At 71.1% G+C, this 110,675-nt stretch carries 106 protein-coding genes, 1 tRNA gene, 5 pseudogenes and 1 riboswitch (2 of these 113 cut by a window edge); of the genes and pseudogenes, 57 read left to right on the top strand and 55 right to left on the bottom strand.

Features of this window, described 5'->3' with window-relative positions; genetic code table 11:
* Positions 1 to 624: the final stretch of a DoxX family protein gene (locus tag QFZ76_RS24210; RefSeq protein ID WP_307675716.1), read on the top strand. Its footprint begins 1,053 nt before the window's first position; the window shows 624 of its 1,677 coding nt (coding positions 1,054–1,677); its start codon lies beyond the left edge, outside the window; its stop codon occupies positions 622 to 624.
* A gap of 328 nt (positions 625 to 952) precedes the next feature.
* Here the strand turns inward: QFZ76_RS24210 and QFZ76_RS24205 are convergent, their stop codons facing one another.
* A complete protein-coding gene (locus QFZ76_RS24205) occupies positions 953 to 1,531 on the bottom strand; it encodes a TetR/AcrR family transcriptional regulator (protein ID WP_307675715.1) in 579 nt (192 codons plus the stop codon).
* 73 nt (positions 1,532 to 1,604) lie between these two features.
* On the opposite strand from QFZ76_RS24205, the gene QFZ76_RS24200 reads away from it, so the two are divergent.
* A complete protein-coding gene (locus QFZ76_RS24200; RefSeq protein WP_307675714.1) occupies positions 1,605 to 1,967 on the top strand; it encodes an anthrone oxygenase family protein in 363 nt (120 codons plus the stop codon).
* A 91-nt stretch (positions 1,968 to 2,058) separates the two neighbouring features.
* Here the strand turns inward: QFZ76_RS24200 and QFZ76_RS24195 are convergent.
* The 4 genes and pseudogenes from QFZ76_RS24195 to QFZ76_RS24180 all read right to left on the bottom strand — a co-directional run.
* Positions 2,059 to 2,339: pseudogene (locus QFZ76_RS24195) on the bottom strand (IS5/IS1182 family transposase); the annotation flags it as partial.
* Positions 2,340 to 2,351: 12 nt separating this feature from the next.
* Positions 2,352 to 3,083 (bottom strand): nucleotidyltransferase family protein, encoded by a 732-nt coding sequence (locus QFZ76_RS24190; RefSeq protein WP_266437521.1) that lies wholly within the window; start codon positions 3,081 to 3,083, stop codon positions 2,352 to 2,354.
* A gap of 92 nt (positions 3,084 to 3,175) precedes the next feature.
* Complete coding sequence (locus tag QFZ76_RS24185; RefSeq protein WP_266437524.1) at positions 3,176 to 3,628, bottom strand: hypothetical protein; 453 nt, start codon at positions 3,626 to 3,628, stop codon at positions 3,176 to 3,178.
* 217 nt (positions 3,629 to 3,845) lie between these two features.
* Positions 3,846 to 4,982, bottom strand: coding sequence for an ABC transporter ATP-binding protein (locus QFZ76_RS24180; RefSeq protein ID WP_307675713.1), 1,137 nt, complete (start codon positions 4,980 to 4,982; stop codon positions 3,846 to 3,848).
* Positions 4,983 to 5,226: 244 nt separating this feature from the next.
* Between QFZ76_RS24180 and QFZ76_RS24175 the strand changes: the two genes are divergently transcribed.
* Positions 5,227 to 5,300, top strand: a tRNA-Thr gene (locus QFZ76_RS24175).
* 47 nt (positions 5,301 to 5,347) lie between these two features.
* Here QFZ76_RS24175 and QFZ76_RS24170 read toward each other — a convergent pair.
* The 5 genes from QFZ76_RS24170 to QFZ76_RS24150 all read right to left on the bottom strand — a co-directional run bounded on the left by QFZ76_RS24170 (position 5,348) and on the right by QFZ76_RS24150 (position 10,510).
* Positions 5,348 to 5,827 (bottom strand): GNAT family N-acetyltransferase, encoded by a 480-nt coding sequence (locus QFZ76_RS24170; protein ID WP_307675712.1) that lies wholly within the window; start codon positions 5,825 to 5,827, stop codon positions 5,348 to 5,350.
* Positions 5,828 to 5,836: 9 nt separating this feature from the next.
* Entirely contained in the window at positions 5,837 to 6,760 is a 924-nt protein-coding gene (locus tag QFZ76_RS24165; protein WP_373464346.1) for an aminoglycoside phosphotransferase family protein, read from the bottom strand.
* 9 nt (positions 6,761 to 6,769) lie between these two features.
* Positions 6,770 to 8,263, bottom strand: a complete 1,494-nt coding sequence (locus QFZ76_RS24160; protein WP_307680113.1) for an MFS transporter — start codon at positions 8,261 to 8,263, stop codon at positions 6,770 to 6,772.
* Positions 8,264 to 8,307: 44 nt separating this feature from the next.
* Positions 8,308 to 9,288 (bottom strand): zinc-binding dehydrogenase, encoded by a 981-nt coding sequence (locus tag QFZ76_RS24155; RefSeq protein WP_307675710.1) that lies wholly within the window; start codon positions 9,286 to 9,288, stop codon positions 8,308 to 8,310.
* Between the two features lie 61 nt (positions 9,289 to 9,349).
* Entirely contained in the window at positions 9,350 to 10,510 is a 1,161-nt protein-coding gene (locus QFZ76_RS24150) for an NAD(P)-binding protein (RefSeq protein WP_307675709.1), read from the bottom strand.
* 206 nt (positions 10,511 to 10,716) lie between these two features.
* Here QFZ76_RS24150 and QFZ76_RS24145 point away from each other — a divergent pair, with 206 nt between their 5' ends.
* Positions 10,717 to 11,415 (top strand): pentapeptide repeat-containing protein, encoded by a 699-nt coding sequence (locus QFZ76_RS24145; protein ID WP_307675708.1) that lies wholly within the window; start codon positions 10,717 to 10,719, stop codon positions 11,413 to 11,415.
* A gap of 56 nt (positions 11,416 to 11,471) precedes the next feature.
* Here QFZ76_RS24145 and QFZ76_RS24140 read toward each other — a convergent pair whose 3' ends face one another.
* On the bottom strand, positions 11,472 to 11,972 hold the full coding sequence (locus tag QFZ76_RS24140; protein ID WP_307675707.1) for a hypothetical protein: 501 nt from the start codon (positions 11,970 to 11,972) through the stop codon (positions 11,472 to 11,474).
* A gap of 40 nt (positions 11,973 to 12,012) precedes the next feature.
* Here QFZ76_RS24140 and QFZ76_RS24135 point away from each other — a divergent pair, with 40 nt between their 5' ends.
* Both QFZ76_RS24135 and QFZ76_RS24130 read left to right on the top strand, forming a co-directional pair.
* Positions 12,013 to 13,419, top strand: coding sequence for a M1 family metallopeptidase (locus tag QFZ76_RS24135; protein ID WP_307675706.1), 1,407 nt, complete (start codon positions 12,013 to 12,015; stop codon positions 13,417 to 13,419).
* Positions 13,420 to 13,593: 174 nt separating this feature from the next.
* Positions 13,594 to 14,391, top strand: a complete 798-nt coding sequence (locus QFZ76_RS24130; RefSeq protein ID WP_307675705.1) for a hypothetical protein — start codon at positions 13,594 to 13,596, stop codon at positions 14,389 to 14,391.
* Between the two features lie 28 nt (positions 14,392 to 14,419).
* Here QFZ76_RS24130 and QFZ76_RS24125 read toward each other — a convergent pair whose 3' ends face one another.
* Both QFZ76_RS24125 and QFZ76_RS24120 read right to left on the bottom strand, forming a co-directional pair.
* Positions 14,420 to 15,391, bottom strand: a complete 972-nt coding sequence (locus QFZ76_RS24125; RefSeq protein ID WP_307675704.1) for a bifunctional GNAT family N-acetyltransferase/NUDIX hydrolase — start codon at positions 15,389 to 15,391, stop codon at positions 14,420 to 14,422.
* A 355-nt stretch (positions 15,392 to 15,746) separates the two neighbouring features.
* The gene (locus tag QFZ76_RS24120) at positions 15,747 to 16,322 is read right to left on the bottom strand and encodes a TerD family protein (protein ID WP_266437555.1); all 576 of its coding nucleotides are present in this window, start codon (positions 16,320 to 16,322) and stop codon (positions 15,747 to 15,749) included.
* Between the two features lie 148 nt (positions 16,323 to 16,470).
* Between QFZ76_RS24120 and arfB the strand changes: the two genes are divergently transcribed.
* Positions 16,471 to 16,908, top strand: a complete 438-nt coding sequence (gene arfB, locus QFZ76_RS24115; RefSeq protein ID WP_307675703.1) for an alternative ribosome rescue aminoacyl-tRNA hydrolase ArfB — start codon at positions 16,471 to 16,473, stop codon at positions 16,906 to 16,908.
* Positions 16,909 to 16,923: 15 nt separating this feature from the next.
* Here the strand turns inward: arfB and QFZ76_RS24110 are convergent, their stop codons facing one another.
* Complete coding sequence (locus QFZ76_RS24110) at positions 16,924 to 17,397, bottom strand: GNAT family N-acetyltransferase (RefSeq protein ID WP_307675702.1); 474 nt, start codon at positions 17,395 to 17,397, stop codon at positions 16,924 to 16,926.
* A gap of 156 nt (positions 17,398 to 17,553) precedes the next feature.
* Entirely contained in the window at positions 17,554 to 18,138 is a 585-nt protein-coding gene (locus QFZ76_RS24105) for a flavin reductase family protein (protein WP_307675701.1), read from the bottom strand.
* Between the two features lie 347 nt (positions 18,139 to 18,485).
* Here QFZ76_RS24105 and cdgB point away from each other — a divergent pair, with 347 nt between their 5' ends.
* A complete protein-coding gene (cdgB, locus tag QFZ76_RS24100) occupies positions 18,486 to 20,144 on the top strand; it encodes a diguanylate cyclase CdgB (RefSeq protein ID WP_307675700.1) in 1,659 nt (552 codons plus the stop codon).
* Between the two features lie 115 nt (positions 20,145 to 20,259).
* Positions 20,260 to 21,201, top strand: coding sequence for a CBM35 domain-containing protein (locus QFZ76_RS24095; RefSeq protein WP_307675699.1), 942 nt, complete (start codon positions 20,260 to 20,262; stop codon positions 21,199 to 21,201).
* Between the two features lie 3 nt (positions 21,202 to 21,204).
* On the opposite strand, the gene QFZ76_RS24090 is transcribed toward QFZ76_RS24095, so the two are convergent.
* From QFZ76_RS24090 to QFZ76_RS24080, 3 genes are all read right to left on the bottom strand, one after another.
* The gene (locus tag QFZ76_RS24090) at positions 21,205 to 22,134 is read right to left on the bottom strand and encodes a 1-phosphofructokinase family hexose kinase (protein WP_307675698.1); all 930 of its coding nucleotides are present in this window, start codon (positions 22,132 to 22,134) and stop codon (positions 21,205 to 21,207) included.
* Positions 22,135 to 22,269: 135 nt separating this feature from the next.
* Positions 22,270 to 23,376, bottom strand: coding sequence for an N-acetylglucosamine-6-phosphate deacetylase (gene nagA, locus QFZ76_RS24085; RefSeq protein ID WP_307675697.1), 1,107 nt, complete (start codon positions 23,374 to 23,376; stop codon positions 22,270 to 22,272).
* 104 nt (positions 23,377 to 23,480) lie between these two features.
* Complete coding sequence (locus QFZ76_RS24080; protein WP_307675696.1) at positions 23,481 to 24,425, bottom strand: ROK family protein; 945 nt, start codon at positions 24,423 to 24,425, stop codon at positions 23,481 to 23,483.
* A 116-nt stretch (positions 24,426 to 24,541) separates the two neighbouring features.
* Here QFZ76_RS24080 and QFZ76_RS24075 point away from each other — a divergent pair, with 116 nt between their 5' ends.
* Genes QFZ76_RS24075 through otsB form a run of 3 tightly spaced genes read left to right on the top strand, consistent with a single transcriptional unit; the run spans position 24,542 to position 27,000 of the window.
* Positions 24,542 to 25,813 carry an extracellular solute-binding protein gene (locus tag QFZ76_RS24075; RefSeq protein ID WP_307675695.1) on the top strand — a complete coding sequence of 424 codons (1,272 nt, stop codon included), beginning with the start codon at positions 24,542 to 24,544 and terminating at the stop codon, positions 25,811 to 25,813.
* Positions 25,814 to 25,860: 47 nt separating this feature from the next.
* Positions 25,861 to 26,097, top strand: a complete 237-nt coding sequence (locus QFZ76_RS24070; RefSeq protein ID WP_266437581.1) for a DUF3263 domain-containing protein — start codon at positions 25,861 to 25,863, stop codon at positions 26,095 to 26,097.
* A gap of 60 nt (positions 26,098 to 26,157) precedes the next feature.
* Entirely contained in the window at positions 26,158 to 27,000 is an 843-nt protein-coding gene (gene otsB / locus QFZ76_RS24065; protein WP_307675694.1) for a trehalose-phosphatase, read from the top strand.
* 24 nt (positions 27,001 to 27,024) lie between these two features.
* Here the strand turns inward: otsB and QFZ76_RS24060 are convergent.
* Positions 27,025 to 28,444, bottom strand: a pseudogene (locus QFZ76_RS24060) (trehalose-6-phosphate synthase).
* A 91-nt stretch (positions 28,445 to 28,535) separates the two neighbouring features.
* Complete coding sequence (locus tag QFZ76_RS24055) at positions 28,536 to 29,480, bottom strand: glucosyl-3-phosphoglycerate synthase (protein ID WP_266437589.1); 945 nt, start codon at positions 29,478 to 29,480, stop codon at positions 28,536 to 28,538.
* A gap of 187 nt (positions 29,481 to 29,667) precedes the next feature.
* Positions 29,668 to 29,826, top strand: a riboswitch (SAM riboswitch).
* Positions 29,827 to 29,844: 18 nt separating this feature from the next.
* Between QFZ76_RS24055 and thrC the strand changes: the two genes are divergently transcribed.
* From thrC to QFZ76_RS24025, 6 genes are all read left to right on the top strand, one after another.
* Positions 29,845 to 31,155 carry a threonine synthase gene (gene thrC / locus QFZ76_RS24050; RefSeq protein WP_307675693.1) on the top strand — a complete coding sequence of 437 codons (1,311 nt, stop codon included), beginning with the start codon at positions 29,845 to 29,847 and terminating at the stop codon, positions 31,153 to 31,155.
* A gap of 110 nt (positions 31,156 to 31,265) precedes the next feature.
* Complete coding sequence (locus tag QFZ76_RS24045; RefSeq protein ID WP_307675692.1) at positions 31,266 to 31,541, top strand: MoaD/ThiS family protein; 276 nt, start codon at positions 31,266 to 31,268, stop codon at positions 31,539 to 31,541.
* Positions 31,542 to 31,972: 431 nt separating this feature from the next.
* Positions 31,973 to 32,179 (top strand): cold-shock protein, encoded by a 207-nt coding sequence (locus QFZ76_RS24040; RefSeq protein WP_007493268.1) that lies wholly within the window; start codon positions 31,973 to 31,975, stop codon positions 32,177 to 32,179.
* Between the two features lie 320 nt (positions 32,180 to 32,499).
* Positions 32,500 to 34,125, top strand: coding sequence for a chaperonin GroEL (gene groL / locus QFZ76_RS24035; RefSeq protein ID WP_307675691.1), 1,626 nt, complete (start codon positions 32,500 to 32,502; stop codon positions 34,123 to 34,125).
* A 209-nt stretch (positions 34,126 to 34,334) separates the two neighbouring features.
* Positions 34,335 to 35,507: an NADH:flavin oxidoreductase gene (locus tag QFZ76_RS24030; RefSeq protein WP_373464345.1), complete on the top strand. Its 1,173-nt coding sequence runs from the start codon at positions 34,335 to 34,337 to the stop codon at positions 35,505 to 35,507.
* Between the two features lie 85 nt (positions 35,508 to 35,592).
* A complete protein-coding gene (locus QFZ76_RS24025; RefSeq protein ID WP_307675689.1) occupies positions 35,593 to 37,155 on the top strand; it encodes a carboxylesterase/lipase family protein in 1,563 nt (520 codons plus the stop codon).
* Between the two features lie 18 nt (positions 37,156 to 37,173).
* On the opposite strand, the gene QFZ76_RS24020 is transcribed toward QFZ76_RS24025, so the two are convergent.
* The 6 genes from QFZ76_RS24020 to QFZ76_RS23995 form a co-directional block, all read right to left on the bottom strand.
* Positions 37,174 to 37,743, bottom strand: coding sequence for a hypothetical protein (locus QFZ76_RS24020; protein ID WP_307675688.1), 570 nt, complete (start codon positions 37,741 to 37,743; stop codon positions 37,174 to 37,176).
* Positions 37,743 to 38,423, bottom strand: coding sequence for a Uma2 family endonuclease (locus QFZ76_RS24015; protein WP_307675687.1), 681 nt, complete (start codon positions 38,421 to 38,423; stop codon positions 37,743 to 37,745). Before QFZ76_RS24015 ends, QFZ76_RS24020 begins: the two co-directional genes overlap by 1 nt.
* A 59-nt stretch (positions 38,424 to 38,482) precedes the next feature.
* Positions 38,483 to 39,361 (bottom strand): hypothetical protein, encoded by an 879-nt coding sequence (locus QFZ76_RS24010; RefSeq protein ID WP_307675686.1) that lies wholly within the window; start codon positions 39,359 to 39,361, stop codon positions 38,483 to 38,485.
* A 226-nt stretch (positions 39,362 to 39,587) separates the two neighbouring features.
* Positions 39,588 to 40,121: a DinB family protein gene (locus QFZ76_RS24005; protein ID WP_307675685.1), complete on the bottom strand. Its 534-nt coding sequence runs from the start codon at positions 40,119 to 40,121 to the stop codon at positions 39,588 to 39,590.
* A 25-nt stretch (positions 40,122 to 40,146) separates the two neighbouring features.
* Positions 40,147 to 40,362: a DUF397 domain-containing protein gene (locus tag QFZ76_RS24000; RefSeq protein WP_307675684.1), complete on the bottom strand. Its 216-nt coding sequence runs from the start codon at positions 40,360 to 40,362 to the stop codon at positions 40,147 to 40,149.
* The gene (locus QFZ76_RS23995) at positions 40,346 to 41,185 is read right to left on the bottom strand and encodes a helix-turn-helix transcriptional regulator (protein WP_307675683.1); all 840 of its coding nucleotides are present in this window, start codon (positions 41,183 to 41,185) and stop codon (positions 40,346 to 40,348) included. The genes QFZ76_RS24000 and QFZ76_RS23995 overlap by 17 nt, the downstream gene beginning before the upstream one ends.
* Positions 41,186 to 41,306: 121 nt before the next feature.
* On the opposite strand from QFZ76_RS23995, the gene QFZ76_RS23990 reads away from it, so the two are divergent.
* On the top strand, positions 41,307 to 41,699 hold the full coding sequence (locus QFZ76_RS23990; RefSeq protein ID WP_307680112.1) for a hypothetical protein: 393 nt from the start codon (positions 41,307 to 41,309) through the stop codon (positions 41,697 to 41,699).
* Here the strand turns inward: QFZ76_RS23990 and QFZ76_RS23985 are convergent.
* The 3 genes from QFZ76_RS23985 to QFZ76_RS23975 form a co-directional block, all read right to left on the bottom strand.
* A complete protein-coding gene (locus tag QFZ76_RS23985; RefSeq protein WP_307675682.1) occupies positions 41,671 to 42,513 on the bottom strand; it encodes an aldo/keto reductase in 843 nt (280 codons plus the stop codon). The two genes, QFZ76_RS23990 and QFZ76_RS23985, sit on opposite strands and share 29 nt — an antisense overlap.
* A 52-nt stretch (positions 42,514 to 42,565) precedes the next feature.
* Positions 42,566 to 43,498 carry an N-acetylmuramic acid 6-phosphate etherase gene (murQ, locus tag QFZ76_RS23980; protein ID WP_307675681.1) on the bottom strand — a complete coding sequence of 311 codons (933 nt, stop codon included), beginning with the start codon at positions 43,496 to 43,498 and terminating at the stop codon, positions 42,566 to 42,568.
* A 112-nt stretch (positions 43,499 to 43,610) separates the two neighbouring features.
* Complete coding sequence (locus QFZ76_RS23975) at positions 43,611 to 44,498, bottom strand: MurR/RpiR family transcriptional regulator (RefSeq protein ID WP_307675680.1); 888 nt, start codon at positions 44,496 to 44,498, stop codon at positions 43,611 to 43,613.
* Positions 44,499 to 44,553: 55 nt separating this feature from the next.
* Here QFZ76_RS23975 and QFZ76_RS23970 point away from each other — a divergent pair, with 55 nt between their 5' ends.
* Positions 44,554 to 44,937, top strand: coding sequence for a hypothetical protein (locus tag QFZ76_RS23970; protein ID WP_266437633.1), 384 nt, complete (start codon positions 44,554 to 44,556; stop codon positions 44,935 to 44,937).
* A gap of 7 nt (positions 44,938 to 44,944) precedes the next feature.
* Positions 44,945 to 45,223, top strand: coding sequence for a DUF4031 domain-containing protein (locus QFZ76_RS23965; RefSeq protein WP_266437635.1), 279 nt, complete (start codon positions 44,945 to 44,947; stop codon positions 45,221 to 45,223).
* Between the two features lie 15 nt (positions 45,224 to 45,238).
* On the opposite strand, the pseudogene QFZ76_RS23960 reads toward QFZ76_RS23965, so the two are convergent.
* Positions 45,239 to 45,727, bottom strand: a pseudogene (locus tag QFZ76_RS23960) (GNAT family N-acetyltransferase); the annotation flags it as partial.
* 75 nt (positions 45,728 to 45,802) lie between these two features.
* On the bottom strand, positions 45,803 to 46,450 hold the full coding sequence (locus QFZ76_RS23955; RefSeq protein WP_307675679.1) for a hypothetical protein: 648 nt from the start codon (positions 46,448 to 46,450) through the stop codon (positions 45,803 to 45,805).
* Between the two features lie 46 nt (positions 46,451 to 46,496).
* Between QFZ76_RS23955 and QFZ76_RS23950 the strand changes: the two genes are divergently transcribed.
* The 3 genes from QFZ76_RS23950 (at position 46,497) to QFZ76_RS23940 (ending at position 49,553) form a co-directional block, all read left to right on the top strand.
* Positions 46,497 to 47,171, top strand: a complete 675-nt coding sequence (locus QFZ76_RS23950) for a maleylpyruvate isomerase family mycothiol-dependent enzyme (RefSeq protein ID WP_307675678.1) — start codon at positions 46,497 to 46,499, stop codon at positions 47,169 to 47,171.
* A 300-nt stretch (positions 47,172 to 47,471) separates the two neighbouring features.
* The gene (locus QFZ76_RS23945; RefSeq protein WP_307675677.1) at positions 47,472 to 48,722 is read left to right on the top strand and encodes a GNAT family N-acetyltransferase; all 1,251 of its coding nucleotides are present in this window, start codon (positions 47,472 to 47,474) and stop codon (positions 48,720 to 48,722) included.
* Between the two features lie 111 nt (positions 48,723 to 48,833).
* Positions 48,834 to 49,553 (top strand): copper homeostasis protein CutC, encoded by a 720-nt coding sequence (locus tag QFZ76_RS23940; RefSeq protein WP_307675676.1) that lies wholly within the window; start codon positions 48,834 to 48,836, stop codon positions 49,551 to 49,553.
* A gap of 31 nt (positions 49,554 to 49,584) precedes the next feature.
* Here QFZ76_RS23940 and QFZ76_RS23935 read toward each other — a convergent pair whose 3' ends face one another.
* Positions 49,585 to 51,648: an ATP-binding domain-containing protein gene (locus QFZ76_RS23935; protein ID WP_307675675.1), complete on the bottom strand. Its 2,064-nt coding sequence runs from the start codon at positions 51,646 to 51,648 to the stop codon at positions 49,585 to 49,587.
* A gap of 381 nt (positions 51,649 to 52,029) precedes the next feature.
* Between QFZ76_RS23935 and QFZ76_RS23930 the strand changes: the two genes are divergently transcribed.
* The gene (locus QFZ76_RS23930) at positions 52,030 to 52,215 is read left to right on the top strand and encodes a hypothetical protein (RefSeq protein WP_307675674.1); all 186 of its coding nucleotides are present in this window, start codon (positions 52,030 to 52,032) and stop codon (positions 52,213 to 52,215) included.
* A gap of 19 nt (positions 52,216 to 52,234) precedes the next feature.
* Here QFZ76_RS23930 and QFZ76_RS23925 read toward each other — a convergent pair whose 3' ends face one another.
* Positions 52,235 to 53,878, bottom strand: a complete 1,644-nt coding sequence (locus QFZ76_RS23925; protein ID WP_266437656.1) for a DNA repair helicase XPB — start codon at positions 53,876 to 53,878, stop codon at positions 52,235 to 52,237.
* A gap of 359 nt (positions 53,879 to 54,237) precedes the next feature.
* Between QFZ76_RS23925 and QFZ76_RS23920 the strand changes: the two genes are divergently transcribed.
* A complete protein-coding gene (locus QFZ76_RS23920; RefSeq protein ID WP_307680111.1) occupies positions 54,238 to 54,426 on the top strand; it encodes an ATP-binding protein in 189 nt (62 codons plus the stop codon).
* Here QFZ76_RS23920 and QFZ76_RS23915 read toward each other — a convergent pair.
* From QFZ76_RS23915 to QFZ76_RS23905, 3 genes are all read right to left on the bottom strand, one after another.
* Complete coding sequence (locus QFZ76_RS23915; protein ID WP_307675673.1) at positions 54,404 to 54,634, bottom strand: hypothetical protein; 231 nt, start codon at positions 54,632 to 54,634, stop codon at positions 54,404 to 54,406. The two genes, QFZ76_RS23920 and QFZ76_RS23915, sit on opposite strands and share 23 nt — an antisense overlap.
* 232 nt (positions 54,635 to 54,866) lie before the next feature.
* A complete protein-coding gene (locus tag QFZ76_RS23910) occupies positions 54,867 to 54,995 on the bottom strand; it encodes a hypothetical protein (RefSeq protein WP_266437664.1) in 129 nt (42 codons plus the stop codon).
* A gap of 192 nt (positions 54,996 to 55,187) precedes the next feature.
* Positions 55,188 to 57,716 (bottom strand): helicase C-terminal domain-containing protein, encoded by a 2,529-nt coding sequence (locus tag QFZ76_RS23905; RefSeq protein ID WP_307675672.1) that lies wholly within the window; start codon positions 57,714 to 57,716, stop codon positions 55,188 to 55,190.
* Positions 57,717 to 58,099: 383 nt separating this feature from the next.
* Between QFZ76_RS23905 and QFZ76_RS23900 the strand changes: the two genes are divergently transcribed.
* Positions 58,100 to 59,212 carry a hypothetical protein gene (locus tag QFZ76_RS23900; protein ID WP_307675671.1) on the top strand — a complete coding sequence of 371 codons (1,113 nt, stop codon included), beginning with the start codon at positions 58,100 to 58,102 and terminating at the stop codon, positions 59,210 to 59,212.
* A 53-nt stretch (positions 59,213 to 59,265) separates the two neighbouring features.
* A complete protein-coding gene (locus tag QFZ76_RS23895; RefSeq protein ID WP_266437671.1) occupies positions 59,266 to 59,898 on the top strand; it encodes an HAD family hydrolase in 633 nt (210 codons plus the stop codon).
* Here the strand turns inward: QFZ76_RS23895 and QFZ76_RS23890 are convergent.
* Positions 59,877 to 60,125, bottom strand: coding sequence for a hypothetical protein (locus tag QFZ76_RS23890; RefSeq protein ID WP_307675670.1), 249 nt, complete (start codon positions 60,123 to 60,125; stop codon positions 59,877 to 59,879). The two genes, QFZ76_RS23895 and QFZ76_RS23890, sit on opposite strands and share 22 nt — an antisense overlap.
* A 163-nt stretch (positions 60,126 to 60,288) precedes the next feature.
* Here QFZ76_RS23890 and QFZ76_RS23885 point away from each other — a divergent pair, with 163 nt between their 5' ends.
* Complete coding sequence (locus QFZ76_RS23885) at positions 60,289 to 60,672, top strand: cold-shock protein (RefSeq protein ID WP_307675669.1); 384 nt, start codon at positions 60,289 to 60,291, stop codon at positions 60,670 to 60,672.
* 17 nt (positions 60,673 to 60,689) lie between these two features.
* On the opposite strand, the gene QFZ76_RS23880 is transcribed toward QFZ76_RS23885, so the two are convergent.
* The 4 genes from QFZ76_RS23880 to QFZ76_RS23865 all read right to left on the bottom strand — a co-directional run bounded on the left by QFZ76_RS23880 (position 60,690) and on the right by QFZ76_RS23865 (position 64,381).
* Positions 60,690 to 61,550: a 1,4-dihydroxy-6-naphthoate synthase gene (locus QFZ76_RS23880; protein WP_307675668.1), complete on the bottom strand. Its 861-nt coding sequence runs from the start codon at positions 61,548 to 61,550 to the stop codon at positions 60,690 to 60,692.
* The gene (locus QFZ76_RS23875; protein ID WP_307675667.1) at positions 61,534 to 62,295 is read right to left on the bottom strand and encodes a futalosine hydrolase; all 762 of its coding nucleotides are present in this window, start codon (positions 62,293 to 62,295) and stop codon (positions 61,534 to 61,536) included. The genes QFZ76_RS23880 and QFZ76_RS23875 overlap by 17 nt, the downstream gene beginning before the upstream one ends.
* 13 nt (positions 62,296 to 62,308) lie before the next feature.
* A complete protein-coding gene (locus tag QFZ76_RS23870; protein ID WP_266437680.1) occupies positions 62,309 to 62,809 on the bottom strand; it encodes a hypothetical protein in 501 nt (166 codons plus the stop codon).
* Between the two features lie 105 nt (positions 62,810 to 62,914).
* Positions 62,915 to 64,381, bottom strand: coding sequence for an MFS transporter (locus tag QFZ76_RS23865; RefSeq protein WP_307675666.1), 1,467 nt, complete (start codon positions 64,379 to 64,381; stop codon positions 62,915 to 62,917).
* 291 nt (positions 64,382 to 64,672) lie between these two features.
* Between QFZ76_RS23865 and QFZ76_RS23860 the strand changes: the two genes are divergently transcribed.
* Positions 64,673 to 65,599: a DUF3027 domain-containing protein gene (locus tag QFZ76_RS23860; protein ID WP_307675665.1), complete on the top strand. Its 927-nt coding sequence runs from the start codon at positions 64,673 to 64,675 to the stop codon at positions 65,597 to 65,599.
* Between the two features lie 71 nt (positions 65,600 to 65,670).
* On the opposite strand, the gene QFZ76_RS23855 is transcribed toward QFZ76_RS23860, so the two are convergent.
* From QFZ76_RS23855 to QFZ76_RS23840, 4 genes and pseudogenes are all read right to left on the bottom strand, one after another.
* Complete coding sequence (locus QFZ76_RS23855; protein ID WP_307675664.1) at positions 65,671 to 65,910, bottom strand: hypothetical protein; 240 nt, start codon at positions 65,908 to 65,910, stop codon at positions 65,671 to 65,673.
* Positions 65,911 to 65,984: 74 nt separating this feature from the next.
* Positions 65,985 to 66,353 (bottom strand): annotated as a pseudogene (locus tag QFZ76_RS23850) (hypothetical protein); the annotation flags it as partial.
* A gap of 11 nt (positions 66,354 to 66,364) precedes the next feature.
* Entirely contained in the window at positions 66,365 to 67,237 is an 873-nt protein-coding gene (locus QFZ76_RS23845; protein ID WP_307675663.1) for a helix-turn-helix domain-containing protein, read from the bottom strand.
* 210 nt (positions 67,238 to 67,447) lie between these two features.
* Positions 67,448 to 67,933 carry an ATP-binding protein gene (locus QFZ76_RS23840; RefSeq protein ID WP_307675662.1) on the bottom strand — a complete coding sequence of 162 codons (486 nt, stop codon included), beginning with the start codon at positions 67,931 to 67,933 and terminating at the stop codon, positions 67,448 to 67,450.
* Between the two features lie 155 nt (positions 67,934 to 68,088).
* Between QFZ76_RS23840 and QFZ76_RS23835 the strand changes: the two genes are divergently transcribed.
* Both QFZ76_RS23835 and QFZ76_RS23830 read left to right on the top strand, forming a co-directional pair.
* Positions 68,089 to 68,967, top strand: a complete 879-nt coding sequence (locus QFZ76_RS23835; protein ID WP_307675661.1) for a helix-turn-helix transcriptional regulator — start codon at positions 68,089 to 68,091, stop codon at positions 68,965 to 68,967.
* On the top strand, positions 68,964 to 69,173 hold the full coding sequence (locus QFZ76_RS23830; RefSeq protein ID WP_307675660.1) for a DUF397 domain-containing protein: 210 nt from the start codon (positions 68,964 to 68,966) through the stop codon (positions 69,171 to 69,173). The genes QFZ76_RS23835 and QFZ76_RS23830 overlap by 4 nt, the downstream gene beginning before the upstream one ends.
* 130 nt (positions 69,174 to 69,303) lie before the next feature.
* Here the strand turns inward: QFZ76_RS23830 and QFZ76_RS23825 are convergent, their stop codons facing one another.
* Positions 69,304 to 69,669 carry a toxin-antitoxin system YwqK family antitoxin gene (locus QFZ76_RS23825; protein WP_307675659.1) on the bottom strand — a complete coding sequence of 122 codons (366 nt, stop codon included), beginning with the start codon at positions 69,667 to 69,669 and terminating at the stop codon, positions 69,304 to 69,306.
* On the bottom strand, positions 69,669 to 72,335 hold the full coding sequence (locus QFZ76_RS23820) for a YwqJ-related putative deaminase (protein ID WP_307675658.1): 2,667 nt from the start codon (positions 72,333 to 72,335) through the stop codon (positions 69,669 to 69,671). Before QFZ76_RS23820 ends, QFZ76_RS23825 begins: the two co-directional genes overlap by 1 nt.
* Positions 72,336 to 72,661: 326 nt before the next feature.
* Between QFZ76_RS23820 and QFZ76_RS23815 the strand changes: the two genes are divergently transcribed.
* From QFZ76_RS23815 to QFZ76_RS23805, 3 genes are all read left to right on the top strand, one after another.
* A complete protein-coding gene (locus QFZ76_RS23815; RefSeq protein ID WP_307675657.1) occupies positions 72,662 to 75,796 on the top strand; it encodes a sacsin N-terminal ATP-binding-like domain-containing protein in 3,135 nt (1,044 codons plus the stop codon).
* A gap of 286 nt (positions 75,797 to 76,082) precedes the next feature.
* Entirely contained in the window at positions 76,083 to 76,955 is an 873-nt protein-coding gene (locus QFZ76_RS23810) for a calcium-binding protein (RefSeq protein WP_307675656.1), read from the top strand.
* Positions 76,956 to 77,151: 196 nt separating this feature from the next.
* Positions 77,152 to 78,003 carry a hypothetical protein gene (locus QFZ76_RS23805; protein WP_307675655.1) on the top strand — a complete coding sequence of 284 codons (852 nt, stop codon included), beginning with the start codon at positions 77,152 to 77,154 and terminating at the stop codon, positions 78,001 to 78,003.
* Between the two features lie 12 nt (positions 78,004 to 78,015).
* Here the strand turns inward: QFZ76_RS23805 and QFZ76_RS23800 are convergent, their stop codons facing one another.
* Positions 78,016 to 80,415, bottom strand: coding sequence for an HAD-IC family P-type ATPase (locus QFZ76_RS23800; RefSeq protein WP_307675654.1), 2,400 nt, complete (start codon positions 80,413 to 80,415; stop codon positions 78,016 to 78,018).
* A gap of 248 nt (positions 80,416 to 80,663) precedes the next feature.
* Positions 80,664 to 80,930: a DUF2530 domain-containing protein gene (locus QFZ76_RS23795; RefSeq protein ID WP_307675653.1), complete on the bottom strand. Its 267-nt coding sequence runs from the start codon at positions 80,928 to 80,930 to the stop codon at positions 80,664 to 80,666.
* A 123-nt stretch (positions 80,931 to 81,053) separates the two neighbouring features.
* On the opposite strand from QFZ76_RS23795, the gene QFZ76_RS23790 reads away from it, so the two are divergent.
* Entirely contained in the window at positions 81,054 to 82,505 is a 1,452-nt protein-coding gene (locus tag QFZ76_RS23790) for an NCS2 family permease (protein ID WP_307675652.1), read from the top strand.
* A 76-nt stretch (positions 82,506 to 82,581) separates the two neighbouring features.
* On the opposite strand, the gene QFZ76_RS23785 is transcribed toward QFZ76_RS23790, so the two are convergent.
* Positions 82,582 to 82,770 carry a ribbon-helix-helix protein, CopG family gene (locus QFZ76_RS23785; RefSeq protein WP_307675651.1) on the bottom strand — a complete coding sequence of 63 codons (189 nt, stop codon included), beginning with the start codon at positions 82,768 to 82,770 and terminating at the stop codon, positions 82,582 to 82,584.
* A gap of 145 nt (positions 82,771 to 82,915) precedes the next feature.
* On the opposite strand from QFZ76_RS23785, the gene QFZ76_RS23780 reads away from it, so the two are divergent.
* Together QFZ76_RS23780 and QFZ76_RS23775 are read left to right on the top strand one after the other, a co-directional pair.
* Complete coding sequence (locus tag QFZ76_RS23780) at positions 82,916 to 83,353, top strand: MarR family winged helix-turn-helix transcriptional regulator (RefSeq protein WP_266437704.1); 438 nt, start codon at positions 82,916 to 82,918, stop codon at positions 83,351 to 83,353.
* A gap of 25 nt (positions 83,354 to 83,378) precedes the next feature.
* Complete coding sequence (locus tag QFZ76_RS23775; RefSeq protein WP_373464344.1) at positions 83,379 to 84,728, top strand: MFS transporter; 1,350 nt, start codon at positions 83,379 to 83,381, stop codon at positions 84,726 to 84,728.
* 45 nt (positions 84,729 to 84,773) lie between these two features.
* On the opposite strand, the gene QFZ76_RS23770 is transcribed toward QFZ76_RS23775, so the two are convergent.
* Complete coding sequence (locus tag QFZ76_RS23770; RefSeq protein WP_307675650.1) at positions 84,774 to 85,298, bottom strand: GNAT family N-acetyltransferase; 525 nt, start codon at positions 85,296 to 85,298, stop codon at positions 84,774 to 84,776.
* Positions 85,299 to 85,321: 23 nt separating this feature from the next.
* Between QFZ76_RS23770 and thpR the strand changes: the two genes are divergently transcribed.
* Positions 85,322 to 85,894, top strand: coding sequence for an RNA 2',3'-cyclic phosphodiesterase (gene thpR / locus QFZ76_RS23765; RefSeq protein ID WP_307675649.1), 573 nt, complete (start codon positions 85,322 to 85,324; stop codon positions 85,892 to 85,894).
* A gap of 165 nt (positions 85,895 to 86,059) precedes the next feature.
* Here thpR and QFZ76_RS23760 read toward each other — a convergent pair whose 3' ends face one another.
* Positions 86,060 to 87,055 carry an aldo/keto reductase gene (locus tag QFZ76_RS23760; RefSeq protein WP_307675648.1) on the bottom strand — a complete coding sequence of 332 codons (996 nt, stop codon included), beginning with the start codon at positions 87,053 to 87,055 and terminating at the stop codon, positions 86,060 to 86,062.
* A gap of 114 nt (positions 87,056 to 87,169) precedes the next feature.
* Between QFZ76_RS23760 and QFZ76_RS23755 the strand changes: the two genes are divergently transcribed.
* Positions 87,170 to 88,093 carry a nuclear transport factor 2 family protein gene (locus QFZ76_RS23755; protein ID WP_307675647.1) on the top strand — a complete coding sequence of 308 codons (924 nt, stop codon included), beginning with the start codon at positions 87,170 to 87,172 and terminating at the stop codon, positions 88,091 to 88,093.
* A 24-nt stretch (positions 88,094 to 88,117) separates the two neighbouring features.
* Here the strand turns inward: QFZ76_RS23755 and QFZ76_RS23750 are convergent, their stop codons facing one another.
* Positions 88,118 to 88,792 carry an SGNH/GDSL hydrolase family protein gene (locus tag QFZ76_RS23750; protein WP_307675646.1) on the bottom strand — a complete coding sequence of 225 codons (675 nt, stop codon included), beginning with the start codon at positions 88,790 to 88,792 and terminating at the stop codon, positions 88,118 to 88,120.
* Positions 88,793 to 88,883: 91 nt separating this feature from the next.
* On the opposite strand from QFZ76_RS23750, the gene QFZ76_RS23745 reads away from it, so the two are divergent.
* The gene (locus QFZ76_RS23745) at positions 88,884 to 89,864 is read left to right on the top strand and encodes a WD40 repeat domain-containing protein (RefSeq protein WP_307675645.1); all 981 of its coding nucleotides are present in this window, start codon (positions 88,884 to 88,886) and stop codon (positions 89,862 to 89,864) included.
* Here QFZ76_RS23745 and QFZ76_RS23740 read toward each other — a convergent pair.
* Positions 89,844 to 90,719, bottom strand: a complete 876-nt coding sequence (locus tag QFZ76_RS23740; RefSeq protein ID WP_307675644.1) for a TetR/AcrR family transcriptional regulator — start codon at positions 90,717 to 90,719, stop codon at positions 89,844 to 89,846. The genes QFZ76_RS23745 and QFZ76_RS23740 overlap by 21 nt on opposite strands.
* 87 nt (positions 90,720 to 90,806) lie before the next feature.
* Between QFZ76_RS23740 and QFZ76_RS23735 the strand changes: the two genes are divergently transcribed.
* The 3 genes from QFZ76_RS23735 to QFZ76_RS23725 all read left to right on the top strand — a co-directional run bounded on the left by QFZ76_RS23735 (position 90,807) and on the right by QFZ76_RS23725 (position 94,294).
* Entirely contained in the window at positions 90,807 to 91,781 is a 975-nt protein-coding gene (locus tag QFZ76_RS23735) for an ATP-binding cassette domain-containing protein (RefSeq protein WP_307675643.1), read from the top strand.
* Positions 91,778 to 92,599 (top strand): ABC transporter permease, encoded by an 822-nt coding sequence (locus QFZ76_RS23730; protein WP_307675642.1) that lies wholly within the window; start codon positions 91,778 to 91,780, stop codon positions 92,597 to 92,599. The genes QFZ76_RS23735 and QFZ76_RS23730 overlap by 4 nt, the downstream gene beginning before the upstream one ends.
* 192 nt (positions 92,600 to 92,791) lie before the next feature.
* A complete protein-coding gene (locus QFZ76_RS23725) occupies positions 92,792 to 94,294 on the top strand; it encodes a cellulase family glycosylhydrolase (RefSeq protein ID WP_307675641.1) in 1,503 nt (500 codons plus the stop codon).
* 63 nt (positions 94,295 to 94,357) lie between these two features.
* Here QFZ76_RS23725 and serC read toward each other — a convergent pair whose 3' ends face one another.
* Positions 94,358 to 95,476 (bottom strand): phosphoserine transaminase, encoded by a 1,119-nt coding sequence (gene serC / locus QFZ76_RS23720; protein ID WP_307675640.1) that lies wholly within the window; start codon positions 95,474 to 95,476, stop codon positions 94,358 to 94,360.
* A gap of 104 nt (positions 95,477 to 95,580) precedes the next feature.
* Between serC and QFZ76_RS23715 the strand changes: the two genes are divergently transcribed.
* The 13 genes and pseudogenes from QFZ76_RS23715 to QFZ76_RS23655 form a co-directional block, all read left to right on the top strand.
* Entirely contained in the window at positions 95,581 to 98,457 is a 2,877-nt protein-coding gene (locus QFZ76_RS23715; RefSeq protein ID WP_307675639.1) for an FAD-binding and (Fe-S)-binding domain-containing protein, read from the top strand.
* A 27-nt stretch (positions 98,458 to 98,484) separates the two neighbouring features.
* Positions 98,485 to 99,159 carry an HAD-IA family hydrolase gene (locus QFZ76_RS23710; protein WP_307675638.1) on the top strand — a complete coding sequence of 225 codons (675 nt, stop codon included), beginning with the start codon at positions 98,485 to 98,487 and terminating at the stop codon, positions 99,157 to 99,159.
* A gap of 113 nt (positions 99,160 to 99,272) precedes the next feature.
* Positions 99,273 to 100,079 (top strand): metallophosphoesterase, encoded by an 807-nt coding sequence (locus QFZ76_RS23705; RefSeq protein ID WP_307675637.1) that lies wholly within the window; start codon positions 99,273 to 99,275, stop codon positions 100,077 to 100,079.
* A gap of 42 nt (positions 100,080 to 100,121) precedes the next feature.
* Positions 100,122 to 101,244: pseudogene (locus QFZ76_RS23700) on the top strand (lipid II:glycine glycyltransferase FemX).
* Between the two features lie 125 nt (positions 101,245 to 101,369).
* Complete coding sequence (locus QFZ76_RS23695) at positions 101,370 to 102,308, top strand: DMT family transporter (RefSeq protein ID WP_307675636.1); 939 nt, start codon at positions 101,370 to 101,372, stop codon at positions 102,306 to 102,308.
* A 166-nt stretch (positions 102,309 to 102,474) separates the two neighbouring features.
* Positions 102,475 to 102,990 (top strand): SAV_915 family protein, encoded by a 516-nt coding sequence (locus tag QFZ76_RS23690; RefSeq protein WP_307675635.1) that lies wholly within the window; start codon positions 102,475 to 102,477, stop codon positions 102,988 to 102,990.
* A complete protein-coding gene (locus QFZ76_RS23685; RefSeq protein WP_307675634.1) occupies positions 102,990 to 103,292 on the top strand; it encodes a DUF6317 family protein in 303 nt (100 codons plus the stop codon). The genes QFZ76_RS23690 and QFZ76_RS23685 overlap by 1 nt, the downstream gene beginning before the upstream one ends.
* A complete protein-coding gene (locus tag QFZ76_RS23680) occupies positions 103,292 to 104,581 on the top strand; it encodes a WXG100 family type VII secretion target (RefSeq protein WP_307675633.1) in 1,290 nt (429 codons plus the stop codon). The genes QFZ76_RS23685 and QFZ76_RS23680 overlap by 1 nt, the downstream gene beginning before the upstream one ends.
* Entirely contained in the window at positions 104,559 to 105,089 is a 531-nt protein-coding gene (locus tag QFZ76_RS23675) for a hypothetical protein (protein ID WP_307675632.1), read from the top strand. Before QFZ76_RS23680 ends, QFZ76_RS23675 begins: the two co-directional genes overlap by 23 nt.
* 81 nt (positions 105,090 to 105,170) lie before the next feature.
* Positions 105,171 to 105,965, top strand: a complete 795-nt coding sequence (locus QFZ76_RS23670) for a TIGR03084 family metal-binding protein (RefSeq protein WP_307675631.1) — start codon at positions 105,171 to 105,173, stop codon at positions 105,963 to 105,965.
* Complete coding sequence (locus QFZ76_RS23665) at positions 105,962 to 107,632, top strand: acyclic terpene utilization AtuA family protein (RefSeq protein WP_307675630.1); 1,671 nt, start codon at positions 105,962 to 105,964, stop codon at positions 107,630 to 107,632. The genes QFZ76_RS23670 and QFZ76_RS23665 overlap by 4 nt, the downstream gene beginning before the upstream one ends.
* The gene (locus QFZ76_RS23660; protein WP_307675629.1) at positions 107,629 to 109,236 is read left to right on the top strand and encodes an acyl-CoA carboxylase subunit beta; all 1,608 of its coding nucleotides are present in this window, start codon (positions 107,629 to 107,631) and stop codon (positions 109,234 to 109,236) included. Before QFZ76_RS23665 ends, QFZ76_RS23660 begins: the two co-directional genes overlap by 4 nt.
* An 11-nt stretch (positions 109,237 to 109,247) precedes the next feature.
* A protein-coding gene (locus QFZ76_RS23655; protein WP_307675628.1) for a biotin carboxylase N-terminal domain-containing protein crosses the window boundary here: on the top strand, positions 109,248 to 110,675 show its 5' portion. Its footprint extends 414 nt past the window's final position; only the first 1,428 of its 1,842 coding nucleotides appear in the window; its start codon is at positions 109,248 to 109,250; the stop codon falls past the right edge of the window.

Below are 110,675 nucleotides of genomic sequence, written 5' to 3'. Positions count from 1 at the left end.
GACACCCCCGACATCATCTACCTCGCCGCCTGGTCGCCGTTGATCATCGCCGGCGCCCCCGTCTACTCCATCGACGGCCGCCTCGCCGGCAGCGCCTGGCGCCGACTCGGCCCCCGCGCCGACCTCTGGGAGCTGCGCCGCTACGTCCTGCGCCGCGGCGCCCTCATCACCGCCATCGTCACCGGCCTCACCCTGCTCATCGGCTCACTGCTCGGCGGCGCCGTCCGCGACGCCGACCGCGTCGTCGTCCCCGGCCCCGGCGAGGCCCCCCGCAACGAACTGCCCGGCTCCCCGCTCCCGCAGGACCCCGCCAAGCGGCAGAAGAAGAAGACGCCCTCGGCCTCCAGCACCCCCACCCAGGGCGCCACAGCCAGTCCCACCGCCGGCACCACCGCCACCCCGGGCGCCACCCGCGACACCGGCACCGCCACCGGCGGCTCGCCCAGCCAGACCCAGGGCACCGACGGCCAGGCTCCGCCCCAGCAGTCCTCCCCGGCCCAACAGGCCCCCAGCACCACCTCAGGCCCCACCTCCGGCGGCAGCGCCAGCGCTGGCTCGTCAGGCGGCTCCAGCAGCGGGGGCTCGTCCTCCCAGCCGGGCCTGGTGGGCGGCCTGTTGGGGTAACGGAGCCGGTGGGCGGAATCCTGGGCACGCCTGCCGGCTGAACATCTTGGCCCATACGGCGAAGGGCCCCGCACTGCTGAAGTGCGGGGCCCTTCGCCGTATGAGGGGACTCCCGTTCGTCGTACGGGAGAGACTCCCGCCAGACCCCGCTAGGGCGCGTATCGGGTCGTGATCGATGAGCATCGCGGCTTCCGGGGCTGGTGCCCGTCCGGGGTACGGGGCCCGGCGATCTGCGGCCGCGCCGTGTGGGCGCGAGTGACCCGAAGCGCCACCGCACGCAGGCAGCGGGGCCCGAGGGCCTCGGCCGCGTGCCCGCCGGGACCGTGCGTCAGACCATGGAGAGCCGGTCCACCAACAGCTTCACCCTCTGCTCGGTGTCCTCCGGCGGCAGCCGCCCCGACCGGGTCAGGGTCGCCACCCCGTGCAGGGACGCCCAGAACACCTCGGTGAACAGCCCCGGTTCGACGCCGTCCCCGGCGACCTCGCCGAGGCACTCCAGCAGCGCGGCGAAAGCGTCCTTGAGAGGTTCCGGGGTGTCGTCCTGTGCGTACGGGAGACCGCCGTCGAGCTGGAACATGGCGTCGTAGACCGCCGGGTTGCGTGTGGCGAAGTCGAGGTAGGCGCGAGCGAGGGCGTACACCCGCTCGCGCGGGCCCTCTGCGGCGGCGGTCGCGGCGCGCACCGCCGCGGCCATTTCGGTGGCGCCCTCCAGGGCGACGGCGCCGATGATCTCCCGTTTGCCGCGGAAGTGGCTGTAGAGGACGGGCTGGCTGTACTCGATGCGCTCGGCGAGCCGGCGCGTGGTGACCGCGTCCCAGCCCTGCTGCTCGGCGAGTTCGCGGGCCGTCGCCACGATGAGGCGCTCGCGGACCGCCCGTTCGCGCTCCTTGCGTTCCTGAACCGACATGACTCGATCCTATCACCGCTAGACAAGCGAGCGGCAGCAGTGCTAGCGTTGACTCGACATCTAGCAATGCTATATGTCAAACGGGGTCGTCATGCTCAACCTCAACGCACTCCTGGAGGACAGCGGCCAACTCGGCCACGCCCACGGGGGCCGGATGCTCGGCGCCGTGATGCCGGTCTGGTACGTAGGCTCGCTCGCCCTCGTCGCGGTCTGGGCCGTCGCCGGATGGCACCACGACGGCACAGGCCTCGTCGTCACCGCCGGCGCGCTGCTGCTCCTCAGCGTGGTCATGTCGCTCCTGCTGCTCGTCCCGATCAACAACCGGAACAAGACATGGACCCCCGAGAACCGGCCCGAGGACTGGAAGGAGCAGATGCACCGCTGGGAGCGCTTCCACTACGCCCGCGTCGCCGTCATCGTCGCCGCCCTCGTCTGAGCCCGCGGGCCGGCTCCGCACCGGTGGCGCACGATCCTCGCTCCCCGGGCGGCAGCGGGCCACGCCCCTCGAAGACCTGCGCGGCTCCCGGCTCTGGTCCGGGCGAGGCCATGCCGCGCCTGCGCAGGTGGGCGCGGTTGCCGCGGGACGAGTACGCCCTGGCCCCGGCGACTGCGTCCGGGCGGGTGCGGGGACGGCCGACGGGCCCGCGGACGCGCACCTTGTCCAGTACGGGGATGAACTGCCGGCCGTCGGCGGCCTGCCCAACCGTAAGGACGAACGCCGGCGGACGGCACCTCGGTCAGCGGCGAGGCGGACCTTTGACGCCTGCCCGCCCCGTGAGCGCCCCAGCAGAGCAGCCTTCAGCCGGACCGAGCACGCGCCCTAACGCCCCAGCGCCGCCAGTTCCTTCGCGGCCTCTGTCAGATCCTTGGCCGTGTCGATGGCACGCCAATACGAACCCTGCGGAATCGGGAAGCCGGCCAACCGCCGCTCACGCGCAAGGTGGGGAAACGTCGTACGCTCATGATCGCCGCGCTCGGGCAGCAGCCCGGCGAACTCCGGCGAGAAGACATACAGGCCCGCATTGATCTCGTACGTCGTCGGCGGAGACTCGATGAAGTCCGTGACGTGCCCGAAGCCGTCCGTCTGCACCGCCCCCCACGGAATACGCGGGCGGGCCAGCGCGATGGTCGCCACCGCGTCGCGCTCGGTGTGGAAGTCCGCCATGTCACGCAGCGAGAAACGGGTCCAGATGTCGCCGTTGGTGGCGTACCAGGCCCGGTCCGGGTGCGGAAGGTGCGCGGCGGCGTACTTCAGACCGCCACCACGCCCCAGCGGCTCCGTCTCGACGACCGTCTTGACGTTCACCGGAAGATCGGCGCTCTCCAGCCACTTCTGCAGGACGTCGGCGAGATGGCCGCAACTGACCACCACGTCCGTCACGCCCTCCTCCGCCAGCCAGACAAGCTGATGGCCGATGATCGGAGTCCCCGTACCGGGGATCTCGACCATCGGCTTGGGCCGGTCGTCCGTGTAGGGACGCAGCCGGGAGCCCTGACCGCCGGCCAGAATGACGGCTTGAACAGGGCGGGACGCGGCGTTCGGATCGCTCATGACCGAACTGTATGTTGCGTCCCGCCCGCGGCCAGGGCCAGCAACCGTTCGTTAATCTGCCGTTACCACCCTCCCCCCCCGTTGGACCCTGCTCAGCTGTGCGCCGCCGCCACGCCTGTGGCGAAGGACGTGTCACAGACCGGGCGGGCGTAGGACTGCGCCCGCGTGGGCCCGTACACACGGACCGCGGCACGGCCCAGGGCACGCGCGATGGACACACAGTGCTTCGCCAGCGACGGACGGCCGTTGACCGCCTCCTGGAGGTGCGTGAGCGCGACGCCCGGGTTCCGCTCCTGGAGTTCGGTCAGGAGCTGGTCGCGCAGGACATCCTGCGGAGTACGGGCGGCGGGCGCCTTGGCGTCCGACAGTGTGGCGTCCGACGCGGTGAGCACCGAGTTCGCGGGATTCCCCGACCAGTTGACTCGGGTGACCGCGAGGGTCCCGGAGAGCACCAGGACGACGGGCAGGACGAGGGCGAGGGTGCGGCCGATCCGGCGGGCGGGGCCCCGGCCGCGTCGCGTCTGTTGGTTAGTGGAGTGCTTCACGCGTGTGAGGGTAGCGCGGGGTGATGATTTGGCGACATTTAGTCACCGGTTCGGGGGATGAAGTGGTGCCTTTTTCTGGGTAGCGGGTTGACGCACACTGCTCGAAATGACCGGTCTGCCGGGGTATTTGTCGACAACGAGAAGGGCCCCGCAGCAGGCTGCGGGGCCCTCTTCGTCAACGCGGGTGAATTCGCCCGGGTTGGTCGCTCTTGTCGCCTCAGTCGGTGAGGCGCTCGCCCGTGGAGCTCGAGAACACGTGGATCTCGCCCGGCCGCGGCACGACGTGCAGCGTGGCGCCCTTGTCCGGGACCGCGCGGCCGCTGACGCGGACGACCAGGTCCTTGAGGTCGTCGCCGACCTTGGCGCTGCCGTAGACGTAGCCGTCGGCGCCGAGCTCCTCGACGACGTTCACGGAGACCGCGAGACCGGCCGGAGCGTCCTCGGCGTCCTTCGACAGGGACGCGGCGGCGCCGCCGCCGTGCTCGACGATGTCGAAGTGCTCGGGACGCACACCGACGGTGACCGTGGTGTCACCCTTGTCGGCAGCGGCCGACAGGGCGTCACGGCTGACCGGGACGACGCTGTTGCCGAACTTCACACCGCCGTCGGTGATCGGGACCTCGACGAGGTTCATCGCCGGGGAGCCGATGAAGCCGGCGACGAAGAGGTTCGCGGGCCGGTCGTACATGTTCCGGGGCGAGTCGACCTGCTGGAGCAGACCGTCCTTCAGTACGGCGACCCGGTCGCCCATCGTCATGGCCTCGACCTGGTCGTGGGTGACGTAGACGGTGGTGATGCCGAGACGGCGCTGCAGCGAGGCGATCTGCGTACGCGTGGACACACGGAGCTTGGCGTCCAGGTTGGACAGCGGCTCGTCCATGAGGAACACCTGCGGCTCACGCACGATCGCGCGACCCATGGCCACACGCTGACGCTGACCACCGGAGAGCGCCTTCGGCTTGCGGTCCAGGTACTCGGTGAGGTCGAGGATCTTCGCGGCCTCTTCGACCTTCTGCCGGATCTCCGCCTTGTTCACACCGGCGATCTTGAGCGCGAAGCCCATGTTGTCGGCGACCGACATGTGCGGGTACAGCGCGTAGTTCTGGAACACCATGGCGATGTCCCGGTCCTTCGGCGGCAGGTGCGTGACGTCACGCTCGCCGATGCGGATGGAACCGCCGTTCACGTCCTCGAGCCCCGCGAGCATCCGGAGCGAGGTGGACTTGCCGCAACCCGACGGACCGACCAGGACGAGGAATTCCCCGTCCTCGATGTCGATCTCGAGAGCGTCGACGGCGGGCTTGGTGGAACCCGGGTAGATCCGGGTCGCCTTGTCGAACGAGACAGTGGCCATGGTGAAGGGCCCCCTTCTACCGGCAGGAACGTGCCGGACGATCCGTTGTAGGAAGGTGGTGAGCCGCCCCGGGCAGAGCCCAGGGTGGTGTAGTCCACACGTGCGGACTGGGTCTGGACGGTACCTGGCGTTCACGTCTTCTGTCAGTACCTGGGGGAGTGTGAACTTCGCCGAAATTTTCGACAGGGGCACCCTGTGGCCTGGGTACACTGCACGGGCACGTAAACGCGTGACCCGCGTGCAGGCCTCCTTAGCTCAGTTGGCCAGAGCAACGCACTTGTAATGCGTAGGTCGTCGGTTCGAATCCGACAGGGGGCTCCCGAGCAAGAAAAGCCCAGGTCAGACCGTGTCTGTCCTGGGCTTCTTCATGCCGTCGCCCCCAGCGTCCGCAGCGCCCCGTCCGTCAGCCGGTACACCGTCCACTCGTCCTGCGGGCGGGCGCCCAGCGCCTCGTAGAACGCGATCGACGGTGCGTTCCAGTTCAGGACCGACCACTCCAGGCGCTCGTAGCCGCGCTCCACGCAGATCCGTGCCAGCTCGGTGAGCAAGGCTTTGCCGTGGCCGCCGCCTCGGGCGGTGGGGCGGACGTAGAGGTCTTCGAGGTAGATGCCGTGGACGCCGCGCCAGGTGGAGAAGTTCAGGAACCACAGGGCGAAGCCGACCGGTTCGCCGGTCGTGTCGTCGGTGGCGATGTGGGCGTAGGCGGCCGGGCGTTCGCCGAAGAGGGCCTCGTGGAGTTGGTCCGGGGTCGCCTTGGCCTCGTGCGGTGCCTTCTCGTACTCGGCGAGTTCGCGGACGAAGGTGTGGATGGCGGGGATGTCGGCGGGGGTCGCGGCGCGGATCATGGGGGGAGGCTAGCCCGGGTGGTTTCTCAGGCGCCTGGCGATTTCCAGTTGCCGGGGGTCCGGTGGGCGGCCGTCCTCGACGTCCCAGAGGGTGTTCTGGAGGAGCCGGCCGAGGGTCCAGGCACGCGCGCGTGCGCGGTCGAGGGCGAGTACGTCGGTCATGGCGTCGAAGCGCCAGCGGATCTCGTCGGCGTCGAAGCGGTTGGCGAGGGCGGGCCAGAGTTCGAAGCCGGGGTCGCCGGCGAGGGGTTTGGGGTCGATGGCGAGCCAGGGGGCGCGGTCGGAGGCGAGGACGTTCTCGTCGTGGAGGTCCCAGTGGAGGAGGCGGTCGCCGGGGTCGTCGGCCACTTCGCGTACGGCGGCCGCGCAGTCGGTGACCAGGCGGCGGGTTTCCGGGTCCGGGATGTGGTTCAGGGCCCGGGGGGCCCGGTCGAGCATGGCCTGTGCGATGTCGCCGAGGCGGCGCATGCCCGGTGGGGCCGGTACGGAGGTGAGGTGGGCCAGGAGGCGGGCGATGACCAGGACGGCCGCGCGGGTGTCGTCCAGGTGGGACAGCATGCGGGTGGCGTCGAGGCGTTCGAGGAGCATGGTTCCGGTCGTCTCGTCGTGGTCGAGGAGCCGTACGGCCCGGTCGCCGTCCCAGACGCGCAGGGCGACCGGTTCGCCCTCGCTCTCCTCGTCGAGGAGCTGGAGTTTCAGTACGGCCCGGGTGTCGTCCGCGCGGACGACCGGCAGGACCAGGGCGGCGACCCCGTGCATCGGCCGTCCGTCGACCGTCAGTTCCCAGCGTTCCAGGAATTCGGCCGTCAGGTCCGGCAGCCCGGCGATGAACGCGCGGCCCGCCTCTCCGTTGAACTCCTCCTGTGAGGCGGCCAGTTCGTCCGGGATATCGATCACGCTGCGGACCCTACCGGCGTGCGTGACGCGCCTCATGCGAATTGTTCAGGCCACCGATTCCGGTACCGGCGTGTGTGCCGAGGCGCCGTGCTTGGGGGGTTTGGCCGTGACCATCAGGGCCGCGATCAGGCCGGCCAGCAGCATGATGGCGGCGGCCCACCAGATGGCGACCGTGTAGCCGTGGACGACGGCCTCCTTGGCGGTCTGGGCGCCGCCGCCGGGGTCGGTGAGGTGGGCGGTGAGGTAGGCGGTGCTGCTGGTGGTGGCGATGGTGTTGAGCAGGGCCGTACCGATGGAGCCGCCCACCTGTTGTGAGGTGTTGAGGGTGGCCGAGGTGACGCCGGAGTCCTGGGGGGCGACGCCCGCGGTGGCGGTGGAGAAGACCGGCATGAAGGTGAGGCCCATGCCGAGGCCCATGAGGATCAGGGCGGGGAGGATCTCGGTGGCGTAGGCGCTGTCCACCGTCATCCGGGTGAGGACGACCATGCCGGCCGAGGCGAGGAGCATGCCGGGGGCCATGAGGGCTCGGGGCGGTACGCGGTTGATCAGGCGGGCCGAGATCTGGGTGGAGCCGATGATGATCGAGGCGGTGAGGGGGAGGAAGGCGAGGCCGGTCTGCACGGGGGAGTAGGCGAGGACGACCTGGAGGTAGTAGGTCATGAAGAGGAACAGGCCGAACATGCCGATGACGGCGAGGCCCATGGTGAGGAAGCAGCCGGCGCGGTTGCGGTCCTTGAGGATGTGAAGGGGCAGCAGGGGCGTGCGGGCGCGGGTCTGCCACCACACGAACGTCGTGAGGAGTACGACTCCGGCGGCGAAGAACGTGAGGACGAGGGCGTCGGTCCAGCCCCGGGGTTGCGCCTCGCTGAAGCCGTAGACGATGGCGACGAGGCCGCCGCAGCCGAGCAGGACGCCGGGGACGTCCAGGCGGGCGCCCGGGTGCCTGGGGCGGTCGTGGAGGAGGACGAGGGCGCCGACGACGGCGACGACGGCGACGGGGATGTTGACGTAGAGGCACCAGCGCCAGTTCAGGTACTCGGTGAGCAGGCCGCCGACGATGAAGCCGATCGCGGCGCCGCTGCCGGCGAGGGCGCCGTAGATGCCGAAGGCCTTTCCGCGTTCCTTGGGGTCGGTGAAGGTCGTCGTCAGCAGGGAGAGCGCGGAGGGGGCCAGTACGGCGGCGAAGGCGCCCTGGAGGGCGCGGGCGCCGAAGAGCATGCCGGAGCCGGTGGCGGCTCCGCCGAGTGCGGAGGCGGCGGCGAAGCCCACGAGGCCGATGACGAAGGTGCGTTTGCGGCCGACCAGGTCGGCGATGCGGCCGCCGAGCAGGAGGAGGCCGCCGAAGGCGAGCGTGTAGGCGGTGATCACCCATTGCCGGTCGCCGTCGGAGATGCCGAGGTCGCGCTGTGCGGAAGGGAGCGCGATGTTCACGATGGTCGCGTCGAGGACGACCATCAGCTGTGCGAGGGCGATGACCACCAGGCCCCACCAGCGGCGTGGGTCGGCGTCCGCCTGATCACCTGTCGAGGTGGCGCTCATCCGGCCAGAAGACCATGGATCGCGGCCGGTCGCATCTGCGGAGGTCATGGTTCAAGAACCACCTTTCCGGTGGTCCGGCGGGTCTCCAGGGCCCGGTGCGCGGCGGCGGCCTCGGCGAGCGGGAAGCGTTGCACGGCGGGGGTGAGGCGGCCTTCGGCTGCCTGGGTGAGGGCGCGCAGTTCGAGGGTGCGTACGGGGTTGGGGCCGCCGGTCTTCTGCATCATCACGGGGCCGAGGACCTGCTCGGAGACGCCGTCGACGAGGTAGGGGCTGCCGTCGTGGAGGCCTTCTCCGGACCAGCCGAAGACGATGTGCTTGCCGCCGGGGCCGAGGAGGGCGACGGTCTCGCGGGCGATGTCGCCGCCGACGCCGTCGAAGACGACGGTGGCGGTGCGTCCGCCGAGGTAGGCGCGGATCTTGTCCGGCCAGGACGGGTCCTTGTAGTCGACGGCGAGGTCGGCGCCGTTCGCCTGGACGAGGGCGGCCTTCTCGGGGCCGCCGGCGAGGCCGATGACGGTGGCGCCGGCGTGCTTGGCGTACTGGACGAGGAGGGTGCCGATGCCGCCGGCGGCGGCCGGGATGACGGCGACCGAGTCGGGGCCGAGCTCGGCGAACTGCAGGATCCCCATCGTCGTACGGCCCGTGCCGATCATCGCGACGGCCTGGGCGTAGTCCAGGTTCGCGGGGATCTCGTGGACGCGTTCGACGTCGGTGACGGCGAGTTCGGCGTAGCCGCCGGGGGCGAAGCCGAGGTGGGCGACCACGTGCTTGCCGAGCCACAGCGCGGCGACGCCTTCGCCGAGGGACTCGACGACGCCGGCGACCTCGCGGCCGGGGATGGTGGGCAGGGCGGGCGGCTCGGGGAGGGGGCCCTGCATGCCCTCGCGCAGGGCGGTGTCGAGGAGGTGGACCCCGGCCGCCGCTACGGCGATCCGGACCTGGCCGGGGCCGGGCCGGGGGTCGTCGGTCTGCTCGTAGGTGAGGTTGTCGGCAGGGCCGAAGGCGTGCAGGCGGATGGCGTGCATGTGGGGTCCCCCATCGGTTGGTGGCGCTGTGGTGCTGTGGTCAGGGGTCCACTGTTCAACCTCAAGCTCGCTTGAGGTCAAGGGCGTTCCGGCCGAGGGCGAGCGAGACCGCGGTCAGGGCGCTGTTGAAGGAGACCTCGGACAGGACGCCGGGGGCGGCGACCTGGTCGCCGGCGAGGTAGACGCCGTCGCCGCGGTCGACGGCGGGCCGGTCGCGCCAGCTGGTCCCGGGCAGGTCGACGGCGCCGGTACGGCCGTTCGCGACGGCCTCGCGCCGCCAGGTGACGCGCCCGCGCCAGCCCTCGAAGGCGAGGTCGAGGAGCTGCTCGGCGCGGGCGATGCCGTCGGCCTTCGTCTCGTGCGGGGCGATCGGGATCTGCCCCTGGATGAGCTGCTCTCCGGCCGGGGCGAGGGAGCGGTCCTGGGCGGTGAACCGTTCGAGCCAGCCGGGGGAGTCGAGGTCGGAGACGGCGAAGGCGTCGCCGCGCCGGGTGCGTACGGCGAGGTCGATGAGGGCGGTACGGCCGCCGGCCCAGGTCAGCGAGTCGTCGCCGAGGAGGCGGCGGGCGGCGTCGAGTGAGGTGGCGACCACCACGGGGGTGTCGGTGGGCAGGGTGATGACCCGGGACAGCGTCTCCATCCGGACGCCGAGATTCCAGGCCCGGGCGGCCATCCGGTCGATGACACTGGCCCAGCCGCCGCGCGGGTAGTGGGCCTCGGGCGGGAGCTTGGTGGCGCGGCGCAGGCGTTCCTGCACGAACGCGGCGGACAGGGAGCCGGGGTCGTGGTGGAAGAGGGCCACGGCGGAGTAGTGCGCGGCGGCGCGGGCGCCCTCCTCGCCGGCCTGCTCGGTCGCCCAGGTCATGAAGTCGACGTCGACGGGCGCCTGCCGGGCGCCCGGGCGCAGCAGCTTGAGCATCGCGAAGGGCGGGGTGCGGCGCAGGACGCCCTTGTGGCGCAGCCGCAGCCGGGCGGCCTCCAGGGGCGGGATCGGGGCGAGCGGGCCGATGAGGTCGCGCTGCCGGAGCCAGACCCAGTGCGGGCCGCCGTTGTAGAGGGCGTGCGGGCCTTCGTTCGTCTTGTACGGTCCCTCGGCGGTTCGCGCCCGCCCGCCGAGGGTGTGGTGGGCTTCGTACATGGTGACCTTGGCGCCCGCCTCGGCGGCGGTGACGGCGGCGGTGAGTCCGGCGAAGCCGCCGCCGATGACGGTGATGCGGTGCATGGTTCGGGTCTCCCTCGGTCGGGGCGCTGTTCGGTGCTGTCCCGGGTGCTGTCCCGGTGCTGTCCCGGTGTTGTACCGGCTGTTCCGGTGCTGTTCCGGTGCTGTTCTGTTCTGTGAGTACGACTGGTGGAGGGACCCGGAACGTGACATCGGGGGAGTTTGTGCAGGTCAGGGGGATTGTCAGTGGCGGGGTGCAGCATGGGGGCATGGCGAGGAGAGCGGTGGGCGGGACCGGTGGGGCCGGCGGGGCAGCCCGGGTGAAGGCGGCGCGGCGGCCGGAGGTGCGGCTGCCGCCGCTGGAGCCGTACGGGGGTGGGGGGTTGGAGCCGGACGGGGACTACGACGGGCTGGAGTTCGCGCAGACGGACTTCGCCGGGCAGGACGGGCGGGGCGCCCGTTTCATGGACTGCGTGCTGACGGGGTGCGTGCTGGACGAGACCCGGCTGCACCACGCCCGCTTCCTGGACTCGGTCCTCACCGGCATCCGGGGTGTGGGCACCGACCTGGCCGAGTCGACCCTGCGTGACGTCGAGCTGGTGGACGCCCGGCTCGGCGGGGTGCAGTTGCACGGGGCCGTACTGGAGCGTGTCCTGATCCGCGGCGGCAAGATCGACTACCTGAACCTGCGCACGGCCCGCCTCAAGGACGTCGTCTTCCAGGGCTGCGTCCTGGTCGAGCCGGACTTCGGGGGCGCCCGGCTGGAGCGGGTCGAGTTCGTGGACTGCGAGCTGAAGGGCGTCGATCTGAGCGCGGCCACCCTGAAGGACGTCGACCTGCGTGGGGCCGTTTCGCTGGAGATCGCGCGCGGGGTGGACCGGCTGGCGGGGGCGGTGATCAGCCCGGCGCAGCTGATGGATCTGGCGGCGGTGCTGGCGGCGGAGATGGGGATTCGGGTGGAGGGGTGAGGGGGCGGGGGCGGCCGCTCATCCCGGGAGCTCACCCTGGGAAGGCACGGTGGGGCTCATCCCACCCTGGGAAACCGCGCCTGCAGTGTCCAGATCGCCGGGTTCTCGCCCAGGTCGTCGTGCAGGTCGACGAGGTCGGCGATCAGGTCGTGCAGGAAGTCCCGGGCCTCTTTGCGGAGTTCGGAGTGGGAGAAGCTCAGCGGGGGCTCCTCGGGCGGCATCCAGTCGGCCTCGATGTCCACCCAGCCGAAGCGGCGCTCGAAGAGCATGCGGTCGGTGGACTCGGTGAAGTCGAGTTCCGCGCGCTGGGGGCGGGAGGCCCGGGAGCCCGCCGGGTCGCGGTCGATGTGCTCGACGATGTCGCACAGGGCCCACGCGAAGTCGAGCACCGGAACCCATCCCCAGGCTGTGGACAGTTCCCGGTCGGCCTTGGTGTCGGCGAGGTAGACGTCCCCGCAGAACAGGTCGTGGCGCAGGGCACGGACGTCCGCGCGGCGGTAGTCGGTCTGCGGGGGGTCCGGGAAGCGGTTGGAGAGGGCGTAGCCGATGTCGAGCACTACGTGATGGTGTCACGCGTGTCCTCATAGGATCACCGGCGTGTCCCGATCCGCACGGGTTGCCCCGACCTGCACGTCCCTTCTCCTCGCCCTCGCCCTGACCGCGTGCGGCGGCGGGGGCGGCGGTGGGTCGGCGCACGGCAGCCCCGGCGCCCCCGGCGTCGGCGACCCGTACTTCCCCAAGGCGGGCAACGGCGGCTACGACGTCACGCACTACGACCTGGACCTCGCCCACGACCCCGACCACCTCACCGGCACGGCGACGATCAGCGCCCGTGCCACCCAGGACCTCTCCGCCTTTGACCTCGACCTCAAGGGGCTCGACGTCGACGGGGTCACGGTGGACGGGCAGGGCGCCCGCTGGAGCCGCGCCGGGCAGGAGCTGACCGTGCGCCCGCGCGACGGTCTCGACGAGGGCGAGACCTTCCGCGTGACCGTCCGCTACTCCGGCACTCCGGGGACGATCACCGACCCGGACGGCTCCGAGGAGGGCTGGCTGCGCACCGCGGACGGGGCGCTCGCCCTCGGGGAGCCGACGGGGTCGATGGCGTGGTTCCCGGGCAACCACCACCCCTCCGACAAGGCGTCGTACGAGGTCACGGTGAGCGTGCCAGAGGGGCTGCGGGCGGTGTCCAACGGCGAGTTGGTGAGCGAGCGGAGCGCCGGGGGGCGTACGGCGTTCACCTGGCGCACCGCCGAGCCCATGGCGACTCACGTCGTCACGGTCGCCGTCGGTGACTACGACATCCGCCGCTCCTCCACCGCCGACGGCCTGCCCGTGTACGTCGCGGTCGACCCGAGCCTGGCCGGGACGAGCCGGAAGGTGCTGTCCGGGATCCCCGGGATCATCGAGTGGGCGGCGGACACCTTCGGGCCGTACCCGTTCTCCTCCACCGGCGCGATCGTCGACCGCGCCGGCGACGCCGGCTACGCCCTGGAGACCCAGAACCGGCCCGTCTTCCCCGGCGTGCCCGACACCGGGCTCCTCGTCCACGAACTCGCCCACCAGTGGTACGGCAACTCGGTGACGCCGAAGACCTGGCGGGACATGTGGCTCAACGAGGGCTTCGCGACGTACGCGGAGTGGCTGTGGCAGGAGGAGCACGGCGGCGACAGCGCCCAGGAGACCTTCGACGCGCTGTACGACCACGGCGAGCGGACCTACGAGGACCTCTGGTCCTTCCCGCCCGCGAAACCGACGAGCGCCGCGCACCTCTCCAACAGCCCCGTCTACCAGCGCGGCGCGATGGTGCTGCACAAGGTTCGGCAGGCGGTCGGCGACGACACCTTCCGCGCCCTGCTCCGCGGCTGGGCCGCCGCGCACCGCCACGGGAACGCGGATACGGCCGACTTCACGGCGTACGTGGAGAAGCTGGCGCCCGGCAAGGACTTCGACGGGATCTGGGCGGACTGGTTGTACGGGAACGGCAAGCCGGCGCACGTCTGAAGCCGACCGCCGACCGCCGACCGCCGACCGCCGACCGGGCGGCGGAGTGCCGCATCTTGGCCGGAATTGCCGGATCCCGGCAATCGGGCGCGGGCATGACACTGCCGAACTCCGCCCTGCCGGGTGATCGCAGGCGTGTGGCTCCATACTCCCGGGACGAAGGGGGCAAGGGAGATGGCTGTGCGCACGGGGGAGCGGGCGGGGATGGATCGGTCCGGGAAGGCGTGGCTGCGCGTGGTGGCGTGGGCACTGCTCGGACTGGTGCTGCTGGGGGGCTCAGCGGCCGCGAGCATCGCCGTCCCCGGGCTGGTCGCCGACGAGAAGGCGTTCCTGGACGCGCAGCCGTGTGACAGCGGGGAAGGGGCAGCAGGGGGCACGGCGGACTGCCTGCGCACGATCCGCGGGACGGTTCTCTCCGCCGAGGAAGTCAAGAGCGACAAGGTGAGGGTCTTCCGCGTGCGGCTGCGGCCCCCGGTTCCGGCCCCAGCCGATCAGCCGATCGACGTCGACAGGCACAGTGAGTTGTCGGAGCTCGTCAAGCCGGGGGACGAGGTGGAGGTCACCACCTGGCGGTATGTCCTGGTCGCCGTCGGCCACGACGGGGTCAGTGAGACGCTCCCCGGGCTGCCCGACGAGAACCCCACCATGTTCGTCGGGCTCTCGCTGGCCGGTGTCTGGCTGGCGGTCCTGGCCTTCCTCGCCGCGTTCGGCACCGCCCGGCGGGCCCGCCGCCCCGCCGCCGGCCGCCCCTTCGCGCCTCGGGTCCCGTTCGGCCCGTTCAAGTGCGCGGGCGTGGTGGCGGCACCGCTCGTCGTGGCGTTCTTCGCCGGCAGTGTCTGGGACGCCTGGACGGGCGTGGTGATGACGGTGGTCATCTGGGCGCTGACGGCAGTCCCGGCGACGATCCTCGCCCTGCGCTGGGACCGCGACGAGCCGAGCACATCACCGGCCGCCGTACGGCTCGACGCCTGAGTCACGGCCTGAGTCACGGCTGGGCCGCTCACGGGCCTGTGGAAGCGCGTGTTCCTGCCTCACCCGACTCGTCCAGCAGCCGCGCCAGTTCCGGCGGCCACACCGGCTCCGGGGCCTCGGCGAGCTCCTGCCGGGTCCACCAGCGCCAGGCGAGGATGCCCTCCTCGGCCCGCAGGGTGGTCAGGTCGGGGCCGGTCGGGGGGCGGTGGGGGCCGTGGGTGACGTAGATGTGGTCGTGCTGTCGGACGGGGATGCCGGCGCGGGTGAAGTCGTGCTCCCAGGTGCACAGCAGGGGGCCCGGTTCGAGGTCGGTCCAGCCGGTCTCCTCGGCGAGCTCGCGCAGGGCGCCCTCGCGGAGGCTCTCGCCCGGCTCCAGGCCGCCGCCGGGGAGCGCCCAGTGGAAGCCGAACTCGTCGCTGTCGTAGCGGAAGAGGAAGACCGAGCCGTCGGGGTCCAGTACGGCGATCCGGGCCGCGGGGCGCGGGACGCGCAGCTGGTTGCGCAGGACCGCGCAGGGGCGGCCGCGTTCTCGGTCCGCGCGGTGGTCGATCACCTCGTAGCCGAGGGCCGTCCAGAAGGCGAGGCCCTGGGGGTTGGTGTCGAGGACGGCCAGGCGTACGGCGGTGCGGCCCGCGGATCGGAAACGGTCCTCGATGAGTGCGGCCAACCGGCGCCCGTGTCCCCGGCGTTGGACGTCCGCCGCCACCATCAGCAGGCCAATCCACGGGTCCGGGTCGCCCGGGTCGGGGTGCTGGTCGAGGGTGATCGCGATCCCGACCAGCCGCCCCTCGCTGTGGGCCAGCAACACCTCGGTCCCCGGATTCGCCGCCTCCTCGGCCAGCGCGGCCGCCACCTGCTCCGGACGGATGTCGTCCGGGTCCGGGAAGTCGCCGCTGAGGGCGTGGAAGGCACGGTTGGCGGCGTAGAGCGCGGTGAGTTCGGTGAGCAGCGGGCCCGGGAGGTCGTGGTCGGGACCGAGGGGAAGCGGCGTGAGAATCACGCGGGCAACCTATCGGCCGACCGGGGGTGGGGTGGCGGGAACGCCGGAGGCGTGGGTCGTCATCCGGCAGCCCGGCCACACGCCGAACCCCTGGTCGCACACCGGGAGCCCCGGCCGCACACCCGAACCTCCCGGCCGCACAGCGAACCCCCGGCCCCACCCCCGAGCCCCGGCCACCGGGAGCTCCGGCCACGCGCGGGAGCTCCGGCCACACGCCGGAACCCCCGGCCACACGCCGGAACCCCCGGCCCCACCCCGGAGCCCCCGGCCACGCGCGGGAGCTCCCGGCCACACGCCGAAGCCCCCGGCCGTCAAACGGTCGGGGGCTCCGGTGTGACTGCGGTGGGGCGTCGGGTCAGACGTTCACGCCGAAGTCCTGGGCGATGCCCACCAGGCCCGAGGCGTAGCCCTGGCCGACGGCGCGGAACTTCCACTCGGCGCCGTTGCGGTACAGCTCGCCGAAGACCATGGCCGTCTCCGTGGCCGCGTCCTCCGACAGGTCGTAGCGGGCGATCTCGGCGCCGCCGGCCTCGTTCAGGATGCGGATGTAGGCGTTGCGGACCTGGCCGAAGTTCTGCGAACGGTTCTCGGCGTCGTAGATCGAGACCGGGAAGACGATCTTGTCGATGTCGGCCGGGAGGCCCGCGAGGTTGACCTTGATCGCCTCGTCGTCGCCCGCGCCCTCACCCGTGCGGTTGTCGCCGGTGTGGACGATCGTGCTGTCCGGCGTCTGCTTGTTGTTGAAGAAGACGAAGTGGGCGTCGGAGTAGACCTTGCCCTCGGGGTTGACCGCGATGGCGGAGGCGTCGAGGTCGAAGTCCGTGCCGGTGGTGGTGCGGACGTCCCAGCCGAGGCCCACGGTGACGGCCGTCAGGCCCGGAGCCTCCTTGGTGAGCGAGACGTTGCCACCCTTGGACAGGCTTACAGCCATTGTTGGGAGTCCTTCCCTCGTTAGACGTACGGCAGCATGAAGCTACAGCTACCCGTACCAACGCGGAGAGGGGTACGCGAGGTTCCTGCTCTCTTTACTTTCTTTACCCGAGTTATTCGGGTGACGTGGACCGGACAGACGGGGGAACATGTACGCCATGTCCGGTCCTCACGTCATCCGCGGCTCCGTCTCCCTTCCCGAGGCCGAGCTCATGTGGCGTTTCTCGCGGTCCTCCGGGCCCGGCGGACAGCACGTCAACACCAGCGACTCGCAGGTGGAGCTCCGCTTCGACCTCGCCCGCACCGAGGCGCTGCCCGAGGTGTGGAAGCAGCGGGCGCTGGACAGGCTGGCCGGGCGGCTCGTCGACGGCGTCGTCACCGTGCGCGCCTCCGAGCACCGCTCCCAGTGGCGCAACCGCGAGACCGCCGCCGTACGCCTGGCCTCTCTCCTCGCCGAGGCGACGGCCCCGCCGCCCAAGCCGCGCCGGCCCACCCGGATCCCCCGGGGCATCAACGAACGCCGCCTGCGGGAGAAGAAGCAGCGCTCGGACACCAAGCGCGGGAGAACCGGCCGCGACTGGGGATGACCTCCGGCGGCGTCGTCAGGACAGCTCCAGCACCCCGACGATCTCCCCCTCGCTCGTCTCCCCGTTCGGCCGGAAACCGAGCCCCAGATAGAAGTTCTCGGGGCCGTTCGGCCCGGCGTGCCAGGTGACGTACAGCTCCTTGCCGCGGCGGCGGCGGATCTCGGCCGCCACGGACTGGACGGCGAACCGGCCGTAGCCCTTGCCCTGTTCCTCCGCCGCGATGTTCAGCCGCCACAGGCCGGAGCGGAAGAGGGTGCCGTCTTCCTTCCAGTCGATGTCGAAGAAGGCCATGAGGAAGCCGACGGGACGGTCGCCGTCGACGATCAGGCGGGGCCAGGCGACTCCGGCGGGACGGACGTACGCCTCGGCGAGTGACTGCATCACCGGGGAGACCGCGAATTCCTGTTCCGGGCGGACCTTGATGCCGGTCGCGGCCTCGAAGGTGCGGGGGGTGATCTCTTCCAGGCGGGGCGCGGAGGTCGTGGTCATGCGCGCACCCTAGGTCGGCGAATCACCGACCCGCCACGGAATTCAGCCCAACTACCGAACTCTGCCTCGCATCCCGGCTCGCGCCAGCTGCCGGGCTGGTCGGCCCTGGATTTCGGTTCGCCCCAGCTGCCGGACCCGCCGGCCCCCGAGTCCCGCTCACCCCAACTGCCGGTACCGCCCCCGGAAATACGTCAGCGGGCCGCCGTCCGCGCTCGGTAGCGTCGCCGTCAGGACGCGGCCGATCACCAGGACGTGGTCGCCGGCCGGTACGCGTTGTTCCGTGCGGCACTCCAGGGTGGCCAGGGCGCCGCCCACCAGGGGAGCGCCGGACACCTCGCCGCGGACGTACGGGATGTCCTCGAAGAGGAGGCGGTCGCTGATGCGGCCCTTCATGGCGAAGCGGCCGGCGATGTGCCGCTGGCTCTCGGAGAGGACCGACACCGCCCACAGGGGCTGCTCGTCGAGCAGGTCGTCCATGCGGGAGCCCTCGCGCAGGCTGACCAGCACCAGGGGCGGGTCGAGGGAGACCGACATGAACGCGGTCGCCGTCATGCCGACGTCCTCGCCCCCCGGCGCCTGCGGATCGTCGGGGTCGAGTGACGCCTCCTGTGCGGTCACCAGGACCACGCCGGCGGCCAGCCGGGACATGGCGGCGCGGAACTCGTCGTTGCTCACCCCCACAGCATGCCCGGAGGCGTGAGCGGCGCGGGTGGCGGGCGGGGCAGGGAGAGTGTTCGGCACGCCGGAAACGCTAATCTCATGTTCGTACGCGCCGCATCGGGCCTCGGGCCGAGAGCGGTCCTAGGACTTGGGGACGAGTTTCCCTGTGTAGGGTCTGGCTTCGTGTCCGGCTCCAGCCTCCGGCTCCACATGGGTACAAAGTTTGCGTTCAGTAAACGCATAGAGAAAACGCAGAAACTCCACTCAATTGTTCATCTTTCGCTGTGACTTGAGTCACAAGAGGGACTAATTGTTGACCCTGTGTACCGAGTGAGCAGCGCGCTGTGATTCAGTGGCGGGGAAGCTGCCAGGACGATACGCCGATGAGAACCCTTGATTCGCTGCGAGGTCTCGGGGGGAGGGCGAGCATGGAGACCGAGTCGGAGCCCTACGTCCGCCTTGCGTCCCTGCGTCAGCTGCATCAGGTCATGGCCGACATGAACACGGCCCGCAGCCTCGCGGACACCCTGCAGACCGTGTCCGACGGCGTGGTCCAGGCCCTCGGTTACGAGCTGGCGTGCGTGAACCTCGTACGCCCCGACGGCGACCTCGTCGTCGCCGCCTTCTCCGGCAACGCGGCCGCCGAGGCGCTGATCACCGGCCGCGTCGGCTCCCGCGAGTCCTGGGAGCGCCGGCTGAACATGGGCGAGAACTGGGGCGACCTGATCTTCATCCCGCACACCGAGGGATGGGTCCTCGACGACGACGACGTACCGCAGTGGTACACCGACGGGCCCGCACCCCGCTTCGAGGACGAGTGGCACCCCTCCGACCGGCTCTTCGCCCCCATGTACACCCCCGCCCCCTCGGGTGGCGGCTCGTGCGGCGAGCTGATCGGCGTGCTCTCCGTGGACCGGCCGCGCAACGGCCGCCGGCCGGGCGCCTGGGGCCGCGAAGCGCTCCAGATGTACGCCTTCCAGGCCGCCATCGCGATCAGCAACGCGCGTCTACGTGCCAATATGCAGCGCGCCCTGGTCAGGCTCGAAAGGGAGCAGCAGGCCCTGCGGGCCAGCGAGGAAAGCTTCCGGCAGGCCTTCGAGTACGCCCCTTCCGGCATGGCCATCGCCGAGATGGGCGGCGACCAGCACGGCCGGATCCTGCGGACCAACGACGCTCTGTGCCGCCTGCTGGGCCGCCCCGCCTCCGCGATGCGCCGCTACTCCTTCTCCGACCTCGTCCACCCCGAGGACATAAGCACCCTGCTCCGCACCTCCGCCGAGGGCGGCCGCGCGGAACTCCGGCTCGGGCGCCGCGACGGCACGTACGTCTGGGTCCACCTGCGCAACTCCGTCGTCGCCGACGCCGCCGACGGCCCCCGGTTTCTGCTCACGCACGTCGAGGACATCGAGGACCGCAAGCGCCGCGAGCTGCAGCTCGCCCACCGCGCCTCGCACGACGCGCTGACCGGCCTGCCGAACTCCGCCGAGCTGCGCTCCCGGCTCTCCTCCCGCCTGTGCCGGCGCGCCGGGCACGCGGGCGCCCTCGAGCCGGTGGACTCGGCCTACGGCCACCCCGCCTTCGACGCCGACGGCCACGGCTTCGACTTCCCGTCGACGGGTGTAGAGGTGTACGACGGCTACGACCACCACGTGCACACCGTCGCCCCTGAGGGTGAACGTGACGACGGCGCCAAGGGGCTCGCGGTCCTCTTCTGCGACCTCGACGGCTTCAAGTCGATCAACGACCGGTTCGGGCACAACGCGGGTGACGCGGTTCTCATCGAGGTCGCCCGGCGGCTGTCCGGCGCCGTCCGCGACGGCGACACGGTGGCCCGGCTCGGCGGCGACGAGTTCGTGGTGCTGGCCGACGGGCTCGGCCGGGCCGACGCCCAGGACCTCGCCGTACGCCTGCGCAACGAGATCATCCAGCCCATCCGGGTCGACGGGCGGGCCATGCGGGTCGGCGCCAGTTTCGGCATCGGCTGGGCGTCCTGCGGGATGACCGCGGACGAGGTGCTGAAGTCGGCCGACGAGCGGATGTACGTAGAGAAACGATCGCGTCCCAAACAACACAGACGCGCGGGCTGAGTCCCAGGTCAGCGAGCTGATGCGATCCGAGTCACCCGTTTGGGCCATCAGGAGCGGGTAGGCTCGCCCTTCTCACCACACCCATCGCACCCGCACCTGCTGAGGAGACCAAGGGATGACGGCCGGCAACAACGGCGCGAGCACGCCCGAGGACGACGACCCGTTCGGCTATCTCTACGCCGACGGCCAGGCCAACGGCGCCCAGCCGCCCTCCGGTGCCGGCGGCTACGGCTATCCGGGCTCCGTCAACCGGGTGCGAGCGGTCGGTCAGCGCCAGTACGGCCAGCAGGCCCCGGCCGCCGCGACCGCGCCCTACGGCCAGGTCCCGCAGCAGTCGAACGCGCACTACGCGGCCCCCGAGACCTTCCCGGGCAGCGCCCCCACCACCCAGCAGCCGCAGCCGTCCTACAACGACGGCGGCGGCCGCCGCGGCCCCAACACCAAGGGCCTGCTGATCGGCGCGATCGCGGTCGTCGCGGCGGTCGTCATCGGCATCGGGGTGGCGATGATGGGCGGCGACGGCGACAACGACAATGCGGGCGGGAACGGGGCCTCGACTTCGCCGACGACTTCGCAGAGCAACGAGCCGAGCCCGTCGAACAGCAACAGCGCGGCGAGCGAGGAGGACCTGCCGACGATCGACGCGAAGGCGCTGGCCCTCGACGGCACCGCCGCGACCGCCTCCGACGTCAAGGGCGCCAAGGCCGACGGCGGTGTCTACGTCACCGGCTTCAATCAGGTCGGCTCCTCGGTCACCTGGACCGTCAACGGCATCCCCAAGTCAGGCAAGTACACCGTGTACGTCGGCTACAGCGTCCCCGGCAAGGACCAGAACGCCACCCTCACGGTCAACGGGACGCCTTCCAACACGCCGGTCGACCTGAAGAACTGGGCGAACGCCCCCGAGGGCGACTACGAGAAGGGCTGGACGCAGACCTACAACTACATCCAGCTCAACAAGGGCACCAACACCATCAAGGTCTCCTGCGAGCAGGGCAACCAGTGCGACGCCCTTCTCGACCAGATGTGGCTGGTCAACGGCTGGGTCAAGTCGTAGTCCTCAGGCCGCGCTGACCTCCCCCGTCACCGTCACCCGCCCCACCAGCTCCTCGTAAGCCCCCCGGTCGAACTCCCCCGCCACCGGCGCCACCACCGTCGCCGCCGCCAGGGCGACCGCGCGGGCCAGCCGGTCCGGCCACGGGAGGTTTTCCACCAGGCCCGAGAGCAGGCCCGCGACCGCGGAGTCGCCGGCGCCGGTCGGGTTGCCGTGGACTCGGGTGGGTGGGGTGGCTCGCCAGCGGCCCTCCGGGGTGTGGGCGAGCAGGCCCTCGGGGCCCAGGGAGGCGACGACGGAGCGGGCGCCGCGGCGGCGGGCGTCCTGGGTGGCGCGCAACGGATCGTGGGAGCCCGTCAGTTCGGCCAGTTCGTCGGCGTTCGGCTTCACGATGTCGGGGCGGGCGGCCACCCCGCGCCGCAGAGCCTCCCCGCTGGTGTCGAGGAGGACGGGGACGCCGGCGGCCTTCGCGGTCCGCACGAGGCCCGCGTACGCCCCCACCGGCACCCCCGGCGGCAGGCTGCCGCACAGGGCCACCGCGGACGCCGACGGGACGAGACCCTCGTACGCCTCCTGGAAGGCGGACCACTCGGCCGGGGTGACCGTCGGGCCGGGCTCGTTGAGCTGGGTCGTGTCGCCGGTGTGTTCGTCCACGACGGCGATCGTGCGGCGGGTGGCGCCGGTGACCGGGACCAGAGCGTCCAGCACGCCCTCCGCCGTGGCGAGTCGGTCCTGTACGGCCCGTCCCGTCGCGCCGCCCGTGAAGCCCGTGACCGTCACCTCGTGGCCGAGGGCCGCCAGGACCCGGGCCACGTTCACGCCCTTGCCGCCCGGGCGTTCGGTCACGTCCGTGACGCGGTGGGAGGTGTGCGGGCGCAGGGACCGTACGCGATAGGTGATGTCGAGAGCGGTGTTCAGTGTGACCGTGAGGATCACCTGGTTCGACCTCCCCCGAGGAGAAACGCAGAACGCGCGTGCCGTCCGGCTGACTGTCCGGAGGGCGATCATGCCAAACGGACGACGGTCCTCCCAGTTTGACAGGACAACCGCCGTCCTCAACAGACGGACAGATCACCCCAGTTGGGGATCGACCACCCATTCGCCCCGGCGCATGACGCCCTTGAGGTCGAAGTCGGAGTCCAGGAGGACCAGGTCGGCGTCCTTGCCGGGCTCCAGGGAGCCGACGGTGTCGTCCATGCCGAGCAGGCGGGCCGGGTTGGCGCAGAGGGCGGCGACCGCGTCCTCGACCGACAGCCCGTCGAGCGTCACCGCCCGCTTGAACGCGCGGTCCAGGGTGAGGGTGGAGCCTGCGATCGAGCCGCCCTCCACCAGGCGGGCCACTCCGTCGGCCACCTCCACCTCCAGCGGGCCGAGCATGTACCGCCCGTCGCCGAAGCCGGCCGCGTCCATCGCGTCCGTGATGAACGCCACCCGGTCCGCGCCCGCGTGATGGAAGGCCAGCTGGAGGGAGGCCGGGTGGAGGTGCGTGCCGTCGTTGATGAGCTCGACGGTGACCCGCTCGTCCTCCAGGAGGGCGGCGATCGGGCCGGGGGCGCGGTGGCCGAGCGTCGGCATCGCGTTGAAGAGGTGGGTGGCGACCGTGGCGCCGGCCTCGATGGCCTCCACCGTCTGCTCGTACGTCGCGTCCGTGTGCCCGATCGCCGCGATCACGCCGTGTTCGGCCAGCAGCCGTACGGAGTCGATGCCGCCGGGCAGCTCGGTGGCGAGGGTGACCATCTTCGCCTTCCCCCGCGCCGCGTCGATCAGCTTGCGCACTTCCGCCGGGTCCGGGTCGCGCAGCAACTCCTCGGAGTGCGCGCCCTTGCGGCACGGCGAGATGAACGGCCCCTCGAAGTGGATCCCGGCGATCTCGCCCTGCTCGGCCAGCTCGGACAGCAGCCCGGCCCGCTGGGCCAGGAAGTCCATGTCGCCGGTGACCGTGGAGGCGACGAGGGTCGTGGTGCCGTGCAGGCGGTGGGTGTGGATGCCCTTGAGGACCTCGTCGACCGTTCCGGAGGTGAAGGAGGCTCCGCCGCCGCCGTGGTTGTGGATGTCGATGAAGCCGGGGATCAGCCAGTGGGCTTTTACGTCGATGACCTGGGCGTTCTCTGGAGCGGTGCCGGCAATGCGGGTGCCCTCGACGACCAGGCGGCCGCCTTCGACGGTTCCGGTCGGCATGACCACGTTGGCGCCGGAGAGGACCAGGGGCACATTGCCGGTTGCGGGGTGCGGGTTCGTTGTGGCTGGTCGCGCAGTTCCCCGCGCCCCTGGGACGTTGGCCATCAGGCGGTTACCTCCGTACGGTCCGTGTTGTCGAGCAGATCCCAGGCCAGTAGTCCCGCACCGAGGCATCCGGCGGTGTCCCCGAGGCCCGCAGGGACGATCGACGGCAGTTTCTGGAAGGTGACCCGGCGCTGTACGGCGTCCCGCAGCGGTGTGAACAAGGTTTCCCCCGACTCGGCGAGCCCGCCACCGATGATGAGCGCGCGCGGGTCCAGCAGGGTGAGGGCGGTGACCAGGCCGTCGGCGAGGGCGTCGACGGCGTCCCGCCACACCCGTACGGCCTCCGGGTCGCCGGACGCGACGGCCTTCGCGCAGTCGGCCGCGTCCGCGCCGGGGTCCCCGCAGGCCGCCGCCCACGCCTCGCTCACCGCCGCCGCGGACGCGTACCGCTCCAGACAGCCGCGCTGCCCGCACGGACAGGCGGTCCCCCCGGGCCGTACGACGATGTGACCGATCTCGCCCGCGAAGCCGTGGGCGCCCGCCTCCACCCGGCCGCCGATACCGATGGCACCCGCGATGCCGGTGCCCAGCGGCACGAACAGGAAACGGTCGGCGCCCTTGCCCGCGCCGATCCGGCCCTCGGCGAGGCCACCGGTGCGCACGTCGTGGCCGAGGGCGACCGGGACACCGCCGAGTCGCTCGCCGAGCAGCTCGCGCAGGGGTACGTCACGCCAGCCCAGGTTGGCCGAGTAGGCGGCGATGCCGCGGTCCTCGTCGACGATGCCGGGGACGGCGACGCCGGCGGCGGCCGCGGGCTCGCCGAGGTGCTCGATGCCGTACGCGCGCAGCTCGGCGGCGAAGCCGAGGATGCCCTCGACGACCGCGTCCGGCCCGCGTTCGCGCCCGGTGGCGCGGCGGGCCTGGTGCAGCAGCTCGCCGCTCGCCCCTACAAGGGCGGCCTTCATCCCGGTGCCGCCCACATCGAGGGCGATGACGTGTTTCACGGGGACAGTCTGGCCCGTGAACCCTCAAGAGGTCTAGTCCACTCACGTGGTGTAGACCTTGTGGGAGCAATACGTATGACCTTTCGAGGGTTTCGATGATCGACGATGTTGGAGCGATGGCAGTGCAGCGGGGTAGGGCGGGAACGATCGCGGCGGTGTCCGCACTGGGCCTGACGGCGGTCCTCGGGGGCTGCGGCCTCACCGGGGACTCGGGCGAGGTGACGCTGAAGCTGGTCGCCGCCGACTACGGCGACAGCACGGCCAACAGCTCCAAGAAGTACTGGGACACGCTGGTCAAGGAGTACGAGTCGGCGCACGACGGGGTGCAGGTCGACGTGAGCGTCTACTCCTGGAGCGATGTCGACCGCAAGGTCAAGGAACTCGTCGACGCCGGCAAGGCGCCCGACCTGGCCCAGATCGGCGCGTACGCCGACTACGCGGACGCGGGCCGGCTCTACAAGGCCGACGACCTGGTCTCCATACCCGTCCAGGCCGACTGGATCCACCAGCTCTCCGACGCGGGCGAGGTCGACGGGGTCCAGTACGGCATGCCGTTCGCCGCCTCCACCCGGCTGCTCTTCTACAACAAGACCCTCTTCACCGAGGCCGGCATCACCCCGCCGACCACCTGGGACGAGCTCGCCACGGACGCCGAGGCGCTGAAGGCCCAGGGCGTGAAGTACCCGTACGCGCTGCCGCTCGGGCCGGAGGAGGCGCAGGCCGAGACCATGCAGTGGCTGCTCAGCGGCGGGGGCGGTTACACCGACACGCTCGGCACGTACAGCATCGACTCCTCGGAGAACACCGGCACCTTCACCTGGCTGAAGAACGACCTCGTCGCCAAGGGACTGACCGGGCCGGTCGCGCCCGGGAAGCTCGACCGGGCCGACGCGTTCGCCGCGTTCGCGAACGGGGACGTCGGCATGCTCAACGGGCACCCCTCGCTGATGAAGATGGCCGCCAAGAAGGGCGTGAAGGTCGGCATGGTGCCGATGCCCGGCAAGAACGGCGAGAGCAAGCTCTCCATGGGCGTCGCCGACTGGATGACCGCCTTCAAGGAGAACGGGCACGCCGAGCAGATCGGCGACTTCCTCGACTTCGTCTACAGCGAGAAGAACGTCCTCGCCTTCTCCCGGGAGTACGACCTGCTCCCGGTCACCAACTCCGCCTCCGCGGTCATGAGCGCGGCGAAGCAGGACGCCGACCTCAAGCCGTTCCTCGACGAGCTGCCGCTGTCCGAGACGTATCCGGTGGGGGAGACGTCCTGGGCGCAGGTCAGCGCGGCCGTGAAGAAGGGCATCGGGCAGGCCGTGGCCTCCGGCGGCAGCCCGGCGACCGTGCTGAGCCGGCTTCAGGCGACGGCTGCGGCGGCGCAGACCGCGGAGTGAGGTTGCCCGTGTCTGCCGGTGTCAGTGGCGGCGGCTAGCGTGCGGGTATGGACGAGGAGCGGGACCTGGATCGCAGGGAGCGGGAGATTCTCGCGCTGGAGCGGCGTGGGTTCAGCGGTCCCGGGCTGAAGGAGCGGGCGATACGGGAGGAGCTGGGGTTGGCGCCGGTGCGCTACTACCAGCTGCTGAACGCGTTGCTGGACGACGCGCGGGCGTTGGCGTTCGACCCGGTGACGGTGAACCGGTTGCGCCGGGTACGGGACGCGCGGCGGGCCGAGCGGTAGGGGCGCCGCCCCCTTTCGGCCCCGTACCAGGGGGTGGGGAAGCGCCGGTAAGGTCGACTCATGGACGTCACTGACCCTCTGCCGACACCTGCGACGCCCGCAGGGCGGGACGGGCTCGACACCCTCCTCGCTCAACCGGGGCGCGCGGTCGTCGCCGTCGACTTCGACGGCACCCTCGCCCCGATCGTGGCGGACCCGGACCAGGCCCGGGCACACCCGGACGCCGTCCCCGCGCTGGCCGCGCTCGCTCCGAAGGTCGCCGCCGTCGCCGTGGTCACCGGCCGCCCGGCCGCGGTGGCCGTTCGGAACGGGGGCTTCGCCGGGGTTCCGGGGCTGGAGCACCTCGTCGTCCTCGGGCATTACGGCGCCGAGCGCTGGGACGCCCGTACGGGAACCGTCAGTGCCCCCGCCCCGCACCCCGGTGTCGCCGCCGCCCTCGCCGAGTTGCCGGGCGTGCTCGACGGGGCCGGTGTCGGGCAGGGGGCGTGGGTCGAGGAGAAGGGGCGCGCGGTCGCCGTACACACGCGTAGGGCCGCTGATCCGCAGGCCGCGTTCGAGGTCCTGCGCGACCCCCTCACCGAGCTGGCCACGCGCCACGGCCTGATCGTCGAGCCCGGCCGGCTCGTCCTCGAACTCCGTCCGCCGGGGATGGACAAGGGCGTCGCCCTCCTGGAGTACGTCCGTGAGATCGACGCCACGTCCGTCCTCTACGCCGGCGACGACCTCGGCGACCTCCCCGCCTTCGCCGCCGTCGAGAAACTCCGCACCGAGGGCACCCCCGGCCTGCTGGTCTGCAGCGGCAGCGACGAGGTCACCGAGCTGCGGGAGCGGGCGGACGTGGTCGTCGACGGCCCGGAGGGGGTCGTAGGCCTGCTGCGAGCCCTCGCGACGCGGCTCGGTTGAGATCCCGGGATCAGGACTCCGGGATCAGGCCTTCAGCGCACCCAGCTGCTCCAGGAACCACTGCGCCGGCGGCAGGGCCGTCGCCGCCGCGGTGAGCCGCTTCGTGCGCTCGGCCCGTTCGCCCGCCGGCATGACGAGCGCCGCGTGCAGCGCGCCCGCCGTCGCGACCACGTCGTACGGGTTGACGGCGATCGCGTCCTCGCCCAGTTCCTCGAACGCCCCCGCCTCCCGCGACAGCACCAACACGCACCCCTCGTCGGAGACCACCGGCACCTCCTTCGCGACGAGGTTCATGCCGTCCCGGATCGGGTTGACGAGGGCCACGTCGGCGAGACGGTACGCGGGCCAGGGAGCGGGCGAAGTCGTCTTTCAGGTGCAGCAGGACCGGGGTCCAGCCCGGCGTGCCGTACGCCGCGTTGATCTCGTCCGCCAGCCGTTGCACCTCCGCCATGTACTCCCGGTACACGGCGAGGTCCTGGCGGGACGGGTAGGCGAACGCCACGTGCACCACCCGCTCGCGCCACTCGGGCTGGTCGTCGAGCAGCTGCCGGTAGGCGAGCAGGCCCCGCACGATGTTCTTGGAGAGTTCGGTGCGGTCGACCCGGACGATCGCCCTCCGCGCGGTTCCGTCCGGCGCCTCGCCGATCTCCGCCCGCAGCGACCCGATCCGCTCCTCGACGTCCGCCTCGTGCGCCCGCTTCCGCAGGAAGTCCGCGTCCGCGCCCAGCCCGTGCACGCCGATCTGCGTGTCCCCGAGTCCCCCGACGAACTCCGTGCAGCACGCGGTGAACGCGTCCGCCCAGCGGTGGGTGAGGAAGCCCAGCCGGTCCGCGCCGAGCATGCCGCGCAGGAGCTGGCCGGCGATGTCGTCCGGCAGCATCCGGAAGTACTCCGGCGGCGCCCACGGCGTGTGGGAGAAGTGGCCGATCCGCAGGTCGGGGCGCAGCTCGCGGAGCATGCCCGGGACCAGGGCGAGGTGGTAGTCCTGCACGACGACCGCCGCGCCCTCGGCCGCGTCCTCCGCCAGCGCCTGGGCGAACGCGCGGTTGTACGTCTCGTACGACGCCCACTGCCGCCGGAACTCCGCGTCGAAGACCGGCTCCAGCGGGGTCTGGTACAGCATGTGGTGGACGAACCACAGCACGGAGTTGGCGATGCCGTTGTACGCGTCGGCGTGCACGTCGGCAGGGATGTCGAGCATGCGGACGCCCGGCTCGCCGACGCCGCGCCGTACCGCCTCGCGGTCGCCGTCGCCGAGCGCCGAGCACACCCACAGCGTGCCCGCGTCGGACCCGATGGCGGACAGACCCGAGACCAGCCCGCCGCCACCCCGTTTGGCGTGGAGCGTGCCGCCCGTACCGTCTGGGCGCACTTCGTACGAAACCGGGCCGCGGTTGGACGCGACGAGTACCTCAGCACTCCGAGCAGCCTGCGTTGAAGCCATACGCCACAACCTAGCCCGGCCCGGAAACAATCAAACGTTCGGGCCTGTCCGGGGGCCGTACACGGGCCCCCGGACGCCGGAACACACCCGGTCAGGCGACCTTTCGATGCGCGTACTCCGCGATCTCCACCATCGGCGGCCGCTCCTCCGTGTCCACGGAGTAGGTGCGCGGCTCGAAGCCGTCCTCGCCCCGCTCGAACTGGGTGAGGGAGGGACGGATCAGGTGCCCGCGGGCCAGCCGGAGCTGGGCCGTGCGGTAGATCGCGGCGGACATGCGGCCCAGTGCCTGGCCGTCCTGGTGGCGGTGCTTGCGCACCCCGACGTCGACCTGGGCGAGCGCGTCGAGGCCCACCAGGTGCAGGGCGTCGACCAGCATGCCCAGCTCCACCCCGTAGCCCACCGGGAAGGGGAGCTGTTCGAGGAGCGAGCGGCGGGCCGCGTACTCACCGCCGAGCGGCTGTACGAAACCGGCCAGTTGCGGCCAGTGCATGTTCAGCAGCGGGCGGGCCATCAGTTCGGTGACCCGGCCGCCCTGGCCGGCAGCGCCGCCGAGGGGACGGTCGTACATCCCCTTGACCAGCTGGACCCCGGGTTCGGTGAGCAGCGGCCCCACGATCCCGGAGACGAAGTCGGAGGAGAACTCCTTCAGGTCGGCGTCGATGAAGCAGATGATGTCGCCGTTGGTGGCCAGGAGCGAGCGCCAGAGCACCTCGCCCTTGCCGGGGGCGATCGGTATGCGGGGGAGTATGTCGTCGCGGTGGACGACCCGGGCCCCCGCGGCGGCTGCCACCTCGGAGGTGCGGTCGGTCGATCCCGAGTCGACGACGACGATCTCGTCGACGAGCGGGACCTGTTGCATGAGGTCGTGACGGATCACGGCGACGATGTCACCGACCGTCTCCTCCTCGTTGAGCGCGGGCAGCACGACACTGACCGACTGTCGCGTGGCGCGTTTCGCTGCCAGGATCTTGTGGAGCGGGCGATCGGTCTTCGACCAGGAGCGAGTGCTCAGCCAACGCTCGACCTCATTCAGCACGGTGCGCGGCTCCTCTGCGTTCTCTCGGCGAGCGTGTGATCCATGCCTCTTGGTGGAACATGTGATCCATCTCGCGGTTCGGACGGCTATCTCAACTGTCCTGGCCTTCGGTTACAGTCTTGAACAACGCTGATGACCATCGCATGTCGGGGTCGGCGTTCCGTTTCAACGATCAACAACTACATACCGCTCATCCAGAGGGGCAGAGGGATACGGCCCGATGAAGCCCCGGCAACCCTCCAGCCGGTCTCGTAGCGATCAGTGACGATCGTTTTCGCGAGGCTTACCGGCTAGGGAAGGTGCCAAATCCGTCTCACGGCGAGATGCGTCGTGAGGAAGATGAGGAGAAAGGGCCTCGCCTCACATGGCTGCGCAGACTGTTGCAAGCACCACGGACACCACCGCGAACGTCCCCGCGGACTCCCCCGTCGACCTCGGCCCCGCCGCAGCGCTCAGCTGCCGCGAATGCGGCCACCGCGTGCCCCTCGGCCCGGTCTTCGCGTGCGAGGAGTGTTTCGGCCCGCTCGAGATCGCGTACGACTTCTCCGCCTACGACACGGAGGAGCTCCGCAAGCAGATCGAGGCGGGACCCGCGAACATCTGGCGCTACGCGCCGCTGCTGCCCGTCCCGGCCGACGTGGCGGACAAGCCCAACATCAACCCCGGCTGGACCAAGCTCGTCAAGGCCGACAACCTCGCCCGCGAGCTGGGTGTCGACGCCGGCAAGCTCTTCGTCAAGGACGACTCCGGCAACCCGACGCACTCCTTCAAGGACCGCGTCGTCGCCCAGGCCATCGAGGCCGCCCGCGCCTTCGACTTCACCACCCTCTCCTGCTCCTCCACGGGCAACCTGGCCGGTGCGGTGGGCGCCGCGGCGGCCCGGGCCGGCTTCCGCTCCTGCGTGTTCATCCCGCACGACCTGGAACAGGGCAAGGTCGTCATGGCCGCGATCTACGGCGGCGAGCTCGTCGGCATCGAGGGCAACTACGACGACGTGAACCGCTTCTGCTCCGAACTGATCGGCGACCCGGCCGGCGAGGGCTGGGGCTTCGTCAACGTCAACCTGCGGCCGTACTACGCCGAGGGCTCCAAGACCCTGGCGTACGAGATCTGCGAGCAGCTCGGCTGGCAGCTGCCGGACCAGCTGGTCGTCCCGATCGCCTCCGGCTCCCAGCTCACGAAGATCGACAAGGGCCTGCAGGAGCTGATCAAGCTCGGGCTCGTCGAGGACAAGCCGTACAAGATCTTCGGCGCGCAGGCCGAGGGCTGCTCGCCGGTGTCCGTCGCCTACAAGGCCGGGCACGACGTCGTGCGGCCCCAGAAGCCGAACACCATCGCCAAGTCGCTGGCCATCGGCAACCCGGCGGACGGGCCGTACGTCCTCGACATCGCGCGGCGTACGGGCGGTGCGGTGGAGGACGTCAACGACGAGCAGGTCGTCGACGCGATCAAGCTCCTTGCGCGGACCGAGGGCATCTTCGCGGAGACCGCCGGTGGTGTGACGGTCGGCGTCGCGAAGAAGCTGATCGAGAACGGGCTGCTGGACCCGACGTTGACCACCGTCGTGCTGAACACCGGCGACGGGCTGAAGACGTTGGATGCGGTGGCGGGTACGGGGCTTACTGCGACCATTCGTCCGAACCTGGAGTCGTTCCGCGAGGCGGGGCTCGTCTAGACCGTCTTCAAGCTGCAGGCCGGTGGGGGCTGGTCGCGCCCCGCGGCGGAGCCGCATATCGATACAGTCCCGCGCCCCTAGGCCCGTATCCCTGACCGGAGGTTTCAATCGTGAGCGTTACCGTCCGCATCCCCACCATCCTGCGCACCTACACCGGCGGCAAGGCCGAGGTCGTCGCCGAGGGGGGCACCCTCGCCGAGGTCATCAGTGACCTGGAGAAGAACCACACGGGTATCGCCGCCCGCGTGCTCGACGACCAGGGCAAGCTGCGTCGGTTCGTCAACGTGTACGTGAACGACGACGACGTCCGCTTCGAGCAGGGACTGGAGACCGCGACCCCGGACGGTGCCGGCGTCTCCATCATTCCGGCCGTTGCCGGAGGCTGATCATTACCGTCGGTAACGGCGGTTACTGAGAGTTCAACGAATTGCCCCCTCCGTGAGAGAAGCGGAGGGGGCAATTCAATGTGGTTGAGCGCGGTACAGTTGGGGAACGCGATGCCGACCTGCGGGTCGTAAGCCCTTGAATTCAACCTTGCACCCGACAAGAAGTAGCCAAAGTGTGTGCTTCTTTCGCGGCTTTTGTGCTTTTTGTGGGGCCCGACTTGCCCCGAATTCGGGTGAATTCTCACCACATTCCGGACCGTGCGCGTCCAGAATTCTCGTCCGATTGACCTGTTGCAGACGGCAGTTGGACAGATACATTCGGCCGCGGTCGACGCGTTCCGGCGCACGCCCCCAACCATGTGGGCGGTGAGGTCTGACCCGGATCCGCGAAGTGCGGATCTGTGCAAGGGCCAGTAATAGGGGAGTTAGGCATGGCTCAGGGCACCGTCAAGTGGTTCAACGCGGAGAAGGGGTACGGCTTCATCGCGGTCGACGGTGGTGCGGATGTTTTCGTCCACTACAGCGCGATTCAGATGGACGGCTACCGCACCCTGGAGGAAGGCCAGCGGGTTGATTTCGAGATCTCGCAGGGCCAGAAAGGGCCGCAGGCGGACATGGTCCGACTGGCGACCGGCTGAAGCACGCGCCGACTGACAGCGACGTTCTTCTGTTCTTCGGAGGGCTCGTATCCCATGGGGAGTCATGGGTTACGAGCCCTTCGGCATGTCCGGCGCCGGGTCCGCGCGGAGGTGCCGACCTCCGAGAGGCGCTTGCACTCGGCAGGGGCGAGTGCTAATCATTGGCGTTAGCACTCTGAAGGTGAGAGTGACAACGAGGACCGGGTCGGTGAGGCCCGCAGGCCATGTGGGGCAAGGAACCACGAGGCAGGCAGGCCGTCCGTCGCGGGCGCCAGCGCGGTCCGGAGAAATCCACCCCCTGTCCGGGAGGACCACTTCACATGGCCAAGATCATCGCGTTCGACGAGGAGGCACGGCGCGGTCTCGAGCGCGGGATGAACCAGCTCGCCGACGCCGTCAAGGTCACCCTTGGCCCCAAGGGCCGCAACGTCGTCCTCGAGAAGAAGTGGGGCGCGCCCACGATCACCAACGATGGTGTTTCCATCGCCAAGGAGATCGAGCTCGAGGACCCGTACGAGAAGATCGGCGCCGAGCTGGTCAAGGAAGTCGCCAAGAAGACGGACGACGTCGCAGGCGACGGAACGACCACGGCGACCGTGCTCGCCCAGGCGCTCGTGCGCGAGGGTCTGCGCAACGTAGCCGCCGGCGCCAACCCCATGGCCCTCAAGCGCGGTATCGAGAAGGCCGTCGAGGCCGTCTCCGGTGCCCTGCTCGAGCAGGCCAAGGATGTCGAGACCAAGGAGCAGATCGCCTCCACGGCCTCCATCTCCGCCGCCGACACCCAGATCGGCGAGCTCATCGCCGAGGCGATGGACAAGGTCGGCAAGGAAGGCGTCATCACCGTCGAGGAGTCCCAGACCTTCGGTCTTGAGCTTGAGCTCACCGAGGGTATGCGCTTCGACAAGGGCTACATCTCGGCGTACTTCGCCACCGACATGGAGCGGATGGAGGCGTCGCTCGACGACCCCTACATCCTCATCGCCAACTCCAAGATCGGCGCCGTCAAGGACCTGCTCCCGCTCCTCGAGAAGGTCATGCAGTCGGGCAAGCCGCTGCTGATCATCGCCGAGGACGTCGAGGGCGAGGCCCTGTCGACCCTGGTCGTCAACAAGATCCGTGGCACCTTCAAGTCCGTCGCCGTCAAGGCTCCGGGCTTCGGTGACCGCCGCAAGGCGATGCTGAACGACATCGCCATCCTCACCGGCGGCGAGGTCATCTCCGAGGAGGTCGGCCTCAAGCTGGAGAACACCTCGATCGACCTTCTGGGCCGTGCCCGCAAGGTCGTCATCACCAAGGACGAGACCACCATCGTCGACGGTGCCGGCTCCTCCGAGCAGGTTCAGGGCCGGGTCAACCAGATCCGCGCCGAGATCGAGAACAGCGACTCCGACTACGACCGCGAGAAGCTCCAGGAGCGCCTGGCGAAGCTCGCGGGCGGCGTGGCCGTCATCAAGGCCGGTGCCGCGACCGAGGTCGAGCTCAAGGAGCGCAAGCACCGCATCGAGGACGCCGTTCGCAACGCGAAGGCGGCCGTCGAGGAGGGCATCGTCGCCGGTGGTGGCGTGGCCCTGCTCCAGGCCTCCTCGGTCTTCGAGAAGCTGGACCTCGAGGGTGACGAGGCGACCGGCGCCAACGCCGTGAAGCTCGCCCTGGAGGCCCCGCTCAAGCAGATCGCCGTCAACGGTGGTCTCGAGGGTGGCGTCATCGTCGAGAAGGTGCGCAACCTTCCCGTCGGCCACGGCCTGAACGCCGCGACCGGTGAGTACGTCGACATGATCGCCGAAGGCATCATCGACCCGGCGAAGGTGACGCGCTCTGCCCTGCAGAACGCCGCCTCCATCGCCGCGCTGTTCCTCACCACCGAGGCCGTCATCGCCGACAAGCCGGAGAAGGCGGGCGCTGCCCCGGCCGGCGGCGGCATGCCGGGCGGTGACATGGACTTCTGATCCTTCCGGGGATCACGAGTTCATCGCAGCACATCGCTGTACGACGCCGAGGGCGGCACTCCCTGGAAGCAGGGGGTGCCGCCCTCCGGCGTGTCCGGGGTCACAGAGGTTGTCGGCGGGGCGGCGGAATGCCGGGTGGGGCGGTCGGGGTTGGGCAGGGAGGACGGTGAATGCGTATGCACATACCGTCCGGAATGTCCCCGTGTTCCATGACCGCTCGACGTCCCCGACCCCTCCGAGGAGCCCTCACTGTGACCGCCACCACCGCCGAGTCCACCTCCCGCGCGGCCCGTATCCTCTCCCGGCCGACTGCGATCAACGGCCTCACCGTCCCGAACCGCATCGCGATGGCGCCCATGACCCGCGCGTTCTCCCCGGGCGGCATCCCGGGCGCGGACGTGGCGTCGTACTACGCGCGCCGCGCCGCCGCGGGCGTCGGCCTGATCGTCACCGAGGGCACCTACGTCGGCCACGAGTCGGCGGGGCAGAGCGACAGCATCCCGCGCTTCCACGGCGAGGAGCAGCTCGCGGGCTGGGCGAAGGTCGCCGCCGACGTGCACGCGGCGGGCGGCACCATCGTGCCGCAGCTGTGGCACATCGGCATGGTGCGCGAGCAGGGCCAGCCGCCCTACGCCGACGCCCCCGCCGTCGGCCCCTCCGGGCTGCGCCTCGGCGCCGACGAGCCCACCGGCAAGGCGATGACCCAGCGGGACCTGGACGACGTCATCGGCGCGTTCGCCGAGGCCGCCGCGGCCGCCGAGCGCATCGGCTTCGACGGCGTGGAGCTCCACGGCGCCCACGGCTACCTCGTCGACCAGTTCCTGTGGGCGGGCACCAACCGCCGTACCGACGCCTACGGCGGCGACCCGGTGGCCCGCGCCAGGTTCGCCGAGGAGCTCGTGGCGGCGGTCCGCGAGACCGTCTCGCCCGACTTCCCGGTCATCTTCCGCTACTCCCAGTGGAAGCAGGAGGCCTACCGCGCCCGCCTCGCCGAGACCCCCGAGGAGCTGGAGTCGATCCTCGCCCCGCTCGCCGCGGCCGGCGTCGACGCCTTCCACGCCTCCACCCGCCGCTACTGGCTCCCCGAGTTCGACGGCTCGGACCTCAACCTGGCCGGCTGGACCAAGAAGCTCACCGGCAAGCCCGTCATCACCGTCGGCTCGGTCGGCCTCGACGGCGACTTCATCAAGGGCTTCCAGGGCGAGGGCGCCCCGGTCAAGGGCATCGACGACCTGCTCGACCGCCTGGAGGCCGAGGAGTTCGACCTGATCGCCGTGGGCCGCGCCCTGCTCCAGGACCCGGAGTGGGCGGCGAAGGTCCTCGCCGACCGCTTCGACGAGCTGAAGCCGTACGACGCGGCGGCGCTGAAGTCCCTGTCCTGACCGGAGGCGCGATCGCTTGCTTGTCCTGAGTCATGGTCAAGAGCAATGATTCAGAAAGGCAACGATCGCGAGGAGCGCGCCGACGATGACGACGACCGAGCCCCGAGACCCCACGACCGACTCCGCCCCGCCTGTGGTCCGTACCGAAGGCGGGGCGGTGCGCGGGCGCCGGGAGGACGGGCTGACCGTCTTCCGCGGCATCCCGTTCGCCGCCCCGCCGGTCGGAGAGGCACGCTTCCAGGCGCCCCGCCCGGCCCCGGCGTGGGAGGGCATACGCGACGCGTACGCCTTCGGCCCGCCGCCCCCGCAGGAGGCGGCGTTCCTCGGCCGGGGCGGCGCGGGCCTGGACGTACCCCTGGGCTACGACTGGCTGACGGTCAACGTCTGGACGCCCGACCCGGACCCGGCCGCCCACCGCCCGGTCATGGTGTGGATCTACGGCGGCGCCTACAAGCTCGGCCACGCCGGCAGCCCCGGCTACGACGCCCGGCACATCGCGCACGACGGTGACGTCGTGGTCGTCTCCCTGAACTACCGCGTCGGCATCGAGGGCTTCGCCCACATCGAGGGCGCCCCCGCCAACCGCGGCCTGCTCGACCAGGTCGCCGCACTTCACTGGGTACGGGACAACATCACGGCGTTCGGCGGCGACCCCGGCCAGGTGACCGTCTTCGGCGAGTCGGCCGGCGCCGGATCGGTGGCGGCGTTGCTGGCCATGCCGAGCGCGTCCGGCCTGTTCCGGCGGGCCATCGCCCAGAGCGTGCCCGGCACGTACTTCTCCGACGCCCTGGCCCGTGACATCGCGACCGCGATCGCGGGGGAGGCGGGACTGCGGCCCACGGTCGCGGAGCTGTCGAGCGTGGATCCGCGCACACTCCCCGCCGCGGGCGAGGCGTTGGGCGGGAAGATGATGCAGTACCTGGACAGGTGGGGCCGGGCCGCCCCGACGCTCACCCCTTTCTCACCCGTGGTCGACGGCGAGGTCCTGCCGGTCACGCCCTGGCAGGCGTTGGCGGCCGGGGCGGGCCGGGACGTGGAGCTGGTCGTCGGCCACAACCGGGACGAGTTCCGGCTGTTCCTGGCGATGGGCGGGCAACTGGGGAACATCACGGAGGAGCAGGCGCGGTGGGCACTGCGGCTGTTCGCGCCGGGGGAGGCGGGTGAGGCGGGTGAGGACGGTTACCGTGCGGCCTTCCCCGACGCCTCGCCGGGTGAACTGTTCGAACGCGTCCAGACCGACTGGCTCTTCGGCATGCCGAGCCACCACCTGGCCGAGGCCCAGCTCGCGGGCGGCGGCCGCGCCCACGTCTACGAGCTGACCTGGACGGCGCCGGGCGGCGGAGGCGCGCTGGGCGCCTGTCACGCGCTGGACATCCCGCTGCTCTTCGGTACGTTCGCCGCCGACATCGGCATCATGCTGTTCCCCGGCGGAGAGGTCCCGCCGGAGGGGCGGGCGCTGTCGTCCCGCTTCCGGGAGTCCTGGACGGCGTTCGCGAGGACGGGCGACCCGGGCTGGCCGGCGTACGACACGCAGCGGCGGCTGGTGCAGGTCATGGATGCTGAGCCGCAGGTCAGGGCGTATCCGGAGGAGGCGTCGAGGCGGCTGTGGGAGGGGTACGAGTTCGCGCCGATGCCGCTGCTGGGCTGACCTCGGAGCCGGGGGCTTCTACAGGTTCCCGAGCGGCTCGATGTCGACGCGGACCGGGGTGCCCCACACCCGCAGGACCTCGTAGTCGGTGAACTCGTGCACGAGCCGGTAGGCCATGGCGGCCCTCGGCCCGCGCCGCTGGGCGGCGAGATACAGCTCGGCCTCGTGCCGGTCCCGGCGCGGGGTCCCGCACAACTGCCACGCCTGTCCGTTCCAGAGCTCCGGCAGCCACCGCTGCTGGGGCTGCGGCCGGTCCTCGCGCACGCCGTAGCGGGAGGGGGTGGGGTCGGTGGGGTGCGGTTGCGCGGAGGGCCCGTTGTACTCCGAGCGGCGGGCCGCGCGGCGCCGGGTCTCGCAGAGCAGGCAGAGATCGTGGGCGTTCTCGTCGACGGGCCCGTTCGGGTGCTCGGGGCATCGCGTGGAGGGCGCGGCCCCGGTGACGCTGTCCTGCAGCAGATCCAGGGCACGCTTGAGATCGGCCTTGACCTCGTGGAGCCGGGTATCCGGGGTGTCCCCGGTGAGGGCCTCGCCGTGCTCCCCGAGGAGACGGAGGGCGCGGCCCAGGGCGGTGAGCTGGGCGTGGTTCATCAGTCGGCGTAGTCCTTGAGCTTTTCGGTGTGCAGGGTGATCCCTACGGGGTGGGGGATCGCCACGGTAGCTCCCCAGGGGTAGGACGAGGACAACTGGTACCGGCCGTCCTTGGGCTCGCTGAAGACCGTGAGGGTGTTGTTGTCGCGGTCGATGAGGAGGTAGACGGGGATGTCGGCCTCCGCGTAGCCGACGGGCTTGTCGATTCGGTCGCGCTGGTCGGTGTCCTTGTCGTGTGAGGTGATCTCGACGGCCATGAGGGCGCCGTCGGTTTCGGACCACTCGCCGTCGCCCTTGAAGTGGTCCACCGGTGCCAGGAAGCCGTCCGTCCGGGCGCGGCCCTTGCGGTACGCCTCCGCCTTGACACCACGCTCGGGCGCGAGGTCCAGGTCGGGGCGATGCTGCATGCACTGGCGCAGCAGCCACATGAAGATCGAAGTGTGGTTGCCGTCCGGCATGGCCTTGACTACTACCTTTCCGTTGATGTACTCCAGCCGCACGGTTTCGGGGGCCACCGCGGCAAGCTCCTCGAATTCGTCGACATCGAGCGGGCCGTGCCGGACGCACAGCCTCCCGCCGAGGAACTCCAAGCGGTTCCGCAGCTCCCTTGGAGCCCGGCGGACGAGTTCTTCGAAGTCCTCGACGGACATCTGCGGGCGCTCAGCGGTGTCAGGGGTCATGGCGTTGCCTCCTTCCTCACATCGTGCCCTGGAATGGTCATGTCGGACCGTAGGAGCAGTCACACGAGTGTCCTTTCACGTCGTTGGGACATTGCGGCACGGATGCCTGCCGCGTGAGCGTGGATGGCGGGGGCGGGCAGGGGCGCGTTGAGGTGATCCGGGGCGCGCTCGCCCCGGCATGTGCCGCACATGCCGCCCGGCAGGGCCTCGGCGCGGCCCGGGGCGCGGCACTTCGCGCACTCCAGGATGCGGAGGGGTGGGCGGGGTGCGGGCTCTGGCTCAGGCTCCGGCGGGAGCTTGGTGGTCAGGCGCTTGTGGAGGAAGGCGGCCGGGCTGTGGACCGGGACGGGGAGGCCGGAGGTCAGGGCGTGGCGTACGACTGTGTCGGTGGCGCCGCGGGCGTACCACTCGGTGACCAGGGGAGCGAGGGCCGCGCAGTCGGCGGCGGAGAGGGAGAGCGCGGGGGTTTCGCGACCGAGGGCCGCGAGGAGGATGTAGGCGCGGGAGCGGGTCGGCGGGGACGGCCGGGATTCTTCCGGCGCGTCACCTCGTGCGAAGGCCGCCCACCAGTCGTCGTCGCGCGCGGTACGGGACCACCACGATCGGGTGATCCAGCGGGAGCCGGAGGACTCGATGGTCAGATGTTCGCGCCCCCGTCGCAAGTGGCCTGCCTGCTGGAGGCGGTTGAGGGCGGTGCGGAGGGCGCACTGTCCGTACGGCAGCACCTTGGCCAGCGTCTTTACGGAGATGTCGGCGCCGTCGGGGAGACGGTCGATGAACGCGGCGATGGCGGCTTCGCGGGGCGGGAGGTGGGCGAAGTCGGCCGCGGTGCGGGGGCGTTGGTCGGGTGCGGAGCGTTTTCCGTAACCCGGACTGGCCATCGGGTGGGAGAGGGCGTGCGCGGGCAGGAAGGCAGCACTAAGCTGGGCGTCAGCCATGGGGATCGAACTGTTCCTTCGATCTCGTAGGTCAAGCCCCCGCAGGTGTTGCTAGCACCTGGCGGGGGCTGTTCTGTCTCGTTATCCGGGCACGCTAGACGATCGTGACTCTGCGTGGCAAGCCGAACGCGTCAAGTCAACACGCGGGGTGGGAGGGCGGGTTGGGGCCCGCCACCCATTCCTCAGAAAGAGGGCTCGGAGCTGGAGGCTTGAGCTTCGGGGCCGGTCAGCCCATGCTCTTCGCGCCGTCCAGGGACTCGCGGATGATGTCGGCGTGGCCCGCGTGCTGGGCGGTCTCGGCGGCGATGTGCAGCAGCACCCTGCGGGCCGACCACCGAGCCCCGGGCTCGTTCCATGGAGCCTCGGGCAGCGGGTGCGTGGAGTTCAGGTCGGGCAGGGTCGTGACCAACTCGTCGGTCCGGCGGGCCGTCTCGTCGTAGTCGGCCAGCACACCGGCCAGCGTCTCGCCGGGCAGCATCCGGAAGTCGTCGGCCCGCCGGGCGAAGTCGGCCTCGGTCATGGCGGTGAAGTCGGGCATGGCGGACGGGCCGTTGAGGATGAAGTCCGCCCAGTGCCGCTCCACCGATGTGACGTGTTTGATCAGGCCGCCCAGGCACAGCGCGCTGGCGGTGGTCCGCCGCCCGGCCTGCTCGTCGGTGAGGTCGCGCGTCGTGAAGCGCAGGAAGCGCCGGCTGTGGGCCAGCGCTTCCAGCAGGTCGGTGCGCTCGTCGGTGGTGATGGCGTGTGTGGTGTCGGTCATGGGGTCACGCTAGGAGTCGTAGAGGTCAGATCCTGACCTCTACGACCGCCTCGACGAATGCCGACCAGGTCTGCGCCCGGAACGCGAGCTTCGGGCCGTGGGGGTTCTTGGAGTCGCGGACGGGGATGAGGGCGGGGAGGTGGTCGTGGGTCACTTCCAGGCAGTTGTCACCGCTGCCACCGCTGTAGCTGGACTTGTGCCAGGTCGTTGCGTCCAGGTCGTACTCAGGGATGCTCCTCATGGGCGTAATCCTGCGCCATCGCCTCGATCAAGGCCAGGGACTTCCCCGGCGAGAGGGCCGAGGCCGTGAGGAGGTCGTAATAGTGCCGGTAGCGCGACACGGTGGCGGGGTCGTCCTCCAGTCGTCCGGTGCCGACACCTTCGAGGTAGACCAGTGCAGGCGCGTCGTCGCAGTCCATCAGCTTGACGCACCCCTGCATCACCGGGTGTGCCCCCGCGTCGAACGGAAGCACCTGGACGATGGCCCGGTTCCGGCGCATCAGGCCGGAGATGTGGTGCAGCACCTCTGCCATCACGGCGCGCTCCCCCGTCACTCGACGCAAGGCGGCTTCGTCAATCACCGCCCACAACAACGGCCTTGTTGGATCGTCGAGGATGCGGGCCCGCTCCATCCGGGCCACGACCAGTTCCTCGATGGCCTCCTCCGGTGCTGTCGGCTGGTATGCGCGGCACACGGCCCGTGCGTAGGCGGGAGTCTGGAGCAGGCCGGGGATCAGCATCGACGCGTACTCCCTGATCGCCGTAGCCCCCTCCTCTGCCTCCGCCGCCTCGGCAAAGTGCTCCGGATACTTCGACTTGGCCGACGCCCCGCAGTTCCTGGCGAAGAAGTCCTCCGTCCCCAGCACCTCGTCCAGCATCCGCGCGTACTCGGGTTGCATCCGCCGCGTACCCGCCTCCAACTGCCCGATGAACGAGCCGCTGCTGAAGAGGCGTAGGCCGAGGTCCTCCTGGCTCAGGCCGGCTTTCTCTCTCGCGTGGCGGAGTTCGGCGCCGAGCAGGGCGCGAGGTGAGGAGGAGGGGTCGAGGTCCTTCGGTCCTGGCATGTCTGGCGACTCCCTGTCCCACAGCAGAGGTTGTTGGAGCATCCGGTATGGCCAGGTTAGAAGCGTGGCGGCCACGTTGTGTTGCGAACCGGGAACTCAGCGTGGAGGTAGTGAGATGGCCGTGCGGTCGACCGAAGAAGTCGTGGAGTTGGTGCGGGAGGCCCTCGTGGGCGTCGGTATCGTCCTGCCGTCCCTACGCATCGACCCAGTGACCGGCGCGAGCGACGAGCCGTTCGCCCTCGTCGAGCTCGGGCGCTGCAACGTCCGTACCGCCGAGCGGCTCGCCTCCGTCCTGCGTGGGGAGCGGCCCGCGGTCGGTACACATGTCGTGGACGTGCGGGACGGGCGGCTCGGGGAGGTGATGGGGCATGTCGGTGGGCGGGTGCAGTTGCGGCCCGTCGCCGGCGGGCGGGAGTGGGACTGTCCGCCGGAGTCGACGGGCCCCGCGCTGCAGGAGGAGGTGCTGCGGGCGCGGGTCCGCAGGGTCAACAAGGAGGGGCGGCTGCCCTGTTGAGGCGGTCGTACTGGTCCCGGGTCAGCCGGATGTCCGCCGCCGCCACGTTGTCCTCCAGGTGACCGATGCTCGCCGTCCCCGGAATCGGCACCGTCACCGGCGAGTGGGCGAGCAGCCAGGCCAGGGCGACCTGGGTCGGGGTCGCCTCCAGCTCGGATGCGACCGCCGTGATCTCGGGGTCCTTTTCCGCCGCGCCCGGCGCCACGGGCCGCCACGGCAGGAAGGCGATGTCCGCCGCCTCGCACGCCTTGAGTACCGGCTCGTACTCGCGGTCGAGGACGTTGTAGCGGTTCTGGACGCTCGCGATGTCGACGATCGTGCGGGCCTCGGCCAGCTCCGCGACCGTCACCTCGGACAGGCCGATCCGGCCGATCTTGCCTTCCGAGCGGAGGTCGCCCAGCGCGCCCAGCTGGTCGGCGAGCGGGGTGTCCGGGTCGATGCGGTGGAGTTGGAGGAGTTCGACGCGGTCGGTGCGCAGGCGGCGCAGGGCTTCGTCCACCTGGGTGCGCAGGGAGGCCGGGCGGGCGTCGTAGGACCAGTCGCCCGACTCTGTTCGTACGACGCCGACCTTGGTGGTGACGAGGAGGTCGGCGGGGTAGGGGTGCAGGGCCTCGGCGACGAGCTCCTCGTTGGCTCCCCAGTCGTACAGGTGCGCCGTGTCGATGAGGGTGACGCCCAGTTCGACCGCCCGCCGGAGCAGCGCGACGGACGCGGCGCGGGCGTCCTCCGGTTCGGTCGGCAGTCGCATCGCGCCTAATCCGAGCCGGCGTACCTCCAGGTCTCCGCCGATACGGAACGTGGTCGTGGGCTTCATGTGGTTTCCTCCCCCTGAGCGAACGCCCAAGCTAACAAGGCCAGTTGGCGCATCAGCCAGCAGCCGCCAATGCCGCCCGCAGATGCCCGTCCGACTCCTCCAGAAGGCGGGCCGCCGTCGGGCCGTCGACGTCGGCCAGGATCGTCAGGATGGCGTGCTTCACCTCGCCGTCGGTGGCGGCGAGGGCTCGCTCGATCTCCTCGTCCGCCGCGCCGGTGGCGATCGCGACGATGCGGCGGGAGCGGGCGCGCAGCTTCTCGTTCGAGGCGCGTACGTCGACCATGAGGTTTCCGTAGGTCTTGCCGAGGCGGATCATCGTGATCGTCGACAGCATGTTGAGGACGAGCTTCTGGGCCGTGCCCGCCTTGAGACGGGTGGAGCCGGTGAGGAGCTCGGGGCCGACGACGATCTCGATGCCGTGCTCGGCGGCCGCCGCGAGCGCGCTGTCCGCGTTGCAGGCCAGGCCGATGGTCAACGCGCCCTGCTCGCGGGCGTGTTCGACCGCGCCGATGGCGTACGGGGTGCGGCCGGAGGCGGAGACGCCGACCACCGTGTCGGCCGGGGTCAGCGCGAGGGCGTCGAGGTCGGCGCGGGCCAGTTCCGCCGAGTCCTCGGCCCCCTCGACCGAGGTGACCATGGCTTCCCGGCCGCCCGCGATGAGGCCCACGACCTGGGACGGGTCCGTGTTGAAGGTCGGCGGACACTCGGACGCGTCCAGCACGCCGAGTCGTCCGGCGGTTCCGGCGCCGGCGTAGATCAGCCGGCCGCCGCGACTCATCCGCTCGGCGACGGCGTCGATCGCGGCGGCGATCTGAGGAAGCCGCCGGGTGACCGCGTCCGGCACGGAGGCGTCCTCGACGTTCATGAGGCGGGCGATGTCGAGGGTGGGCAGCCGGTCGATGTCTGCGAGTTCGGGGCGGAAGGCCTCGGTGGTGAGGGATTCCAACTGGGCCTGGAGATCACCGGGATCGGAGGTCGAGGTCATGGTGGGAGTCGGCTCTTTCCGATGTGCGGGATGTGCGGGATGTGCGGGATGTGCAGGATGCTCACGGTGTGCATGCTGTGCATGCTGTGCATGGTGTGCGGGGTGATCGGGTCTATCGCCGGTGCCGGTGCGCCAGCGCCTCGTAGGAAGCCGCGAGTGCCGGCCCCGCCGTGTCGTACGTCTGCTGCGCGACCCCGACGAACAGACAGTCCACCACCAGCAGTTGGCTGGTACGGGAGGACATGGCCGCCGGCCGTAGCTCACTCTCCCGCGCGGTGGACGTCGTCAGCACATGGTCGGCGTACTGCGTGACGGGTCCGTCGGGCCGGCCGGTGATCGCCACCGTCGTCGCCCCGTGCTCGAAGGCGACCCGCAGCGGCTCGATGACGTCGCCGGTCGAGCCCGAGTGCGTGATCGCTATCGCCACGTCCCCCGCCCGCAGCTGCACCGCGTTCGTGACGGCGAGGTGCGGATCGCTGTGGGCGTGGGCCATCAGCCCTATCCGCAGCAGCTTCTGGGTGAGGTCCTGGGCGACCAGCCCGCTCGCCCCGATGCCGTACACGTCCGTCCGCCGCGCCCCGGCCAGTGCGGACACCGCCGCCGCGAGCTGCACGGTGTCCAGGCCGGCCGCCGTGTCGGCGAGGGTCTGCTGCTCGTCGTACGCGAGTTTCGTCACGACGTCGGCGATCGGGTCGTCCACCGCTATGTCCGTCGTGATGGCGGGCGCGCGGCCGGAGGCCTGCTGGGCGGCGAGGCCGGCGAGGGCGAGGCGCAGGTCGCGGTAGCCGGGGTAGCCCAGGATGCGGGCGGTGCGTACGACGGTCGCCTCGCTGGTGCCGGTGAGTTCGGCGAGGCCGGTGACCGTGAGGGCGGCGCAGCCGGCGGGGTCCTTCGCGACGGCCTCGGCGACGCGCTGCATGGAACGGGTCATCGAGGGGGCGAGGGTGCGCACCTTGGCGGCGAGGCTGTTGCCGAAAATTTCCTTCACGTTCTGGGTCACATATGAAAGATATTTTCGGCTCGGTGTTGTGGTCAAGAGTGCGCACAATGGGTGCATGGACCCCATCAGCCCCCTGGAACAGGCGTTGCACGCGGCACGCGCCCTCGTGCTCGCCGACCTCGCCGCGGGCGAGGTGGCCGCCGCGGACGTGGTGTCGATGGTCGAGGACTCCGTCGTGCAGCGGCGCTGGTGGGTCGAGCAGTGGCCGGACGGCGTGGCATTCGTGGCCGGACTGGTCGCCCAGGACGTCCAGGACTCGCTGCTCGAGCGGTACGGCCGCTGGCCGCTGTGCCCGGTGTGCGGCACCGGCGACCCGCACGCGCTGGAGGTCGAGCCGGAACTCGGGCCCGACCCGCACTGGGTCTGCCACAAGGCGGGCGTGAAGGTGGCCGCGGTGGGGGCGCTCGGGTCGGCGACCGGCGGGGCGTCGTCCTCGTGAGGCTCTCGTGACGGTGTACATCGACCCGCCCACCTGGCCGGGCCACGGGCGCATGTGGTCCCACCTCGTCAGCGATGTCTCGTTCGCCGAACTGCACGCCTTCGCCGACGAGTTGGGCGTGCCCCGGCGGGCCTTCGAGCGCGACCACTACGACATTCCCTCGCACCGGTACGCGGACGTGGTGGCCGCGGGAGCGGTGGAGGTCAGCAGCCGTGAGGTGGTGCGGCTGCTGCACGGGGCGGGGCTGCGGAGGCCGAAGGGGCGGGAGCAGCCGCGCAGTTCGTAGCCCGAAACGGCGGGGTCAGCCGCGCAGTTCGTAGGCGTGCAGCCCCTCTTCGTCGAGGTCGTCGTTCACCTGTACGAAGCCGGCGCGGGCGATCACCGCCGGGGAGGGGGTGTTGTTCGGCTCGATGGTCGCGAACAGGGCCCGTACCTCGTCCCGGGCCAGCGCCCACGCGCACAGCGTGCGCAGCGCCTCGGTGGCGTAGCCGTTGCCGCGGGCGCCCGCCACCAGGTCGTAGCCGACCTCCGCCGTGCCCTCCTCGTCCGGGGCGCCGTGGAAGCCCATGCCGCCGATCGCGCGGCCGTCCTCCCGGCGTACAAGGACGTAGAGGCCGAACTCCGGGCGGTACACGCCCGCTTCGTAGGCCTTCAGCATCATCCCCGCGGCCTCCAGCGTGCCCTCGTAGGGCCCGCCCTCCAGCCAGTCGAAGCCTCCGTCGCCGCCCGCGCACAGGTCCGCGGCGGCCGCGGGCGGGACGCCGTGCAGGGTGAGGCGTTCGGCGGGGATGCGTATGGGGGCGTCGCCCACGGAGTGTGATCCTTCCGGCAGAGGTCCGGGCCTATGACGCTACTCCGGCCGGGCTCACGACGTGAGCAGATCCAGCTCGGCGGCAAGGTTGTAGCGGGCCGTCGCCTCCCACTCCGCCTCCCCGTACGGCGTCCTGAACAGCCGGGGCAGGGCGAGGAGTTGGCGCAGGATCGCGGCGCGGCCCTCGCGGAAGGCGTCCGGCGGGACGAAGCCGTACTCCTCGCGGACTGCGGCCGTGTACGCGGCGTAGGCCGATGGCGGCGCGGCGAGGATCGCCAGGTCCGAGTCGCAGAGGACCTGGCCGTCGGGGTCGTCGTCGGCCGGGTCGTGGGTGGTGGTGAGGCGGACCAGACGGGCGACCTCGGCGGTCTTCTCCGCCGCGAGCCCCGCCTCGGGGAGGGCGCGTTCGGCGAGGCTGGCCGAGCGTTCCTCGTTCTCGGAGCGGTCGGGCAGGTAGACCGCGTCGTGGAACCAGGCGGCGAGGCGTACGACGTCCGGGTCGGCGGCGTGCTTCTCCAGTACGTCGACGTGGTCGAGGACCGCGGTGAGGTGGGCCAGCGTGTGGTAGCGGCGCTGCGGCTCCTGCCAGCGGGCCAGCAGGTTGTCGGCGTACGGGGCCGGGTCGGGGCCGGTGGTGTCGTGGCCCCGGGCTCCTTCCAGGGCACGGACGAAACGGGTGCGCAGGGCGTCGGGATCGGCCATGTGCCCATTCTCCCCTCGACCGCTATCGGCCCCTAGCGTGGGACCCATGACTTCTGCGACTTCTGACGACGAACGCGACCCCGAACTGCCCGGCCGGATTCTGACCACCGAACGGGACGCCCTCGTGCCGCTGCTGCGGGCCCGGCCGGACGCGGACTTCACGCTGCCGGCCGCCGCGTGTCCGGGCTGGACCGTGCGGGACGTGCTCGCGCACTGTTCGGCCGCGCTGATGCGGGTGGTGGAGAGCAGGTACGAGAAGGACGTCTTCTCGCCCGAGTCGAACGACCGGGACATCGCCGAGCGGGCCGAGTGGCCGAACCAGCAGGTCGTGGACGAGCTGGAGCGGGGGATGACGGAGGCGGGACCCGTGATCGCCGGGGCGGGCGGGGTGCTGGACGTGATCGCGCTGGGCGAGTGGGTGCACGCCGGTGACGTGCTCGAAGCGCTCGGCGAGCCGGGGGCGTACGAGGGACCGGGGCTGCCGGACGCGCTGGCACTGCTGGTCCGTCTCACCCGGGAGCGCGACCACGTGCCGCTCCACGCCGACCTCGACGACGTCGACGAGCCGCTGCGGCTGGGCGGGGTTCCCGGGGGGCGGCCCCCGGCGCGGTACATCGGCGACGCCGCCACCCTCGTACGGCTGTATGCGGGGCGTTCGGCGGCGGGGGTGTCGTACGAGCTGGCGGGGGCGAAGGAGGAGGAGCTGAACATCTTCGGGTGATCGGGGCCCCGTGGTGGCGGCCCCGGAGTCCTGGCTCAGGCACCGGCCGCAAGGCGGTCGCGGAGGCTCGGCGGTCGGCGGTCGGCGGTCGGCGGTCGGCAGGCTGCGGGCTGCGGGTAGGGGCGAGGGTCCTGTGCACTACGCCAACGGAAACGCCGACCGCTGCGGCGATCTCGTGGCTGTGCTGTGACCGGCCGCGGGCCCGGCCGTAATTCGCTTGCCCTGGCCACGGGTCAACGCATGCACTGTGGCCGGACATCACGAGTCGTGGTGCCGGTATTCGAGGAGGCAGCGGCGCCAATGGAGATTCGTCCCACGACCGATGAGGACCTTGACGTCTTCGTCGACACGGTCCATGCCGCGTTCGGGCACTTTCGGGAAACTCCCGTCGAGGGCGGCGGTCTTTGGTGGTCGGCGCTCGAAACGGACCGCTGCCTGCTCGCTTTGACGGCGGACGGGCGGCCCGTCGGCACCGCCGCCGCGCACTCCTTCGAGCTCACCCTGCCCGGTGAGACCTTCGTCCCGGCCGCCGGGGTGACCGCCGTCGGCGTCCTGCCCTCGCACCGGCGCCAGGGCGTGCTCAGCGCGATGATGCGGCATCAGCTCGCCGAGGTGCGGGCCCGCGGGGAGTTCCTCTCCGTGCTGCTGTCCTCCGAGGCCACGATCTACGGCAGGTTCGGCTACGGACCGGCGACCTACACGGCGCGGCTGACGGTGCCGCGCCACAAGGCCGCCCTCGCCGTTCCCCGGGCACGCGGAGGGGCCGACACGCCGACGACCGGCTCGGACACCGGCTCGGACAGCTCGGACACCGGCTCGGTCGAGGTGCTGCGTCGTGCCGAGTGCGGCGAGATCCTGGAAGAGGTCTACGACCGGTATCGCCGCGCCCAGCCCGGCGCGCTGTCCCGGCCGCACCGCTGGTGGGCCTTGCGCGCGGGACAGCCCCCGATCTCGCCGGCGCTGCGCTATGTCGCCGTTCACCGTGACACCGAGGGCGTCCCGGACGGGTACGCCAGCTACTCGATCGAGTCCGGCACCCTGACGGTCGACGAGACCATCACCACCGACGACGCCGTCTTCACGGCCCTGGCCCGGTTCGCACTCGGACACGACCTGGTCTCTCAGATCGTGTTCCAGCACGTCCCGCCCGAGCATCCGCTGCGCTGGCAGCTCGCGGACTTCCGCGCCGGCGAGGTGAGCGGCGCCATGGACTGGCTCTGGGTGCGGCTGCTGGACGTCCCGGGTGCGCTGACGGCGCGCGGCTGGTTCATGGACGGCGAGCTCGTCCTCGACGTCGAGGACCCGTTCCTCGGCGAGCACGGCCGCTACCTGCTGACCGTCCGGGACGGCAAGGCCGACTGCGTCCCGACGGACCGGGAACCCGACCTGTCCCTGGACATCAGCGACCTGGGCTCGGTCTACCTCGGCGGCACCGCCCCGAGCACGCTGGTGCGTGCCGGACACATCCGGGCCCACCGCCCGGGTGCGGCCACCCTCGCTGACGCCCTCTTCCGCGCCGAGCGTTCCCCGCACTGCCTGCACTGGTTCTGACCGCGCGCCCGCCGGCCCCTTCCAGGCGTACTCTTGGATTGGACTAGACCTGTAGCCAGTCCTGCAGCGAGTCCTGTAGCCAGTCCTGTAGCCGCCGAAGAATGGGGTCCCATGAGCAAGCGTGCAGTCCTGGAGGTGATCGCCCTCGGTGTCGAGGACGCGGTCGCCGCCCAGGCCGGAGGCGCGGACCGGCTTGAGCTGGTCACCGACATCGCGGCCGACGGGCTGACCCCGTCGGCCGGCACGGTCGCCGGGATCCGGGCCGCCGTCGACATCTCGCTGCGCGTGATGCTGCGCCCCGCGGACGGGTTCGCGGCGGGAGCCGCCGAGGACGTCGACCGGCTGGTGCGAGTTGCCGGGGAGCTGCGGGCCGCGGGCGCCGAGGAGTTCGTGCTCGGGTTCCTCGACGCCGACGGCGGAGTGGACCTCGCCACCGTGGAGCGCCTGGCCGGCGAGCTGGACGGCTGCCGGTGGACCTTCCACCGCGCCATCGACCACTGCGCCGACCGGGACGCCCTGCGCAAACAGCTGGACGGTCTGCCCGGCCTCGACACCATCCTCACCGCCGGTTCGGCGGCCGGCGTGGACGACGGACTCCCCACACTGCTCGCCGAGGCGGGGCGCAGGCGGAGCGGGGAGCCGGGCTACGAGCAGCGGATCCTGGTCGGCGGCGGTCTGCGCCTGGACCACGTGCCTACGCTCCGGGCCGCCGGGATCGACGCCTTCCACATCGGCGGCGCCGCCCGGCCGGACGGCTGGGAGCGGCCGGTGTCGGTGGCGGCTGTCGCGGAGTGGCGGCGGGTGCTGGACGCGGAGGGCGTCCTCAGCTGAGGAGGCCGAGCTCAGCCGAGCTCAGCCGAGCTCAGCCGAGCTGCGGCGGCAGCGGTGCCGCGTGCGTCACGATCAGGCCCGACACCGCTCGGGTCAGGGCCACGTACAGGCGCCGAAGGCCGGTGCGTTCGTCGGGTTCGCCGTCGACCACGGCCTGGGGTTCGTCGAGGACGACGTAGTCGTACTCCAGGCCCTTGGCGAGGGAGGCGGGGACGAGGGTGAGGCGGGTCTCGCGTGTCGTCTCCTCGCCGGGGGCCAGGTGCCCGATCCCGGCCGCCGTGAGTGCCTCCGCCAGCGCCGGGACGCGGGCGTCGGCGGCGATCAGGCCGGTGGAGCCCTCGTTGCGCAGCAACTCCTCGCAGGCGGCGACCACTTCGCCTGTGCCGTCGATCCGGCGGACGTCGAAGAAGCCCGGGTTCTCGCGGACCGACGCGACCGGGGTCAGGCTCGGGGCGATGTGCGGGAGGAGGCGGGAGGCGTAGGTGATGACGTCGGTCGGTACGCGGAAACCGGCCGTCAGCTCCTCGATCACGCCGTCCGGCTTGCCGAGGTGCGCGAGGGCCTCGTCCCAACTCCGGGTCGCCCAGGGGGTGGTGCCCTGCGCGAGGTCGCCCAGGACGGTGGCCGAGCCGGTCGTGCAGCGGCGGCCGACGGCCCGGTACTGCATGGGGGACAGATCCTGCGCCTCGTCCAGGACGACATGGCCGAGGGAGTGCGTGCGCTGGACGAGGTCGTTGGCCTCGTCGATCAACACCGCGTCCGCGGGCGCCCACTTGGCGGACTTCACGCTGCGGACCGGCTTCGCCCACAGGATCGTCTTCTGCTCGTCCTCGGTCAGGATCCCCTCCGCGTGTACGGCGAGGAAGTCCGCGTCCGTGAGCAGCCGCAGGACGAGTTTCGCCGGGTCGACGGGCGGCCAGACCTGCTTGACGGCCGCTTTCACGGCCGCGTTGCGGGCCACCGCGTCCTGCACCCGGTCGTCCGGGGCCTCGCCGGAGCGTTCCATCTGGACCAGCACCGCGTGTGCGATGCGCTGCGGGAGGGCATCGCGCGCGGCACCGTAGCGGATGTTCCGGTCGAGCAACTCACGGACGATGTCCTCTAGTTCGTACGCCGGGACCCGCCAGCGGCGTGAGCCGCGCACGACGACGACCGGCTCGGTCGGCATGGTCACGTGCGAGTAGACGGCCCTGCGCAGTACCTCCGCCATCCTCGCGTCGCCCTTGATGACCGCGGCCGCCGCATCGTCCGTACCCCGCACCTCCGCGTTCCCGGAGACCAGGTCGTCGACGGTGGCCTGCTGGACCGCCAACTCACCGAGGGCCGGGAGTACTTGCTCGATGTAGTGCAGGAAGGACCTGTTCGGTCCGATGACGAGGGTGCCGGTGCGGGCGAGCCGGTCCCGGTGGGCGTAGAGGAGGTACGCGACCCGGTGCAGGCCGACGGCCGTCTTTCCGGTCCCCGGCCCTCCCTGCACGCACACCGTGCCGCCCAGCCCGGCGCGCACGATCTCGTCCTGCTCGGGCTGGATGGTCGCCACGATGTCGCGCATCGGGCCCACACGCGGGCGCTCGATCTCCTGCTGGAGCAGCTTGCTGGTGGCCGCCGCCTCCGCGGGGTCGGACAGGTGCTCGTCCTCGTACGCCGTCAGGTCGCCGCCGGTGTAGCCGAAGCGGCGGCGCAGCGCGATGTCCATCGGGTTCTTCTTGGACGCCCGGTAGAAGGGCTGGGACACCGGTGCGCGCCAGTCGATGACCATCGGGTCGCCGTCGTGGTCGTGCACGTGCCGGCGCCCGATGTAGAAGCGCTCGCCCTCCGCCCCCTCGGCCGTCTCGGCGCCGGGAGCGTGCAGGTAGTCGAGCCGGCCGAAGAACAGCGGGGTGTGGCTGAGGTCGGCGAGTGCCTTGATGCGCTCGCCGATCTGGCGCTCCAGGATCTGGGCGTTGACCCAGTTCGCGGTGACGTCGCTGATGTCGAGGGACTCGGCGTCCTCGCGCATCGCGCGCAGGGCGGCGCGGGACTCGGCGAGATGGGAGCGTTCGCGGGCGAGGGGGTCGTCGACGCGCGTGGGCGGGGTCGTGGACGGGCTGGACAAGGCGGTGCCTCCGGAAGGACCTGCTGGAGAGGTGGCTGAGTCGCTTCGCAGCTTCGGGATGCCGACCGGTTTCCGTCCGGCCGACGGCACTCCGTGGGGAGGCGGGCAAGAGCGGAGATTGTAGGTGAGCGGTGCGTCCGGGAGCGAATGGTTTTCCGCACCCCTGAGCGATTGGCTTTGGCCGCCTTCTGAGCGGATGGCTTTGGCGGCCCCCTGAGCGAGTGGCCTTGGCCGCCCCCTGAGCGAGTGTCTCCCCGACCCCTAGGGGACGCCCCCTCCCCCCTGAGGGTGGCTGCTCGCCCCGAAGTACTACGCGCCGACCATCCAGGTTCGCCCCGCAGACCGATGCCGTCCTTATGCCCGGAAAGCCACCATGGAGACATGAGCGCAGCAACCGTCACCCCAGTCCAGCGCCCGCCCCGCCCGGCCGGCGCCACCTCCGTCCTCGGCAGCCACCGTCACGTCCTCGGCGACGCCCTGCGTGCCGTGAGGGTGTTCGCGGGCGCCGCCCTGGACGTCGTCATCCTCGGGGAGTACGCCGAGGAGGCGGGCGTCCGCCGCAAGTAACGGCCCGCCTCCTGGGCGTTCAGCTGTCCGCGAGCAGCTCGTCCGCGTCCACGATCCGGTAGGCGTAGCCCTGTTCCGCCAGGAACCGCTGCCGGTGCGCGGCGAAGTCCTGGTCGATGGTGTCCCGGGCGACCACGGAGTAGAAGTGGGCCTGGTGACCGTCCGCCTTCGGCCGCAGCACCCGTCCCAGCCGCTGCGCCTCCTCCTGCCGTGACCCGAAGGTCCCCGACACCTGGATGGCGACCGTCGCCTCGGGCAGGTCGATGGAGAAGTTCGCCACCTTCGACACCACGAGCACACTGATCTCGCCCTGCCGGAAGGCCTCGAAGAGCTTCTCGCGCTGCGCGTTGGAGGTCTCGCCCTTGATCACGGGCGCGTCGAGGTGTTCTCCCAGCTCGTCGAGCTGGTCGATGTACTGCCCGATGACGAGGATCTGCTGCCCGGCGAACCGCCGCACGATCGCCTCCGTCACCTTCCGCTTCGTCGCGGTCGTCGCGCAGAAGCGGTACTTCTCCTCGGTCTCGGCGGTGGCGTACGCGAGCCGCTCGGCATCCGTGAGGTTCACCCGCACCTCCACACAGTCCGCGGGCGCGATGTACCCCTGCGCCTCGATCTCCTTCCACGGCGCGTCGAACCGCTTCGGCCCGATGAGCGAGAAGACGTCGGACTCCCGCCCGTCCTCCCGCACGAGCGTCGCCGTCAGCCCCAGCCGCCGCCGGGCCTGCAGATCCGCCGTGAACTTGAAGACCGGCGCCGGCAGCAGATGCACCTCGTCGTAGAGGATCAGCCCCCAGTCCCGGGAGTCGAACAGCTCCAGGTGCTGGTAGACACCCTTCCGCTTGGTCGTCAGCACCTGGTACGTGGCGATGGTGACGGGCCGGATCTCCTTCTTCGTCCCGCTGTACTCGCCGATCTCCTCCTCGGTCAGCGAGGTCCGCTTCACCAGCTCGTGCTTCCACTGCCGGGCGGAGACGGTGTTCGTGACGAGGATCAGCGTGGTCGACTTCGCCTGGGCCATGGACCCGGCCCCGACCAGCGTCTTTCCGGCACCACAGGGGAGTACGACGACCCCCGACCCGCCGTGCCAGAAGTTCTCCACGGCCTGCTTCTGGTACGGGCGCAGCGCCCACCCGTCCTCGTGCAGCTCGATCGGATGCGCCTCGCCGTCGACGTACCCGGCGAGATCCTCGGCCGGCCAGCCCAGCTTCAGCAGCGTCTGCTTGATCTGCCCGCGCTCGGAGGGGTGCACGGCGACGGTGTCGGGGTCGATGCGGTTGCCGACCAGCGGGGCGACCCGCTTCGAGCGCAGGACCTCCTCGAGCACCGGCCGGTCGGTGGAGGTGAGGACCAGTCCGTGCGCCGGGTGCTTGGACAGGGTCAGGCGGCCGTACCGGTCCATCGTCTCCGCGATGTCCACGAGCAGCGCGTGCGGCACCGGGTATCTGCTGAACTCGACCAGCGCGTCCACGACCTGCTCGGCGTCGTGCCCGGCGGCCCGCGCGTTCCACAGCCCGAGGGGTGTCACCCGGTAGGTGTGGATGTGCTCCGGCGCCCGCTCCAGCTCCGCGAACGGCGCGATGACCCGACGGCACTCGTCCGCCCGCTCGTGGTCGACTTCGAGCAGCAGAGTCTTGTCCGACTGGACGATGAGTGGACCATTCACGCGCGGCACCCTTTCCGTAAGGCCAGAGGTCACGGCCAAACGTCCAGTGTGCCTGATCGTCGTGACCTGCCGCGTTCCTCTCCTACAGGATGTCTATTCACTCCGGCGAGTGCACGGATTGAGCCGGACGGCCGTGGCCTCCGAAGAATGGCTGACCATGCGGCCCTTACCCCCCACTCTGTCCCCGTCCTCGTCCCCGTCCCCGCCCACGCTCGGATACGTCCTGTTCGCGACCCGCTGGCTGCAGGCTCCGCTCTACTTCGGTCTCGTCGTCGTCCAGGGCGTGTACGTCTACAAGTTCTTCAACGAACTGTGGACCTTACCCCTTCGACGCGGAGACCTCCGCTCTCTTCTTCCGGCTGGTCGCGCACCGCTACGAGCGGGCCTCGCTGATCGTGACCGGTGACCGCCCGCTCGGCCGCTGGAACGAGATCTTCGGCCCGTCCGCGCCGGCGATGGTGGACCGCCTGGCCCACCACGCCGACGTCGTGCGGATCGAAGGGGACAGCTACCGGATGCGGCGGGCTACTTCAGCGTGGGCAGACTGACGTTCTGGATCAGCGGTCCCTCGACGGTCAGCCCCTCGCCGATCAGGGACTCCGGGGCCGCGACGGGGAGTGGCAGCGGCAGCGGCAGCGCGGTCGCGGCCGTGGCCTCGGGAGCGAGCGCGCCGAGCAGCGCGGCGGCGGAGAACACCGCGGTGACGGAGACGGCGACGGCGGTGGCGCGGGTGGGGGCAGGGAGCTTGGAACGCATGGGGACTGGCCGGCCTTTCACATACGGACGGGGATGGGTTCGGGACAGGGACAGGGACAGGGACAGGGACAGGGACAGGGACAGGGACAGGGACAGGGACAGGGACAGGGACAGGGACAGGGACAGGGACAGGGATGGGGACGGGGACGGGGATGAGGATGGGGATGGGGATGGGGATGGGCGGGCCGGCCCGGGGAACGTCCGGCCGGCCCGGTGGGCGAGCGGAGGCGCGTCAGATCTGCGGGGTCTCGATGACCAGTCCGGCGACATCGATGCCGATGGCGGCGGCCTGGGTGGCGAAGGCGCCGATCATCAGGGCGGTGGCGGTCAGCACGGCGGCGACACGACGGGCAGCACGCATGGGGGGGACTCCCTTTTCCGTTGCACTCGCCCGGGCTGCCTGCGGGGCGGCCCGGGCTCTGATCAGGACATCCGGTGGCTGCCCGGCGGCTCGCGCCGGAATGCGGGAGGCCGCGAAAGCTCCCTCATGGGTGGGAAGTGTCCGGCGCGGCGTGCATGATCACGGACGTACACCCGCAGGAGTGAGCCGCCCTCAGAGCTGGTCCTCCGCCAGCTCCGCCACCCCCGTCACCCGGTGCAGCGGATACGTCCGTACCTCGTCCGCCGTGTGGTCGTACGCCGTCACGAAGCCGCCCTCGACGCGGATCGGGGCGATGACGCGCTGGGTCGCGGCGCCCTCGGCGTTGACGTAGCCGATCCACAGGGTCTCGCCGGTGAGGACGGCGGCCTGCATGGTGGCGAGGGTCTCGGCGGGGCTGGTGCGGGGGAGGTCGCCGCCGGTGGCGGGGGTGGCGGTCGTCGGCTTGCGGGGGGTCGTGGACGCCAGGTCGCCGGCGCGGATGGCGCGGATCGCGGCCGACAGAAGCGTCGCGTCCGGTACCGGGGGGCCGTCCGGGACCGGTTGGGGAGGGGTGCGCGGCGGGGTGCGGTGGGCGTGGGCGCGGGCGATCAGGACGTCGCCCTCGGCGGACTCGGCGGCCGGGGCGAAGCCCATCGCGCGCAGGCCGTCGAGCAGCGCGGCCGGGTCGGCCTGACTGGCCAACACCGTGGGGGCCAGGCGGCGCAGGCGCAGGCCCGCCGCCCGCTTGTCGGCCATGATCTCGTTGAGCATCGCGTCGTCGTCGCAGCGGACGTACGCCGAGGCCGCACCGACCCGCAGATGGCCGTGCCTGCGCGCCACGTCGTCGATCAGGTAGGTGAGCGGCTGCGGAACCGGCGTACGGGAGTGCTCGGCCAGGAACGCGTGCAGGTCGGAGGCGGACCGGCCGGAGTCCAGGGCGCGGCGCACCGAGCCCGGCGTGAAGCGGTAGACCGTGGCCCCGCCCTTCGACTCCACGTCCGCGAGCACGCCCAGCGTCTCCGCCAGCGGCCGCCGCAACGGCCCCGGTGCCACCGCCGTCAGGTCGGCCTGGAGCAGGACGTGGTCCAGGGGCTCGGGGAGGAGGGGCGCGAGGATGCGGGCGGCCGCGGCGGAGGCGGTGGCCTGCTCGGTGGGGGAGAGGGGTTCGACGGCCGGGGCGGGGTGGTGGTGGACGGGCAGCTTGTCGCCCGGGCCCACCGGTTCCTCCGGCGCCGGCCTCGGCGAGGGCGCGCCCAGCAGAGCCCGCCCCTGCGCCGACAGCGCGCCCCGGCCCGTCACGCCCAGCAGCTCCGCCTCCGACAGCGTCCAGCGCGCGAGCCGGGCCCGCAGGTCGTCGTCCCGTTGCGCACCCCGCAGCGGGCGCTCCCAGCTCAGCCGGGCCAGCACCGACTCGGCGGACGGCGAGGCGCCCTCCGGGAGCCCGGCCAGCAGGGTCAGCACCCGGTGCCGTACCTCGGGCGCGGCCGAGCGGTCCAACCCCGGGCCCAGCGCCGACAACGTACGTTCCTTCATGTCCCGCCCGCCCACCAGCCCGGACGTCCGCGTCGCCGTCAGCCACGCCTCCGCGAGCCGCGCCCACCGCTGGGCCGCGGGCTGCTCCAGCCACTCGTCGTGGGCCGGGGTGGCCGCGTACCGCTCGTCGGCCTCGCCGTCGGGGGCCAACAGGCCTGCCGCGTAGGCGAGTTCGACCCAGAAGGCGGCGATCGGCTCGGAGACGTCGAGGGCGACGGCGGTCCGCTTCAGATCACGGACACTGAGCCCGCCCGCCCGCAGCACCGCGGGCCCGCCCTCGTGCCAGTCCTTCAGCAGCTCCTCGACGGTCGCCAGCGCGGTGTACGCCTGCCCGGCCGCCGTTCCGTCCACAACCTGTGGACGGTGCGTGGCCGCGGCCTCCACCGCGGGCGGCAGCGGCTCGGTGGCCCGGTGCGCCCGGCCGCCGCGCAGATGCAGGGCCACCTCCCGGGGCAGTACGACCGTCCCCGGCGCCGTCGGCAGCAGCAGCCCCCGGTCGAGGAGCCAGCGCAGATGGGCCGCGGGATCGGCGGTGACCTGGCCGAACGGCGGCCCCCACACCAGCCGGGCCAGCACCTCCCGCGACTCCGCCGGGGCACCGGCGAGCAGCGCCCCCATCCGCTTCCGGTTCGTGAAGAGCTTGGTGAGCGAGGTCACCGCCGACACCGCGTCGTGGGTCGAGGTGAGCCCCGCCGCCGTCACGATCTCCTGGATACGGCCCGGCGACATGCCCGCCGTCGCCTCCCGCACGGTCGGGCCCAGCCCGGTCGGCGACGGATGCTGCGGCGAGGGCGCCAGCAGCTCCCGGGCCGTACGCACCAGCCGCAGCCGGTCGTCACCGCCCCACACCAGGGCCTGCGTGCGCAACGTGCCGAGCGCCCGCGGCAACGCGGCCGTGACCACCGGGTCGGCCTCGTCGCCCGCCATCAACCCCAGCAACTCCTTGTACGACGCCGGATCCGCCGCCACCGCCAGCGCCTCCGCCGTCTGCAACGCGAACCGGTCGAGCCGCTCCAGGGCGCGGACGACGGAGGCACGGGTGCCGGCCCGGGTCGCGAGCTGCGTGAGGTCCGTCGGGACGGGCGTGATGAGGTCGGGGCGGGCACGCAGGAGTGCGGCCAGGGAGGCGTCGTCCCTGGCCCGGAGCGCCTCGGCGAGGGAGCGCGGCGGTGTGGCCTGGTGGCTCATCCGACCCACGTTAGCGGGTGGGTGCGACGGCGGGGGTGGGCGTGGGTCCCCGCCGTGCCCGGCACAGACCGGGCGAGGCGTCACCCGCTCACGCTTGCGAGCCGCCGCCGCGTCTCCCTCCCCACAGCTCCGGACCACCGCATCCGTCGCAGCCGCGGGCAGCCCGGGCGACCCGTCCCGGCGGCTCCCGACAGTGTCGGGTTGCGCGACCGGTTCCGGCGGCACTCCGCAGCGTCGGCCTTCGCGGCCCGTCCCGGCGGCACTCCGCAGCGCAGGCCCGGGCGCGACCCGCCCCGGCGGCACCCGTGGCTACGGCAGATGTGCCCACCCGCGATACCGTCGTCCGACGAGGTATCCAACGCGCCAACCCCGGAGGGGACTTCGTGGGTATCGAGAGCGACCAGGTCGTCTACGAATATCTGAGCCGCGTCGGTGACGTGGCGCAGCAGCGGCAGCTGCCGTCGGGTGACCGTATGCGCCTGGTGTCGGAGTTGCGGAACGAGATCGACCGGCGCCGGGCCAAGGTCACCGTCGACAGCCCTGCCGCCGTCCGCCGCATCATCGAGCGCCTGGGCAGCCCCGACGAGGTCGTCCGGGCCGCAGGCGGCACCGGACGCGCCGGCACCCCGCAGGCGCCGCCCGCCTCCGTGCCCGTACAGCGGGACCGGGAACCGGAGGAGAACGGCGCCGGTCGGCCGAAAGGGCTGCGGCGGGTCGTACCGCGTCCGCGTCCGCGCCCGGCCCAGGCGTCCCCCGATCCCGGCCCGTCCGACGTGCCCTCCCCGCCGCATCTCGCGAGCACGCACGAGCTCGGGGACAGCGCGGCGCAGCCGGACTGGTGGCGGGTGGACAGCAGCGCGTTCGGCGTGGGCGACAGCGTTCCCGGCTTCGTCGGCGGCGTGGAGATCCCGGAACTGCTGAAGCCTCCGCCGCCGAAGCCGGATCCGGATCCGGCGGTGGAGAAGGAGACGGCCGGACAACAGCCCGCGCCCACGGCCGGGAAGACGGGGACGCTCGGGAAGCTGGTCCGGCTCACCAAGCCCGCGCCCGCACCCGCCCCGGCCCCGGAGGCCGTGGCCCAGGCCCCCGCCCCCCGCCGCCGCTTCCGGCTCCTCCGCAAAGGCGGCACCGGTGGCACCGGCGGCACGGGTGCCATGGGCGGCTGGACCAACCCCTTCCTCCTCCTCGCCGCCGGCCTCCTCGTCGCCGGTGCCGTCCTCGGCAACTGGATCGCCCTCGTGCTGGGCTGGGCCATCGCCTACGCCTCCCGGCGACTGAGTGACGCCGAGACGAAGTGGGCGGTCGTGATCCTGCCCGGCCTGTCGCTCACGGCCGGTGCCGTGTGGCTGTGGGGCCGTACGGAGGGCCGCTGGGGCGACCCTGTCGCCGAGGGCCACATGAGCGACGCGATCGGCCAGACCTGGCCGTGGGTGGTGCGGGGCGCGGCCGTGGCGTCGGCGCTGTTCCTGGTATGGCGGTCACAGCGGCGGAGGTAGCTCACAGGTGCCTGTACGCCTGCCCGCCACAGGGCCTGGGCACAATGGCCCATATGGCCTCTACACGCTTCCCCGCCCCGACCGTCGGCTTCGACCTCGACATGACCCTCATCGACTCCCGGCCCGGCATCCGTGCCTGCTACCTGGCGCTGTCGGAGCAGACGGGGACGTACATCGACGCCGATCTGGCGGTGACGCGGCTCGGGCCGCCGCTCGCTCAGGAGCTGATCCACTGGTTCCCGGCGGAGCGGATCGAGCCCATGGCCGACCTCTACCGCTCGATGTACCCGGCCATCGCCATCGTGCCGACGCCCGCGATGCCCGGCGCCCGGGAGGCGATCGCGGCGGTGCGGGCGGCCGGCGGACGGGCGATCGTCGTCACCGCCAAGCACGAACCCAATGCCAAGCTGCACCTGGAGCACCTGGGCATCGAACCGGACGCCGTCATCGGCGACCTGTGGGCGGAGCAGAAGGCGGACGCGCTGCGCGAGCACGGCGCGGGCGTCTACGTCGGCGACCACGTCGGGGACGTCCGCGGCGCGCGGAAGGCCGGCGCGCTCTCGGTCGCGGTGGCCACCGGCCCGTGCGACGCGGACGAGTTGAGCGCGGCCGGCGCGGACGTGGTCCTGGGCGACCTCACCGAGTTCCCGGAGTGGCTCTCGGCCTACCGCCCGGCCCGCGCCTGACGGCGCCCCGCCGCGATCGACTGGAACACCCCCGCACCGGCCAGCAGGAAGCCGACGCCCATGAGCATGCTCAATCCGAACATGTACGTCGGAAAGGGCGTCGTACCGAGCAGCATCGGGGCCACCGTGACCAAAGTGGCCACGGCACCGATGAAGAAGACGAGCGCACCGGCGCGGATCAGTCGGTCACCGGGCTCGCGGGAATTCGTTTGGGTTTTGTCACGCACCGGACCAGGGTAGTTCCCTGCGGCGAGGAACAACCGGGCGACGTCTTGTCACCGGCGTGAAGACCATTAGCCTTGGTACCGGCGGGTCCCGACGACCCGCCCCAGTGCTATCAAGAGCCGTTTCAGAAGCAGTTTTCCGACGAGTACGAGGACGAGGACAGACGTGCCTACCGGCAAGGTCAAGTGGTTCAACAGCGAGAAGGGCTTCGGCTTTCTCTCCCGCGACGACGGCGGTGACGTCTTCGTCCATTCCTCGGTCCTCCCCGCCGGAGTCGAGACGCTCAAGCCGGGGCAGCGAGTTGAGTTCGGTGTCGTCGCCGGCCAGCGCGGCGACCAGGCACTTTCGGTCATCATCCTCGACCCGACCCCCTCGGTGGCGGCCGCGACCCGCAAGAAGCCGGACGAACTGGCCTCCATCGTCCAGGATCTGACGACCCTCCTGGAAAACATCACGCCGATGCTCGAAAGGGGCCGTTACCCCGACAAGGCCGCCGGCAAGAAGATCGCCGGCCTGCTCCGTGCGGTCGCCGACCAGCTCGACGTATAACCGCGGCCAACCACGCTTTACGGAAAATCCAGCGCGTTCGGGCCGAGGGGCGGTACCAGCCCCTCGGCCGCCGCACGCGTGAGCAGCCCACGGATCGCGGCGTGGCCGTCCTCGCCGAGGTCGGCGGTGAATTCGTTGACATACAGCCCGATGTGCTGGTCGGCGACGGCCGGATCCATTTCCTGGGCGTGCTCCATGACGTACGGGCGGGACACCTCGGGATCGTCCCAGGCCGCGCGGACGGACGTACGGATCGAGTCGGCGAGCCGCGTCAACGTCGGTGCGCCCAGCGACCGCTTGGCGATGATCGCGCCCAGCGGGATCGGCAGCCCGGTCGTGTTCTCCCAGTGCTCGCCCATGTCCGCGAGCTTGTGCAGCCCGTAGTTCTGGTACGTGAAACGCGCCTCGTGGATGACGAGTCCGGCGTCGACCTTCCCGTCCCGCACCGCGGGCATGATCTCGTGGAACGGCATGACCACGATCTCACCGACCCCGCCGGGCAGCGTGTCCGCGGCCCACAGACGGAAGAGCAGATACGCCGTCGACCTCTCGCTGGGTACCGCGACCGTACGGCCGGTGAGGTCTCCCGGCCCACGGGTGAGGACGAGCGGCCCGCACCCCCGGCCCAGCGCGCCGCCGCAGGGCAGCAGCGCGTACTCGTCGAGGACGTACGGCAGCACGGCGTACGACACCTTCAGCACGTCGAACTCGCCGCGCTCGGCCATGCCGTTGGTGATGTCGATGTCCGCGAACGTCACGTCGAGGGCGGGCGCGCCGGGGACGCGGCCGTGGGCGAGGGCGTCGAAGGTGAAGGTGTCGTTGGGGCAGGGGGAGTAGGCGATCTGCAGAGGCTGCACGGGCTCATTCGGTGCGGTCATGTGGGGTCCAACTCTCCAGGGCGGGTGTGAGCTTCCCGAAAGCCGTCGTCAGGGCGCTCAGCGCGTCGCCGATGCGCCAGGCGGCGCGGTCGCGCGGGCCGACCGGGTTGGAGACGGCCCGCAGCTCGAGCACCGGCACGCCGTGCGCGGCGGCCGCCTCGGCGACGCCGAAGCCCTCCATGGCCTCGGCGAGGGCCCGGGGATGGCGAGCGCGCAGGGCGGCGGCCCGGGCGGCCGTTCCGGTCACCGTGGACACGGTGAGGACCGTGCCGGGGCGCGCTCCGGTCGCCGACACGACAGCTCGTACGAGTGATTGTGGCGGACGGTGGGTGACGGTCCCGAAGCCCAGCTCGGTCACCGGCAGGAAGCCGTCGGCCGTCTCGGCGCCCAGGTCGGCCGCGGTGATCTCGTCGGCGACGACGAGCGAGCCGAGCGGCGCCTCCGGCGGGAAACCGCCGGCGATCCCGGCGGAGACGACGAGGTCGTAGGGGGCGCCTTCGAGCGCGGCCGCGGTGAGGGCGGCGGCGGTGGAGGCGGCGGCGAGGGCGGGGCCGACGCCGGCGGCGAGGAGGTCGTACCCGCCAGGGGTGCTGTGCGGGGCCGGGCCGGTGATCCGGTGCAGGGTCACGCCTGGGAGCGGTACTTCCGTGGCGACTTTGGTGGCGACTTCCGTGGCGGTGCCTGTGAACGCGCGCGCCACCGCGTCCCGTTCGACCGGGACCGCGGTGGCTACGAGGATGCGCATGGGCTCGGGCGGATCAGTCGTCCGCGTTCTTCAGCTTGAAGTTCCAGACGCCCTTGTACACCTTGCTGGCCGTCGTGTCGGTCTTGTCCTGCTCGACGATGCTGATGTTCAGCTCCTTCGGCGCGGCCTGACCCTGCTGGTCGGCGAAGAGGTCGACGCCCTGGAAGGAGTAGTACGTCTTCTTGTAGACGTTGGTGACCTGCTCGCCGTTGATCCACAGGGCCCAGCCCGTCTCGGCGACCTCGGGGTCGACACCGATGCGCAGTGTCTCGCTCTGCGGCACGTCGATGGTTTCCGAGGCCTTCTCCCGGGCGCACTTGGCGGCCTCTTCGCGGCCGAGGTCCTTGCCGTCGTCGTAGCACTCGGCCTCGGTGCTCACCGAGCTCTGGCCGACCGTCACGGTGGCGCGCGGCGTCGGCTTGTCGCAGGCCGACAGGACGAGCAGTCCGGCGGAAACGGCACCGGCGGCGGCGACGGCGCGGCGGCGTCGCACTACGGATTGCAGCATGGTCATGGCCGAAGGCTATCGGGCACGTCCTCCGGTCCCCCTACGCGGGGTGCGGCGAGCCGTGGGCCGGGCGGCGTCCTGGACACCCGCCGCGTCCCCGCCAGGTCCCCGCTAGGTCACTCGCGACCGCGCGGGGCCTGCGTACCGGGCCGAGCTCAGCAGGCCCTTGACGGTGGTCAGCCAGCCGACGGCCACGATGGAGGCGCCCACGAACAGGCCCAGCGTGCCGTTGAGGGGCATCACGATGCCGACCGCGCCGCCGAACACCCAGGACACCTGGAGGATCGTCTCGGAGCGCGCGAAGGCCGACGTCCGCACCTGCTCGGGCACGTCCCGCTGGATCAGCGCGTCCAGGGACAGCTTGGCGAGGGCCTGCGAGAACCCGGCGACCGCCGCCAGACACGCCACCAGGAACGCCCCGAAGAAGATCGCGGCCGTGATCGCCGCGGCGATCACGCACGCCACCACCGTCACGATGATGAGCTCCGGCGCCTTCGACCGCAGCCACGCCCCGACCGCCGTACCGAGCGCGTTGCCCGTGCCCGCCGCGGCGATCACTATGCCCAGCGACACGGCCGCGCTCTCCCCGGTCAGCGGATGCTCCCGCAGCAGGAAGGCGAGGAAGAAGATCAGGAAGCCGGACAGGCAGCGTAGCCCGGCGTTGGCGCCGAGGGCGTGGGTGACGGCGATGCCGACCGTGCGCAGCCCGGGCCGCTTGACCGGCTTGAGGTGCGGCCCGTGCAGATGGGCCTCGTCCGCGGCCAGCAGCGCGATGTCCTCGCCCTTGGCGGAGTCGACCTTCGGCGGCAGCGTGAAGGACAGGAACGTACCCGCCATGAAGATCACGAAGGCGCCGTAGAGCGGCCAGCTCGACCCGATCGACTGCAGCCCCGCCGCGATCGGCGCGGCCACACCCGTCGCGAGCAGCCCGCCGAGAGTGACCCGCGAGTTGGCCTTCACCAGGGAGAAGCGGGGTGGCAGCAGCCGGGGCACCACGGCGCTTCTGACGACCCCGTAGGCCTTCGACGCGACCAGGACGCCCAGCGCCGCCGGATACAGCTCCAGGCTGCCGCTGGCGACCGCCCCGGACAGGATCAGCGCGAGCAGCGCCCGGGCCAGCATCGCGCCCGCCATCGCCGCGCGGCGGCCGTGCGGGAGGCGGTCCAGGAGCGGGCCGATCACCGGCGCGAGGACGGTGAAGGGCGCCATGGTGATCGCGAGATAGAGGGCGACGCGTCCTCGGGCCTCGTCCGTGGGGACGGAGAAGAACACGGTCGAGGCCAGCGCGACCGTGATCATCACATCCCCGGCGCCGTTCACACCGTGCAGCTCGATCAGCTTGCCGAGCCCGGACTCGCCGGCCCCGTGCGCGTGGGTCGCCTTGCGGATGCCGCGTGCGGGACCCGTCACCGGCAGATGCAGGGCACGGCCGATCGCGCGGAGAGGCCCGCCCACCCGGCCCGACCCGCTGTTTCGCCCGCTCCCCTTGCTCCCCTTGAAGCCTTTGTTGATCCCTTTGGACATCTCTTCGGACCCACCGATCCCGGTGGCACCTTCGGGAGTCTTCGCGGCTGCCACCCCGTCATAGTGCCCCGAGAAAGCTGTGTGTAGTGCGGTTACCGCGCGTATGGCCGTGCACTTCTGCGGCGGATCTGCAGCGGATCTGCTGGGGAACAGACCCGTCGGTGTAGGCCAGGCGCACGCGAACAGGTAGCGTGCATATCTCAGCCATCCCGCAGAATGGGTGGTACAGGTGCGCCCGAGTGTGAGTGGGCGCGGACGTCGACGCGGTCCCCGGGTCCGCTCCGTCCGCCCCGCCACCGACAGGCAGACGCACCAGAGAGACGGCGTAGGAGAGAAGCGATACCTGTGAGCGCAGCGACCACGCGAAGCCGCACCCCCGACCGCCTGTGCGCCGAGGCCGTCGACCTCGCCCGCACCGCCGCCGAGGAGGCCGCCGCGCCCGGCGTGGTCGGCGAGCACTCGGGGCTGGTGTCCGAGGGCGACCGAGTCGTCACCCACTTCTTCGAGTGCAAGGAACTCGGCTACCGGGGCTGGCGCTGGGCCGTCACGGTCGCCCGCGCCTCCCGCGCCAAGTTCGTCACCCTGGACGAGGTGGTCCTCCTGCCGGGCCCGGACGCCCTCCTCGCCCCCGAGTGGGTGCCATGGAGCGAGCGGCTGCGCCCCGGCGACATGGGCCCGGGTGATCTCCTCCCCACCGACGCCGAGGACCTCCGCCTGGAGCCCGGCTACACCGGCGAGGACGAGCCGCTGCCGAACTCGCCCGTCTCCGAGGAGATGGCCGAGCTGGTCGAGGCCGAGGACGCGGAGGTCACCTCCGGCGCCCCCGCGACCCTCCCCGTCGTCCCCGCCCGCGGTTCCATCGCCGCCGTCGCCGAGGAACTCGGCATGCGCCGGGCCCGCGTCCTGTCCCGCTACGGGCTGCACATCGCCGCCGACCGCTGGGAGGAGTCGTACGGCGCCAAGACCCCGATGGCCCAGGCCGCACCCGCGTCCTGCGTCAGCTGCGGCTTCCTGGTACCGATCGGCGGCTCCCTGGGCCAGGCCTTCGGCATCTGCGCCAACGAGTTCGCCCCGGCCGACGGACGCCTCGTCTCCCTGTCCTACGGCTGCGGAGGCCACTCCGAGGCAGCGGTCATGCCCGCTCCGCCACGGCCGGCTCCACCGGTGATCGACGAGACGACGGTCGATCCGTTCCCGCTGCGGCCGGCTCGGGATTCGGGGTCTGTACCGGATGTCTCCGACGAGGATGCGGCGGAGTTGGGGCACTCGTAGGTCGCCGGGTGCGGGGGTGGGGATGCTTCCCCGCCCTCCTGCTTCCTGCTCCCCCTGCTGCCATTTCCAACTCAACCGCTCACTGCCGCCATGGCTTCGTCCAGTACGGCGCTCAGCTCCCGCAGGGCTGCTTCGGCGGAGGCGGGTTCTTCGTGTTCCAGCTCGCTCTGCGCGCGGGCAAAGCGAGAGGAAAGGTCGGGGCGGCGAGCGATCTCGATGTCCCTGGCCCAGATCAGGACCCAGCTCTGCAGCGGGCTGAGGCACTGCCACTCGACCGCCTGCGAGAAGGCCGCGTCCTTCGACGCCTGCATCTCCTCCAGACGGCCGGGATCGACGACGGAGAGCGCCGCGCGCAGAGCGTCCGGAGTCAGCTGAGGACGGGGGATCAGATGTCTTCTTCCCTTTCCACGAGGATCTCTGCGGCGGACGGCGCGGTGACGGCGCGGGCGAGCCAGCGGCGCAGGAGGTCGGGGTCGTCGCAGGCGGTGATGCGTTCGCGGACCTCGTCGGGGACGTCGATGCCGCGCGTCTCCAGGACGAGCAGGATGTCCTCTGCGCCCCTCTGGGCCCGGCCTTCGTCCCGGATCTCTTCCGAGATGTACGACTTGTAGAAGGAAAGGTCCACGGCCACCAGGTTCCTCCAGAGTTCTCCGGCCCGGCGATTGACGCCGAGGCCTTGGGCGGTGAATTCGATGATGGGGTCGGCGACGGCTTCGGGCACGTCCTGCAGAGCGGTGGACAGGGCCTTCAGTATCCAGTGGGTCCTCAGACGGGCGCGGGTGACAGGGCCCGGCAGGCGCGGCAGCGGCCGGGTTCGGGTGCCCGGAAGGCGTGGTCGCAGCCGTCGCAGTTCTGGAGCGGGTGCCGGACGGCCGGTGGTGGGGTGGGTGCGTGGAACGGGGGCGGGGGCGGTAGCTGGGCGGTGAGGCGGTGGGCGAGGAGGGCTGCGGGGCGGCGTGGGCCCTCGGGTGGGAGGTCTGCGGTCAGGGCGTGGCGTACGGCGGTGGGGCTGACGTCGCGTTCCAGCCAGGCGGCGACGCCGGGGGCGAGGTGGGCGGTGTCGCAGGTGGAGAGGAGGAGGCGGGGGTCGTGGAGGCGGAGGTCGGTGAGGAGGTCGGTGGCGGTCTGGAGGAGGGCGGGGGCGGGGTGCGCGGGGTGCGGGACGGCGGGGAGGGGCTTGCGGGGTGTCCGTTTCATGGGGGTTGGGTGTGAGGGGCGTACGGCGGGCTCGTGCTCGGCGGCGTCGCGGTGGCGTCCGGGCTGGTTGCAGGAGATCGTGCGGGTGATGATGCGGCCGCCGGGGATGCGTTCGCGGGTGCGGCGCAGGTAGCCGTGGGCTTCGAGTTCGCGCAGGGCTGCGGCGATACGGGTCGCGCCCTCGGGGAAGCGGGCGGCGAGGGTCTTGATGTCGACGCGGGCGCCCTTGGGCAGCGACTGGATGTAGCAGGCCAGCCCGATCGCGAGGAGCGACAACTCGGGGTGCTGGACGAGGTGGTTGCCGATCACCGTGAAGCGGGTGGTGTGGCGGGTGTGGTCGTGGTCCAGGCCGCCGCCGGGGTGGGCGTGCCGGCGGGGGTGGTTTTTGCCCGCGGGGCGGGACTGGGCGTGCGGGGGCACGCTAATGTCGTGCGTATCCATCAGGAAGTTGCCTCTTCCTCGGTGGTCAGGCCCTCGCACTGGGATTGCCGTCCCGGCGGGGGCCGTCGCATGTCTGCGGTTGTGTTGCGTTGAGCGTAAGGCCGGTAACCGGCCGGAAATCCAGCCGAGTTGGTGATGTTCACTCGCGTGGGTGAGGCGGCGTACGGCGCGGCGGGAGGGTGGGGTGGGGTGGGGCTTGGTGGGGTCCTTTCACCGTCGTGGTTCTTTGGGGAAGGCGCCCCTGTCACCGGAGCACGCGTTTCGGTGCTCCGGTGGGAGGCGCAGCTCCGCCCAGACCGTCTTGCGCGGGTGCGGGCCCTGGGCGGTGCCCCAGCGGTCGGCGAGCGCCTCGACGAGGAGGAGGCCGCGGCCGGACTCGGCGTCCGGGGTGGGGACTTGGGGCTGCGGGAGTCGGTCGCCGCAGGTGTCGGTGACCTCGATGCGCAGGGTGTCGGCGACGACGTAGAGCGTGACCCGGAAGTCCCGGCCGGGGACGCGGCTGTGGGTGGCGGCGTTGGCGGCGAGTTCGGCGACGAGGTGCCGTGCCGGGTCCAAGGGGATTTCCCAGGCGCGGAGTTGCTCGGTCGCGAGGAGACGGGCGAGGCGGGCTCCGCGGGGCGTGGGGGACAGCTGGACGCTGAAGTTGCGGACGGGGTGGTTGCTTTGGGCGGCGGGGGCGGCGGTTTCTTGGATCACGTCACTCAGAGTGGCCGCCCGTAGCTACCGTGAACAGTGACGGCTCCGTTGCGTACGGTGACTGTCCAGGCGTTGTCCGGTGGTGTCCGGGCTGTCGGGACGGTTCGTGCGGGTAGGGGGCGTCGCGGCACGGTCGTACGACGGAGGGGTGCGGGATGACGCAGGTGGACGGTCACGCGGCGCGGCTCAAGGGCGAGGCGGACGAGCCGGGTTGGGAGGTGGATCCGGACGACGACTGGGGCGTGGCGGTGATCGCCACCGTGGGGCGGCAGTTGAGGCTGCGGCGGGAGGTGGTGGGGATGCGGGCCGCCGACTTCGGGGAGGCGGTCGGGTACGGCGAGGACATGGTCTACAAGATCGAGGCCGGGAAACGGATCCCCCGGCCCGAGTTTCTGGACAAGGCCGACGAAGTGCTGAAGGCGGGCGGCTTGCTCGCGGCGATGAAGGAGGACGTGAAGAAGGTCCGGTACCCGAAAAAGGTGCGGGATCTGGCGCAGATGGAGGCGAAGGCGGTCGAGCTTCAGCTCTACGATCCGCTGAACGTCCACGGGCTGCTGCAGACGCCGGAGTACGCACGCGGGCTACTGCTCATGCGGCGCCCCGCGTACACCGAGGACGAGGTGGAGCGGTTCATCGCCGCACGAGTGGCCCGTAAGGCCGTCTTCGAGCAGGACCCCGCGCCTGAACTCAGCTTCGTCCTGGAGGAGTGGACGCTCCGCCGCCCGCTCGGCGGGCGGACGGTGTTGCGCTGCCAGCTCGAACATCTGCTGGTGGCAGGACAGTTGCGGAACGTGGAGCTTCAGGTGATGCCGATGGATCGCGAGGAGCACGCTGGGGTAGACGGTGGGATTGAGGTACTGAAGTTCCAAGACGGATCAGCGATGGGGCGTTCACCCGTGGTTGCCCACGGCCGGCCGGTCTCCGATCCCAGGCAGCTCCGTATCCTTGAACTGCGGTACGGCATCATCCGGGCGCAGGCTCTCACACCGCGTGAGTCCACCGCCTTCATCGAGCAACTGCTGGGGGAAACATGATCCGCAAGACCTCGGTCGGGGACGCCTCCGAGCTGGCGTGGTTCAAGAGCAGCTACAGCAGTGGCAGCGAGGGCGACTCCTGCGTCGAGATCTCCCCCACCCCCGGCACCATCCACGTCCGCGACTCCAAGAACGTCGAGGGTCCCCGGCTCACCGTCTCTTGGGCGGCGTGGGCCGACTTCGTGACGTATGCGTCCGAAGGCTGACGCTGGTGCGCTTTACGTGGGGAACTCGCCCACCCAGGTGCCCTTGAGTATGTGCTCGGGAAGGTAGCCGTCGGCTTTGCCGAACCGGTGGAACGGGTCGACCACCGGCCGCCTCGACCAGTTCCGGCCATCAGCCGCGCTCCGTGTGCCACTCCTTCGTCAGGCTGCCCTCCTCGTCCCACTCGAACTGCGCCAGCTGCCGCAGTCCGTTGTCGCTCATGATGGTTCGTGCCGCGAGTCTGCCGTTCGGATGCCATCGTTGGAACTCGCCAGCAGGAAACCCGTCACGCATGACCCCCTCCGACCTGAGAGTGCCATCCGTGTACCACTCGCGGACGGGGCCGTCTTCAACACCCTCCTTGTATGTGATGAGGCTGACGAGAGCGCCACGCTGGTATTCGACGGCTTCTCCAGTGAAAGGGATTCCCTGATAATAGAGACGCTCTCCGTCGTCCATCGTGACGCCTGGGTCATCGATGTCAATTCGTTGATTCATCAGGGAATCCAGTTCTCCGCTACGGGTGGGTCCTTCAGGTATCGCCCATGGCTACTGGGCATACCGTCCAGCATATGATTGCAGTTGCCGCAGAAGGGCGCGGGCCGAGGGCGCACTCCTGTCTCCAGGTGAGGCAGGAATGGAAATTGCACTGACGCTTGCATCTCGCGCAAGGCGGCAGCGTCGTCCGGGAGCCCGAGTTCCCGGCGTGCCCACAGGAGCTCGTTCGTTGCCTTGATCTCGGCGTGAGCAAGGATCGGCGCGCGGTGCGGTGGCGCGTCTGCGATCTGCTCGTAGCGTTCCAACAGCGTCGGGTGCAGACGCTCCATCGGGATCAGCCCAGCCGCATCCTTGGGTCCGTTGATTCCCTCGACCACTCGACCGGTGCGCAGGTCGACTACCGATCCAGCACACGCTCCCACCTGGGCGCGAGGGAAGGTACCAGCTTCCTTCGCCTCCAGATACGTCAAAGCGCGGTGATGAGAAAGTTGGTCCAGGAATTCGGTAACTGGTCGCCCGTCAACGTGGGAAATGAGCCCGTCTTCTGTGCGCCGCACTCGGTTCTCCGGCAAATCACCAAGGATCTTTTCACCAGGCCCAGGGGGTGGCAGGGGGTTGTCGTCGAGCCGTAGGTCATCGAGATTCGAGGGGCCCTCCAAGTCATGCGAGGAAGGTGCGTCGTGTCCGATTTCGTTGTGCGCTCCGTCGTCCGTGTGGCTGCCTTGGGGCGCTCCCTCGTCGGCGGAACCGCCGGCCGATTCGTGGCTGCCACCGTGGTGGACACCGTCGTCAGCGTGACTGTTCGGCGTTGTGCCGTCGTCAGCGTGTGACGGCGATGGGTCTCGCGGTCCGCTCGGCGGTTCGTGGCTCGCAGAGGGCCCTCTGCTGAGCTCGTCAGCTCGGCCGCCCGGGAGATGGTCCGCCGTGCCCCCGGGGAGGTGGCCGGCTGCGCTTCCGCCCGGCAGGTCGCCCGCGTGTCCGCCGGGCACTCCGTCGCCTCCGGCGTGCACTGCCGGGACGCTGTCTCCACCTGCGCGCACCGCCGCGTTGTCGGGCACGCGGCCGATGTCGCCGAGGTTGTTGCCCACGCTGCCACCCAGCCGCACCGGCTGGCCGGCTTGGTCGGCGGTGTGGGTGGCCGCGCCGACCGGGGCGGGTTCCTTCACCGGGGAGTCCACGCGGGGCACGTCCGCACCTTCAGCCGGGGTGCCGGAGGCGGGCCTGTCGACGACGTCGGTCGGCGCGCTGTCGACGTTGTCGATCACGTTGCCGTGCTGGTCGAGGAGGTTGCCGTCGCCGTCCATGTAGTGGGCCGGGGAGCCCTCCACGCTGGGGAGTTTTGTCGTGCCCGGGGGGAGGGCCATGGTGTCGTGCGGGAGTTTGATGTTGCCGTCGGGGAGCCGGGTCGCGCCCTCCGGGATGGCGGCGCCCTCGGGCAGGTTCACCGTGCCGTCGGGGAGCTTGACCGCGCCCTCGGGGAGAGTGAACGCGTTCTCAGGGAGGGCGGGTACGTCGATGTTGCCGACGCCCTTCAGGGCTGCGCTGATGTCGCCGATCTTCGACAGTCCCGCGCCCGCGCCCTTGGCGATGTAGGTCATCGGGTCGATGAAGTGGCCCGCCTTGCCCGCCGCCGACAGCACCTTCGCCGCCGCGCCCGCCTTGCCCGCGCCCGACACACCGGCGCCCGCGCCACCCGTGAAGACGGTCGTCACCACGTTGAAGGTGACCGCTCCGGCCGCGCGGGCGGGGTTCTTGCCCCACTCGTCCCACGCCAGCAGGGCTTTGCCGGTCTCCTTCATCGCGGTGCGTGAATCGCGGATGGCAGGGGGGAGTTTGTCCTCGGGGAGCAGCCAGAACGCGGTGCCGAGGATCGGGTTCATGGTGAGGGCCAGGCCGGCACCGAGCTGGGCCAACCCCTTCCAGGCCTGGCCCATCGCGTCCCAGCCGCCGAAGCCGACCAGCGTGCCCAGACCCTTGAGGGTGCCCCAGACGCCGTCGATGATCAGGCCGTCCCAGACGAAGGACTTCACCCAGTGGCCGACCTCGTACCAGTGATGCTTCTCCTCCACCGGGTCACCCCACGGCACCTTGGCGTTCTTCATGTCCTCGGCCGCGAAACCGTACTGGTCCTTGCGCTCCGAGCCGTCACCGGCGACCACCTGCGTGCCGCCCCACAACGCGGTGATCTTGTTGTGGGCGGTCCGCTCCGCCGCCCAGAACGCCGCCACCGTCGCGGTGATCTCGTCCCGGAGCTGGTTGTGCTCCTCGACCTTGTCCCCGTCGTACTCCCACTCGTCGTCGTCCTTGACCGACGAGACGAACGTCGTGGCCCGGGCCTTCAGTTGCTCCAGCTTGTCGACGAGAGGCCGGATCTCCGTCGCGTACGACGACAGCGCGCCCGACACCGTCTCGAGGTCGTCGGCGAACGCGTCCGCCCGGTCCTTGACCGGCTTCGTCGTCGCGAAGAGCTGCTCCGCCTCCGGAGCCGTGTAATACGCCGACAAGCCCTGGAACTGGGAGTGGACGTCCCCGCCCGTCTTGCGGACGTTGCCCGCGTCCTTCCTCAGGTCCGCGTGGTCGATCTCCAGCTGGTCCAGGTTGCCCGTGTACTGCGGTATCTCCCCCGGCTTGAGCACGCCGCCCCACGCCCCCCACTGCTCCCACATGTCACCGACCCGATCATCTGTATCAATCGCCGCGTTGCATCCGCAATGCGGTTCTGGCCAAAGGTCGGGGTGCTGATCGGGGGCCGTTCGCTTCTTGCACCCTCCCATTGCCGGGCCGCGTTGATGACGGGCCGTCGCTTCCTGCGGCAGGATGTGAACGCGCAGGTCGGCGATGGGAGGAGCGGGACGGAACCGCCCGTCGCCGGGTCTGGTCCGTTGCCCTTGGACCTGCCCGGTCCGTCGGCGGTGCCGGTGCGACCGGGCAGGATGCGCGGCACCGTCCTCCGAGCGGTACCTTCATCGTCACGCCGATGAGGAGAGTCAACGTGAGTAAGTTCGTGCGGCCCGCGGCCGAGGGCGCCGACCCCTTCGGGACCGCCCGTCTCAGGCGAGGTGTGCTCGACGCCTGGGCCACCAGTCCCGCTCGCTTCCGCGAGGACGCAAACGCCGAGGAGGATCTGGTTCTCGGCGGGTATCGGGACCGGCTCGTCGTGGAGCTCGCTCAGAATGCCGCCGATGCGGCGGCGAGGGCGGGCGTGCCCGGGCGGTTGCGGCTCACTCTTCGTGGTGGGGCCCTCGTCGCCGCCAACACCGGCGCCCCCCTCGACGCGGCCGGTGTCGAGTCGCTCGCCACGCTTCGGGCCTCCGCGAAACGGGACACGCCCTCCATCGGCCGTTTCGGTGTCGGGTTCGCCGCCGTTCTGTCCGTCACCGACGAGCCCGCGGTCGTCGGGCGGCACGGCGGTGTCCGGTGGTCCCTCGTCGAGGCCCGGGAGCTTGCCGGTGACATCGCCCGGCACAGTCCGGGGCTGGGGGACGAGATCCGTCGGCGTGACGGGCATGTGCCGCTGCTGCGGCTCCCGTTCGCCGCCGAGGGCACCGCGCCCGACCCGTACGACACGGCCGTCATCCTGCCGCTGCGCGACCCGGCCGCCGCCGATCTCGCCGGACGGCTGCTGGCCGACGTGGACGACGCCCTGCTCCTCGCCCTGCCGGGGCTGGAGGAGGTCGTCATCGAGGTCGACGGGGACGACCCGCGGACGCTGCGGCGCCGGACCGACGGCGACTTCACCGTCGTAGAGGACTCGCGGGACGGTACGACCCGGTGGCGTACGGCCGTCGCGTACGGGGCGCTCACGCCCGACCTGCTCGCCGACCGGCCCGTCGAGGAACGGCTGCGACCGCACTGGTCCGTCACCTGGGCCGTGCCGGTCGACGAAGACGGCACGCCTGCCCGGCCCCGCACCACCCCCTTCGTGCACGCACCCACCCCCAGCGACGAGCCCCTCGGCGTCCCCGCCCTGCTCATCGCGTCCCTCCCGCTGGACACCACCCGCCGGCACGCGGCCCCGGGCCCGCTGACCGACTTCCTCGTGCAGCGCGCGGCCGACGCGTACGCCGGACTCCTCGCCGACTGGCGCCCGGTGACCGCCGGCATCATCGACCTCGTGCCCGGCCCGCTGGGCAAGGGCGAGCTGGACGGGGCGCTGCGGCAGGCGATCCTGGAGCGGCTGCCGCGGACCTCCTTCCTGCCGCCGGCTGTGGAGCCTTCCAAGGACCCCGAGGCCTCCGATGACGATGAGCTGCCCGAGTCCCTCCGTCCCCGCGACGCCGAGATCGTCGAAGGCGCCGGTTCGGAGACCGTCCAGGTGCTCGCCGAGGTGCTGCCCACGCTCCTTCCCGCCGGGCTCGAACGGCGCGTCGAGCTGCGGACGTTGGGGGTCGCAAGGGTTCCGCTGACCGACGCCGTGGACCGGCTGGCCGGGCTGGAGAAGGAGCCGGAGTGGTGGCGGCGGCTGTACGACAGCCTCGCCGGGGTCGATCCGGACCGGCTGTCCGGGCTGCCCGTGCCGCTCGCCGACGGGCGGACCACCATCGGGCCCCGGCAGGTGCTGCTGCCCACCGCCGACGCCACCCGGATCGACCCCGAGGTCCTCGCCCGGCTCGGCCTCAAGGTCGCCCACCCGGACGCCGCGCACCCCCTGCTGGAGAAGCTCGGCGCCCTCCCGGCCACCGCCCGGGCCGTACTCACGACCCCGCAGGTCCGGGCCGCCGTGGCCGCCTCCATGGACGACGAGGGCGCACTGGACTGGGAGCAGGACGCGCCCGACGCCGAGGAGCTGGCCGACACCGTTCTCGCACTGGTCCGGGACGCGGGCCTGGAACCCGGCGACGAGCCCTGGCTCGGTGCCCTCGCGCTGCCCGACGAGGACGGGGAACTCACCCCGGCGGGCGAACTCGTTCTGCCCGGCAGCCCCTTCCACCAGGTCATGCGCGAGGACGAGCTGGCCTCCGTCGACCCCGAGCTGGCCGACAGGTGGGGCGAGCAGCCGCTGGCCGCGTGTGGCGTCCTCGCCAACTTCGCGCTGGTCCGCGCCACCGACGTCGTCCTCGACCCGGACGAACTGGAGCCCCGCGACAGCGACTTCGCCGAGCCGGACGACGTCGGCCTGCTCGACGCGGTCGACGTGTGGTGCGAGGACATCCTCGACCGCTTCCCGGACACCCCCGTACCGCCCGTGGCCACCGAGCTGGTCGCCGTCCGCGACCTGGACCTGGTGGACGACGACAAGTGGCCTCAGGCTCTCGCCCTGTTGGCGAAACCGCCGCTGCGTGACGCGATCACCCAGCAGGTGCGCATGCTGCTGCCCGACGGCACGCACGAGGCCGTACGGCCTTACACCGCATGGTGGTTGCGCGGGCACCCGGTGCTCGACGGCCGCCGCCCCGCCGGACTGCTGGCCGCCGGCGGCGACCCGCTCCTGCGCGGGCTGTACGACGAGGCCGACGCGACCGGGTTCGACGACGAGCAGGTGCTGCGGGCGCTGGGCGTACGGACGTCCGTGGCCGCGCTGCTCGACGAGCCGGGCGGCGCCGCGGAGCTGCTGGACCGGCTCGCCGACCCCGACCGGGAGGTCACCGGCACCCAACTGCACGCCCTCTACAGCGCGTTGGCCGATCTGGACCCCGAGCAGGTGACCCTGCCGGACGAGCTGCGGGCCGTCGTCGACGGGCGGGTCGAGGTGGTGGACGCGGCCGAGGCGGTGGTCGTCGACTCACCCGACCTGCTGCCCTTCACCGCAGGCGTCCCGCTGCTGCCCGTACGGCCCGCCCGGGCCGCCGAGCTGGCCGAGCTGTTCCAGGTGCGGCGGCTGAGCGAGTCCGTCACCGGAGGAGTCGACTCCGAGGGCACCGAACACGACGTACCGGAGCCGGTGCGGCTGCTGCTGGGGGCGCGGACCCCTTCGACGTACGTCGAGCACGAGGAACTCTTCGTCGACGGCGTGGAGATCGACTGGCGCCTGACGAACGACGGCACCCTGCACGCCGCGACCCTGGAGGGCGTCGCCGCGGGCCTCGCCTGGGCGGCGGGGCAGTGGCCCCGGCGGTTCGAGGTGGCGGCATTGATGGAGGATCCGTCGCGGACGGGGGAGTTGGCGCGGGATCGCTGGTTCGACTGATGCGGTGACATGACTCCAGGGGTCGTCCTGCCGTCCTGCCGGACGGCCCCTGCTCCGGTCAACTGCTGGAAGCGCTCGGCGTCCTCCTGTTTCAGCGGGTTCGGCCCCCCGAGAGGCCTTCTCTCGACGACCCGTCAGGAAATCTCCATTACCTCGTACAACCATTCACATGCGTCGCGGATCCCACCACATGAGCCAACAGGCTCCACCATCACTTGGGCCCCGTGCGACGACGAGCCGTAGGTAACGACCACTGCCGGGGCCCCTTTCTCCACGTGGGGAACACATGCGCATTCGTGCCACCGTGGCCGCCGTCACCGGCGCCCTGGCCCTGTCCGCCCTCGTCGCGCCGGCCGCCCAGGCCGACGCTCAAGGCACCGCGAGCGTCGACAAGCCGAGCGCCGCCGAGCGTTTCGGCGCGTCCTCGACCAAGTCCACGTTCGGCGGGTCGGTCACCGCCGAGGCCCTGCCCGTCGTGTCCAAAGTGACGGTCAACTCCGGCAAGGACCTCGTCCTGGGCACCACGGCCGTCAAGACCTTCACGGTGTCGTTGACCGCCAGCCACGCCACCGGTGTCGAGGACGCGTACATCGACCTCTGGCACGGCACCGACGTCGAGAGTGACATCGACGGCCTGCTGCTGCCGAACGAGGACGCCGCCACCTGCACCGCGTCCAGCGCGACCACGTCCACCTGCAAGCTGACCATCACTGCGACGCCGGGCATATACGGCGACCTGTACAAGAACGCGCTGGCCGGCACCTGGCACGTCACCGCCGCCGTCCTCGCGGGCGACGGCAGCGTCTACGGGAACGACTTCTACAAGACCCACAAGGTCAAGCGCGCCGCGAAGGTGACCGTCAACGCCGCGCCGGAGCCGGTGAAGAAGGGCAAGACCATCACGGTCACCGGCAAGCTGAGCCGCGCCAACTGGGAGACCGGCGTGTACGCGGGCTACTCCACCCAGAAGGTGGTGCTGCAGTTCCGTAAGAAGAGCGCGACCACCTACACGAACGTGAAGGGCATCACGACGAGCACGACGGGCGCCCTGAAGACCACGACGACGGCCAAGGTCGACGGTTACTACCGCTTCACCTTCGCGGGCACCGGCACCACCGGGACGGCCACCGCCGCCGGTGACTACGTCGACGTGAAGTAAGCGCGCCGACAGCACAGGTACTGCCGCCGACTCCCGGGTTTCCGGGGGTCGGCGTTCCGTTTCCCCATGCGGGTCCCAAACATTGCCTATGTGCCGACAAAATCCGGATCCGTCCGTACAACCCACCCCACCGGTCGCGAATCTGATCACGTGAGTCAACAGACTCCTAGATCACTTCTCCCCCTGGGGAACGCACATGCGCATTCGTGCCACCGTGGCCGCCGTCACCGGCGCCCTGGCTCTCTCCGCTCTCGTCGTGCCGGCCGCGCAGGCCGCCGACGCCCCGTCCGGCAAGGCGGCCTTCAGCGCCGCCGCCGTCGACGGAACGACGAGCACCGCCGCCACGCTCGACGTCACCTTCTCCAACATGAAGGTGAACAAGGGCAAGAACATCGTCGTCGGCACCACCAACGTCGTCAGCGTCCCGGTGACCTACACACTGACGCACCCTGAGGGCATGGACACCAGCGACGACAACTTCGCCAGCGGCCCGCTCATCTACCGCGGTTCCTCGGTGACCACCGCGAGCAACATGATCATCAGCGACACCCCGGCGACCTGCACCACCGCGTCGACGACCACCCTCAACTGCTCGGGCACCATCTACGTCCGCCCGGCCGAGGAAGAGCTCTACAACTCCGACGCGGGCACCTGGAACGCGGGCGGCCTCGCCGTCACCCAGAACGGCGACCAGAAGATGCAGGGCGGCCTGGGCGCCACCAAGGTCCAGCGCTACTCCACGCTGACGGTGAACGCCGGCCCCGAGCCCGTCTACAAGGGGAAGACCATCACCTCCACGGGCAAGCTGTCCCGCGCCAACTGGGAGGACGGCCACTACCACGGCTACACCAACCAGCCCGTCAAGCTCCAGTTCCGCAAGGCGGGCACCAGCACGTACACCACGGTCAAGACGGTGTACTCGGACTCGTACGGCAACCTGAAGGCCACCGCCACCGCCGCCTACGACGGCTACTGGCGCTTCAGCTTCGCGGGCACCACGACGACTCCGGCGGTCAGCGCCACCGGTGACTACGTCGACGTGAGGTAACCACCCTCGGCGCTATGCCGGGACGCGGCGGTCGACCACCCTCCACAGCACCTCCAGGGCGACCGCCGCCACCGCCGCGATGCCGACCGCGATCCACGGCATCGTCATCCCGACCAGCTTCAGCGCGAAGAACTCCTGCAGCCACGGCACCACCAGCACCAGCAGGAACCCGGCACCCATCGTGGCCACCAGTGCGAGGCGCCACCAGGTGTAGGGGCGGGCGATGATCGCCAGCACCCACATCGAGACCAGGAACAGCGTCAGCGTCGCGGCACTGGTCTCCGCGTCCAGCGCGCCACTGCCCGTGTAGTGGTGCCGGGCGATCAGATACGTCGCGAAGGTCGACGTCGCGGCCACCACCCCGCCCGGGATCGAGTACCGCATCACCCGCCGTACGAAGTTCGGCCTCGCCCGTTCCTTGTTGGGCGCGAGGGCGAGGAAGAAGGCCGGCACGCCGATGGTGAGGGTGGACAGCAGGGTCAGGTGGCGGGGCAGGAAGGGGTACTCGACCTGCCAGCACACCACCAGGATCGCCAGCAGGACGGAGTAGACCGTCTTGACGAGGAAGAGCGTCGCGACCCTCGTGATGTTGCCGATGACCCGTCGGCCCTCCGCGACCACCGAGGGCAGCGTCGCGAAGCTGTTGTTGAGCAGCACGATCTGCGCGACCGCCCGGGTCGCCTCCGACCCCGAGCCCATCGCCACGCCGATGTCGGCGTCCTTCAGGGCCAGTACGTCGTTCACGCCGTCGCCGGTCATCGCGACCGTGTGCCCGTGCGACTGCAGGGCGCCCACCATGTCCCGCTTCTGCTGCGGGGTGACCCGCCCGAACACCGTGCCGTCGTCGAGGGCCGTGGCCATCCCGTCCCGGTCGGTGGGGAGCCGGCGGGCGTCGATCGTGGTTCCGGTCAGCCCGAGCTTGCTCGCCACCGCCCCCACCGACACCGCGTTGTCCCCGGAAATGACCTTGGCGCGGACGTCCTGCTCGGCGAAGTAGCGCAGGGTGTCGGCCGCGTCGGGCCGCAGCCGCTGCTCCAGTACGACGAGGGCGGCGGGCTTGGCTCCTCGCGCGGGTTCGGGGTCGTCCAGTTCACGGGCGGCCCGGGCCAGGAGCAGCACCCGCAGCCCCTGCTCGTTGAGCCGCTCGGTCTCGGCGAGGGCCGGGTCGTCGTCCGCGAGGAGCACGTCCGGGGCGCCGAGCAGCCACGTACTGGACTCCCCGTTCCCCTCGCTGAAGGAGGCGCCGCTGTACTTGCGGGCGGAGGAGAACGGCAGGGACTCGGTGCAGCGCCAGTCCTCGACGTCCGGGTAGGCGTCGATGATCGCCTGGAGGGAGGCGTTGGGGCGCGGGTCGGACTCGCCGAGGGCGCCGAGGACCTTCTCCACGTACGACGCGTCGCTGCCGTCGAGTGCGCGCACCTCGGTGACGTCCATGCCGCCCTCGGTGAGGGTGCCCGTCTTGTCGAGGCAGACCGTGTCGACGCGGGCGAGGCCCTCGATGGCGGGGAGTTCCTGCACCAGGCACTGTTTCCGGCCGAGCCGGATGACGCCGATGGCGAAGGCGACGGAGGTGAGCAGGACGAGCCCCTCCGGGACCATCGGGACGATGCCGCCGACGGTCCGCGCGATGGAGTCCTTGAGGTCGTTGTCCTTGACGAACAACTGGCTGATGATCAGGCCGATCGCGGTCGGGACCATCATCCACGTCACGTACTTGAGGATCGTGGAGATGCCGGAACGCAGCTCGGAGTGGACGAGGGTGAACCGGGAGGCCTCTTCGGCGAGCTGGACGGCGTAGGCCTCGCGGCCGACCTTGGTCGCCTTGAAGGCGCCGCCGCCGGCCACCACGAAGCTCCCGGACATGACCTGGTCCCCCGGCCGCTTCACGACCGGGTCGGCTTCCCCCGTGAGCAGCGACTCGTCGATCTCCAGCCCGTCGGCCTCGACGCACACCCCGTCGACCACGGCCTTGTCGCCGGGGCCGATCTCTATCAGGTCGTCCAGCACGATGTCGCTGGTGGCCACCTCGGCGGCGGTCCCGTCCCGGCGTACGGTCGGCCGGGCCTCCCCGATCACGGCCAGCGAGTCCAGGGTCTTCTTCGCCCGCCACTCCTGGATGATGCCGATGCCCGTGTTGGCGAGGATCACGAACCCGAACAGGCTGTCCTGGATCGGCGCGACGAACAGCATGATCACCCAGAGCACGCCGATGATCGCGTTGAACCGGGTGAAGACGTTCGCACGGACGATCTCGACGGTGGACCGGCTGCTGCGCACCGGCACGTCGTTGACCTGGCCCCGCGCGACCCGCTCCGCGACCTCGGCGGCGGTGAGACCGGTCACCGCGATGTCCGGGACCGTCGTCACCCGCGCAGGATCGAGTTCGGCGGCGCCCGCGTCGATGTGCGTCATGCATTCGACGGTACGTGCGGATTTACGGCTTCACCCGCGGAGTGAGTGAAAGATCCGACCTGGGGAGGAGGGGGACGGGGGTGAGTGATGCCGTGGTACTAGGGGTGCCGGCCCCTCAACGCATGGCGCGGGGCCTCCTCGGCGGCTGCTGCCGGATGTGTCTCACCCCCGCCGCCCCTACCCGTCCCATCCCCCAGGGGCGCCGCCCCTTCGACCCCGCACCAGGGGGCTCCGCCCTCGCCGGGTGTCTACTCCGCGGACGGTGCCTCGACCCCCGTCGCCCTCCTGATCGCCGCGTCCCGCTTGCGGACGTACCAGATGCCGATCAGGCCCAGGCCCGCCCCGGCCAGGCATGTCCAGACCCACCAGGTGTGGCCGTGGTCGTCGAACCAGCCGTAGAAGGGGAGCTGTGCAAGGAAGAGGGCGAACCAGAGGATCGTGCCGCCGATGATGGTGGGGACGATGGGGCCCTCCAGGGGCTCCGGCGCCTCGTGCTTCGGGGTCCACTTCTCCATGGGGGACAGCTTACGAGGCGATCAGGTCTACGCGCGGAGATGGCGTCGATCGGGACATATGTTCATACTGAAACTGTTTTTGTCCGGCCAGTTTTCTTCGTACGAAACACCAAAGGCCCACGCATGCCCACATCGGCCCCCGCCAAGGCCCCCGCGCCCCAGCCGCCGGGCGGTACGCCCGCCCACGGCGCCCTCGACCGCCACTTCCGGATCTCCGAGCGGGGCAGCACGCTGTCCCGGGAGATCCGGGGCGGTTTCGCCACCTTCTTCGCGATGGCCTACATCATCGTGCTGAACCCGATCATCCTCGGCAGCGCGAAGGACATGTACGGGCACCAGCTCGACAACGGACAGCTGGTCACGGCGACGGCGCTGACGGCGGCGTTCACCACCCTCCTCATGGGCGTCATCGGCAACGTCCCGATCGCCCTCGCCGCCGGCCTCGGTGTGAACTCGGTCGTCGCCCTCCAGCTCGCACCCCGGATGTCCTGGCCGGACGCGATGGGCATGGTCGTCCTCGCCGGCTTCATCGTGATGCTCCTCGTGGCCACCGGCCTGCGCGAGCGCGTGATGAACGCCGTGCCCTACGGCCTCCGCAAGGCCATCTCCATCGGCATCGGCCTGTTCATCATGCTGATCGGCCTCGTCGACTCCGGCTTCGTCTCCCGCATCCCGGACGTCGCCCAGACCACCGTCCCCCTCCAGCTCGGCGGCGACGGTCACCTCAACGGCTGGCCGGTACTCGTCTTCGTCCTCGGCACGCTGCTGACCCTGGCCCTCATCGTCCGCAAGGTCTCCGGCGCGATCCTCATCTCGATCGTCACGATGACCGTCCTCGCGATGATCATCAACGCCGTCGCGGACATTCCCTCCTGGGGTCTGACCACGCCCACGTGGCCCGGCAACCCCGTCGCCACCCCCGACTTCGGCCTGATCGGCGAGGTCAGCCTCTTCGGCGGCTTCGCGAAGGTCGGCGTGCTGACCGGCGTCCTCTTCGTCTTCACCGTGCTGCTGTCGTGCTTCTTCGACGCGATGGGCACGATCATGGGCGTCAGCGACGAGGCCAAGCTGACCGACGCCCAGGGCCAGATGCCCGGCATCAACAAGGTCCTGTTCGTCGACGGTCTCGCCGTCGCCGCCGGCGGCGCCAGTTCCTCCTCCGCCACCACCGCCTTCGTGGAGTCCACGGCCGGCGTCGGCGAGGGGGCACGGACCGGCTTCGCGAACGTCGTCACCGGCGGTCTCTTCACCGTGGCGCTCTTCCTCACGCCCATCGCCACGATGGTGCCCTCCCAGGCGGCCACCCCGGCCCTGCTAGCGGTCGGATTCCTGATCCTGGCCGGCTCGGTCAAGGAGATCGACTGGGCCGACCACACCATCGCCATCCCGGCCTTCATCACCATGGTGATGATGCCGTTCACCTACTCGATCACCAACGGCATCGGCATGGGCTTCATCACCTTCGTGGTGCTGCGTCTGGCAGCGGGCCGCGCCAAGGAGATCCCGGCCGCGATGTACGTCGTGGCGGCGGTGTTCGGCTTCTACTACCTGATGCCGGCGCTGGGTCTGACGTAAGCCCGCTCAGCCAAGTCCGCTCAGCCAAGTCCGCTCAGCCAAGTCCGCTCAGCCAAGTCCGCTCAGCCAAGTCCGCTCACGGCACCCCGTAGAACTTTTCCGTCTCCTCGACGGCGGACTGGAACCGCTCGTCGAAGTCGTCGCGAACGAGCGTCCTGACCACGTAGTCCTGGACGCTCATTCCCCTCTTGGCCGCATGGTCCCGGAGCCGCTCGAGCAGTTCCCCGTCCATCCGCAGGCTGAGCACGCTGGTCCCCATGAACACGAGGGTCGCCGGGCCGGGCGGCGCGCGTTCACTTTCCGCTGCCGATTCACTCGTACGGGTGCGGATCGGGTTTCAGTGGTGGGTCTCACGGGAATCTGTGCGCGCGCCAGCTTGTTTAGCGAGAGTAATGAGTTACCCTAAAGACATGCCGGACCTTACCCATGGCGACGACGCTGCCGCCGTGAACTCCCTGCGCTCCGCCGTCATGCGGCTGTCCCGTCGGCTCAAGCACCAACGGGTCGACGAGTCGCTGAGCCCGACCGAGATGTCGGTGCTCGGCACCCTGTCCCTCTGCGGCAAGGCCACCCCGGGCGAACTCGCCCGCAAGGAGCACGTCCAGCCGCCGTCGATGACCCGCATCGTGGCGCTGCTGGAGGCCAAGGGCCTGGTCCGTCTGGAGCCGCACCCCGAGGACCGGCGCCAGAAGGTCGTCACGAAGACCGAGCAGGCCGAGGCGATGCTCGAGGAGAGCCGCCGCAAGCGCAACGCCTTCCTGGCCACCCTGGTCGACGGCCTGAGCGAGGACGAGTGGGCGAAGATCCGCGCCGCCGCCCCCGTACTGGAGAAGCTGGCACACCTGTAAGCAGCGTTCACAAGGAGGCGACCTTTTGAGTTCGGGACCCGGAGCAGACTCCGCCCCCGCACCGACCACCCACGACTCCGCGCCCACCCCCAAGCGCTCGTCCATGTTCAGCTCGCTGAAGGTCAGGAACTACCGGCTGTTCTTCGCCGGCCAGGTCGTGTCCAACATCGGCACCTGGATGCAGCGCATCGCCCAGGACTGGCTGGTCCTCAGCCTCACCGGCTCCGCGACCGCCGTCGGTGTCACGACGGCCCTGCAGTTCCTGCCGATGCTGCTCTTCGGCCTCTACGGCGGCGTCCTCGTCGACCGCCTGCCCAGGCGGCCCACGCTGCTCTTCACGCAGTCCTCGATGGCCCTCACCGGCATCGCGCTCGCCGTCCTCACCCTCTCCGGCCACGTCCAGGTCTGGCACGTCTACCTCGCCGCCTTCGCCGTCGGTCTCGCGACCGTCGTCGACAACCCGGCCCGCCAGTCCTTCGTCTCCGAGATGGTCGGCCCGGACCAGCTGCAGAACGCGGTCAGCCTCAACTCCGCGAACTTCCAGTCGGCCCGCCTCGTCGGGCCCGCCGTGGCCGGCCTGATGATCACCGGTGTCGGCACCGGCTGGGCGTTCCTCTTCAACGGCCTGTCCTTCATCGCGCCCCTCGCGGGCCTGCTGATGATGCGGGCACGTGAGCTGCACGTCGTCGAGCGCGCCCCGCGCGCCAAGGGCCAGCTGCAGGAGGGACTGCAGTACGTCGCCGGGCGCCCGGACCTGATCTGGACCATCGTCCTGGTCGGGTTCGTCAGCACCTTCGGCTTCAACTTCCCCGTCTACCTCTCGGCCTTCGCCGACGACGTCTTCCACGCGGGCGCGGGTTCCTACAGCCTCTTCAACACGCTGATGGCGGTCGGCTCCCTCGCGGGCGCCCTGCTCGCCGCCCGGCGCGGCACGGCCCGGATGCGCGTGCTGGTCGCGGGGGCGGTGGCCTTCGGCGTGATGGAGATCGTGGCCTCGATCGCGCCCTCCCTGTGGCTGTTCGCCCTGCTCATGGCCCCGATCGGCATGTTCGGCATGACGGTCAACGTCACCGCCAACAGCAGCGTCCAGATGAGCACCGATCCGGCCATGCGGGGCCGGGTGATGGCCCTCTACATGATGGTGTTCATGGGCGGCGCCCCGATCGGCGCGCCGATCGCCGGCTGGATCACCGACGCGTACGGCGTCCGGGCGGGCATGGCCGCGGGCGGTGTGGTCTCGGCCGCCGCGGCCCTGACGATCGGCCTGGTCCTGGCCCGCGTCGGCAATCTGCGCCTGTCGATCGGCTGGAACCGCGGCCATCCGCACGTCCGGTTCGTCCCGCGCGAGCGGGAGCAGCTGGCCGCGGCGGCGTGAGGGGAGCCACCGCTCCGCAGTCACCGTTCGCCCGGTCCGGAGGGCCTACACCCTCCGGGCCAGCAGCTGGCCCGGCCAGTTGTTCTCCCCGACCGTGAAGGCCTCGGTGCGGGTGAAGCCGTTGCTCTCGTAATAGCGCACGAGCTTGCCGTCGTCGCCGGCGTAGCAGTCCACCCGCAGCAGTGAGACGCCCGCCCGCCGGGTCTCCTCGACGGCGTGCGCGAGAAGGGCGCTGCCCACGCCGTGCCCCTTGAAGCGGCGGTCGGAGGCGAGCCAGTGGATGTACCGCTCGGGCTCGCCGGGCTGCGGGAGGTGGGACAGATAGGCGCCGGCCGAGTCGGTGAGGGTGAGCGTGGCGGCCGGCACGCCATCGACCTCGGCGATGAACACGTCGCCCTCGTCCATGTACCGGGCAACCGACTCCACGGTCTTCGGGCTCTCCGACAGCGGTTTCGTCCCCCACTGTCCGGTGCGCCCCTGCGAGACCAGCCACTCCACACTGCTGTCGAGCATGCGGAATATCGCGGGGATGTCCTCGGGCCCGCCCTCCCGGATCCTGATGATCTGCATGGCGGCACCCTAGTCTGACGTCCATGAGACTCTTCGCCGCCGTGCTGCCGCCCGAGGACGTGGTCGCCGAACTGGCCGCCCGGGTCACCGAGTTGCGGGCCCTGCCCGGTGCGGACGCCCTGCGCTGGACCGGCCGTCCCGGCTGGCACTTCACGCTCGCCTTCTACGGCGAGTTGGAGGAGGACGTGATCCCCGACCTGTCGGCGAGGCTGGAGCGGGCCGCCCACCGCACCGCCCCCTTCCCGCTGGCGCTGCGCGGCGGGGGCCAGTTCGGCAAGGGGCGTGCGCTGTGGGCGGGCGCGGAGGGCGATGTGCCCGCGCTGCGGCTGCTGGCCGACCGGGCCGAGGCGGCGGCGCGCAAGGCGGGCGTAGCGATGGGGGAGCACCGCCGGTACAAGGCCCACCTGACGGTGGCCCGCAGCCGGGACGACATCGACGTACGGCCCTACCTGGAGGCCCTGAACTCCTTCGCCGGCCGCACCTGGACGGTGGACGAGCTGACGCTGGTCCGCAGCAACCTGCCCAAGTCGGGAGTCCCGGGCGAGCAGCCGCGTTACGAGACGGTCGCCCGCTGGCCGCTCGGCGCGGCCGGTTAGGCTCGAAGGCGTGGACCCGAAAACCCGGAACCGGATCATGGCCGGTGCGCTCGTGCTGATGTTCTTCGTCGTGGCGGTGGCGGCGGCGGTCGGAAGGTAGGACCGACCGACCGCCGCCCCTTGCCGGGCTCTGCCGCCCCCTACCAGGCGAAGGCCTGCGGCGACCTACCAGGCGAAGGCCTCCGGCGACGGCCCCGGCCCCGGGAAGATCTCGTCCAGCCCGGTCAGCAGGTCCTCGCCGAGCTGCAGCTCGACCGCGCGCAGGGCGGACTCGAGCTGCTCGGCGGTTCGCGGGCCGACGATCGGGCCGGTCACGCCGGGCCGGGTGAGCAGCCAGGCCAGTGCGGCCTCGCCGGGCTCGATCCCGTGCTTGTCGAGCAGATCCTCGTACGACTGGACCTGCGCGCGTACGGCCGGGTTCGCGAGGGTGTCCGCCGCCCGCCCGGAGGCCCGCCGGCCGCCCTTGACCTCTTTCTTGAGCATGCCGCCGAGCAGGCCGCCCTGGAGCGGCGACCAGGGGATGACGCCGACGCCGTAGTCCTGCGCGGCCGGGATGACCTCCATCTCCGCGCGGCGTTCGGCGAGGTTGTACAGGCACTGCTCGCTGACGAGGCCGATGGTGCCGGAGCGCCGGGCGGCGATCTCGTTGGCCTGGGCGATCTTGTACCCGGGGAAGTTGGAGGAGCCGACGTAGAGGATCTTCCCCTGCTGCACGAGCACGTCGATGGCCTGCCAGATCTCCTCGAAGGGAGTGGCGCGGTCGATGTGGTGGAACTGGTAGACGTCGATGTAGTCGGTCTGCAGCCGCTTGAGGCTGGCGTCCACCGACCGCCGGATGTTGAGGGCGGAGAGCTTGTCGTGGTTGGGCCAGGCGGCGACGCCGTCGCCCGCCATGTTCCCGTACATCTTGGTGGCCAGGACGACCTTCTCGCGCCGGTCGCCGCCCTTGGCGAACCAGTTGCCGATGATCTCCTCGGTACGGCCCTTGTTGTCACCCCAGCCGTACACGTTCGCCGTGTCGAAGAAGTTGATGCCCGCGTCCAGCGCCGCGTCCATGATCGCGTGACTGTCCGCCTCATCGGTCTGCGGACCGAAGTTCATGGTGCCGAGCACCAGTCGGCTGACCTTGAGTCCCGTGCGTCCGAGCTGCGTGTACTTCATGACTGCCAAGCCAACGGCCTGGAGTGCGCTCTATGCAAGCAGCCTTGACGCTAACTGGAAGTTAGTGCTTTCCTTCGGGAAGTATCAACTTGAACTTTCAAGGTCTGGAGCATCGTGACCCCCACCACGCCCGCGCGCCGCATCCTCGTCGCCGCACTCGCCGCCGGTGCCCTGCTGGGAACCGCCGTCGTACCCGCCGTCGCCGCCCCGTCCGCCCACCACTCGGTGCGCTACGGCGAGGGGGCGCGGCTCGACTACCAGAAGGCCGTTGCCGTACGTGTCCTCAAGGGCGTCTTCGAGCAGGGCGACACCGGGGTCGTCGACCGGTTCGTACGGCCGGACTACATCCAGCACAACCCGCTCGCGCCCGACGGCGCCGAGACGCTGAAGAACCTGGGAGTGGGGCTGCACCAGCAGTTCCCGGACGCCGCGTACGACATCAAGCGGGTCATCTCCGAGGGCGACCTGGTCCTCGTGCACTCCAACGTCGTGCTGACGCCGGGGAGTCGGGGCTCGGCCGTCTTCGACATCTTCCGCTTCCAGGACGGGAAGATCGCCGAGCACTGGGACACCGCGCAGAACGTGCCGGAGACCACGGCCAACGGCAACGACATGTTCTCGACGGTGAGTCGGCCGCGGACGGAGGCGCCGGGGCCGCGGTGGCTGACCGCGTACAACAAGAAGCTGGTGACCAAGGCCTTCGACCAGCTCATCGTGAAGAAGGACGTATCGGCGCTCGACACGTACTGGGGCCCCGAGTACCACCAGCACAACCCGAACATCGCGGACGGCGTGGCGGGCGCGAAGGCCGGGCTCGGCGGGTACTTCCAGGCGTTCCCGCAGCTGTCCGTCTCGCCGAAGCGGATCATCGCCGAGGGTGACCTGGTCGCGGTCCACAGCCACTACGTGAACGCGCCGGGCGAGCGCGGCCAGGCGATCGTGGACCTCTTCCGGGTGCGGAACGGGAAGATCGTCGAGCACTGGGACGTGCTCCAGGACGTGCCGGCCACGTCGGCGAACGACAACACGATGTTCTAGAGCCGGCCGCCCCTGTGCCGTGCTTCAGCCGTCGTACGGCTTCGCCAGGTCCCACGCCTGGTGCATCGCGTCCGCGAAGGCGGCCGCGAGCTTGTGCTCGCCGCTCGCGTTGGGATGCGTGCCGTCGTAGGTGTCCGTGTGGATGTCGTACGACCTGGGCGGCGACGTCAGTAGCAGGGGTGAGCGGGGCTCGTCCAGGTCGGCGACCGTCTTCGCCAGCAGGTCGTTGAAGAGGGCGACCCGCTCGGCGAAGCCGGGGTCCGACTCGGCGAGTGCGTTCGGGACGACCGGGAGGACGACCATGCGGACGCGCGGGTTGGCCGTGCGGGCCTCGGTGACGAAGCGGCGGGCGTTCCCGGCCGTCTGTTCCGGGTCGGTGTAGAAGCCCAGGTCGATCAGGCCGAGCGCGACCAGGAGGACGTCCGCCCGGTGCTCCCGTACCGCCCCGCCGATCAGCGGGGCCATGTGCAGCCAGCCCTCGCCCCAGCCGGCGAGGTGCGAGCGCGGGAAGTCGGGGTCGGCGTACGCGTGGGACGTCGGGGCGTCGGTCGCCTTGTCGTACAGCGTCTCGCGCGGGCCGACGAGGGCGAACGGGCCGCCGTACGCCGCGCGCAGGTGCTGCCACAGCCGGTAGCGCCAGGTGTGTTCGCCGGCACTGCCGATGGTCTGGGAATCGCCGACGGGCATGAACCTGAGCATCCGCTCATGATGGACGATCAGCGGGCCGGCCGGAGTGTGAGGACCGCCACCCGCGCCCGTGGAACGCGGCGCGGGATGGCAGGCTTGGGGCATGCGCCGACCGTTCGCCCTCCTCGCCGGGGTCCTCCTCGTGGGTGCCTTTGCCGTGCCCGCCTCCGCCGCCGACGGCGACAAGGGGTTCACCATCACGGACCCCCGTATCACCGAGTCCAGCGGACTCGCGGCCTCCCGCCAACACCCCGGCATCTACTGGACGCACAACGACAGCGACGACGGCGCCTACCTCTACGCCGTCGACAGCGCGACGGGGAAGACCGTCGCGACCCTCACCCTGACCGGTGTGGGCACCCCGCGTGACGTCGAGGCCATCTCCATCGGCCCCGGCAACGAGATCTACGTCGGCGACATCGGCGACAACCTCGGCGGCACCTGGCCCTATGTGTGGATCTACCGGCTGCCCGAGCCCAAGGAGTTGCGGGACCGGACGATCCGGGCCACGCAGTACGTCGTGAAGTACTCGGACGGGGCGCGGGACGCCGAGTCCCTGGTCGTGCACCCGAAGACCGGGCGGGTCTACATCGTCGACAAGAACGAGAAGGGCGGGCACCTGTACGAGGGCCCGGCCGAGCTCTCCGCCTCCGGGACCAACGTCTTCAAGCCCGTCGCCCCCGTCGCCGACCTGGAGGCCACGGACGCCGCCCTGTCGCCCGACGGTGAACAGCTCGTCGTACGCAGCTACTTCGGGGCGATCGCCTACGACTGGAACGGCGGGAAGATCAAGCGGCTGGAGCGGGTCGGCGTCCCGTTCCTGGGGCAGGGCGAGTCCGTCACCTACACCGACGACGGAACGACGCTCATGTTCGGCGCCGAAGGGACCGACAGTCCCGTGGAGCCGGAGGACGCACCCGGGAGCACCGGGTCCAAGTCACCCTCGGCCGGGGGAAGTTCGGCGGACGGCGACGACAGCGGAAGCGATGTCGGCAGCAGCAATGTCAAGGTCGGCGCGATCGCGGTGGCCGTCGCCTTCGCGGCCGTGATCGGCTTCCGGCGGCTATTCCGGCGCCGGTCGTGAACCCGCTGCCCGCCGGTTCGCGGCCTGCCCGTTCCCTTCCTGCTCGTTCCCTTCCTGCTCGTTCCCTTCCTGCTCGTTCGCGCGCCGCTCGTTCGTTCGCCGCTCGTTGACGAACACCTCCAGCCCGTCCAGGATCCGCTGCAGCCCGAACTCGAAGTGGTCGAAGTCGGGGCCCCAGGTGTCCTCGTCGAGGGTGGCGAGCAGGGGATAGCGGCCGGACGTCATGATCTTCTCCAGCATCGGCGTCTGGGCCTGCCAGAACTCCGTGTCCGTGAGACCCGTCCGGCGCTCCGCCTCCCGCTGGTACACCTGGGTGCGCGCGGCGCCGACCACGTACCCGTCGATCATGATGACCGCCGAGACCAACTCGGGGTCGGTCAGCCCCATCGGCTTGATCAGGGCCAGGATCTTCTCCATGCCGTCCAGGGCGCTCGGGCCGAGGATCGGGCGTGACTGGTTGACCTGGAGCAGCCAGGGGTGGCGGCGGTAGAGGGCGAGGGTGGCGCGGCCCATCGTCTCCAGGGCGGAGCGCCAGCTGCCGTCGCCGAGGTCGGCGGGGTTCTCGGAGGGGCGCTGGACGCGGTCCAGCATCAGGTCGAGCAGCTCGCCCTTGCCGGGGACGTACCGGTACAGGGACATGGCGCCGGTGCCGAGCTCGGTGGCGATCCGGCGCATGGACACCGCGTCCAGGCCGTCGGCGTCCGCGACCTGGACGGCGGCTTCCACGATCCGGTCCAGGGTCAGGCCCGGTTTGGGGCCCCGACTGGGGCGTCGGCCGGTGTCCCACAGCAGTTCCATGGTGCGGACGATGTCGCCGCTGCCGCTGGTCTCCGTACCGCCCTTGCCGCTCGTCATGGAGCTCAGCTTAAGTCCTCGGAAAAAACTGGGTACGGCGTACTCGCAATCGGGTACGGTGTACTCAGTTGCCGAGAAGGGGGACCCATGAGCGACACATACGCGGTGCAGGCCGAGGCCCTGGAGAAGCGCTACGGCGAGAAGCGCGCCCTCGACGGCTTCGACCTGGCCGTCCGCGAGGGCACCGTGCACGGCCTGCTCGGACCGAACGGCGCCGGCAAGACCACGGCCGTACGCATCCTGTCCACGCTCGTCCGGCTGGACGGCGGACACGCGACGGTGGCCGGCCTCGACGTGGTCCGGCAGCCGCGCGAGGTGCGCGCCCGCATCGGCCTCACCGGGCAGTACGCGGCCGTGGACGAGGTGCTCACCGGACGCCAGAACCTGGAGATGTTCGGCCGCCTGTTCCACCTCGGCGGCAGGCGGGCCAAGCTGCGGGCCGTGGAGCTGCTGGAGCAGTTCGACCTCACCGACGCCGGCGACAAGGGCGTCGGCGCCTACAGCGGCGGCATGCGGCGCCGCCTCGACCTCGCCGCCTCGATGATCCTCGCCCCGGCCGTCCTGTTCCTCGACGAGCCGACGACCGGCCTCGACCCGCGCGGCCGCGGTGAGGTCTGGGACTCCGTACAGGCGTTGGTGGCGAGCGGCACCACCGTGCTGCTGACCACGCAGTACCTGGAGGAGGCCGACAAGCTGGCCTCCCGCATCACCGTCATCGACCACGGGCGGGCCATCGCCGACGACACCCCGGACGGGCTGAAGAACCGGATCGGCGGCGACCGTGTCGAGGTCGTGGTCGCCGAGCGGTCCGAGATCCCGAGGGTGGTCAAGGTCGTCGCGCGGGTCTGCGACGGCGAACCCGAGGCGGACGAGGACGGGTTGCGGGTGCACGCCCCCGTGACCGACCGGGTGTCCGCGCTGACGGAGGTCGCGCGGACGCTCCAGGACGAGGGCGTCCGGGTCGAGGACATCGGGCTGCGCAGGCCGAGCCTCGACGACGTGTTCCTGCGCCTGACCGGACACCGTACGGACGTATCGGAAGCGAAGGAGGCCGCCGCATGAGCGCCGTCGACCTGACCGGCCAGGACGCCCGCGGACGCACGTACTGGGCCCTGGCCGACTGCTGGAACATCGTCCGCCGCGGACTCACTCATTATCAGCGCCAACCCATCAATATCGCCTGGCAGTTGGGCTTCCCCATTCTGTCCGTCCTCCTCTACGGCTATGTCTTCGGCAGCGCCATGCAGGTGCCCGGCGGCGGGGACTACAAGGACTTCCTGATGCCCGGGATGTTCGTGATGACGATGGCGTTCGGCTTCATCAACACCGCCACGCTCGTGGTCTACGACTCCACCAAGGGCGTCATCGACCGCTTCCGCTCCATGCCGATGGCCTCGTCCGCCGTGGTCGCCGGGCGCGGGGTGACCGATCTGCTCGCCGCCTGCGCCGAGTTGGCGATCATGATGGCCACCGCGTTCGCCATGGGCTGGCGGCCGGACGGCGGCTGGGGCTTCCTGGCCGCGTTCGGACTGCTGCTGTGGCTCAGGTTCGCGTTGATCTGGATCGGGGTGTGGCTGGGTCTCCTGGTCCCCAACCCGGAGGCAGCGGGCGGACTGTTCGCGGTCGCCTTCCCGCTCACCATGATCTCCAGCATCTTCGTCGCCCCCCAGCTGATGCCCGACTGGCTCGGCCATGTGGCCGCCTGGAACCCGATCTCCTCCACGGCCGCGGCCACCCGCGAGCTGTTCGGAACACCGGTGGGGGCCGGGGACTCCTGGGTCGAACAGCACGCGCTGCTGATGGCCGGGGTGTGGCCGGTAGTGCTGACGGCCACGTTTCTGCCGCTGGCGGTGCGTCGGTTCAGGAGGCTCAGTCGCTGAGTCGGCCGGGGGTCTGGGGGTTGTCCCCCAGAAGATGCAGCCTTCCGCTCGCGGTACGGAGGTTCCAGAAGCTGAGCCGGTGACGTCGGATGCCTTGACGTGTCGGTGTGACCTGACTTCCATGGGAGGAGCGGGGACGTGGGAGCGCTCCCACTCGTTCCGGGCCCGCGCCTCCCGAGAGGAAGTTGCGACATGTTCCGCAGCTTGCGAAGAGCGCTGTGCGCTGTTGCCGCGGCGCTCCTGTTACCCCTGGCCGGCGCCCAGACCGCCGACGCGGCCGAACCGGGGGCGGGCTACTGGCACACCAGTGGCCGCCAGATCCTGGACGCGGCCGGACAGCCGGTCCGTATCGCCGGGATCAACTGGTTCGGCTTCGAGACCGCCAACCACGTCCCCCACGGCCTCTGGGCCCGCGACTACAAGAGCATGATCGACCAGATGAGGTCGCTGGGCTACAACACCCTCCGCATCCCGTTCAGCGACGACATCCTCAAGCCCGGCACCATGCCCGACAGCATCAACTACGCCGACGGCAAGAACGCCGATCTGCAAGGGCCCACCTCGGTGCAGGTCCTGGACCGGATCGTGGCGCACGCCGGTGAGACCGGCCTGAAGATCGTCCTCGATCGGCACCGCCCGGACGCGGCCGGCCAGTCCGCGCTCTGGTACACGGCGGCGGTCCCGGAGTCGACGTGGATCAGCAACCTGCGGGCGCTGGCGACCCGTTATCTCGGCAATCCCACGGTGGTGGGCATTGACCTGCACAACGAACCGCACGACCCCGCCTGCTGGGGCTGCGGCGACACGACGAGGGACTGGCGCCTGGCAGCCCAGCGTGCCGGGAACGCCGTCCTGTCCGTCAACCCCGATCTGCTGATCATGGTCGAGGGCGTCCAGTCGTACGACGGTGTCAACGGCTGGTGGGGAGGCAACCTGATGGGAGTCGCGCAGTACCCGGTCCAGCTCGACGTACCGAACCGGCTCGTGTACTCGGCCCACGACTACGCGACCAGCGTGGCCCATCAGCCGTGGTTCAGCGATCCGTCCTTCCCCGACAACATGCCGGGCATCTGGGACAAGTACTGGGGCTACATCTTCAAGCAGAACATCGCCCCGGTGTGGCTCGGCGAGTTCGGTACGACGTTGCAGTCGACGGTGGACCAGAAGTGGCTGGCGGCGCTGGTGACGTATCTGCGCTCGACGTCGGCCCACGGCGCCGACAGCTTCCACTGGACCTTCTGGTCCTGGAACCCCAACTCCGGTGACACGGGCGGCATCCTGAAGGACGACTGGTCGACCGTGGACACGGTGAAGGACGGGTATCTGGCGAGCATCAAGGCGCGGGGGTTTCCGGCGGGCGACCCCACTGGCCCCGGTGATCCCGGCGGAGGCACGGCCGCATGCACCGCCGCGTACACCGTCAGCAGCGACTGGGGCGGCGGCTTCAACGCCGAGGTGAAGGTGACCAACTCGGGCACGACGCCGCTGAAGTCCTGGAAGGTGACGTGGACCTGGCCTGGTGCGCAGCAGGTCACCAGCATGTGGAACGCGTCGTACACCCAGAGCGGGGCGACCGTGACGGCGGTGAACGCCTCGCACAACGGGGCGGTCGCGGCGGGCGGTTCGGCGGGCTTCGGGTTCTCGGGTGCGCCCGGGGGCGGGGGCGTGCCGAGCGTGAGCTGCACGGCGACCTGAGCCTCTACGCGAAGAAGGGCGCCCGGTGTCCGCCGGGCGCCCTCATTCTCGTACGGGAGAAGGTCAGAGCTTCTCGATCACGTAGTCGACGCACCTGGTGAGCGCCTCGACGTCCGCCGGGTCGATCGCCGGGAACATGGCCACGCGGAGCTGGTTGCGGCCGAGCTTGCGGTAGGGCTCGGTGTCGACGATGCCGTTGGCGCGCAGCACCTTGGCGACGGCCGCGGCGTCGATCTCGTCGGCGAAGTCGATCGTGCCGATGACCTGGGAGCGCTTGGCCGGGTCGGCGACGAACGGGGTCGCGTACTTGGACTCGTCCGCCCAGCCGTAGAGGCGGGTCGAGGAGTCCTTCGTACGGCCCGTGGACCAGGCGAGGCCGCCCTGGCCGTTGATCCACTCCAGCTGGTCGTTGAGGAGGAAGAGGGTCGCCAGCGCCGGGGTGTTGTACGTCTGGTTCTTGCGGGAGTTGTCGATCGCCGTCGGGAGCGAGAAGAACTCCGGGACGTGGCGGCCGGAGGCGTGGATCCGCTCGGCGCGCTCGATCGCGGCCGGGGAGAACACGCCGATCCACAGGCCGCCGTCGGAGGCGAAGGACTTCTGCGGGGCGAAGTAGTAGACGTCGGTCTCGGCGATGTCGACCGGGAGGCCGCCGGCGCCGCTCGTCGCGTCCACGAGGACCAGCGCGCCCTCGTCGGCACCGGCCACGCGCTTGATCGGCGCGGCGACACCGGTGGAGGTCTCGTTGTGGGTGAAGGCGTACACGTCGACGCCCGCCTCGGCCTGCGGCTCCGGGTGGGTGCCCGGGTCGGAGGAGATGACGGTCGGCTCGGCGAGCCACGGGGCGAGCTTGGACGCCTTGGCGAACTTGGAGGAGAACTCGCCGAAGCTGAGGTGCTGCGACTTGTTGTCGATGAGGCCGTGGGTCGCGACGTCCCAGAAGGCGGTGGAGCCGCCGTTGCCGAGGACGACCTCGTATCCCTCGGGGAGCTGGAAGAGCTCGGAGATGCCCTCGCGGACCTTGCCGACCAGGTTCTTGACCGGGGCCTGACGGTGAGAGGTGCCCATGAGGGACGTACCGGTGGAGGCGAGTGCGTCCAGCGCCTCCGTCCGCACCTTGGAGGGGCCCGCGCCGAAACGTCCGTCGGCGGGCTTGATGTCAGCGGGAATCTGGATCTCAGCCACGGAAGGGAGGGTAGCCGTTGCGGGAAACCTGGTCGAAACGTAGTCCGTCGGCTGAGACGCGTCGGTGTTGACGGACTGGTCGGGCGGACTGATTTGCTGGAGACATGACGGATCTTGAGGCCGATCTGCGCAAGGCCGTCCGGGGCGAGGTCGGTTTCGACGTCACCTCCCGGGCGCTGACCACCATGGACGCGTCCAACTACCGGCGGGTCCCGCTGGGTGTCGTGGCTCCCCGGGACGCCGACGACGTGGCGGCGGTGCTCGGGGTGTGCCGGGAGCACGGCGTGCCCGTGGTGGCGCGGGGCGGAGGGACGTCGATCGCCGGGCAGGCGACGGGCACGGGCGTCGTACTGGACTTCACCCGGCACATGAACCGGTTGGTGTCGCTGGACCCGGAGGCGGGGACGGCCGTGGTCCAGCCGGGGCTGGTGCTCGACCGGCTCCAGGACGCCGCCGCCCCGCACGGGCTGCGCTTCGGCCCGGATCCCTCTACCCACAGCCGCTGCACGCTCGGCGGCATGATCGGCAACAACTCGTGCGGCTCGCACTCGGTGGAGTGGGGGACGACCGCGGACAGCGTGCGGGAGCTGTCGGTGGTCACCGCGCGCGGGGAGCGGCTGCGGGCCGGGCGGGGCTGGGCGGGCGCGCCCGAGGGCCTGCGCGAGCTGGTGGAGGGCGAACTGTCCCGTCTGCGCACCGGCTTCCCCGAGCTGCCCCGCCGTATCTCCGGCTACGCCCTGGACGCCCTGCTGCCCGAGCACGGCACCGACGTCGCCCGTTCCCTCTGCGGCTCGGAGGGCACGCTGGGCGTGCTGACGGAGGCGGTCGTGGGGCTGGTGCGGGCGCCACGCGCGCGTGCGCTGGCCGTACTGGCGTACGCCGACGAGAGCGCGGCGGCCGAGGCGGCGGCGGGCCTGCTCCCGTACGGGCCCCTGACGGTCGAGGGCATGGCCGTGGACCTCGTCGCCTCCGCGGCCGAACTCCCCCGGGGCGGTGCCTGGCTGTTCGTGGAGACCGGCGGCGAGACGGAGGCCGAGGCACGCGCGCGTGCGGACGCGATCGTGCGGGCGGCGGACGTCGTCGACGCGCTCGTGGTGACGGACCCGGCCGGGCAGCGGGCGTTGTGGCGCATCCGGGAGGACGCGAGCGGTACGGCGACCCGGATGACGGACGGGAGCGAGGCGTGGCCGGGGTGGGAGGACTGCGCGGTGCCGCCGGCCCGGCTGGGTGCCTATCTGCGCGATTTCAGGGAGCTGCTCGGTGCGCACGGGCTGCGCGGCACGCCGTACGGCCACTTCGGGGACGGCTGCATCCACGTCCGCATCGACTTCGACCTGCTGACGCAGGCGGGTGTCGCCCGCTTCCGGAGCTTCTCGGAGGAACTGGCCGAACTGGTCGTGTCCCACGGCGGTTCGCTGTCCGGAGAGCACGGGGACGGGCAGGCGAGGGCGGAACTGCTGCCGCGTATGTACGGCGCGGAGCTGGTGGGGCTGTTCGAGCGGGCGAAGGCGGTCTGGGACCCGGACGACCTGCTCAACCCGGGGATGCTGGTACGCCCGGCGCCCCTCGACACGAACCTCCGCTTCTCGGTGCTCCCGCGGAAGCCGGTGGACGTGGCCTTCGGCTATCCGACGGACGGCGGCGACTTCTCGGCGGCGGTGCGCAGGTGTGTCGGGGTCGCGAAGTGCCGTACGACGTCCGTGTCCGGGTCGTCCGTCATGTGCCCGTCCTTCCGGGCCACCGGCGAGGAGGAGCACTCCACGCGCGGGCGTGCCCGGCTGCTGCACGAGATGCTCGCGGGCGAGCTGGTGACGGACGGCTGGCGGTCCGAGGAGGTCCATGACGCCCTCGACCTGTGCCTGTCCTGCAAGGGCTGCCGCTCCGACTGCCCGGTCGGGGTCGACATGGCCACGTACAAGGCGGAGTTCCTCCACCACCACTACGCGGGGCGGCGACGCCCCGCCGCCCACTACAGCATGGGATGGCTGCCGGTGTGGCTGCGCTGGGTGTCCCGGCTGCGGGCGGGGGCGGTGGTCAACGCGTTCGCCGCCGTACGGCCGTTCGCGTGGGCGGCGAAACGGGTGGGCGGGATCGCGGCGGAGCGGGCGATTCCGCGGGTGGCCACGGAGACGTTCAGCCGGTGGTGGCGGAGGCGGGAGCCGGTGGGCGGCTCCGGGGCCCTGGTGATCCTCTGGCCGGACACCTTCACCGAGCATCTCTCGCCGTCCGTGGGGCGCGCGGCCGTGCGCGTGCTGGAGGCGGCGGGCCTGCGGGTGGCGCTGCCTCCGACGCTGCGGATGCGCGTGCGACCCGTGGGGGACGGCACGTCGAAGGCCGCGATCTCCCTGCTGAGCATGCGGCGGAGCCGCGTCTGCTGCGGCCTGACCTACGTCTCGACGGGCCAGCTCGACCGAGCCCGTACGGTCATGCGCCGCACGCTGGACCTGATGGCGCCGGTGCTGGAGTCGGGCGCCCCGGTCGTCGTCCTGGAACCCAGTTGCGCGGCGGCCCTCCGCACCGACCTGCCGGAACTCCTGCACGACGACCCTCGCGCCGCCCGCCTGGCCTCCCGGATCCTGACCTTCGCGGAGGCCCTGGAACGCCTCGCCCCCGACTGGACCCCGCCCCGCCTGGACCGTCCCGCGGCCGGTCAGACGCACTGCCACCAGCACGCGGTCCTCGGCGACGCCGCCGACCGCCGTCTGCGCCTGGCGGCGGGCCTGACCGGTGAGCTCGCGGGCGGCTGCTGCGGCCTCGCGGGCAACTTCGGCTTCGAGAAGGGCCACTACGAGGTGTCGGCCGCGTGCGCGGAGGAGCAGCTGCTGCCGGCGGTGCGCGAGGCCGCGGACGGCACGGTGGTCCTGGCCGACGGGTTCTCGTGCCGGACGCAGCTGGAGCAGGTGGCGGGGGTGCGGGGGCGGCATGTGGCGGAGGTCTTGGCGGAGGGTCTGGAGCAGGCGGAAGGGAAGCGGGGTGAGTAGTCCCCGGCTTCCTGACATGATCACGCCGTGACCAGTGAGTCTGAATCTGTGCGGCCCGGCCCCAGGAAGTACGTCCTCTTCGATGTCGACGGCACGTTGATCGACGCCGTGGCCAACCAGCGCCGGGTGTGGGGAACCTGGGCGGCGCGGTACTCCCTGGACCCTGACGAGGTCTACCGGGTGGCCCTGCGGACGCGGCCGATGGAGACCTTCGCGACGGTGGTCCCGGACCGGGATCCGGGGGAGTGCCTGAGCGCGCTGCACGAGCTGGAGGACGAGGACGTCCGGTCCGGCGTCTACGCGGCCTTCGACGGCGCGGCGCGGCTGCTGGGCGCCCTGCCGCCGGGTGCCTGGGCGCTGGTGACCTCGAACTACGAACACCGGGTGCGCGGGCGGTTCACCCGGACGGGTCTGCCGGTGCCGCCCGTCGTGGTGGACGCCGCCGCGGTGACGGAAGGCAAACCGTCACCTCTGCCCTACCTGCTCGCCGCCGAGCTGCTCGGCGCCCGCCCCGAGGACTGCCTGGTTATCGAGGACGCACCGTCCGGAGTTCAGGCGGGTCTGCGGGCCGGCATGACGGTGTGGGGCGTCAACGCCCCGGCCGCCGTGACCGGCGTGCACCGCCACTTCGGGAGTCTTCGCGAAGCGGTCCCCGACATCCTGGCGTTCGCTGGTGCGGAGGGGGCGGCCGCGGTGGGGTGACGGATGCGATGGGGTGACGGATGCGATGGGGTGACCGGGGGCGTGCGGCAGCGCGGCTACGCGCCCGGCGAAAACGGTCGCGTGCCGATCCGATCGGGCTGAGAGTCGGGCGCATGTCGATCCCCTCCGCTCCCGAAAGCCCCGGAAACCCCGAAAGCCCCGGAAACCCCCTGAGCCGCGTCGCTGTCCTCTCCGACATCCACGGGGTGCTCCCCGCCCTGGAAGCCGTGCTCGCCGAGCCCGACGTGGCGGACGCCGAGCGCATCGTGCTCACCGGGGACATCACGGCGGGCCCGCAGCCGGGCGAGGTCGTCGAGCTGTTGCGCGCGCAGGGCGACCGGGTGCTGTGGGTCTCGGGCAACGCGGACCGGGAACTGGTCGAGTACCGCCGGGGCGAGCGGGACACGATCCCCGACCCGATCGCCCCCTTCGCGGCGGAGCAACTCACCGACGAGCAGATCGAGTTCCTGGCCGGGCTGCCCACCACGCTCACCCTCCCGATCGACGGTCTCGGCAAGGTCCTGTTCTGCCACGCCACACCGCGCGACGACGAAGAGGTCGTCCTCGTCGACTCCCGCCCCGAGCGCTGGACGGAGGTCTTCGCGGACCTCGACGAGGACGTCCGCACGGTGGTCTGCGGCCACACCCACATGCCGTACGTCCGCCTCGCCCAGGGGCGCCTGGTGGTGAACCCCGGCAGCGTCGGCATGCCGTACGGCCGCACGGGCGCCCACTGGGGCCTGCTCGGGCCGGGAGCCGACCTGCGGGTCACGCCGTACGACATCCCCTCGGCGGTCAGCCGCCTCGTGGCGGACTGCGCCTACCCGGACATCGCCGAGTGGGCCGACTACTTCCTCAACGCCCGCGCCACGGACACGGAGGCACTGAGGCTGTTCGGTCCCCGGGACGGCCGCGGCTGACTCATAGGCTGTCACGCTCAGCCACCGTCAAGGAGTCCACGCATGACCCTCCGCATCCAGACCCTCTCCCGCGACGAACATCTCACCTTCGTCGCGGCCCGCCCCTCCGCCAGCCACATGCAGGTCCCCTCCTGGGGCGAGGTGAAGCCTGACTGGCGGGCGGAGAGCCTGGGGTGGTTCGACGAGGAGGGGCGGCTGGTCGGGGCGGGGCTCGTGCTGTTCCGGGCGTTGCCGAAGCTGAAGCGGTACCTCGCGTATCTGCCCGAGGTGGCCGCTGATCGACTGGTACGCGGCCGACCTCGACCGGTGGCTGGAGCCGATGCTCGCCCACCTCAAGCGACAGGGCGCCTTCTCGGTGAAGATGGGCCCGCCCGTCGTCGTCCGCCGGTGGAGCGCCGACGCGGTGAAGGCGGCGATCGCCGATCCGGCGGCCCGGCGCCTGCGGGACGCCGAGGCGACCTCGCACGAACCGGGCGCCGCCGAGGTCGCCGAACGGCTGCGCCGCGCGGGCTGGCGGCAGACCGAACCCGGCGGCGAGGACGGCTTCGCGGCCGGACAGCCCCGGTACGTCTTCCAGGTGCCGTTCGCCGGACGGTCGCTGGAGGACATCCAGCGCGGCCTCAACCAGCAGTGGCGGCGCAACATCAAGAAGGCCGAGAAGGCCGGCGTGAAGATCGAACGCGGCGGTTACGACGACCTGCCCGCCTTCTACGAGCTGTACGCCGAGACCGCCGAGCGCGACCGCTTCCTCCCGCGCCCCCTGTCCTACTTCCAGCGCATGTGGACCGCGCTCACCACCGAGCACCCCGACCGGATGCGGCTCTATCTCGCCCACCACGACGGCGACGTCCTCGCCGCGGCCACCATGCTCACCGTCGGCGACCACGTCTGGTACTCCTACGGCGCCTCCACCAGCCGCAAGCGCGAGGTCCAGCCCAACAACGCCATGCAGTGGCGCATGATGACCGACGCCCGCGAACTCGGCGCCGCCGTCTACGACTTCCGGGGCATCACGGACACGCTGGAGGAGTCCAACCACCTTCTGGGGCTGCTGCGCTTCAAGGCCGGCGCGGGCGGTGAGGCCGTCGAGTACCTGGGGGAGTGGGACTTCCCGCTCAACCGGCTGCTGCACAAGGCGCTGGATCTGTACATGGCCCGCCGCTAGGCCCGGTGGGCGGGCGCCCGGGACAGACAGTCGTATAAGGGGTTCACACACCTGACGCAGTCCATTACTCTGGACTGCGTCGTACAGTGAGATGTACGAGCCCTCGAACCGCCCCGGAAGGCCCCGTGAGCACCCGCAGCGCAACGACGTCCACCTCCTCCTCCGCCGGTCATGCACCCGAGCCGGCCGGCGCTCCCGGCCGCTGGGGTTCGCTCGGGCCGGTGGGGCTGGTGCTCGCCGGGGGTGTCTCGGTGCAGTTCGGCGGTGCCCTCGCCGTGACGCTGATGCCGAGGGCCGGCGCGCTCGGCGTGGTCACGCTGCGTCTGCTGGCGGCGGCAGTCGTGCTGCTGCTGATCTGCCGGCCCCGGCTGCGCGGTCACTCGCGCGCGGACTGGGGCACGGTCGTCGTCTTCGGCGTCATCATGGCCGCGATGAACGGCCTCTTCTACCAGGCCGTCGACCGCATCCCCCTGGGCCCGGCGGTCACCCTCGAGGTCCTCGGCCCCCTCGCCCTCTCCGTCCTCGCCTCCCGCCGCGCGCTCAACCTCGTCTGGGCGGGCCTGGCCCTCGCCGGCGTCTTCCTCCTCGGCGGCGGAGGCTTCAGCGACCTCGACCCCATAGGCGTCGCCTTCGCCCTGGGCGCGGGCGCCATGTGGGCGTCGTACATCGTCTTCAGCGCGCGTACGGGCCGTCGCTTCCCGCAGGCGGACGGGCTCGCGCTGGCCATGGCCGTGGCGGCCCTGACGTTCCTCCCCCTCGGCATCGCCGAATCGGGCACGAAGCTCCTCGACCCGACGACGATCGCCCTCGGCTCGGCGGTGGCCGTCCTCTCCTCCGTCCTGCCCTACACCCTCGAACTCCTCGCCCTGCGCCGCCTCCCCGCCTCCACCTTCGCCATCCTGATGAGCCTGGAACCGGCCCTCGCCGCCACGGCCGGCTTCCTCATCCTCGACCAGACCCTGACCACCATCGAGTCCGCCGCGATCGCCCTGGTCATCGTGGCGAGCATGGGGGCGGTGCGGACGCAGGTGGGGCGGGGGAGGGCGACGCTGCCGGAAGCCTGAGAGCGGCGGTCCGGTCATCGGGCGGTCAAGCGCGCATCAGCCCGTGGCCAAACGGTCGTATGGGTTCCGCATGCCCCGCCCTCTTCGCCCGAGATGGCATGTTTTGCGCGTTTGCCTGCTGGCTACGGTGGTCCCGCCACTCGTCCACGGGGAAGAGGAGACGGCGGTGGGCCTACCGAACCGTTCGCGCCTTCTCGACTATCTCGACTGTCTCGACCATGCGGAACCCGACCAAGCGGAGCCGTCCGCGGGTCCGGGCGAGCCTCGGCGCCCTGAGCCCCGCAGATCGCGCCTTCTCGACTACATCGACGCCGAGCCGCGGGAGTCACCGGGCCCGAAGCCGGGTGTCCCCGCCTACCACACGCCCGTGTTCGTGCCCGCCCATCCCCGCCACGTCGACACCACGGACCCGTCCGGTGGCGCTCCCGCCCGCGTTTCCTACATCGAGTACGAACTGTTCGCGCACCCCACGGACCGGACCGTGGCGTTCGCCTTCACCACGCTGGAGGGGCTCGTGGCCGCGCTCGGTGAGGCGCAGCCGTGGGTCGCCACCTCGATCGGCCCGCTGGCCGAGGGGATGGGCGCGCAGGGTGTCACCGTGCTGCTCGACCCGCGGATCGCCCCGGGCCACTACAACTGGCAGCCGGCCGACCTGGCCGCCTACGCCCGGGGGGCGCGCTGATGACGGCCGACTTCAAGGCGATCCTCAGCGACCTCACGTCGTTGTCCACGACCTTCCACGACGAGGCCGTCACCTACCGCAAGCTGCACGCCGATGTCGCCCCGCCGGTGGCCGACGGCGGCGACCCCGGCCTCGACCACGCCCTGCGGGAGGTTGCCGAGCTCATCGTCGGCCTGCACACCGGCTTCGCCGACCGGCTGGACGACCACGGCGACAAGGTGGCCCACGCCCGCGACTCCTTCCAGCGTCACGACATCGACGTACACGGACTGTTCGAGGACTTGATGGTGGGTGACGGCTGATGGCGGACAGCTGGGTCGGCGGCGACATCGGCGGGCTGCGCACGATGGCCGAGACGTACAAGAACGCCCAGCGGAAGCTGGACGACGTGGTCCAGCCGCTCGGTCGCGCGGTCGAACGCCTTGTGGACGACGCCAGTTGGAAGGGTGAGGCCGCCGAGACCTTCCGTGCCACCTGGAGCGAGGACGCCATGGCGGCGGGCGCCTTCGCGAGCCTCGTGCACAGCGCGGGAGCCATCGTCTCCGATCTCGCCGACGCCCTGTCCACCTGCGAGACGGCCCTGCAGAACGCGGAGCACACGGCCACGCGCCAGGGGGCGGCGACGGGGGACAAGGGGGTGCCCCTGGCCGTCGTCATGGCCGACCCTCCCAGCGCCGAGGACCAGAAGGCCGGCTCCGCGACGAACGAGTACGCCACGGTCCGACAACAGATCCTGCACACCGCCCAACAGGCCCGGCTGGTGGCGGCGGACAGGCTGCGGGGGCTGTACGCGCAGGTGACCTCGCCGGTCTCGACCGGAGACAAGCTCACCCTCGCCGACTATCTGCGGGGCCTGTACGCCTATGACGCCGAGGACGCGCGGGCCGGCGGCACGAAGGCCCGGGCCGCGCTCGACGGCGCCAAGGCCGAGGAGCAGGCCGCCAAGAAGGAACTGCGCGCGGAGCGCAAGGCGTTCCAGAAGGCGGGCCGGGCGCTGCCCAAGGACCTCCCCGCCAAGGGCGCCTACGCGGACGCGGTCACCAGGGTCGACTCGCTGGAGGAGGCCGTCGTCCGCGCCGACCACGGCAGTACGGCGCTGCCCTACGACCGGGCCCTGAACGTCAAACTGGCCGACGCGGCGGACGCGCTGCGCCTCGGCAAGGGCATGGAGAAGCTGCCGGACTTCCTCAAGGAGGTCCCGGTGCTGGACGTCGCCGCGGCCGGTGCCTGCGGGTTGCTGGAAGCCTCCGACGACCACGACAAGGGCTGGTCGTGGCAGAAGTCCGTCGCGGTCGACGGCGGAGCCAACCTGGCCGGACTGGCCGCCGGTACGGCCGTCACGGCGGGCCTGGTGGCCCTGGCGCCCGTGGACGTACCCGTGGCCGTGGTGGCCGGGGTCGGCGGTGCGGTGGTGGTCGGCGCGACCGGCGTCATCGACCACGCCTTCCACGAACACTGGAGTGAGGACATCCACGACCGGGGGGTGGTGGGCGGTGTGCTGCACGGCACCGGCCACGTCCTGTCGGAGACCGGGGACGACTTCGTGAGACTGAAAGACGACGTGTGGAATGGCATCAAAAGCATCTTCTGAAGTCCCCGCCCCCCGTGTCAGGCCGTCGATCCCCGCCCTGCCGGGCCTCGGCACGACCTGGTACGAGCGCGGCGCGCGCTACTGGCTGCGCCGCACTCTCGGTGCCCTTGTCTGGTTCGCCGTCCTGGCCTTCGTCGTCTACATCTCGCTCCGCCTCTACGGCAGCTTCCGCGCGGGCCTGTCGCCGACCGTGCGCACCGTGTGGGACGGGGCGCAGGTGGCCGCCTCCTGCGGGGCGTCGGTGTGGGGGTGGCGGGTGCAGCGCCGGGACCACCGCGAGAAGCTCCAGGACCCGCCGACCCCTGACCGGGCCGGCCGGAACAAGCGCGACGAGACCCGCCGTTCCGTGGGGCTGGTCCTCGCCGGCCGGCTTCTCTTCGTGATCGCGGCACCCGTGATGCCTGCGTTCGCCGCGTGGGGCGTGGGCTGGGCCGTCGCCGCGTTCACCGTCCGCGAGTACCCGAGCGAGGTCGGCGCCCGCCGCTGGCTCAAGGAGCGCACGGCTTGAGCACACGCTTCGAAGCCCACGTCGTGAAAAACAAATGCAAGCACGCTTGATTGTTTCTCGGGCCGCTGCCATGCTCCCCCCATGGCCGACCCGACGCCCGTGTTCGAAGACCTGCGTGCGGAGAGCGAGGAACTCGACCGGCTCGTCTCCGAGTTGAGCCCGGAGCAATGGGCCCTCGCCACCCCTGCCCCCCGCTGGACCGTCGCCCACCAGATCGCGCACCTCGCCTGGACCGACCGCTCGGCGCTGCTCGCCGTCACGGACGAGGACGGCTTCCGAGCCCTGGTGGAGAAGGCGCTCGCCGCCCCCGACTCGTTCGTCGACCAGGGCGCCGAGGAGGGGGCCACGCTCCCGCCCGACGAGTTGCTGGCGCGGTGGCGGGAAGGACGTACCGCTCTCGACACGGCGTTGCGCGCATCCCCGCCCGGCGCCCGCTTCCCCTGGTATGGCCCGCCCATGTCGGCCGCGTCCATGGCCACCGGCAGGCTCATGGAGACCTGGGCCCACGGCCAGGACGTGGCGGACACGCTCGGTGTGGTGCGCCCGCCCACCGACCGGCTGAAGCATGTGGCACGCATCGGTGTGCGCGCCCGCGACTTCACCTTCGGGGTACGGGGACTGACCCCGCCCGCCGAGGACTTCCGCATCGAACTCGCCGCACCTTCCGGCGACTTGTGGACGTACGGCCCCGAAGACGCCCCCCAGCGCGTCACCGGCCCCGCGCTCGACTTCTGCCTCCTGGTCACCCAGCGCGCCCACCGCACCGACCTCGCGGTGCGGGCCGACGGCCCCGACGCCGACCGCTGGCTCGACATCGCCCAGGCCTTCGCGGGGCCCCCGGGAGCAGGGCGCCCACCCAAAGGGGACGCCGGGTGAGGGCTCTGCGTATCGGCAACGCCTCCGGGTTCTACGGCGACCGCTTCGACGCCATGCGCGAGATGCTCACCGGCGGCGAACTCGACGTCCTCACCGGCGACTACCTCGCCGAGCTGACCATGCTCATCCTGAGCCGCGACCGGCTCAAGGACCCCGGCGCCGGGTACGCCCGTACCTTCCTGCGGCAGTTGGAGGAGTGCCTGGGGCTCGCGCAGGAACGGCGTGTGCGGATCGTCGCCAACGCCGGCGGCCTCAATCCGGCCGGACTCGCCGACGCCGTACGGGAGTTGGCCGAACGCCTCACCATCCCCGTGCGCGTGGCCCACGTCGAGGGCGACGACCTGACCGCCCGGCATCCCGGCAGCCTCGCCGCCCACGCCTACCTCGGCGGCTTCGGCATCGCGGCCTGTCTCAGGGAGGGCGCCGATGTCGTGATCACCGGCCGCGTCACCGACGCGGCCCTCGTCACCGGCCCGGCCGCCGCCCACTTCGGCTGGCGGCCGGACGACTACGACCGGCTCGCGGGGGCCGTCGTCGCCGGGCACGTCCTGGAGTGCGGCACGCAGGCGACCGGCGGCAACTACGCGTACTTCCAGGACGGCGATGTCCGCCACCCCGGCTTCCCGCTCGCCGAGCTCCACGAGGACGGCACGGCCGTCATCACCAAGCACGCCGGCACCGGCGGCCTCGTCGACATCGGCACGGTCACCGCCCAGCTCCTCTACGAGACGTCCGGCGCCCGGTACGCCGGCCCCGACGTCACCGCCCGCCTCGACACGATCAGGCTCACCCAGGACGGCCCCGACCGCGTCCGCATCGACGGAGTACGCGGCGAACCCCCGCCTCCCACCCTCAAGGTCGGCCTCAACCGCCTCGGCGGCTTCCGCAACGAGGTCACCTTCGTGCTGACCGGCCTCGACATCGAGGCCAAGGCCGCGCTGGTGCGGGAGCAGATGGCGGCGGCGCTCGCCAAGGTCGCCGAGGTGCGCTGGGACCTGGTCCGTACCGACCGCCCCGACGCCCCCACCGAAGAGACCGCGAGCGCCCTGCTGCGGCTCGTCGTCCGGGACCCGGAGCAGGAGGTCGTCGGACGGGCCCTCAGCGGGGCGGCCGTCGAGCTGGCGCTCGCGAGCTACCCCGGCTTCCATGTGCTGGCCCCACCGGGAAAGGGTTCGCCCTATGGGGTCTTCGAGGGTGCGTACGTTCCCCATGGCGCCGTGGACCATGTGGCCGTCCTCCACGACGGGCGCCGGGTCCCTGTGGCGCCAGCCCACCAGACCGTCGTACTCGACGACGTGCCGGAGCCGGTCCCGCCCGAGCCCCTGCCTCCGGGACCGACCCGCCGTGCCCCTCTCGGCCTGGTCGCCGGCGCCCGCAGCGGCGACAAGGGCGGGAACGCCAACGTCGGAGTCTGGGCGCGGACGGAGGAGGCCTGGCGGTGGCTGGCCCACGAGCTGACGACCGGCAGATTCCAGCAGCTGCTACCGGAAAGCCGTCCGCTGACCGTCACCCGCCACACCCTCCCCGACCTCCGCGCCCTCAACTTCGTCGTCGAGGGCATCCTCGGCGAGGGCGTCGCCGCCCAGCACCGTTTCGACCCGCAGGCCAAGGCCCTCGGCGAATGGCTGCGCTCCCGCCACCTGGACATCCCGGAGGCCCTGCTGTGACCGTCCTTTCGTCGACGTTGGACACCAACGGCCCCGACTACCGCGCCAACCGCGACGCCATGCTCGCCAAGCTCGCCGACCTGGACGCCGAGCACGCGAAGGCCATCGAGGGCGGCGGCCCGAAGTACGTGCAACGGCATCGACAGCGCGGCAAGCTCCTCGCCCGCGAGCGCATCGAGCTGCTCCTCGACCCCGACACGCCCTTCCTGGAACTGTCCCCGCTGGCCGCCTGGGGCAGCGACTACGCGGTCGGCGCCTCGCTCGTCACCGGTATCGGTGTCGTCGAGGGCGTGGAGTGCCTGATCACCGCCAACGACCCGACCGTGCGCGGCGGCGCCAGCAACCCGTGGAGCCTGAAGAAGGCGCTGCGCGCGAACGACATCGCCCTCGCCAACCGGCTGCCCTGCATCAGCCTGGTCGAGTCCGGCGGCGCCGACCTGCCGTCCCAGAAGGAGATCTTCATCCCCGGGGGCGCGATCTTCCGGGATCTGACGAGGCTGTCGGCGGCGGGCATCCCGACCATTGCCGTCGTCTTCGGCAACTCCACGGCCGGAGGCGCGTACATCCCCGGCATGTCCGACCACGTGATCATGGTCAAGGAACGCGCGAAGGTGTTCCTCGGCGGGCCGCCGCTCGTGAAGATGGCCACCGGCGAGGAGAGCGACGACGAGTCCCTGGGCGGCGCCGAGATGCACGCACGCGTGTCGGGCCTCGCCGACCACTTCGCCGTCGACGAGCGGGACGCGCTGCGGCAGGCGCGGCGCGTGGTGGCCCGCCTCAACCACCGCAAGGCGTACGGCGATCCGGGCCCGGCCATACCTCCCAAGTATGACGAGGACGAGCTCCTGGGGATCGTCCCCGGCGACCTGAAAACCCCCTTCGACCCCCGCGAGGTCGTCGCCCGCATCGTCGACGCCTCCGACTTCGACGAGTTCAAGCCGCTGTACGGGACGAGCCTGACGACCGGCTGGGCGACCCTGCACGGCTATCCCATAGGGGTGCTGGCGAACGCCCAAGGGGTGCTCTTCAGCGCGGAGTCCCAGAAGGCCGCCCAGTTCATCCAGCTCGCCAACCAGCGCGACATCCCGCTGCTCTTCCTGCACAACACCACCGGCTACATGGTCGGCAAGGAGTACGAGCAGGGCGGCATCATCAAGCACGGCGCGATGATGATCAACGCGGTCAGCAACTCGAAGGTCCCCCACCTGTCCGTCCTCATGGGCGCGTCCTACGGCGCCGGCCACTACGGCATGTGCGGCCGCGCCTACGACCCCCGCTTCCTCTTCGCCTGGCCCAGCGCCAAGTCCGCCGTCATGGGCCCCCAGCAGCTCGCGGGCGTCCTCTCCATCGTCGCCCGGCAGTCGGCGGCGGCGAAGGGACAGCCATACGACGAAAAGGCTGCGGACGCGGACGCCGCCCTGCGCGCCATGGTGGAGCAGCAGATCGAGTCCGAGTCGCTCCCGATGTTCCTGTCCGGGCGGCTGTACGACGACGGCGTCATCGACCCGCGCGACACCCGCACCGTCCTCGGCCTGTGCCTGTCCGCCCTCCACACGGCCCCCTACCAGGGCGCGCGGGGCGGCTTCGGCGTCTTCCGGATGTGAAGGACCTCCCCGTGATCGCTTCTCTGCTGGTCGCCAACCGTGGCGAGATCGCCTGCCGCGTCTTCCGCACCTGCCGCGAGCTGGGCATCCGCACGGTCGCCGTGCACTCGGACGCCGACCGGAACGCGCTCCACGCGCGCGTGGCCGACGCGACGGTACGACTGCCGGGCGCGGCGCCCGCCGACACGTATCTGCGCGGCGACCTCGTCGTGAAGGCCGCCGTCGCCGCCGGCGCGGACGCCGTGCACCCCGGCTACGGCTTCCTCTCCGAGAACGCCGACTTCGCCCGTGCCGTCCTCGACGCGGGCCTGGTCTGGATCGGCCCGCCGCCGGAGGCGATCGAGGCCATGGCGTCCAAGACGCGCGCCAAGGAGCTGATGGGCCTCGCGCCCCTGCACGAGGTCACCGAGGCCGACCTTCCCGTGCTGGTGAAAGCGGCGGCGGGCGGCGGCGGGCGCGGGATGCGGATCGTGCGCCGCCTGGAGGACCTGGACTCCGCACTGCAGAGCGCGCGCGCCGAGGCCGCGAGCGCCTTCGGTGACGGCGAGGTGTTCGTCGAGCCGTACCTGGAGGGCGGCCGGCACGTCGAGGTACAGATCCTCGCCGACACCCTCGGCACGGTGTGGCCGCTGGGCACCCGCGACTGCTCCCTGCAGCGCCGCCACCAGAAGGTGATCGAGGAAGCCCCCGCCCCGGGACTCTCCGAGGAGCTCACCCGGGAACTGCACGCGCTGGCGGTACGCGCCGCCCGCGCCGTCCACTACGTGGGCGCCGGCACCGTCGAGTTCCTGGTCGCCGACGGCAAGGCCCACTTCCTGGAGATGAACACCCGCCTCCAGGTCGAACACCCCGTCACCGAAGCCGTCTTCGGCATCGACCTGGTCGCCCAGCAGATCCGCGTCGCAGAAGGCGAGCCGCTTGAGGAGGACCCCCCACGCGCGCGTGGCCACGCCGTAGAAGCCCGCCTCTACGCCGAGGACCCGGCCACCGACTGGACCCCCCAGACCGGCACCCTGCACCGCCTCACCGTCCCGGAAGGCGTCCGCCTGGACACCGGCTACGAGGACGGCGACCCCATCGGCGTCCACTACGACCCCATGCTCGCCAAGATCGTCGCCCACGCCCCCACGCGCCCGGAGGTCCTGCGCAAGCTGGCCTCCGCCCTGGAGCGAGCGACGCTCCACGGCCCGCCCACCAACCGGGACCTCCTCGTACGCTCGCTACGGCACCCGGAGTTCATCACCGCCCGCATGGACACCGGCTTCTACGACCGCCACCTCGCCGACCTCACGAAACCCAGCCCCGACCCCCACGCCCCCCTCGCCGCCGCCCTCGCCGACGCCCACGGCCGCTCCCGCTTCGGAGCCTGGCGCAACGTCCCCTCCCAGCCCCAGACCAAGCACTACGCCATGGCCGGAGAGGAGCACGAGGTCCGTTAC

The sequence above is a fragment of the Streptomyces sp. V4I2 genome, from assembly GCF_030817655.1.
Taxonomy (GTDB): domain Bacteria; phylum Actinomycetota; class Actinomycetes; order Streptomycetales; family Streptomycetaceae; genus Streptomyces; species Streptomyces plumbiresistens.
The sequence above is the reverse complement of the archived record's forward strand: the minus strand, read 5'-3'. Positions and strand labels throughout refer to the sequence as shown.

Excerpts from the sequence above, each read along its gene's own strand:
- QFZ76_RS24205 (WP_307675715.1), bottom strand. The coding sequence starts at position 1,531 with ATGTCGGTTCAGGAACGCAAGGAGCGCGAACGGGCGGTCCGCGAGCGC.
- QFZ76_RS24200 (WP_307675714.1), top strand. The coding sequence starts at position 1,605 with ATGTCAAACGGGGTCGTCATGCTCAACCTCAACGCACTCCTGGAGGAC.
- QFZ76_RS24190 (WP_266437521.1), bottom strand. The coding sequence starts at position 3,083 with ATGAGCGATCCGAACGCCGCGTCCCGCCCTGTTCAAGCCGTCATTCTG.
- QFZ76_RS24180 (WP_307675713.1), bottom strand. The coding sequence starts at position 4,982 with ATGGCCACTGTCTCGTTCGACAAGGCGACCCGGATCTACCCGGGTTCC.
- QFZ76_RS24170 (WP_307675712.1), bottom strand. The coding sequence starts at position 5,827 with ATGATCCGCGCCGCGACCCCCGCCGACATCCCCGCCATCCACACCTTC.
- QFZ76_RS24165 (WP_373464346.1), bottom strand. The coding sequence starts at position 6,760 with ATGAGGCGCGTCACGCACGCCGGTAGGGTCCGCAGCGTGATCGATATC.
- QFZ76_RS24160 (WP_307680113.1), bottom strand. The coding sequence starts at position 8,263 with ATGAGCGCCACCTCGACAGGTGATCAGGCGGACGCCGACCCACGCCGC.
- QFZ76_RS24155 (WP_307675710.1), bottom strand. The coding sequence starts at position 9,288 with ATGCACGCCATCCGCCTGCACGCCTTCGGCCCTGCCGACAACCTCACC.
- QFZ76_RS24150 (WP_307675709.1), bottom strand. The coding sequence starts at position 10,510 with ATGCACCGCATCACCGTCATCGGCGGCGGCTTCGCCGGACTCACCGCC.
- QFZ76_RS24145 (WP_307675708.1), top strand. The coding sequence starts at position 10,717 with ATGGCGAGGAGAGCGGTGGGCGGGACCGGTGGGGCCGGCGGGGCAGCC.
- QFZ76_RS24130 (WP_307675705.1), top strand. The coding sequence starts at position 13,594 with ATGGCTGTGCGCACGGGGGAGCGGGCGGGGATGGATCGGTCCGGGAAG.
- QFZ76_RS24120 (WP_266437555.1), bottom strand. The coding sequence starts at position 16,322 with ATGGCTGTAAGCCTGTCCAAGGGTGGCAACGTCTCGCTCACCAAGGAG.
- arfB (WP_307675703.1), top strand. The coding sequence starts at position 16,471 with ATGTACGCCATGTCCGGTCCTCACGTCATCCGCGGCTCCGTCTCCCTT.
- QFZ76_RS24110 (WP_307675702.1), bottom strand. The coding sequence starts at position 17,397 with ATGACCACGACCTCCGCGCCCCGCCTGGAAGAGATCACCCCCCGCACC.
- cdgB (WP_307675700.1), top strand. The coding sequence starts at position 18,486 with ATGGAGACCGAGTCGGAGCCCTACGTCCGCCTTGCGTCCCTGCGTCAG.
- QFZ76_RS24095 (WP_307675699.1), top strand. The coding sequence starts at position 20,260 with ATGACGGCCGGCAACAACGGCGCGAGCACGCCCGAGGACGACGACCCG.
- nagA (WP_307675697.1), bottom strand. The coding sequence starts at position 23,376 with ATGCCGACCGGAACCGTCGAAGGCGGCCGCCTGGTCGTCGAGGGCACC.
- QFZ76_RS24075 (WP_307675695.1), top strand. The coding sequence starts at position 24,542 with ATGGCAGTGCAGCGGGGTAGGGCGGGAACGATCGCGGCGGTGTCCGCA.
- QFZ76_RS24070 (WP_266437581.1), top strand. The coding sequence starts at position 25,861 with ATGGACGAGGAGCGGGACCTGGATCGCAGGGAGCGGGAGATTCTCGCG.
- otsB (WP_307675694.1), top strand. The coding sequence starts at position 26,158 with ATGGACGTCACTGACCCTCTGCCGACACCTGCGACGCCCGCAGGGCGG.
- thrC (WP_307675693.1), top strand. The coding sequence starts at position 29,845 with ATGGCTGCGCAGACTGTTGCAAGCACCACGGACACCACCGCGAACGTC.
- QFZ76_RS24040 (WP_007493268.1), top strand. The coding sequence starts at position 31,973 with ATGGCTCAGGGCACCGTCAAGTGGTTCAACGCGGAGAAGGGGTACGGC.
- groL (WP_307675691.1), top strand. The coding sequence starts at position 32,500 with ATGGCCAAGATCATCGCGTTCGACGAGGAGGCACGGCGCGGTCTCGAG.
- QFZ76_RS24030 (WP_373464345.1), top strand. The coding sequence starts at position 34,335 with ATGACCGCTCGACGTCCCCGACCCCTCCGAGGAGCCCTCACTGTGACC.
- QFZ76_RS24025 (WP_307675689.1), top strand. The coding sequence starts at position 35,593 with ATGACGACGACCGAGCCCCGAGACCCCACGACCGACTCCGCCCCGCCT.
- QFZ76_RS24020 (WP_307675688.1), bottom strand. The coding sequence starts at position 37,743 with ATGAACCACGCCCAGCTCACCGCCCTGGGCCGCGCCCTCCGTCTCCTC.
- QFZ76_RS24015 (WP_307675687.1), bottom strand. The coding sequence starts at position 38,423 with ATGACCCCTGACACCGCTGAGCGCCCGCAGATGTCCGTCGAGGACTTC.
- QFZ76_RS24010 (WP_307675686.1), bottom strand. The coding sequence starts at position 39,361 with ATGGCTGACGCCCAGCTTAGTGCTGCCTTCCTGCCCGCGCACGCCCTC.
- QFZ76_RS24005 (WP_307675685.1), bottom strand. The coding sequence starts at position 40,121 with ATGACCGACACCACACACGCCATCACCACCGACGAGCGCACCGACCTG.
- QFZ76_RS24000 (WP_307675684.1), bottom strand. The coding sequence starts at position 40,362 with ATGAGGAGCATCCCTGAGTACGACCTGGACGCAACGACCTGGCACAAG.
- QFZ76_RS23995 (WP_307675683.1), bottom strand. The coding sequence starts at position 41,185 with ATGCCAGGACCGAAGGACCTCGACCCCTCCTCCTCACCTCGCGCCCTG.
- QFZ76_RS23985 (WP_307675682.1), bottom strand. The coding sequence starts at position 42,513 with ATGAAGCCCACGACCACGTTCCGTATCGGCGGAGACCTGGAGGTACGC.
- murQ (WP_307675681.1), bottom strand. The coding sequence starts at position 43,498 with ATGACCTCGACCTCCGATCCCGGTGATCTCCAGGCCCAGTTGGAATCC.
- QFZ76_RS23970 (WP_266437633.1), top strand. The coding sequence starts at position 44,554 with ATGGACCCCATCAGCCCCCTGGAACAGGCGTTGCACGCGGCACGCGCC.
- QFZ76_RS23955 (WP_307675679.1), bottom strand. The coding sequence starts at position 46,450 with ATGGCCGATCCCGACGCCCTGCGCACCCGTTTCGTCCGTGCCCTGGAA.
- QFZ76_RS23950 (WP_307675678.1), top strand. The coding sequence starts at position 46,497 with ATGACTTCTGCGACTTCTGACGACGAACGCGACCCCGAACTGCCCGGC.
- QFZ76_RS23945 (WP_307675677.1), top strand. The coding sequence starts at position 47,472 with ATGGAGATTCGTCCCACGACCGATGAGGACCTTGACGTCTTCGTCGAC.
- QFZ76_RS23940 (WP_307675676.1), top strand. The coding sequence starts at position 48,834 with ATGAGCAAGCGTGCAGTCCTGGAGGTGATCGCCCTCGGTGTCGAGGAC.
- QFZ76_RS23930 (WP_307675674.1), top strand. The coding sequence starts at position 52,030 with ATGAGCGCAGCAACCGTCACCCCAGTCCAGCGCCCGCCCCGCCCGGCC.
- QFZ76_RS23915 (WP_307675673.1), bottom strand. The coding sequence starts at position 54,634 with ATGCGTTCCAAGCTCCCTGCCCCCACCCGCGCCACCGCCGTCGCCGTC.
- QFZ76_RS23910 (WP_266437664.1), bottom strand. The coding sequence starts at position 54,995 with ATGCGTGCTGCCCGTCGTGTCGCCGCCGTGCTGACCGCCACCGCCCTG.
- QFZ76_RS23905 (WP_307675672.1), bottom strand. The coding sequence starts at position 57,716 with ATGAGCCACCAGGCCACACCGCCGCGCTCCCTCGCCGAGGCGCTCCGG.
- QFZ76_RS23895 (WP_266437671.1), top strand. The coding sequence starts at position 59,266 with ATGGCCTCTACACGCTTCCCCGCCCCGACCGTCGGCTTCGACCTCGAC.
- QFZ76_RS23880 (WP_307675668.1), bottom strand. The coding sequence starts at position 61,550 with ATGACCGCACCGAATGAGCCCGTGCAGCCTCTGCAGATCGCCTACTCC.
- QFZ76_RS23875 (WP_307675667.1), bottom strand. The coding sequence starts at position 62,295 with ATGCGCATCCTCGTAGCCACCGCGGTCCCGGTCGAACGGGACGCGGTG.
- QFZ76_RS23870 (WP_266437680.1), bottom strand. The coding sequence starts at position 62,809 with ATGACCATGCTGCAATCCGTAGTGCGACGCCGCCGCGCCGTCGCCGCC.
- QFZ76_RS23855 (WP_307675664.1), bottom strand. The coding sequence starts at position 65,910 with ATGCAGGCGTCGAAGGACGCGGCCTTCTCGCAGGCGGTCGAGTGGCAG.
- QFZ76_RS23845 (WP_307675663.1), bottom strand. The coding sequence starts at position 67,237 with ATGGATACGCACGACATTAGCGTGCCCCCGCACGCCCAGTCCCGCCCC.
- QFZ76_RS23835 (WP_307675661.1), top strand. The coding sequence starts at position 68,089 with ATGACGCAGGTGGACGGTCACGCGGCGCGGCTCAAGGGCGAGGCGGAC.
- QFZ76_RS23830 (WP_307675660.1), top strand. The coding sequence starts at position 68,964 with ATGATCCGCAAGACCTCGGTCGGGGACGCCTCCGAGCTGGCGTGGTTC.
- QFZ76_RS23825 (WP_307675659.1), bottom strand. The coding sequence starts at position 69,669 with ATGAATCAACGAATTGACATCGATGACCCAGGCGTCACGATGGACGAC.
- QFZ76_RS23820 (WP_307675658.1), bottom strand. The coding sequence starts at position 72,335 with ATGTGGGAGCAGTGGGGGGCGTGGGGCGGCGTGCTCAAGCCGGGGGAG.
- QFZ76_RS23810 (WP_307675656.1), top strand. The coding sequence starts at position 76,083 with ATGCGCATTCGTGCCACCGTGGCCGCCGTCACCGGCGCCCTGGCCCTG.
- QFZ76_RS23805 (WP_307675655.1), top strand. The coding sequence starts at position 77,152 with ATGCGCATTCGTGCCACCGTGGCCGCCGTCACCGGCGCCCTGGCTCTC.
- QFZ76_RS23800 (WP_307675654.1), bottom strand. The coding sequence starts at position 80,415 with ATGACGCACATCGACGCGGGCGCCGCCGAACTCGATCCTGCGCGGGTG.
- QFZ76_RS23795 (WP_307675653.1), bottom strand. The coding sequence starts at position 80,930 with ATGGAGAAGTGGACCCCGAAGCACGAGGCGCCGGAGCCCCTGGAGGGC.
- QFZ76_RS23790 (WP_307675652.1), top strand. The coding sequence starts at position 81,054 with ATGCCCACATCGGCCCCCGCCAAGGCCCCCGCGCCCCAGCCGCCGGGC.
- QFZ76_RS23780 (WP_266437704.1), top strand. The coding sequence starts at position 82,916 with ATGCCGGACCTTACCCATGGCGACGACGCTGCCGCCGTGAACTCCCTG.
- QFZ76_RS23770 (WP_307675650.1), bottom strand. The coding sequence starts at position 85,298 with ATGCAGATCATCAGGATCCGGGAGGGCGGGCCCGAGGACATCCCCGCG.
- thpR (WP_307675649.1), top strand. The coding sequence starts at position 85,322 with ATGAGACTCTTCGCCGCCGTGCTGCCGCCCGAGGACGTGGTCGCCGAA.
- QFZ76_RS23760 (WP_307675648.1), bottom strand. The coding sequence starts at position 87,055 with ATGAAGTACACGCAGCTCGGACGCACGGGACTCAAGGTCAGCCGACTG.
- QFZ76_RS23750 (WP_307675646.1), bottom strand. The coding sequence starts at position 88,792 with ATGCTCAGGTTCATGCCCGTCGGCGATTCCCAGACCATCGGCAGTGCC.
- QFZ76_RS23745 (WP_307675645.1), top strand. The coding sequence starts at position 88,884 with ATGCGCCGACCGTTCGCCCTCCTCGCCGGGGTCCTCCTCGTGGGTGCC.
- QFZ76_RS23740 (WP_307675644.1), bottom strand. The coding sequence starts at position 90,719 with ATGACGAGCGGCAAGGGCGGTACGGAGACCAGCGGCAGCGGCGACATC.
- QFZ76_RS23735 (WP_307675643.1), top strand. The coding sequence starts at position 90,807 with ATGAGCGACACATACGCGGTGCAGGCCGAGGCCCTGGAGAAGCGCTAC.
- QFZ76_RS23730 (WP_307675642.1), top strand. The coding sequence starts at position 91,778 with ATGAGCGCCGTCGACCTGACCGGCCAGGACGCCCGCGGACGCACGTAC.
- QFZ76_RS23725 (WP_307675641.1), top strand. The coding sequence starts at position 92,792 with ATGTTCCGCAGCTTGCGAAGAGCGCTGTGCGCTGTTGCCGCGGCGCTC.
- QFZ76_RS23715 (WP_307675639.1), top strand. The coding sequence starts at position 95,581 with ATGACGGATCTTGAGGCCGATCTGCGCAAGGCCGTCCGGGGCGAGGTC.
- QFZ76_RS23705 (WP_307675637.1), top strand. The coding sequence starts at position 99,273 with ATGTCGATCCCCTCCGCTCCCGAAAGCCCCGGAAACCCCGAAAGCCCC.
- QFZ76_RS23685 (WP_307675634.1), top strand. The coding sequence starts at position 102,990 with ATGACGGCCGACTTCAAGGCGATCCTCAGCGACCTCACGTCGTTGTCC.
- QFZ76_RS23680 (WP_307675633.1), top strand. The coding sequence starts at position 103,292 with ATGGCGGACAGCTGGGTCGGCGGCGACATCGGCGGGCTGCGCACGATG.
- QFZ76_RS23675 (WP_307675632.1), top strand. The coding sequence starts at position 104,559 with ATGGCATCAAAAGCATCTTCTGAAGTCCCCGCCCCCCGTGTCAGGCCG.
- QFZ76_RS23670 (WP_307675631.1), top strand. The coding sequence starts at position 105,171 with ATGGCCGACCCGACGCCCGTGTTCGAAGACCTGCGTGCGGAGAGCGAG.